The sequence below is a fragment of the Haloarcula sp. JP-Z28 genome, from assembly GCF_011440255.1.
Classification (GTDB): domain Archaea; phylum Halobacteriota; class Halobacteria; order Halobacteriales; family Haloarculaceae; genus Haloarcula; species Haloarcula marismortui.
Genome location: NZ_JAAOHT010000008.1, coordinates 1 through 84,712, shown reverse-complemented (window position 1 = coordinate 84,712; position 84,712 = coordinate 1). Strand labels below are relative to the sequence as shown.

90 protein-coding genes, 2 tRNA genes and 2 pseudogenes are annotated in these 84,712 nt (G+C 62.4%); 44 read left to right on the top strand and 50 right to left on the bottom strand.

What is annotated here, in order from left to right; genetic code table 11:
- The 4 genes from G9463_RS05810 to G9463_RS05795 form a co-directional block, all read left to right on the top strand.
- Positions 1-964: response regulator (locus tag G9463_RS05810; RefSeq protein ID WP_240149946.1), on the top strand; the 964-nt coding region annotated here is incomplete at its 5' end.
- A gap of 218 nt (positions 965-1,182) precedes the next feature.
- Positions 1,183-2,127, top strand: a complete 945-nt coding sequence (locus G9463_RS05805; protein ID WP_004961884.1) for a rhomboid family intramembrane serine protease — start codon at positions 1,183-1,185, stop codon at positions 2,125-2,127.
- Positions 2,124-2,939 carry an endonuclease V gene (locus tag G9463_RS05800; RefSeq protein ID WP_165896217.1) on the top strand — a complete coding sequence of 272 codons (816 nt, stop codon included), beginning with the start codon at positions 2,124-2,126 and terminating at the stop codon, positions 2,937-2,939. Before G9463_RS05805 ends, G9463_RS05800 begins: the two co-directional genes overlap by 4 nt.
- Positions 2,940-2,994: 55 nt before the next feature.
- Entirely contained in the window at positions 2,995-3,819 is an 825-nt protein-coding gene (locus G9463_RS05795; RefSeq protein ID WP_007190475.1) for an SDR family oxidoreductase, read from the top strand.
- A gap of 17 nt (positions 3,820-3,836) precedes the next feature.
- Here the strand turns inward: G9463_RS05795 and G9463_RS05790 are convergent, their stop codons facing one another.
- The 5 genes from G9463_RS05790 to mct form a co-directional block, all read right to left on the bottom strand.
- Positions 3,837-4,925, bottom strand: a complete 1,089-nt coding sequence (locus G9463_RS05790) for a TRC40/GET3/ArsA family transport-energizing ATPase (RefSeq protein WP_007190474.1) — start codon at positions 4,923-4,925, stop codon at positions 3,837-3,839.
- A 271-nt stretch (positions 4,926-5,196) separates the two neighbouring features.
- The gene (locus tag G9463_RS05785; RefSeq protein ID WP_127013277.1) at positions 5,197-7,650 is read right to left on the bottom strand and encodes an ATP-dependent DNA helicase; all 2,454 of its coding nucleotides are present in this window, start codon (positions 7,648-7,650) and stop codon (positions 5,197-5,199) included.
- Positions 7,651-7,790: 140 nt separating this feature from the next.
- Positions 7,791-8,351 (bottom strand): TATA-box-binding protein, encoded by a 561-nt coding sequence (locus G9463_RS05780; RefSeq protein WP_004516850.1) that lies wholly within the window; start codon positions 8,349-8,351, stop codon positions 7,791-7,793.
- 203 nt (positions 8,352-8,554) lie between these two features.
- The gene (locus tag G9463_RS05775) at positions 8,555-8,995 is read right to left on the bottom strand and encodes a TRAM domain-containing protein (RefSeq protein ID WP_165896216.1); all 441 of its coding nucleotides are present in this window, start codon (positions 8,993-8,995) and stop codon (positions 8,555-8,557) included.
- Positions 8,996-9,065: 70 nt separating this feature from the next.
- A complete protein-coding gene (gene mct / locus G9463_RS05770) occupies positions 9,066-10,256 on the bottom strand; it encodes a succinyl-CoA:mesaconate CoA-transferase (RefSeq protein WP_165896215.1) in 1,191 nt (396 codons plus the stop codon).
- A 121-nt stretch (positions 10,257-10,377) separates the two neighbouring features.
- On the opposite strand from mct, the gene glmS reads away from it, so the two are divergent.
- From glmS to citE, 5 genes are read left to right on the top strand one after another with little or no spacing between them, the layout of a single operon-like run.
- Positions 10,378-10,818: a methylaspartate mutase subunit S gene (gene glmS / locus G9463_RS05765; RefSeq protein WP_004592954.1), complete on the top strand. Its 441-nt coding sequence runs from the start codon at positions 10,378-10,380 to the stop codon at positions 10,816-10,818.
- 2 nt (positions 10,819-10,820) lie between these two features.
- Complete coding sequence (locus tag G9463_RS05760) at positions 10,821-12,284, top strand: methylaspartate mutase subunit E (protein WP_007190471.1); 1,464 nt, start codon at positions 10,821-10,823, stop codon at positions 12,282-12,284.
- Positions 12,274-13,542, top strand: coding sequence for a methylaspartate ammonia-lyase (locus tag G9463_RS05755; RefSeq protein WP_049938817.1), 1,269 nt, complete (start codon positions 12,274-12,276; stop codon positions 13,540-13,542). The genes G9463_RS05760 and G9463_RS05755 overlap by 11 nt, the downstream gene beginning before the upstream one ends.
- Positions 13,535-14,611, top strand: a complete 1,077-nt coding sequence (gene mch / locus G9463_RS05750; protein ID WP_165896214.1) for a 2-methylfumaryl-CoA hydratase — start codon at positions 13,535-13,537, stop codon at positions 14,609-14,611. Before G9463_RS05755 ends, mch begins: the two co-directional genes overlap by 8 nt.
- Complete coding sequence (citE, locus tag G9463_RS05745; RefSeq protein WP_165896213.1) at positions 14,608-15,648, top strand: L-malyl-CoA/beta-methylmalyl-CoA lyase; 1,041 nt, start codon at positions 14,608-14,610, stop codon at positions 15,646-15,648. Before mch ends, citE begins: the two co-directional genes overlap by 4 nt.
- A gap of 15 nt (positions 15,649-15,663) precedes the next feature.
- Here the strand turns inward: citE and G9463_RS05740 are convergent, their stop codons facing one another.
- On the bottom strand, positions 15,664-16,782 hold the full coding sequence (locus tag G9463_RS05740) for a pyridoxal phosphate-dependent aminotransferase (RefSeq protein WP_165896212.1): 1,119 nt from the start codon (positions 16,780-16,782) through the stop codon (positions 15,664-15,666).
- A 38-nt stretch (positions 16,783-16,820) separates the two neighbouring features.
- Complete coding sequence (locus G9463_RS05735; RefSeq protein WP_004961837.1) at positions 16,821-16,964, bottom strand: hypothetical protein; 144 nt, start codon at positions 16,962-16,964, stop codon at positions 16,821-16,823.
- Positions 16,965-17,042: 78 nt separating this feature from the next.
- On the opposite strand from G9463_RS05735, the gene G9463_RS05730 reads away from it, so the two are divergent.
- Together G9463_RS05730 and G9463_RS05725 are read left to right on the top strand one after the other, a co-directional pair.
- Entirely contained in the window at positions 17,043-17,552 is a 510-nt protein-coding gene (locus G9463_RS05730; protein WP_165896211.1) for a CinA family protein, read from the top strand.
- 36 nt (positions 17,553-17,588) lie between these two features.
- Positions 17,589-18,095 (top strand): metal-dependent hydrolase, encoded by a 507-nt coding sequence (locus G9463_RS05725; RefSeq protein ID WP_165896210.1) that lies wholly within the window; start codon positions 17,589-17,591, stop codon positions 18,093-18,095.
- On the opposite strand, the gene G9463_RS05720 is transcribed toward G9463_RS05725, so the two are convergent.
- A complete protein-coding gene (locus tag G9463_RS05720; RefSeq protein WP_165896220.1) occupies positions 18,092-18,853 on the bottom strand; it encodes a PHP domain-containing protein in 762 nt (253 codons plus the stop codon). The two genes, G9463_RS05725 and G9463_RS05720, sit on opposite strands and share 4 nt — an antisense overlap.
- Positions 18,854-18,968: 115 nt before the next feature.
- Between G9463_RS05720 and G9463_RS05715 the strand changes: the two genes are divergently transcribed.
- On the top strand, positions 18,969-19,268 hold the full coding sequence (locus tag G9463_RS05715; RefSeq protein ID WP_004961826.1) for a hypothetical protein: 300 nt from the start codon (positions 18,969-18,971) through the stop codon (positions 19,266-19,268).
- A gap of 126 nt (positions 19,269-19,394) precedes the next feature.
- Here G9463_RS05715 and G9463_RS05710 read toward each other — a convergent pair.
- The 8 genes and pseudogenes from G9463_RS05710 to G9463_RS05675 form a co-directional block, all read right to left on the bottom strand.
- Positions 19,395-19,466, bottom strand: a pseudogene (locus G9463_RS05710) (transcription elongation factor Spt5); the annotation flags it as partial.
- A gap of 133 nt (positions 19,467-19,599) precedes the next feature.
- Entirely contained in the window at positions 19,600-20,037 is a 438-nt protein-coding gene (locus G9463_RS05705) for a transcription elongation factor Spt5 (protein WP_004516836.1), read from the bottom strand.
- A gap of 4 nt (positions 20,038-20,041) precedes the next feature.
- Positions 20,042-20,221, bottom strand: coding sequence for a protein translocase SEC61 complex subunit gamma (locus G9463_RS05700; protein WP_004516835.1), 180 nt, complete (start codon positions 20,219-20,221; stop codon positions 20,042-20,044).
- 148 nt (positions 20,222-20,369) lie between these two features.
- Entirely contained in the window at positions 20,370-22,823 is a 2,454-nt protein-coding gene (locus G9463_RS05695; protein WP_174789825.1) for a methyl-accepting chemotaxis protein, read from the bottom strand.
- A complete protein-coding gene (locus tag G9463_RS05690) occupies positions 22,820-24,058 on the bottom strand; it encodes an ABC transporter substrate-binding protein (protein ID WP_240149945.1) in 1,239 nt (412 codons plus the stop codon). The genes G9463_RS05695 and G9463_RS05690 overlap by 4 nt, the downstream gene beginning before the upstream one ends.
- A 128-nt stretch (positions 24,059-24,186) precedes the next feature.
- Positions 24,187-25,347, bottom strand: a complete 1,161-nt coding sequence (gene ftsZ / locus G9463_RS05685; RefSeq protein WP_004592941.1) for a cell division protein FtsZ — start codon at positions 25,345-25,347, stop codon at positions 24,187-24,189.
- A 103-nt stretch (positions 25,348-25,450) separates the two neighbouring features.
- Positions 25,451-26,806, bottom strand: a complete 1,356-nt coding sequence (locus G9463_RS05680) for a D-aminoacyl-tRNA deacylase (RefSeq protein ID WP_165896209.1) — start codon at positions 26,804-26,806, stop codon at positions 25,451-25,453.
- Positions 26,806-28,167, bottom strand: coding sequence for a sodium:calcium antiporter (locus tag G9463_RS05675; RefSeq protein WP_007190461.1), 1,362 nt, complete (start codon positions 28,165-28,167; stop codon positions 26,806-26,808). Before G9463_RS05675 ends, G9463_RS05680 begins: the two co-directional genes overlap by 1 nt.
- A 133-nt stretch (positions 28,168-28,300) precedes the next feature.
- Here G9463_RS05675 and G9463_RS05670 point away from each other — a divergent pair, with 133 nt between their 5' ends.
- The 6 genes from G9463_RS05670 to G9463_RS05645 all read left to right on the top strand — a co-directional run bounded on the left by G9463_RS05670 (position 28,301) and on the right by G9463_RS05645 (position 33,373).
- Positions 28,301-29,098 carry a shikimate dehydrogenase gene (locus G9463_RS05670; RefSeq protein WP_007190460.1) on the top strand — a complete coding sequence of 266 codons (798 nt, stop codon included), beginning with the start codon at positions 28,301-28,303 and terminating at the stop codon, positions 29,096-29,098.
- A gap of 50 nt (positions 29,099-29,148) precedes the next feature.
- Positions 29,149-29,736: a helix-hairpin-helix domain-containing protein gene (locus G9463_RS05665; protein ID WP_011223184.1), complete on the top strand. Its 588-nt coding sequence runs from the start codon at positions 29,149-29,151 to the stop codon at positions 29,734-29,736.
- A gap of 70 nt (positions 29,737-29,806) precedes the next feature.
- Positions 29,807-31,276 (top strand): aminodeoxychorismate synthase, component I, encoded by a 1,470-nt coding sequence (gene pabB / locus G9463_RS05660; RefSeq protein WP_165896208.1) that lies wholly within the window; start codon positions 29,807-29,809, stop codon positions 31,274-31,276.
- Positions 31,273-32,007 carry an aminodeoxychorismate/anthranilate synthase component II gene (locus tag G9463_RS05655; protein ID WP_011223186.1) on the top strand — a complete coding sequence of 245 codons (735 nt, stop codon included), beginning with the start codon at positions 31,273-31,275 and terminating at the stop codon, positions 32,005-32,007. The genes pabB and G9463_RS05655 overlap by 4 nt, the downstream gene beginning before the upstream one ends.
- Positions 31,992-32,864: an aminotransferase class IV gene (locus G9463_RS05650; protein WP_165896207.1), complete on the top strand. Its 873-nt coding sequence runs from the start codon at positions 31,992-31,994 to the stop codon at positions 32,862-32,864. Before G9463_RS05655 ends, G9463_RS05650 begins: the two co-directional genes overlap by 16 nt.
- Before the next feature lie 92 nt (positions 32,865-32,956).
- Positions 32,957-33,373 (top strand): Rieske 2Fe-2S domain-containing protein, encoded by a 417-nt coding sequence (locus tag G9463_RS05645; RefSeq protein WP_007190455.1) that lies wholly within the window; start codon positions 32,957-32,959, stop codon positions 33,371-33,373.
- Positions 33,374-33,410: 37 nt separating this feature from the next.
- On the opposite strand, the gene G9463_RS05640 is transcribed toward G9463_RS05645, so the two are convergent.
- Positions 33,411-33,701, bottom strand: a complete 291-nt coding sequence (locus G9463_RS05640) for a transcriptional regulator (RefSeq protein ID WP_007190454.1) — start codon at positions 33,699-33,701, stop codon at positions 33,411-33,413.
- A gap of 131 nt (positions 33,702-33,832) precedes the next feature.
- Between G9463_RS05640 and G9463_RS05635 the strand changes: the two genes are divergently transcribed.
- A complete protein-coding gene (locus tag G9463_RS05635) occupies positions 33,833-34,699 on the top strand; it encodes a universal stress protein (RefSeq protein WP_049944759.1) in 867 nt (288 codons plus the stop codon).
- A gap of 71 nt (positions 34,700-34,770) precedes the next feature.
- On the opposite strand, the gene G9463_RS05630 is transcribed toward G9463_RS05635, so the two are convergent.
- Positions 34,771-35,406 carry an FAD-dependent oxidoreductase gene (locus G9463_RS05630; protein ID WP_165896206.1) on the bottom strand — a complete coding sequence of 212 codons (636 nt, stop codon included), beginning with the start codon at positions 35,404-35,406 and terminating at the stop codon, positions 34,771-34,773.
- Between the two features lie 205 nt (positions 35,407-35,611).
- On the opposite strand from G9463_RS05630, the gene G9463_RS05625 reads away from it, so the two are divergent.
- The 4 genes from G9463_RS05625 (at position 35,612) to G9463_RS05610 (ending at position 40,750) form a co-directional block, all read left to right on the top strand.
- Positions 35,612-37,372: a 2-oxoacid:acceptor oxidoreductase subunit alpha gene (locus G9463_RS05625; protein ID WP_004961782.1), complete on the top strand. Its 1,761-nt coding sequence runs from the start codon at positions 35,612-35,614 to the stop codon at positions 37,370-37,372.
- Entirely contained in the window at positions 37,369-38,232 is an 864-nt protein-coding gene (locus G9463_RS05620; protein ID WP_004961781.1) for a 2-oxoacid:ferredoxin oxidoreductase subunit beta, read from the top strand. The genes G9463_RS05625 and G9463_RS05620 overlap by 4 nt, the downstream gene beginning before the upstream one ends.
- A gap of 249 nt (positions 38,233-38,481) precedes the next feature.
- Positions 38,482-39,276 carry a class I SAM-dependent methyltransferase gene (locus tag G9463_RS05615; RefSeq protein WP_121303003.1) on the top strand — a complete coding sequence of 265 codons (795 nt, stop codon included), beginning with the start codon at positions 38,482-38,484 and terminating at the stop codon, positions 39,274-39,276.
- 103 nt (positions 39,277-39,379) lie between these two features.
- A complete protein-coding gene (locus G9463_RS05610) occupies positions 39,380-40,750 on the top strand; it encodes a deoxyribodipyrimidine photo-lyase (protein WP_165896205.1) in 1,371 nt (456 codons plus the stop codon).
- 29 nt (positions 40,751-40,779) lie between these two features.
- Here the strand turns inward: G9463_RS05610 and G9463_RS05605 are convergent, their stop codons facing one another.
- The 4 genes from G9463_RS05605 to G9463_RS05590 all read right to left on the bottom strand — a co-directional run bounded on the left by G9463_RS05605 (position 40,780) and on the right by G9463_RS05590 (position 43,343).
- Positions 40,780-40,989, bottom strand: coding sequence for a molybdopterin-binding protein (locus G9463_RS05605; protein ID WP_007190449.1), 210 nt, complete (start codon positions 40,987-40,989; stop codon positions 40,780-40,782).
- A gap of 85 nt (positions 40,990-41,074) precedes the next feature.
- Positions 41,075-41,557, bottom strand: coding sequence for a metal-dependent hydrolase (locus tag G9463_RS05600; protein ID WP_011223194.1), 483 nt, complete (start codon positions 41,555-41,557; stop codon positions 41,075-41,077).
- Positions 41,557-42,105, bottom strand: a complete 549-nt coding sequence (locus tag G9463_RS05595; protein ID WP_165896204.1) for a hypothetical protein — start codon at positions 42,103-42,105, stop codon at positions 41,557-41,559. Before G9463_RS05595 ends, G9463_RS05600 begins: the two co-directional genes overlap by 1 nt.
- Before the next feature lie 68 nt (positions 42,106-42,173).
- Positions 42,174-43,343 carry a hypothetical protein gene (locus G9463_RS05590; protein WP_165896203.1) on the bottom strand — a complete coding sequence of 390 codons (1,170 nt, stop codon included), beginning with the start codon at positions 43,341-43,343 and terminating at the stop codon, positions 42,174-42,176.
- A 111-nt stretch (positions 43,344-43,454) separates the two neighbouring features.
- Between G9463_RS05590 and G9463_RS05585 the strand changes: the two genes are divergently transcribed.
- Genes G9463_RS05585 through G9463_RS05575 form a run of 3 tightly spaced genes read left to right on the top strand, consistent with a single transcriptional unit; the run spans position 43,455 to position 45,961 of the window.
- Positions 43,455-44,690 carry a digeranylgeranylglycerophospholipid reductase gene (locus tag G9463_RS05585; protein WP_004961756.1) on the top strand — a complete coding sequence of 412 codons (1,236 nt, stop codon included), beginning with the start codon at positions 43,455-43,457 and terminating at the stop codon, positions 44,688-44,690.
- A 54-nt stretch (positions 44,691-44,744) separates the two neighbouring features.
- Entirely contained in the window at positions 44,745-45,458 is a 714-nt protein-coding gene (locus G9463_RS05580) for an NAD(+)/NADH kinase (RefSeq protein ID WP_127013259.1), read from the top strand.
- A 41-nt stretch (positions 45,459-45,499) separates the two neighbouring features.
- Positions 45,500-45,961 (top strand): hypothetical protein, encoded by a 462-nt coding sequence (locus G9463_RS05575; protein WP_004961752.1) that lies wholly within the window; start codon positions 45,500-45,502, stop codon positions 45,959-45,961.
- A 455-nt stretch (positions 45,962-46,416) separates the two neighbouring features.
- On the opposite strand, the gene G9463_RS05565 is transcribed toward G9463_RS05575, so the two are convergent.
- From G9463_RS05565 to G9463_RS05530, 8 genes are all read right to left on the bottom strand, one after another.
- On the bottom strand, positions 46,417-46,686 hold the full coding sequence (locus tag G9463_RS05565) for a hypothetical protein (RefSeq protein ID WP_004517812.1): 270 nt from the start codon (positions 46,684-46,686) through the stop codon (positions 46,417-46,419).
- A 10-nt stretch (positions 46,687-46,696) separates the two neighbouring features.
- Positions 46,697-46,996, bottom strand: coding sequence for a hypothetical protein (locus G9463_RS05560; protein WP_005534631.1), 300 nt, complete (start codon positions 46,994-46,996; stop codon positions 46,697-46,699).
- Positions 46,997-47,107: 111 nt separating this feature from the next.
- The gene (locus G9463_RS05555) at positions 47,108-47,872 is read right to left on the bottom strand and encodes a cytochrome bc complex cytochrome b subunit (RefSeq protein ID WP_004961745.1); all 765 of its coding nucleotides are present in this window, start codon (positions 47,870-47,872) and stop codon (positions 47,108-47,110) included.
- Between the two features lie 4 nt (positions 47,873-47,876).
- Positions 47,877-48,680: a cytochrome bc complex cytochrome b subunit gene (locus G9463_RS05550; RefSeq protein ID WP_004961742.1), complete on the bottom strand. Its 804-nt coding sequence runs from the start codon at positions 48,678-48,680 to the stop codon at positions 47,877-47,879.
- A 3-nt stretch (positions 48,681-48,683) separates the two neighbouring features.
- A complete protein-coding gene (locus G9463_RS05545) occupies positions 48,684-49,550 on the bottom strand; it encodes a hypothetical protein (RefSeq protein WP_004961736.1) in 867 nt (288 codons plus the stop codon).
- A 1-nt stretch (position 49,551) separates the two neighbouring features.
- Positions 49,552-49,971: a hypothetical protein gene (locus tag G9463_RS05540; RefSeq protein WP_004961734.1), complete on the bottom strand. Its 420-nt coding sequence runs from the start codon at positions 49,969-49,971 to the stop codon at positions 49,552-49,554.
- On the bottom strand, positions 49,971-50,627 hold the full coding sequence (locus tag G9463_RS05535; RefSeq protein ID WP_004961731.1) for a halocyanin domain-containing protein: 657 nt from the start codon (positions 50,625-50,627) through the stop codon (positions 49,971-49,973). Before G9463_RS05535 ends, G9463_RS05540 begins: the two co-directional genes overlap by 1 nt.
- Before the next feature lie 64 nt (positions 50,628-50,691).
- Entirely contained in the window at positions 50,692-51,615 is a 924-nt protein-coding gene (locus tag G9463_RS05530; protein WP_011223200.1) for a hypothetical protein, read from the bottom strand.
- Between the two features lie 87 nt (positions 51,616-51,702).
- Between G9463_RS05530 and G9463_RS05525 the strand changes: the two genes are divergently transcribed.
- Positions 51,703-52,185, top strand: a complete 483-nt coding sequence (locus G9463_RS05525) for a hypothetical protein (protein ID WP_004961726.1) — start codon at positions 51,703-51,705, stop codon at positions 52,183-52,185.
- 87 nt (positions 52,186-52,272) lie between these two features.
- Positions 52,273-52,779, top strand: a complete 507-nt coding sequence (locus tag G9463_RS05520) for a universal stress protein (protein ID WP_165896202.1) — start codon at positions 52,273-52,275, stop codon at positions 52,777-52,779.
- A 16-nt stretch (positions 52,780-52,795) separates the two neighbouring features.
- Here G9463_RS05520 and nth read toward each other — a convergent pair whose 3' ends face one another.
- A complete protein-coding gene (nth, locus tag G9463_RS05515) occupies positions 52,796-53,479 on the bottom strand; it encodes an endonuclease III (protein ID WP_004961721.1) in 684 nt (227 codons plus the stop codon).
- A gap of 117 nt (positions 53,480-53,596) precedes the next feature.
- On the opposite strand from nth, the gene G9463_RS05510 reads away from it, so the two are divergent.
- Both G9463_RS05510 and G9463_RS05505 read left to right on the top strand, forming a co-directional pair.
- On the top strand, positions 53,597-54,115 hold the full coding sequence (locus tag G9463_RS05510) for a GNAT family N-acetyltransferase (protein WP_165896201.1): 519 nt from the start codon (positions 53,597-53,599) through the stop codon (positions 54,113-54,115).
- A 55-nt stretch (positions 54,116-54,170) separates the two neighbouring features.
- Positions 54,171-54,710 carry a GNAT family N-acetyltransferase gene (locus G9463_RS05505; RefSeq protein ID WP_165896200.1) on the top strand — a complete coding sequence of 180 codons (540 nt, stop codon included), beginning with the start codon at positions 54,171-54,173 and terminating at the stop codon, positions 54,708-54,710.
- Here the strand turns inward: G9463_RS05505 and G9463_RS05500 are convergent, their stop codons facing one another.
- Positions 54,711-55,166: a redoxin domain-containing protein gene (locus tag G9463_RS05500; RefSeq protein WP_165896199.1), complete on the bottom strand. Its 456-nt coding sequence runs from the start codon at positions 55,164-55,166 to the stop codon at positions 54,711-54,713.
- Positions 55,167-55,369: 203 nt separating this feature from the next.
- Between G9463_RS05500 and G9463_RS05495 the strand changes: the two genes are divergently transcribed.
- Entirely contained in the window at positions 55,370-55,669 is a 300-nt protein-coding gene (locus G9463_RS05495; RefSeq protein ID WP_004961709.1) for a PRC-barrel domain-containing protein, read from the top strand.
- Here G9463_RS05495 and G9463_RS05490 read toward each other — a convergent pair.
- Positions 55,666-57,132 (bottom strand): DHH family phosphoesterase, encoded by a 1,467-nt coding sequence (locus tag G9463_RS05490; protein ID WP_165896198.1) that lies wholly within the window; start codon positions 57,130-57,132, stop codon positions 55,666-55,668. The two genes, G9463_RS05495 and G9463_RS05490, sit on opposite strands and share 4 nt — an antisense overlap.
- 255 nt (positions 57,133-57,387) lie before the next feature.
- On the opposite strand from G9463_RS05490, the gene G9463_RS05485 reads away from it, so the two are divergent.
- Positions 57,388-57,461 (top strand) — tRNA-Lys (locus tag G9463_RS05485).
- 326 nt (positions 57,462-57,787) lie between these two features.
- On the opposite strand, the gene G9463_RS05480 is transcribed toward G9463_RS05485, so the two are convergent.
- Positions 57,788-58,579, bottom strand: a complete 792-nt coding sequence (locus G9463_RS05480) for a YihY/virulence factor BrkB family protein (protein ID WP_165896197.1) — start codon at positions 58,577-58,579, stop codon at positions 57,788-57,790.
- Positions 58,580-58,716: 137 nt separating this feature from the next.
- On the bottom strand, positions 58,717-59,157 hold the full coding sequence (locus tag G9463_RS05475) for a GNAT family N-acetyltransferase (protein WP_165896219.1): 441 nt from the start codon (positions 59,155-59,157) through the stop codon (positions 58,717-58,719).
- A gap of 87 nt (positions 59,158-59,244) precedes the next feature.
- On the opposite strand from G9463_RS05475, the gene G9463_RS05470 reads away from it, so the two are divergent.
- Positions 59,245-59,469 carry a hypothetical protein gene (locus tag G9463_RS05470; RefSeq protein WP_004961702.1) on the top strand — a complete coding sequence of 75 codons (225 nt, stop codon included), beginning with the start codon at positions 59,245-59,247 and terminating at the stop codon, positions 59,467-59,469.
- 204 nt (positions 59,470-59,673) lie between these two features.
- Here the strand turns inward: G9463_RS05470 and guaB are convergent, their stop codons facing one another.
- The gene (guaB, locus tag G9463_RS05465) at positions 59,674-61,158 is read right to left on the bottom strand and encodes an IMP dehydrogenase (RefSeq protein WP_165896196.1); all 1,485 of its coding nucleotides are present in this window, start codon (positions 61,156-61,158) and stop codon (positions 59,674-59,676) included.
- 413 nt (positions 61,159-61,571) lie between these two features.
- Between guaB and G9463_RS05460 the strand changes: the two genes are divergently transcribed.
- The 4 genes from G9463_RS05460 (at position 61,572) to G9463_RS05445 (ending at position 63,908) form a co-directional block, all read left to right on the top strand.
- Positions 61,572-62,459 (top strand): DUF5794 domain-containing protein, encoded by an 888-nt coding sequence (locus G9463_RS05460; RefSeq protein WP_004961697.1) that lies wholly within the window; start codon positions 61,572-61,574, stop codon positions 62,457-62,459.
- Between the two features lie 41 nt (positions 62,460-62,500).
- Positions 62,501-62,728 (top strand): DUF5795 family protein, encoded by a 228-nt coding sequence (locus G9463_RS05455; RefSeq protein ID WP_004961693.1) that lies wholly within the window; start codon positions 62,501-62,503, stop codon positions 62,726-62,728.
- Positions 62,729-62,782: 54 nt separating this feature from the next.
- Positions 62,783-62,963: transfer RNA gene (locus tag G9463_RS05450), tRNA-Trp, on the top strand.
- 264 nt (positions 62,964-63,227) lie between these two features.
- Positions 63,228-63,908, top strand: coding sequence for a carbonic anhydrase (locus G9463_RS05445; RefSeq protein ID WP_165896195.1), 681 nt, complete (start codon positions 63,228-63,230; stop codon positions 63,906-63,908).
- A 75-nt stretch (positions 63,909-63,983) separates the two neighbouring features.
- On the opposite strand, the gene G9463_RS05440 is transcribed toward G9463_RS05445, so the two are convergent.
- The 3 genes from G9463_RS05440 to G9463_RS24280 form a co-directional block, all read right to left on the bottom strand.
- Complete coding sequence (locus G9463_RS05440) at positions 63,984-64,277, bottom strand: chorismate mutase (RefSeq protein ID WP_004961688.1); 294 nt, start codon at positions 64,275-64,277, stop codon at positions 63,984-63,986.
- A complete protein-coding gene (locus G9463_RS05435; RefSeq protein ID WP_121303015.1) occupies positions 64,274-65,152 on the bottom strand; it encodes a shikimate kinase in 879 nt (292 codons plus the stop codon). Before G9463_RS05435 ends, G9463_RS05440 begins: the two co-directional genes overlap by 4 nt.
- 128 nt (positions 65,153-65,280) lie before the next feature.
- On the bottom strand, positions 65,281-65,415 hold the full coding sequence (locus G9463_RS24280; RefSeq protein ID WP_004961683.1) for a hypothetical protein: 135 nt from the start codon (positions 65,413-65,415) through the stop codon (positions 65,281-65,283).
- A 124-nt stretch (positions 65,416-65,539) separates the two neighbouring features.
- Here G9463_RS24280 and G9463_RS05430 point away from each other — a divergent pair, with 124 nt between their 5' ends.
- Positions 65,540-66,223, top strand: a complete 684-nt coding sequence (locus G9463_RS05430; RefSeq protein WP_011223210.1) for a TrkA family potassium uptake protein — start codon at positions 65,540-65,542, stop codon at positions 66,221-66,223.
- A gap of 1 nt (position 66,224) precedes the next feature.
- Positions 66,225-67,919 (top strand): potassium transporter TrkG, encoded by a 1,695-nt coding sequence (locus G9463_RS05425; protein ID WP_011223211.1) that lies wholly within the window; start codon positions 66,225-66,227, stop codon positions 67,917-67,919.
- A 23-nt stretch (positions 67,920-67,942) separates the two neighbouring features.
- On the opposite strand, the gene G9463_RS05420 is transcribed toward G9463_RS05425, so the two are convergent.
- Positions 67,943-68,299: a hypothetical protein gene (locus tag G9463_RS05420; protein ID WP_007187798.1), complete on the bottom strand. Its 357-nt coding sequence runs from the start codon at positions 68,297-68,299 to the stop codon at positions 67,943-67,945.
- A gap of 73 nt (positions 68,300-68,372) precedes the next feature.
- Positions 68,373-69,908, bottom strand: a complete 1,536-nt coding sequence (locus tag G9463_RS05415) for a TrkH family potassium uptake protein (RefSeq protein WP_165896194.1) — start codon at positions 69,906-69,908, stop codon at positions 68,373-68,375.
- Between the two features lie 283 nt (positions 69,909-70,191).
- Between G9463_RS05415 and G9463_RS05410 the strand changes: the two genes are divergently transcribed.
- Positions 70,192-70,632, top strand: a complete 441-nt coding sequence (locus tag G9463_RS05410) for a universal stress protein (RefSeq protein WP_165896193.1) — start codon at positions 70,192-70,194, stop codon at positions 70,630-70,632.
- Entirely contained in the window at positions 70,629-72,893 is a 2,265-nt protein-coding gene (locus G9463_RS05405) for an amino acid permease (RefSeq protein ID WP_011223214.1), read from the top strand. The genes G9463_RS05410 and G9463_RS05405 overlap by 4 nt, the downstream gene beginning before the upstream one ends.
- 12 nt (positions 72,894-72,905) lie before the next feature.
- On the opposite strand, the gene G9463_RS05400 is transcribed toward G9463_RS05405, so the two are convergent.
- The 6 genes from G9463_RS05400 to G9463_RS05375 all read right to left on the bottom strand — a co-directional run bounded on the left by G9463_RS05400 (position 72,906) and on the right by G9463_RS05375 (position 80,294).
- Entirely contained in the window at positions 72,906-73,328 is a 423-nt protein-coding gene (locus G9463_RS05400; protein ID WP_165896192.1) for a hypothetical protein, read from the bottom strand.
- 63 nt (positions 73,329-73,391) lie between these two features.
- The gene (locus G9463_RS05395; RefSeq protein WP_165896191.1) at positions 73,392-75,551 is read right to left on the bottom strand and encodes an alkaline phosphatase PhoX; all 2,160 of its coding nucleotides are present in this window, start codon (positions 75,549-75,551) and stop codon (positions 73,392-73,394) included.
- 259 nt (positions 75,552-75,810) lie between these two features.
- A complete protein-coding gene (locus G9463_RS05390; RefSeq protein WP_011223217.1) occupies positions 75,811-76,233 on the bottom strand; it encodes a hypothetical protein in 423 nt (140 codons plus the stop codon).
- A gap of 18 nt (positions 76,234-76,251) precedes the next feature.
- Positions 76,252-76,992 carry a cell surface protein gene (locus tag G9463_RS05385; protein WP_165896190.1) on the bottom strand — a complete coding sequence of 247 codons (741 nt, stop codon included), beginning with the start codon at positions 76,990-76,992 and terminating at the stop codon, positions 76,252-76,254.
- 43 nt (positions 76,993-77,035) lie between these two features.
- Positions 77,036-79,714, bottom strand: a complete 2,679-nt coding sequence (locus G9463_RS05380; protein ID WP_165896189.1) for an alkaline phosphatase PhoX — start codon at positions 79,712-79,714, stop codon at positions 77,036-77,038.
- A 292-nt stretch (positions 79,715-80,006) separates the two neighbouring features.
- Complete coding sequence (locus tag G9463_RS05375; protein ID WP_011223220.1) at positions 80,007-80,294, bottom strand: hypothetical protein; 288 nt, start codon at positions 80,292-80,294, stop codon at positions 80,007-80,009.
- 86 nt (positions 80,295-80,380) lie between these two features.
- On the opposite strand from G9463_RS05375, the gene G9463_RS05370 reads away from it, so the two are divergent.
- Together G9463_RS05370 and G9463_RS05365 are read left to right on the top strand one after the other, a co-directional pair.
- Complete coding sequence (locus G9463_RS05370) at positions 80,381-80,671, top strand: PadR family transcriptional regulator (protein WP_165896188.1); 291 nt, start codon at positions 80,381-80,383, stop codon at positions 80,669-80,671.
- 87 nt (positions 80,672-80,758) lie between these two features.
- Complete coding sequence (locus G9463_RS05365) at positions 80,759-81,013, top strand: hypothetical protein (RefSeq protein ID WP_165896187.1); 255 nt, start codon at positions 80,759-80,761, stop codon at positions 81,011-81,013.
- Here the strand turns inward: G9463_RS05365 and G9463_RS05360 are convergent.
- Positions 81,010-82,158 (bottom strand): acyl-CoA dehydrogenase, encoded by a 1,149-nt coding sequence (locus G9463_RS05360; RefSeq protein ID WP_007187807.1) that lies wholly within the window; start codon positions 82,156-82,158, stop codon positions 81,010-81,012. The genes G9463_RS05365 and G9463_RS05360 overlap by 4 nt on opposite strands.
- A gap of 105 nt (positions 82,159-82,263) precedes the next feature.
- The gene (locus G9463_RS05355; RefSeq protein WP_165896186.1) at positions 82,264-83,121 is read right to left on the bottom strand and encodes a 3-hydroxyacyl-CoA dehydrogenase family protein; all 858 of its coding nucleotides are present in this window, start codon (positions 83,119-83,121) and stop codon (positions 82,264-82,266) included.
- A gap of 268 nt (positions 83,122-83,389) precedes the next feature.
- Here G9463_RS05355 and G9463_RS05350 point away from each other — a divergent pair, with 268 nt between their 5' ends.
- The gene (locus tag G9463_RS05350) at positions 83,390-84,265 is read left to right on the top strand and encodes a class 1 fructose-bisphosphatase (protein ID WP_165896185.1); all 876 of its coding nucleotides are present in this window, start codon (positions 83,390-83,392) and stop codon (positions 84,263-84,265) included.
- 18 nt (positions 84,266-84,283) lie between these two features.
- Here G9463_RS05350 and G9463_RS05345 read toward each other — a convergent pair.
- Positions 84,284-84,712 (bottom strand): annotated as a pseudogene (locus G9463_RS05345) (PKD domain-containing protein); the annotation flags it as partial.

The following is an 84,712-nucleotide window of genomic DNA, read 5'->3' as shown; positions in this document are numbered from 1 at the left end:
GGCAGCACCGGGGGGAAAGATGGCTTCTGAGGAACAGTGGCGGCTCGGAGACAAGACAGTGGAGCTCTCCAGTGCAGCCATCAGCGGGAGCCGACGCGTGGCAACGCGGCATACACCGCTTCTCCGGACTGAATCAGTAGACCGACGCGAGGAGATGCGGGCAGAGGTCCCGATTCCGCTGGCGAAAGTCGAGCAGTCCCAGCAGTGTACCGTGTTGCACGTCGACGACGACCCACAGGTGGGTGAACTGGTCGAGGTGTATCTCGAACGGATCAACGACGACTTCGATGTCGTGACGAAGACCAGCGCCGTTGCCGCGCTCGATTTCCTCCGGACAGAGCAGGTCGACTGTATCGTCAGCGATTACGATATGCCAAACACCGATGGGCTGGAGTTTCTGGAACTCGTCCGCGAGCAGTATCAGGATATCCCATTTATTCTGTTCACTGGCAAAGGTAGCGAAGAGATCGCGAGCGAGGCAATCGCGTCGGGCGTTACGGACTACATGCAGAAGGGAGGGCGGTCAGACACATACGATGTTCTCGCCAACCGAATCGAAAATGCCGTCGAGCAACATCGAACCGAGCAGCGGTTCTGGAACGCCCTCTCGTGGTATCAACGGCTCGTCGAACAGGAGCTGGCGGGCGTCTGTATCATTCAGGACGGGACGTTTGTCTACGTGAACCAGAAGCTGGCCGACATTTTCAGCTATGACCAGAGTGAACTCATCGACGAATCCCCGGCTCTCCTCACGGCAGAGGGCGACAGCGACCGACTTCCCGAGTCACTCCGAGCAGCGGACTCAGACGAGCTCGATACGTTCCATTCGAAGTTTGAGGGCCGACAGGCCAACGGCGAAACGCGGACCATCGAGGTCTCCGGCGGGTCCATCGAGTACGATGGCGAACCGGCGTGGATCGGTGTGCTTCGAGACGCTGAAACCAACCCCGATATTGGCGAGTGAATCGCCGTTTGACTGCTGTGTGCTGCTCGCTGGCTCGTACGGTTTTGCAGGGTACTTCTCAGCTACGCGATAATCGATCGGTGGCCGGTCCACTGTCCTGCTGTTGACTGTCCCTGTTACGAGATATCAGCTCTCTCACGAAGGCGAGAGTTGTCACAGACGAACAGCCGACAGTATAAGCACAATCCCTTTCCACCGTCCACTCCTACCGTAGTATAATGTCGGAGTGCGATGCCTGTGGAAAGCAGGAGAACATGCCGTACCAGTGTGGGCACTGTGGGGGGACCTACTGTGCGGAACACCGGCTTCCCGAGGCCCACGATTGCCCCGGACTGGACAACTGGAGCGATCCGGGCGGCGTGTTCGACAGCGGGTTCGACGAGAGTGTAAATACTGGCCAGACATCAGGGAGCGGCGGTGTCGCCGACCGGTTCGGTATCGACACCGGGCCCGGGGGGCCGCTGGCGTACTTCCGGGGGAACGTCACGTATCTGTTCCTGGCGATTATGGGAATTGTGTTCATTCTCGAACATATTGTTATCCTCTCGCTTGGCCGCGAAGCGTTCCAGACGCTGTTCGTTCTCCATCCGAACAACCCTGAGTACATCTGGACCTGGGTTACGTCCGTGTTCTCACACGCCCCCTTCGGATTCTATCACATCTTCGGAAACGGGATTATCATCTACTTCTTCGGCCGACTCGTCGAGCAGCAGATCGGGTCGAAGAAGTTCGCGATCTTCTTCCTCGTGTCCGGCGCGCTGGCAGGCCTCGGACAGATCGCAATCCAGACGGTGCAGGGAACGTCTGCTGGTGTCCTCGGAGCCAGTGGCGCGGCGCTGGCGATCATGGCGTTCCTGACGGTCCTGAAACCGGACCTCCGCGTCTACCTGTACTTCCTGATTCCCGTCCCGATCTGGGCGATCACCGGCTTCTACTTCCTGTTGAGCATCTTCGGGTCGCTCAATCCGATGGGGGCCGGCCTGCTTGGTGGCAACATCGCGCATCTCGCCCATCTTATCGGCCTCATCATCGGGCTCTGGTACGGCCAGAAAATCAAGGGCCAGACCCGGATGCCCGGCCAGATACAGTTCGGCGGTGGCGGCGGCCCCGGCGGCCCTGGTGGACCGGGCGGTCCCGGCGGTCCGGGCCGGCGTCGTCCATGACGGTGCACCCGGTTCGCCCCGAATTCGTTCCCGACCCGTCGCTCTCGCAGACTGAGATGGAGGAGTTGCAACGTGATATCGCGGCGGCGGCGCGGTTCGAGGACGAGATGGACGTTTTGCCCGAGGCGATCACGCGCACCGGAGATGCACCGGACGTCGACCAGACGACACTGAGCACCAGCGCCGACGACCGAACGGAGCCGCCATTCATCGCTGGCGTCGACCAAGCGTTCGTCGACGACAAGGCCGTCTCGGCGATTGTCGTGCTACAGAACGGTGAGGTCATCGAGCGAGTCAGCGCCGTCGAACGCACCGAGATTCCGTACATTCCTGGCCTGCTGTCGTTCCGTGAGGGCGGCGCAATTCTGGCCGCGTTTGCGGAGCTAGAGGCCGACCCCGACGTGGTACTTGTGGACGGGAGTGGCCGCATCCACTTCCGGGAAGCCGGGCTGGCGACACACATCGGCGTCACGCTGGACGTGCCGGCCGTCGGCGTCGCAAAGAACCTCCTCTGTGGCACACCGGAGCAGTCCCTCGACGAGAGATACCCGGAAGGGACGCGGATTCCGATTACAGCCGACGACAGCGTCGAGACCTGCCCCGACGGGACAGTAATTGGCCACGCACTCCAGACGCGCCAGTACGACTCACCGAATCGGCACATCAACCCGCTCATCGTCAGCCCCGGCCATCGCGTCAGCGCAAGCACGGCGGCGGATATCGTCGAAGCTACTGCCGACGGCTACAAGCTCCCCGAGCCGACCCGGCTGGCCGACAGCTACGCCGACGAGGCAAAGGCAACCGTCGAGTAGCTCGTTCGGATAACCGACAGTATAACTTCCCGGGGTGTGTTCTCCCGGCCAACACATGGCGAAGACGGTGCTGATTACGGGGGCGTCCTCGGGTATCGGGCGGGCGAGTGCCGAGGCGTTCCTGGCCGACGACTGGACTGTCTGGGCGACCGCCCGCGAGGAATCGGACATCGAAGACCTCGAAGATGCAGGCTGTAAAACCGCTGAGCTTGACGTGACGAACCCGCGGGAGTGCGAGCGGGTCGTTGAGGCGCTTATCGAGTCCGAAGGGCGACTCGACTGCCTGATAAACAACGCCGGCTATGCGCAGTTCGGCGCGGTTGAGGATGTGTCGACGGCGGACCTGCACGACCAGTTTGACGTGAACCTCTACGGCCCGCACCGACTCATCCGTGAAGCGCTCCCGCACATGCGGGCTCGCGAGAACGGAACCATCGTGAACGTCTCCAGCGTCGCGGGCCGTATCGCCTTCCCCAATCAGGGTAGCTACGCCGCCTCGAAGTTCGCGCTGGAGGGACTCAGTGACGCGCTCCGGATGGAGGTCGAGGAGTTCGGCATCGACGTGGTGCTCGTCGAACCCGGGCCGGTTGAGACCAACTTCGACAACCGCGCCGACGAGGAACTCGATGACCTTGATACGTCCGGCGCGTACGACTGGCTGTATCAAGCCCACGAGGATTCGAACCTCGTCGGCATTCAGGACGCGCTCTCTGTCACGCCTGGGACAGTTGCGCTGACTATCCGTGACGCTGCCAACGCCAGCGACCCTGAACCGCGGTATCCGGTCGGACAGGGCGCACAGCTACTGCTTATGCTCGATTACTTGCCGGCGCGGTGGCGCGACGCAGCGTTCGGTGTCATCCGGAAGCTGACACGCTAATCACCGCCCCGCTCAGTTTAGTCCAGACAGGCCGCCACAACCGACAGCAGTCGCTCGCCGCGCACTTCTTCGGCGAACAGCGGCACACGGCGTACGTCGTGGCCGCGGAACATGTCCTGTGACCGGGCCAGCGCGTCTTGCTGTACCTGCCAGCGCCGCGCGCAGAACTCGCAGTCGGCGTGGTTCGGGCCGGCGATGTCCACGTCCTCGCCAAGCACCTCGCTCGGGTCTTGCATCACTCGATTGACGACGACGGTGCTGACGGGGATGTTGAACTCGCCGAGTTGGGCGAGCAGACGCTCGGATTCGACAACGGACAGTTCCTCGGGCACCATCACGATTCGGAAGTCCGTCTTTTGTGGGTCCTGCAGAATCGACCGCAGATGCTCGATCCGGTCCGACAACTCCTGTAGGTCCTCGATACCGGCCTCGGCGTCGACGTCCTGATTATCGCCGAACATGCCGGTGAGGTTGTCCATCATCCCCGAAAACCGCTCGCGGAGTTGCAGAATCTTCCCGACCATTGAGTCCATCGTCTCAGGGAGTTCCAGTAGCCGGAGGGTGTGGCCGGTCGGGGCGGTGTCGATGACGACGCGGTCGAAGCGGTCGTCGTCGACGTAATCCAGCAGGAGGCGGAGCGCCGCAGCCTCGTCGGCTCCGGGCATCGACCCGCCGAGAAGCCCCTCCTCACCGCCGATCGGGTCCTCGGCCTGACCTGCGCCCGCTGCACCGCCTGCACCTCCGCCAAACATCCCGTCGCCGCCGAGCAGTTCGCCCACGCCACCCAGTGCGTCCTCCTCGACACCGAGCGGTCCCTCGCCGACGGCGGCCTCCGGGTCGATTTCAGCCGCGTACAGCGGGATGTCTTCGCGGATGCGCGTCGGTGTCGCCGGGATATCCGCATCCAGCGTGTCCGACAGGGAGTGGGCAGGGTCCGTAGAGACGACGAGCGTCGCCGTGTCGTCGCGCGCGGAGGCCAGCGCGGTGGCCGCAGCACACGTTGTCTTGCCGACACCGCCTTTTCCGCCGTAGAGGACGTACTCCGCCGCATCGATTCCTGCGGGTGCATTAATATCGTCGACCGCTTCGACGTCGAGTTCGCTCATGCCAGAAGCTACGCTTGTCTGGCCTTGAGTACTTCCCGAAAAGGAGTTGTCCTACTGTCTCGAGGACCGCGCTTCACGGACATCCGCGCCGTCCCGGAGTTTGTCCTCACAGTTTGGACAGACCCGGGGGCCATGGCCTTCGACGGCTTCTGGTGTAAAAACCCGTACGTACTGCTCGGTTACAAATTCACCGCAGTTCTGACACTCGGGCATCTATAGGTACACTCGTTCCACGATGTATATGCCTTCCGCTGCCAACGAAATATTCCGGTTAATCGGCACGGTGGTCGGCCCAGAACGAATCCAGTTGGCTCGCGAGGAAATCCGGCGTCATCCGGGTGAACTCCTCGCGCTCGCCGGCGGGCAGGTACGGAGACACCGAATGCCGCGCGTCCGGCGTGTACCGTCGGCCGACCAGCGCCCGCACCCCGACCTCGTCAACGCCACGGATGACGCGGCCGATGGCCTGGCGCGCGCGCCGCACAGCCGGAACTGTCAGGGCATACTCGAAGGCGTTGTCCTCGCCGAAGGCGTCACCGTATGCGCGCTGGACACCCCGGACACGTGGCGACCCGATGTTCACCAGCGGGATGCCGACGACCGCGCAGGTCGAGAGCTTCTCGCCGTCGTAGTCGACGCCCTCGGTCAGCGTCCCGCGAGTCGATGTGACCATGACTTTTCCATCGCCGCTGAAGAACTCGCGTTTCAGCCGTTCGGTCTCCTCGTTGCTCGATGACTCGTCCACGAGGACCGGCTTCTCGACGGCGTCTTGCAGGTATGCGCCGGCCCAGCGCGCCTCCCGGTAGTTTGGCATCGCCACCATGACGTTGCCCGGTGAGCGGGCCAGCGCGCGTAGCGCCTGTGCGTACTCGTCTCGCGTTGGATTCCAGTTGTCGCCGAGCGGCCGCATCGTTCCGGGGTCGCCGCGGTTGCGTGCGGTAAACGGTGTCGCGTCGACGAGGTACGACGCCCGGTTCTCAGGCGGGAACGGCAGGTCGTAGGTCGTCGACCGGACCGGCCGTCCGTCGCCGGATTGCTCGTCGGGGGCCGTCGAGCCCGTCTCGGCCATCGAGTCCAGCCCCGACACGCGGGTGAACACGTCCAGCGGCTCCAGCGTCGCGCTCATCAGGATACCGCCGCCGAGGTCGTCGAAGACGTTACGCAGGGCTGTCGCTGGCATGCAGTTGTAACACAGCAGTCCCGGCGTGTAGACGGCCTGGTAATCGGCATCGAGGGTCTGGCCGTGGTTCGGCGAATGCTCCAGTTCGATCTCCCGGAGGAACGTTGCGTGGTCGCGCTCCCACCACTGCCCGGCCAGCACGCCGACAGCGGCACACACCGGCTGGCGGGTCAGACCGAGCTGGTCGATAGCGTCCTCGACGGCCGCACCAACCTTCGACAGCGAGCGCCACAGCGAGCCCTCGTAGCCCTTGCGCTCGGCCCACTCGGTCAGTTCGTCCTGTTCGACCGTGTCGGGGTCCCGAAGCGGAATCTCCCTGTCGTGCTCGGGGAGGCTTGACGGGTCCGCGCGCCAGCCCTCGTGTTCGGCGTCGAGGAAGGATTCGATGCGGTTGTCGAGCCACCGAACGAGGTCGTCGTAGAACTTTCGGGCCTGGTCAACTGCGTCCAGCGGGACTTCGCGGGCTGACAGCACCTCACGGACCTGCGCCTTGTGGTCGGCGCTCTGCTGGGCGCGCTGGATGAGTGTCGTGCAGTCGTTGCGCGCTTGCACGATGCTCTGACGGCCGAGGCGGTCCGACAGGAGGTCTCGCACGCGCTCTTCGAGTCGGTGCGCCTCGTCTACGATGACGAGCGTCTGATTGTCGAGTACGTCAGACAGCAGCGGGCGAGAGCCCGGGTCGAACAGATGGTTGTAGTTCCCAACGATAACGTCAGCCTCGTTCAGCATCACGCTCATGACCCGGTGCGGGCAGGTCCCGCGCTCCGTTGCCGCCGGGAGGTAGTCGTCCATCGTCACCACGTGCTCGTCCCCGGCCGAGAAGTCGACGGGCGAGCCCTTGTTGCGGGCGTACCAGTCCGCCTCGAACGGACAGTACAGCGGCGGGTCGGACCCCTCTGCCATCGACTCTGGAGCCGTTGGCTGGGCCTGCCGGTACGGCGAGGCTGCGCCGGCCGTCTGAAGTGTGTCGTCGCCAAGGGTCGATTGCTCGACCGCATCTGGGCGTGCAGCCGCGGCGAGGTCCTGTCCTTTCCGCGGGTCCCACCACTGGTCATCGTCAGCCTCACCGGCGATTGCGGCGTCCGCGACGGCCGCGCCGTCCGAGCGCCCGTCGTCCTCAACTAACCGCGCCGTCGCCTCCCTGAGGTCCTCACAGCGGTCGTGTGTCCCTACGTCGTCCGGGAACTGGCCCTCACGACCGTACGGACAGAGGTCGCGCTTGCCGACCAGTGAGATGCCGTCGAACGGCTCGTCGATTCCAGCGTTAAGCGCTCGGAGGTCGTCGACGAACTGCTGGAGTTGCTGTTTGACTGGCGTGACGACGACCATTCGCTCGTACAGGTCTGTATCGCGGACTAGCGTTGCGCCAGCGGTGAGCGCGGCCATCGTCTTGCCCGTTCCGCACGGACCTTCCATCGCGAGAAAGCCGCGTGCCTTGCCCGCCTCGATGGCTCGTTCGACGGCGTCGGCCTGATTCTCGTAGGGCTCGTCGAAGCCGAAATACGTGCGCCAGGACTCTGTGCCCGTCGAGGCGGGGTCTCCCATCGGAACGGGGTTAGTCGTCCCGGTATTTGAACCGCGGGGTTCCTGTCCGTCGCAATCGCTCTGTGCGCGTCGCGTCGGGACCGCAGTGAACCGAAAAACGGGCTGTGACTGGCCGCCGCCCAGTCACTGGCACTGAGCCGTTAGTCCAGCAGGCCGAGGTCGCTCAGCCGCTCGACGATGGTGTCAACGGCTTCTTCGGCGTCCTCTTTGCGCTTGCCACCGGTGACAACGAGCTTCCCCGAACCGAACAGCAGCGCGACCACGTCGGGTTCGTCGAGTCGGTAGACGAGGCCCGGGAACTGCTCCGGCTCGTACTCGATGTTCTCAAGCCCGAGGCCGATAGCGATGGCGTTGAGGTTGAGCGAACTCCCGAGGTCAGCGGAGCTGACGATGTTCTGGACGACGATTTCGGGGTCGTCGTCGACCTGGATGTTCAGGTCACGGAGCTTGTCGAAGACGATGCGCAGACTCTGGTGGACATCGTCTGTCGATTTCGCACCCGTGCAGACGATCTTGCCCGACCGGAAGATGAGCGCGGCGGATTTGGGGTCCTGTGTCCGATAGACGAGGCCCGGGAACTGCTCGGGGTCGTAGTCGGCTCCCTCGAGGTCCATCGCGACGCTCTCAAGGTCGAGTTCTTGTCCGATACCGGTCGAAGCAACGACATTTTCGATGTCAATGCTCTCTTTTGGGTCGACCATATAGTGTTTTAAATACCGGATTTAAATCATATAAACGTTTGTGATGCTGTGATTACTAGTCGTTCTTCGACCTCTACCACGTCCGACAGATTCCATTCAAGTAGGGGTCTGTCGGTTGAACGACCCTGCCGTGACAGTTTGCTCCGGCCCCGTAGTCTGGCCAGCCCGGCGGTCACTGAGCCACTGAAAACGCGACGATACCGCTATACAGTGTGGCCGTCGTTGTCGACGACGCTCGCAAACGCGACGTTTTCCTGGACGGTCTCGATTTCGACGGTCGGCGAATCGCCCGGCTCGCCGTCGGGGACGATGACGACGTATCCGCGTTCAACCTTGGCGATGCCGTCGCCCTGGTCGCCCAGCGATTCGATGGTCACGTTTCGGATTTCGCCCTCGTCGACTGGCGGTTGCGGGACGCCGGTGTTGGCTCGTTCCGGGTCGGTGTCCTGTTTGGGCGTCTGCGGTTGGGCTGTTGCCGACGCACTGGCGTTGACCTGCGAGAGCAGGCCGACGCGGTAGGTCTCGCCCGGCGAGACTGCACCGTGAGATACTTCACTTTTCGGAATTTCAACAATATATCGGTCCCCGTCCGTCTCTATTTGGGCACTGAACAATGTACTGAGCGCATCTGGAACTTCGACCATAGCCTATTCTACGGCTCATGATAAATAATGGTCCTGCCCTGATGTGGTGAAAATTGCCGGCAGTTGCCGATTAGTCGTCGCTTTCCACTTGATTGGTTCCCGTATCGACCCCAGCCCCATCAAGCAGTTCCGTCCTGTGCTCGTCTAGCAGCGGCGCACGACCGCCGGGCGAGGGCATCGTCTCGGTCATCTTTATTGGGCTGCCGGCGATGGTCATCCGGTCGTCCGCGCCCGGTTGGTCCACCTCGGCGAGCATCTCGCGGTCGTGGATGTGCGGGTCGTCGAAGATATCGGCGGTGTTCTGGACCGGTGCAGCCGGCACGCGCCCTTCAAGCAGGTCAAGGAGCGTTTCCGAATCGATAGCGGCGGTCCACTCCGCAATTTCGGCCCGCAGCGACTCGCGGTTCGCAATCCGGCTGCCGGCGTCGGGGTACTCCGCGGCGAGGTCCGGGCGTTCCATCGCTTCACACAGCGCCTCCCAGTGACCGTCGGCGAACGCCGCGATGACGACGTGGCCGTCGGCGGCTTCGAAGGAGTCGTACGGGAACAGCGTCGGATGAGAGTTCCCCTGCCGGGTCGGCGACTCGCCGTCACAGGAGTACTGGTACACCGTTCGCTCACACAGCGAGACCATTGAGTCGTACATGGCCGTATCGACGTACTGGCCCTCGCCTGTGCGTTCGCGGTGATGGACGGCCGCGAGGATGCCGACAGCGTTCAGTACGGCAGTGAAGAGGTCGCCGACGCCAGGGCCGACCTTCGTCGGCGGGCCGTCCGACTGCCCCGTGATTTCCATGACCCCGCCCAGCGCCTGCGCGATGAGGTCGAACGACGGCTGGCCCTGTCGGTGGGTTTCACCCGTTCGCGGGTCGCCAAAGCCCCGGATGGACGAGTAGATGAGGTCCGGGTTGTGTTCTCGCAACGTTTCGTAGCCGCAGTCGAACTTCTCCATCGTGCCGGCCTTGAAGTTCTCGACCACCACGTCTGCGCGCTCAACGAGCGAAAGGAACGCCTCGCGGTCTTCATCGGTCCCCAGATTGAGTTCGAGCGAGCGTTTCCCACGGTTGACGCTCTGGAAGTAGCCGCCGTAGGCTTCCTCGTCGCCGTCACTCACGAACGGGGGGTTCGACCTGATGAGGTCGCCGCCGGGGCGTTCGACCTTTACCACGTCCGCGCCCATGTCTGCGAGCAACATCGTACAGTACGGTCCGGCGAGGACCTGTGTCAGGTCGAGCACACGCAAGTCGTCAAGCGCACCCATGCAAAAACCACGACGGGGCGGCCGCATAAACCTTCTTGAATGTCCGTTATAAATTCCTTAAGGGCATATTATCATGAAAGACCATTAGGTTTATCACTACCCGCCGATGACGGGGAAGTACATGCCCCGGACCGTTATCCTCGGCGTGATTGGCTCCGACGCGCACGTCGTCGGCATCACGATTCTAGAGCAGGCGCTCTCGGCCGCAGGCTTCGAGGTCATCAACCTCGGTGTCCAGACCGCACAGGACGAGTTCGTCTCCGCCGCGAAATCTCATGACGCCGAGGCAGTACTGGTATCCTCGCTGTACGGGCACGCCCGCCAGGACTGCGAGGGGCTGCACGACGAGCTCGACGACGCTGGGCTCGACGTGCTCACGTACGTCGGTGGGAACCTCGCCGTCGGACAGTCCGACTTTGAGGAGACGCAGGCGACCTTCCGACAGATGGGTTTCGACCGCGTCTTCGACGCGGAGACGGACCCGGAGGAGGCAATCGAGATGCTCCGCGAAGACCTGCAACTGACGACAACAGAGGCGGAGCAGATCAGGGTTGACGGGTGACTATGCCAACTGACGAGCGACTCAGCGACGACCAGCTACAGCGCATCGCAAACGACCTCAGAGACAACTGGCACACAGGCCGCGAAGTCGACTTCGAGGAGGCCATCGCCTTCCACGAGTCGCTGCCGGCCTCAAAGCAGTTCGCCCAAGTGCTGGAGTCCGCCGACCAGCCGCTCCTCCAGCCGCGAGCGGGCGTCCCTTGCCTCGAAGAACAGATCGACCTGCTGCGGTATCTACAGGACGAGGGCGGTGCGGACCTCCTGCCGACGACCATCGACTCGTACACGCGCGACAACGAGTACGAGAAGGCAGAAGAGGGACTGGCCGCCTCCCGCGGCAGCGACGAGAACGAGCTGAACGGGTTCCCGGCGGTCAACCACGGCGTGGAGGACTGCCGGCGGCTCATCCGGGCACTCGACGCCCCAGTGGAGGTCCGCCACGGCACGCCGGACGCCAGGCTACTGGCGATGGTCACGCTCGCCGGCGGCTTCCAGAGCTTCGAGGGCGGGCCGATCTCCTACAACATCCCGTACACGAAGCGCCACGACCTCGCGACGACCATCGAGCACTGGCAGTTCGTCGACCGGCTCTGCGGTGCCTACACCGAGCGCGGTGTGACCATCAACCGCGAGCCCTTCGGTCCGCTGACCGGCACCCTCGTCCCACCGAGCATCGCAATCGCGGTGATGCTCGTCGAGGGCGAGCTCGCCGCAACACAGGGTGTCCGGTCGCTCACACTGGGTTACGGACAGGTCGGAAACCTCGTGCAGGACGTGGCAGCGTTGCGGGCCTTGCGGAAGCTCGGCAACGAGTATCTCCGCGATGAAGTGACCGTCACGACCGTTTTCCACGAGTGGATGGGGGGCTTCCCGCCCGACGAGGCGCGGGCAAACGGCGTCATCAGCCTCGGCGGCGCGACAGCGGCCGTCGCCCAGCCGGACAAAGTCATCACGAAGTCCGCCCAGGAGTTCCAGGGCGTGCCGACGAAGGAGGCCAACGCGGCCGGACTGCGAACGACGAGACAGCTTATCGATATGATGATTGAACAGGATATCGACCTCGGGGGTATCGACGAGGAACAGGCGCTCATCGAACGGGAGACACGGGCGCTGATGGACGCTATCTACGAGGCCGGCGACGGCGACGTTGCACAGGGAGTTATCAACGCCTTCGACAGCGGCGCACTGGACGTGCCCTTTGCGCCCAGCGACGCCGCCAAGGGCGCGGTGCTCCCGGCCAGAGACGACGATGGCCGGGTCCGCATCTTCGAGTTCGCGGACCTCGCGCTCCCGGACGACATCAAGGAGATTCACGCCGCGCGACTCGGCGAGCGAGCCGAGACCGAAGGCCGCGACCAGTCGTTCCGGATGGTCGCCGATGACGTGGACGCCATCAGCGATGGGAAGCTCATCGGGCGGCCGGGCGGCGACAACAGCCCCGCAGGGGGTGCAAGCGATGCGGATTGAAGACGTTCGAACGGTTCCAGGCCTCTCCGGGTTCTTTTTCGACGACCAGCAGGCCATCAAGGATGGGGCGACCCAGACCGGGTTCGCCTACGACGGCCAGCCGGTCACGGACGGGTTCGACCGCATCCGCGAGGCCGGCGAGGCGCTCATCGTTGAAATCGAACTCGCCGACGGTTCCATCGCAACGGGCGACTGCGCCGCGGTCCAGTACTCGGGGGCCGGCGGCCGTGACCCGCTGTTCCGGGCTGAAAAGTACCGGCCTGTCGTCGAGGGGGCTGTCGCTGACGCACTCCGTGGGCAGGACGCGACCCAGTTCGGGGCCAACGCGACGATGCTGGAGGAAATGAGCCCACAGCGCTCGGGCGGCGACCAGCTCCACACTGCGGTCCGCTACGGCGTCTCGCAGGCGCTGCTGAACGCCGCCGCGCAAGCACGCGGGGTGACGCCGACGGATGTACTCGCGGACACCTACGACACCGAGCCGGCGACCTCGCCGGTTCCGGTGTTCGGCCAGTCGGGAGACGAACGTCGTATCAACGCCGAGAAGATGCTCATCAAGGGCGTGCCGGTGTTGCCCCACGGCCTGTTCAACAGCGTCGAGAAGGTCGGCGAGAACGGCGAAGGACTGCGTGACTACCTCGCCTGGCTCTCGGACCGGGCGACAGCGCTCGGGCCGGAGCCGTACTCGCCGCGCTTCCACGTGGACGTGTACGGCATCCTCGGGAAGGTGTTCGGCCCGCCGTACGACCGGACCGAAGTGACCGACTACTTCGAGACGCTGCGGGAGGCCGCCGCACCGTACCCCCTTCAGGTTGAGGGACCGATGGACGCTGGCGGTCGGCAGGCACAGATAACCGAGATGGCCGAACTCCGCGAGGGACTGGCCGATGCAGGCGTCGACGTGGACATCGTCGCCGACGAGTGGTGCAACACCTTCGAAGACGTGCAGGCGTTCGTCGACGCGGAAGCGGCCGACCTCGTCCAAATAAAGACGCCGGACCTCGGCGGCATCCAGCGCTCGGCCGAAGCGGTGCTGTACTGCGACGGCACGGACACCCGGGCCTACGTCGGCGGGACGTGTAACGAGACCGTGACCTCCGCGCGGGCCTGTGCCCACGTCGCGCTGGCGACTGACGCCGCGCAAGTGCTCGCCAAACCGGGCATGGGCTTCGATGAGGGGTTCATGGTTGTCACAAACGAGATGCGGCGGGCGCTTGCCAGACGGGACGCCACACAGGAGGTGCCGGCTGATGACTGACTGGACTGACCCCGACGCGCTGGACCTCTCGGACGACGAGACGTTCAATCCGCTACTGAACAGGGCTGACACCCGAGAGAAAGGCCACTTCTTCGAGTTCTTCGCGGAGGGCGACGAACTCGCTCACGACCCCGGCCTCCGACTCACCCATCACGGCAGCGAGCAGTGGATGGGCCAGACGCTCAACCACGACCCGGCGTACTGGCGGGCCGATACCGCCCGCGAACGCGATTTCGAGGAGCGCCCGGTCCACCCGGATTACCTGCTGGCGTGTGTGATGGGCATCACCGTCGAAGACCTCTCGGAGAAAGGCGGGTACTTCCTCGGCCGCGACGACGTGACGTTCCATCAGCCGGTGACGGCCGGGACGCCGCTGTCGGTCACTTCGACTGTCGTCGACACCAAGACATCGTCCTCCAGACCCCAGTACGGTATCGTAACCTGGGAAACGGAGGGCCGGGACCGCGAGACCGGCGAGACGCTGGTCTCCTACCGGCGGACGAACATGATTCCGCGACGCGAGCCAGCGGCCACTGACGGCGGAGCAGTCGGCGAACAGGACGAGGGCGGACCGGCGATACCTGACACCCTCATCTCGCCTGCCGGGGAGCGCTTCGATGACTTCCAGACGGCACTGGAACGGGCCAACGCGGAGAACGCTGCTGTCGCCTACCGCCACGAGCGCGGGCGGACGATGGACGACCAACTGGTCGCCGGCCTGCCGCTGGCGACGCTCAACACCGCGCGCCAGCACCACAACCGCGACGAGATGGCCGACTCGCCGTCTGGCGACATCGTCGCCTACGGCGATGTGACACGCTCGGTTGCGCTGGCCCACGCCCGCTCCGACGAGGCGACCTACCGCGAGCGTCGCTTCGCTGACGAGCGGTTCCACGATTTCGTCACGCTGGGCGACACCGTCTACGGCTTCACCCGCGTCCTCGACTGCGACCCCGACGCCGGCCCGGAGCGGGCCGGCGCGGTCACGTTCGAGCACGTCGCGTTCAATCAGGACCAGACCCCGGTCTACTCGGGCCGGCGAACCGCACTCATTCAGCGAGATACATGACACGACTCTGTCGCACATTCCAGACCGCACCGGCCGCGATACCGAACGACAACAGCGCGAAGTTCCTCGTCTCGGGACTCACCAGCGAGGGGTTTCAGGCCCCCGACTGGCTCGTCCCCGACATTGAGGACGGCACTGCGCCGTCGATGAAAGACGAAGCCGTCGACAACATAATCGAACACATCCCGGACCACGCCGACGACTTCGCCGGGGACATTCTCCCGCGGGTCGAGTGGGCCTACGACGACGCCAACGCCCGTGAGCGTGGCATCGAGCAGGTGACTCGCCTGGCCGAGGCGGTCGGCGAGGAACTCGACGGCTTCGTCTTCCCGAAGGTTGGTCGCCTTGACGACGTGCGCGACGCCGCAGGTGTCATTGCCGACGCTGAGCGCGACGCCGGGCTTCCCGAGGGGACGCTGGAGATGGCGATCATTCTGGAGACGGCCCCCGGCCGCTCGGACCTCCGCGAGATCTGCCAGTACGCAACAGACTCCCGGCTCTCCGGGCTCGTGTTCGGGCCGGTCGACTACACGGCAGAACTCGGCGGGCGCACGCTCGACGGCGAGCGGCCCCGCTGGGACGGCCTGCTCGAAGCGCTGTCGAACGAGACGAGCGCCGCCGACATCGTCGCCATCGGCGGCCCCTTCGACCAGTTGTTCCACGAACGCGCTGGCGTCACCTACTACAACGCCGAGGGATACGCCGATCAGGTGGCGTACGAAGCGACAATCGGCATCGACGGCTCGTGGTCGCTCCACCCCAAGCAGACCGAACAGGCGAATCGAATCCACATGCCGACAGTGGAAGAAATGGAGCGAGACCTCCACAAAATCGAGTCGTTCAACGAGGCCAAACGCGAGGGCACTGGCGCGGTCGTCGTCGACGGCCAGATGGTCGACGAAGCGACATACAAGAACTTCGCCAACACCGTCAAAACGGTCCGAGCCATCGACGAGACACACCCTGCCCAGACCGAGGCGTACTACGATGACGACTTGCTGGCGCGGGCGAGAGACGTGGAACTGATTTTTGACTAAGCTGGCAACAGCTTTTTATCCGAAGTAGTTCGCCAGCCGCTGGGCTGCCTCGTCCACCCGGGAAGTCACGAGCGCGAACCGTATCCAGTCGCTACGGGACTCGCCGAAGGCTTCGCCAGGCATCCCGGCGACGCCGGCTTCGTCGATGAGTTCGTACACGTTCTCGAACGACCCGGGGAAGTCAGGGAACCGCGCCATCACGTAGAAGCCGCCGTCGGGGCGGTTGTACTCGGCCCCAGCCGCAGCCAGTGCGGCACAGAAGTCGTCGACGCGCCTTTCGAGTCGCCGTCGGCAGGCGGCGTAGTAGTCCGGACTCGTCGTCTTCAGCGCCCGCAGGACGGCGTACTGCGCTGGTCGGCTCCCGGTGACGTTCGTGAGCATGTGCTGAGTGCGAGCGCGTTCGAGCAGTGTCCCAGTGGGGCCGTCCTCCGGCGGGAAAATCACATAGCCGACCCTAAACCCCGTTATCGCCATCGTCTTCGAGAAGGAGTTGGTGGCGACGACGTGGTCGGAGTCGGCGCGCAGCGCTGAACTGAACCGACCTGCGTAGTCGAAGTGGTCGTACACCTCGTCGCTGAGTAGCAGGGCATCGTACTCCTCGGCGATGGCTGCAAACTCGGCCATCGCTTCAGCGTCGTACACTGCGCCGGTGGGGTTGTTGGGCGAATTCACCACGATGACGGCCGTCTCCTCGCTCGCGGCCGCCCGAACGTCCGCGGGGGCCAGTCGGTTGTGCTCGTCGACCGGAACGAAGGAGATGTCCGCGCCGATGAAGTTCGCCCGGCCGGCGTAGTACGGGTAGACCGGGTCAGTCAGGAGGATTTCGTTGCCGTCGAAATGATAGAGCCCGCCGGTCATCGCGAGGTGGTTCGCCTCGCCAGCGCCGTTCGTAATGAGTACGCGGTTCCGGTCCACACCGCGCCGAGCGGCGATTTCGTCGCGGAGCGGCGTCAGCCCCACGCTGGGTGGGTACTGGTAGTTATCGGCTGAGGCCTCGGCGTAGTCTCTGAGCCCGTCCCGAAGCCCCTCAGGCGGGTCCCAGTCGGGATTGCCCGACACCATGTCCACCACGTCCCGGTCGGCCCGGGCCGCGTACTGCATGACCCGGAAGAACTGGGGTTCCGTGTAGTCCATATGTCCACTCCGACTGCCGGCCCCGTCTGCTTTTCTGTCTACTGGCGAATATACAGCGTCAGTCCGCCGAGGACGAGCAACAGCATCCCCCACAGGAGGTCGGACCCCGGCAAGACCCAGAGGAACAGCGTCACGAGGCCCGATGTAACGAGTGACCAGCCAAGCGTCGTCTGATAGCTCATATACACAGTTGTGTCTCCAAGCTGAAATATATCGGCCTGCCCTGAACGTTTATTCGCCTATCACGACAACTACGGACAATGGCAAACGACACTGCGGCCCCGGTCGAGAAGCGCGTCGGCAAGCGTCTCCGAGAAGCTGCTGCCACGGTCGCCACCGCGGAATCCTGTACCGGTGGCCTTGTCGGTTCGAAAATAACGGACATACCCGGCTCCAGCGACTACTTCGACCGCTCGCTGGTCACCTACTCCTACGAGGCCAAGCGAGAACTGCTGGCCGTTTCGCGGGAATCGCTGGATGCCCACGGCGCGGTCTCCGAGCCGGTCGCTATCGAAATGGCTCGGGGCGTCCGCGACACCGCCCGGACCGACTGGGGCGTCGCTACGACTGGCGTCGCTGGACCGAGCGGCGGCTCGCCGGAGACGCCCGTCGGGACGGTGTACATCGCCGTCGCCGAGGCCGCCCCCTGGGGAACTAACGAGTCTGGCGTGACAGTGTCTCGCTACGAGTTCGATGGCACCCGTCGCGAGATCAAATCGGCCATCGCGACACAGGCGCTCCGGGACCTGGAAACCGCCTTACAGGAGTAGTAAGCTCTTTCAGTTGGGACACGGACGGTCAGGTAGATGAACAAACGTGGGCACGTCCTGAACGCCGTCCTCTTGAGCATCGGACTGGGATACGTTCTTGACCCCTCGGGCGACGTGACGACCTTCGCAACAATCGCGGAAGTGTTCCTTCCCATCGTCTTGGGCGCACTGTTTCCCGATGTCGACACCGCCTTCGGCAAGCACCGCAAGACCCTGCACAATCTCCCCGTCCTCATCATATTCTTGACCCATCCGCTGTATCACGGCGGCAATCTCCAGTGGGTGTGGCTCGGTGTCCTCACGCACTACGTGCTTGACTACTTCGGTTCCCGACGGGGGATTGCCCTGTTCTACCCGTTCTCGGACACAGAGTATGGCTCACCGACGGGCGTGACAACCTCAAGCGACCGCGCCGAAGCCGTTACCGTCGTGATTACCGCCTTCGAACTGCTCGCGGTTGCCCTGCTCGTCCACGTGCTCCCACAGTATCTGCCGCCAACGGTCAGGGCCTTCGTCGTCGAGAACAGCGCGTTTCTGGTTTAGTACACCTTCACGTCGTTGAATCGACCGTCGTACGCGACGTGGTCAGGGTGTGTCGGCTCGGTCCCCTGTAACATCAGTCGGTCGAACTTGCCCCACGTGTTTTCCAGCCCCAGATGCGCCCACTCGACCGCCCGGCGGAGGTCGTGTGAGAGACCATCGCGATGGAACAGCGACCGCTCCACATCGTTTTGCAGCGCCACACTGAGCCCCGCCACGCTCTCGAACGCCTCGGCAAAGGTCACGTACGCTTCGCCGACGGTACCCCGAACGTGGGCATACGAGGAGACGAACGGCTCGTGACCGGTTTCCGACGTGAACGACTGCGCACGGTCTCGGTGATGGGACAGCTGCTTGGGGTTGTACACTTCTAGCGCGTCGATGATGTCGTCGTACGCTTCGATGTCGTCCAGTCCGAGACTGACATTGAGAAAACCGGGATGCGGAACCAGTACAGCCGCGTCTTGGCGGTCCAGTTCCCGCATCGCGCCGTCGAAGGTAATGAAATCCGGAATCGGGTCTTCGAGGCCTATCGCCAGTACGTGCCGGCGCTGTTGCCAGGTGCCAGTAAATATCTCTCTGGCCGGAAACACAGTCAGCTCTTCGTCGGAAAACGCCTCTGCTTGCCGCCGTATCTCCGACAGCCGCGTGAAATGCGGCGCATACACCAGCGCGTCGAGGCCACGTGCCTTCGCGCGCTCGACGACCCCGTCGTCGAGCACTTTCACGTGGAGATCAACGGCGTACCCCTCGGGTTGCACGGTCAACGCTAACTCCGTACTGCCATTAGGGGTTTCCGTTTTGGCAATCTGAGAGACAGACTTCTGACAGGTGGCAGCCAACGTTTTTAACCCCGGGTCGCCTGCCACTGAGCAAATGCCACGCTGGGAGTGCGACATCGAAGGGGACGAGAGACAGTTCGACCGCGTCGAGGAGCTTATCATCCACCAGTCGGTCGAACACGACCGTATCGAGTGTAAGGTCTGTGGTGCCGTCGTCCCCGACGGCTACTTCGCTATCAAGCACGCGTTCGACGAACACTCCCGCGCGGAGTACGTTCGCGCCTACGACGCCTCCGCCGCCGAGGTCCGCCGTCGTGAACAGATAAAGGAATCCGTTGAGGCCGCCGCCAACATGAGCGAGGTCATCGACCGACTGGAAGGCGGCGAAGCGTAGCAACTACCGCTGTTTTACGACGGTGCCTGACTTTGCTCGACAATGATTGCCAACTAGTCTGAAAACGCTTGATTGCTCCCTTGCGGGTCGCTACGCATCCGTTCGAATTGCACGAGACCCGTTCGCCTACCGCTCTTCGGAGTCCAGCACTCGAATCTGGTCACCACGCACGGTAACCGGAATCGGGACCGTCGCCTCCTACTGTTCCACCTTTTTCTTCGTCGGGTGCGCTCACTGTGCTCGCGCACCACTCCTCGAAAAACGTGGGCGAAAACGCGGGCCATCAGTCGTTCAGGCCCGTGAACCACCGGCTCCGCCGGTGGATATGGGTCTACCGCTCTTCGGAGTCCAGCACTCGAATCTGGTCACCACGCACGGTAACCGGAATCGGGACCGTCGCCTCGTACAGTTCGACGGTGACCTGGTCCTTGCCCTCGTCGATGCGCTGGACCTGCGCCTTCTCGCCCTTGAACGGGCCGGCGATGAGTTCGACGATGTCGCCCTCCGCGATGCCTTCCACGTCCGGTTTCGGCGAGAGGAAGTGCTCGACTTCCGCCATCGAAGATTCGCCCTGCACGACGCCGTTGGCGTGGGGAATCTCGTCGAGGATGCGGTCGAAGACGTTGTGGTCGTCCGCTTCGACCATGACGTAGCTCGTGAGCGAGTCCGGCGCGAGCGCGGCGTGGATCTCGTCTTCCTCGCGGGAGATAATCATGTCCGCGACGGTGCGTTCCTGGCTGGCCGTGGTTTTGACTGCGTAGATCCCCATCGGTTTACACCGGCTTGCTGCCAGGCACGAAGGTCATCACAGCGAAGATGATGAACCCGAGCAGTCCGACCAGCGCGATGCCCGCGCCGGCGATTTTCGCGATCTGGGAGAACTCCTCCCACGACGGCGTACTCGCCAGTTTGAGTACGCGGATGTAGGAGGTGAGATCGTATGGAACGTCCATAGCGGGTCGTACCCACTGGTGGCTTTTCTATATTGTGGTGCGCGGCGACGAGTCCTCACCCTCACAGAATGCGCTGGGTATCGTCTCGAATGAAAAGTAGCCGACAGACCGGGGCGATACCCGGAACAGGCGACCCGAACCCGCTCGGTCAGTCGTCAGTCAGCGCAGTTCCGCCCGATTTGTGTGTCCCCAGCTCGCTACCGTTATCGGCATCGCTGGTTTCGAACTGGTCGATAAGCTGCTTGAGGTCAGTCGCCTGACTGGAGAGCGACTGTATCTTCTCGGTGACCTCCGTGATCGACGCCGTCTGTTCCTCGGCGGACGCGGCGACGTTCTCGGCCTCGGCGGATGTCTCCTCGCTGATCGAGCCGACTTCCTCGGCCATCGAGACGACCTCTTCCATCGAGGCCGCCTGCTCGTCGGTCGCGTCGCTGATAGCCTGCACCCCGTCGTTAGCTTCGTTGACCTGCTGGACAATACTGGTCAGCGAGTCGGTTGCGTTTTCGACCGTCTCTTTCCCGGTATCGACGCTCTCGCCCATGTCCCGCATATCCTCGACGGTGGAGTTCGTCCGGGACCTGATTTCGCCGATCATCGACTCGATGTCAGTCGTCGCTTCCTGCGTCTCCTCGGCGAGCGTCTTGATCTCGCGGGCCACGACGGCAAACCCTTCGCCTGCCTCACCGGCCCGAGCGGCTTCGATGTTCGCGTTAAGCGCGAGCATGTTCGTCTGTTCCGCGATTTCGTCGATGAGCGTCGTGACCTCGCCGATGCGCTCCATCTCTTCCGCGAGTGACTCCACCTGTTCGATAGCCTCGGTGGACTTCCGTTCGAGCGCTTCGATTTCGGTGGCGGCCTGCTCGGCGTACTCGCGGCCGGACTCGCCGTCGTTGACGGCCTGCTGGGACTTCGACGCGACTTCGTCGGTGGACGAGGTGATTTCCTCGACAGTCGCCGACAGGTCGGTCATCTCGTCGCTCACCTGCTGGATGTTCCGATTTTGCTCGTCAGCGCCTTCGGCGATCTGTTGCACCGACTCGCTCACCGACTCGCTGGCCGACCGCACTTCCTGTGCGCTCGCCGAAATGGTCTCCGTTGAACTGTCAACGGTTCCAGCGAACCCTTCGATGCGGTTGACCGTCCGTTCGAGTTCCGCGATCATCTCGTTGAAGCTCTCCGCGATATCGACCATCGCGTCGTAGTCGCTGTCGGTGGCCATCCGCTGGGTGAGGTCCCCGTCCGCCGACTTGTCCATTACGTTGCTGAACTCGGCTGCCTTCGCTTCGAGGGCAGACGCCATCGACTCGGCGTCTTCTTTTGCCGCCTCCGCCTCGTCTCTGGCGGCCTCGACGTCGGTAATCAACGTCTGGATATCCTCGCCCATCTCCTCCAGCGCCGCACCGAACTCTCCGGGGATGCTTTCGTCGAGCGATGGGTCGTCGAACCGCTTTTCGGCGAGCGCGTCAGCCTGGTCCGCGGCGGTCGTCAGGTACGCCTGCATCGACGCGAATGAGTCGTACAACTGTCCCATTTCGTCGACGCGCGTGGTCTCCGGGAGGGTACTGTTGATCTCACCGGCGGCGATGTCTTCGGCGCTTTCGGCCACGCGGGAGAGTGCGTTTGCGGTTCCGCGCCCAATTGTCACGCCGACGACGAACAGTGCCCCAACAGCAAGCGCCACCAGGAGTGCGATATTTTGCGAGACAGCCGACTGCAGGGCGAATGCGCGGTCCTGGGGCACGTGATACAGCAACGCCCAGTCAGTGCCGGTCACCGGCGTGTACGCCATCACGTACTGCCCGTCTTCCATCCCCGTTCTGGCGGAGACGGACTTGTAGCCGGTTTCGCCGTTCAGTGCCGAGTCAACACTGGTATCGGTCGCGTCCCCGGTTGCCGCATACTCTTCGAGAATCGAACTCTTCCGATTGTCGAGGATGATCTGCCCGCTCGACCCGACGACCTTCACGTCGCCGGTCGCAAATGGTGATGTGAACTCGTGGGAGCGCGCCTCGAGCGACGCCGTCAGCACGATGTATTCGTCGCTGCCGGAGACGGGCTGGACGAATGCGATGACCGATTCGTTCCCGCTCTGGTACGCTTCGGACGTGCCCGTCGGTCCCGACGAGACGACTGCACCACTCGCGTCGGTCCACGGGTCGTCAACGTTGCTCAGTGCGACGCCGTTGAGTTCGTCGTCAGTGCTGGCGGTGACTGTGCCGTCAGCGGCATCGACGTAATGCAGCGCCCGGACATCTCCGGGGAGCCCGATAAGCTTCTGTTCGAGCCACTGCTGCTGTTCTCTGTCCGATGTCGATTCGGACCGGTCACCGATAGACGCTGCAAGGAACGTCGCCGTCGACTGCTTGTTCGAGACCCAACTCGACACGGAACTCGACTGGGACTCCGCAACACCGATGATCTGTTCTTCGGTCTGTGACTCGACCAGCGACCCCGTATCGAGGTGGATCGCCGCGCCGCCCAGCGCGAGAACGACGACCACGCCGAGCAGCAGGACGCCGAACTTCGCCGCGTACCGCCGCCGAATAACGTCAGGGAGCGCACGTTCCGTCGCCTGAACCATCCGGCTCGGGAGTGAACTCATTGATTCCCTCCCGATGCGAAGAACTGTCGCTGCAATAGCTCTAGCGACTCGACTGACCCATTATTGACTTGTTCGATCAGGTACGAACTCAGCGGTTCGAGGTCCGCAGTCAGGTCGACGCCTCCGGACGCGCCCTGGTAGTTCACTGATCGGCCTGCGTCAGTGAGTGACCGAACACGACCGAAGTCACCGACTGAAACAGTGTGCCCAGACCCGCCGGAAACCGACTGAATGGTTTCGGCGATTGCCGGACCGCTGGCTTCACCGGCCTGTTCGGCGGCACATGCCATCAAAAACAGCGCGTCGTAGGCGTTAACCGAGTACGCTCTGGGCTGATCGATATCCGGGAGTCGGCGGACGAGTTCGAAGTACGCTTGCGTTCGCGCGGAAGACAGACTGGCGCTGTAGAACCCTTCAAAGTATGATGGGAGGTCGCCGCCGAACATTCCCGCTGACAACACCCATGGAACGTCGTACTCCGACTGGCTGTACGCATCAAGGATACCGCGTTCCTGACCGGAGACGCTGGTGAAAGTGACGGCATCAGGGTCGTTCTGGAACACTTCTGCGAGCGTGTCGTCGAACGATTCCGACGATGGGTCGTACCGAACATCGGCGACGACCTCGGCGTCCAGCGCCTCACGCTGTGCCTCGGCCAGTCCAGCACCGAACGAGTTGTCGAGGCTCAGTAATGCGACGGAGTCCGCATCGATGTACAGCGAGTCATCGACGACTTTCGCCATCACCAGTGCTTGCGTTCCGTCGCTTGGCACCGTTCGACCGAAGAATTTCCGCCCGTTGGCCTGGCCGGCCGTCGATAGTTGCGGGGCGGTGCTGGCTGGGCTGACTTCCATGATCTCGTCGCTGGCCGCCTCCGGTGCAAGGGCGAGCGACGCGTCACTGACGAGGCCACCGACGAAGCCGATGACACCACGGTCGACAAGCGTCCCGTACTGCTCGACAGCGGTTTCGGCGTTCGCTTCGGTATCGAGGATGGTCACTTCGACATCGTTACCGCCGATACCACCGGCCGCGTTGACGTCGCTCGCTGCCTGCTCGACCATGCGCTTGCCGTGTTGCCCGAGCGGAGCGAGCGCACCACTGAGTGGGAGAACCGCACCAAACTGGACGGTGTCACCGCTCCCGCCCAGGGTACCAAGGCAGCCAGACGAGAGGCCCAAGCTCCCAGCTGCGATACATTTTTTGAGAACACCACGCCTCGAGTCAGAGTACATAAAGAAAGAGTCTGAATTTCCGGATAAACGCTTTTCGGCGAGAATATCATTTATGATAGAGAAAATGTAGATAGGGCGGCACGTAACGGCGATTACGGAGAAATAGAAAACTGAGACAGCGAGACAGTTTAGTCGACGTAGTCGATGTCTTCGCCGAGCTGCTGGGCGGCCTTCTCCTGCTCGGCCTCGCTCTGGCCGTAGATTTGCGGGCTTTCGACGCCAGTGACGACGATCATCGTCTCCATCTTGCCCTCGAACTCGTTGTTGACCGACGCACCCCAGATGATACGAGCGTCGGGGTCGATACGGTCGTAGATCTCCTCGACGACACCCTCGGCCTCCTCGATGCTCATGTCGGGGCCGCCAACGACGTTGACGAGCGCGGAGTTCGCGCCGTCGAATTCCACGTCGAGCAGCGGGGAGCGAAGCGCCGAGCGGATGGAGTCCTGTGCCTTGTTCTCGGAGTCAGATTCGCCGAGGCCAATCATCGCGACGCCGCCGTTCTCCATAATGGTCCGAACGTCGGCGAAGTCCACGTTGACGAGGCCGGGTTTGGTAATCAGTTCGGTCATGCCCTTGACCGAGCGCATCAGCACGCGGTCACAGATCTTGAACGCGTCCTGCAGCGGCATCGACGGCGCATAGTCCAGCAGGCGGTCGTTCGGCACGACGATGACCGTATCGGAGACCGAACGGAGTCGTTCGAGGCCAGCGTCGGCGTTGGCACGGCGGCGTTCACCCTCCGCGGTAAACGGAATCGTGACGATAGAAATGGTGAGTGCGCCGGCTTCCTGCGCGGCCTGTGCGACGACCGGGGCCGCGCCGGTGCCGGTTCCGCCGCCCAGACCCGCGGTGACAAACACCATATCCGAGCCGTCGATGGACTGCTGGATGTCCTCGATGTCCTCCTGAGCGGCCTCCTCGCCGATTTTCGGGACCGAACCCGCACCGCGGCCACCGGTACGCTTGCGGCCGATGAGAATCTTGGTGTCGGCGGCCACCTCGTCGGCGAGGTGCTGTGCGTCAGTGTTTGCGGCGACAAGTTTGGCCCCGTGGATGCCCTCCTCCATCATCCGGGTGACCGTGTTTCCGCCAGCGCCACCACAGCCGACGACCGTAATCTTCGTCTCCAGGTCTTTGACGACGCTTGCCAGTTCCTCGTCGGACATCGTCCCCGATGTGGACATGTCCTGCGACGGCGTCGATGTCGTTTCGTCGACAGTCCCGCCAGCCGCGTCCTCCCCGTCTTGTTCTGCCTCGTCGATAGCGTCGTCAATTATCGAATCCATAATTTAAAGCGTCCTTGCAGACGAATAGTTATTAGTTTTCCCCCTGTGTCTGACGCCCGTCTGACGTGTTGAGTGCCAGCTTTGGCGGCTAACGCGCCAGTGTTCACAGCGTATATCGACGTATACGCTCGCGCTGGAACCGCTCCGGGTCGATTTCTTCGCCGTCGATTTCGACTGATTCGCCAGAGGCGAGTTTCCCGAACTTCGGTCCTTCAGGGATATCAGCAGTTCGCGCGAGGTCCGGATCGAACGCTGTCTCGCGGGCAACGAGTTCGTCCGCGTTTCGCTCGACACTGTCGAAGCGTTGTTTGAGGATTTCGACGAGTGGGTCGACGACCGCTTCCAGTTCCGTCGTCGCCGGACAGACAATCGGTCCGGTGACCACGGTCCCGTTTTGCTCGGTTGCGTACGCAATGGACTGACGCTCAATAGTGTCACGTAGTGCCTCGCTATCAACGCCGCGCACGTCCGAGATAAGTTCCTTCGGGAGGTCGAGTACGGTCCACTCGCCGTCGTATCCAGGTGCAAGTGCTCCGAATCGAAGGCCCCCGTCAACTGGCCTGACAGCGTCTTCTAGCGCCTCGACGAGGCCAAGGTCGACACCGGTTGTTTCCTGAACGAACGTCTCACTGACGACGCGGTAGCCCAGCGACTCGATGGCGGCCGTGAGGTCCGGCCGGTCGCCCTCCATGAGAGCGTAGTCGGCTGCGCTGGCACGGAAGGCGCGGTCGAGCACTGTGTCGCGCTCCTCGTCGCTGTCGGCCCACTCCGCCAGCGCGTCCAACGACCAGTTGGCGGCGATGTGGCCGACCGCCCAGTCCGTCTCACGAACAACTCGCTCGAACCGCGGGGCGTAGTGGCCGCCGCCGACCCCGAGGAGGTGGCGGCGCGTCCCGTTCTCACGCGGCCTGTCAGCCGGTTCGTCGGCGAGGTCCAGTATCGCTCTGGCAGCGGCCTCGGCGGCGTCGGGGTCCTCCCACTGTGGCTCCGCACTGCCGACCTCGACAAACATCGACGGGACACCGACTGCTGTCGGGCCGTGGTGCGTACACTCCATCCCGACTTCGTAGTCCGGCGGAGCGTGGCGCTGGAGTGCCGACACCACGGCCTTGTGAGCCCCGGGACAGGCGCGGGCGAACTGCCCGTCTTCGCCGCCGTACTCCGCGACACCGAAGTTTCCGGTATGGTGGGCCGTCAGGAGCTCGTCCGTCTCGCCGGCGTGTTTTGAGGCGAACACCAGCAGGTCCGGGTCGTCGAACGCTGCCGCGACGTTTTCGATGTCCAGATGTAACGCCTCGAACTCGCGGAGTTCCACGCTGTCAATCTGGTACACCGTACCGCCGCCTTCGTCGTCGGGCCGCGTTTCGTCGATGCTCGTTTCCCAGTCCCGCAATGAGCGCAGGTGCTCTCCGATGTGCATCGATGCCGCGTCGGCGTGTGAGACAACGATTCCGAGCATCAATCGGCGTTCTCCAGATGGACCGGTTCACGACCCACCGCGGACCGGACGGCGTCACCGGCCAGCCCAAGCAGGTGTTTCAGCGCCTCGCGGCGCTGGACGAACAGTCCGACCCCGAGGAGGACGTACAGCCCTGTATACGCCAGCAGAAGGTCGTGACTCGATATCGGCAGAGCGAGAAGGTCTCTGATGATGGCGAACTCCAGAACCACCTGCGAGATGAACAGCGCGAACAGCCCGATTGCTTCCCGGATACTGATCTCGAAGTTGACCAGAATGGCGAGCGCAAAGAAGGACTGGGCCGCCGTAATCCAGATCTCCGCGCCCTGTCTGGCGTCGAACGGCAGGACGCCGTACCCGCCGAGTGCGATGGAGTACACCACTGCGATGGTCCCGATGAGCAGCGTCCACTGATTGAGTTTCGAGGAAATGAGGGCGTTGAACCCCGCCGTCGAGCGGGCCTTGTTGACCAGCACGGCGACGACAATGAGCTCAGGTGACTCACTGGCCAGCGGGGCGACCCACTGGATCATGAAGAACTCGGGGATGCCGTTCGCGACGCCGATCTCTTCGAGGCCGTGGGCGAACGGCTCAACCGCGGTGAAAATCATTGCGCCGGAGTAGCCAAACAACGCCAAGACGACGAGTGGCCGCCACGGCAGCGACCACTCCTGGAAGTACTTTGGGACGCCGACGGTGTGCTCGCTGTGTTCGATATCGGACTTGAGCACGAGGCCGATGTACGCGACGTAGAGGCCCACCAGAAACAGCGTATCGAAGATACCGATACCGCCGCCGAGAGGGACAAGAAACGCCCACAGCGTCGCCAGAAAGAGGAAGGAGATCTCGGTTGCGATGTCGGTGTCCAGCTGGACGGCGTCTTTCAGGAAGCCGTCGCGTTTCGTGACTGCGGGGTCCCGTGTCTTTGCGGCGCGCCAGACGGTGAACACGGCGATACCCGCCCAGCCGATACCGATGAGAATGCGGTTCGCGCCGGTCATGTTCGCAATCGCGAGGTTCGCGTCGTGACAGGCGCGAGCGAGCCCCCCGCTTGCGGACTCGATTTCTGCCGCCGTGAACTGGCGACAGGCCTCCGTCGTCGCCCCACCAGCCCCGGCGTTCCAGGCGTACAGCGCGTCAACGGCGTACTCGGGAGCCACGGCGAGAATGGCGAGGACGGCGATAGCGAACGCCCTCGGTACGTCTTTCTCGGCGGTTTCAGCGCCCCAGGCCAAGAGGAACGACGCCCCGAGGACGGCGAGCCCACTGACCGCGACGGTGGTCACGTTCCCGACCTCAATGCCGGAGATAAATAGGTAAATCCAGCCGACAGTCAGGGCCAGCGCGACTGCGACTTGCATCAGTGGATGGCGAAAACGACTCACTGTCGGAAGTGTGGCTGGGTCTGGCTGAAAAGCTTGCGAAAGTGTCGGCTGCAGACCGTGCTTCCCACAGAGCGTGGCGTTCATACGACCGGGGCGCGCTGGCGTTGGTATGGACGTTTACGGACTCATCGGCAACCCGGTCGGGCACTCGCTGTCGCCCCCGATGCACGAGGCGGGCTACGAGGCACTGGGACTGGATGCACGCTACGTCACGTTTGAACCACCAGCGGATGCTGGTGCCGAAGCCATCGAAGCGGCAGAGACGCTCGGAGTCGACGGCCTCAACGTCACAATCCCGTTCAAGCAGGACGTGCTAGACGCCGTTGACCCCGCACCGCTCGCCGAGCGCATCGGCGCGGTCAACACCGTCGATTTCACCGGTGGGACGCCGACGGGCTACAACACCGACGCGGTCGGTGCGGTCCGAGCGCTGGACCACCACGACGTGTCGCTGTCGGGTACGGCGGTCGTCGTTGGGGCCGGCGGTGCGGGGCGAGCGGTCGCGTTCGGTCTCGCCGACGAGGGGCTGTCGGTGCGGATCGCGAACCGGACCGAGTCTAAAGCCGACGCGCTCGCCGATGAAGTCCCGGACGCCTCCGGCCACGGGCTCGATTCGCTCTCCGACCTGCTCGCAAACGCCGACATCCTCGTCAACTGCACCAGCGTCGGCATGGAGGAGGACAAGACGCCGGTCCCCGCCGACGCGTTACACAGCGACCTCGCGGTGCTCGATGCGGTGTACACGCCAATCGAGACCCGTCTGCTACAGGACGCGGCGGCCGCGGGCGCAACGACCGTTGACGGCGCGTGGATGCTCCTGTATCAGGGGGTTGAAGCGTTTGAACGCTGGACTGGCGAGGACGCACCTGTAGACAGGATGAACGGCCGATTGCGCGAACACTTGTAACGGAGCGGTCACCAGCAAGAGATTTGTGTTGGGGATAAATACGTTCATGTATGGGTCTGCTTCAGAAATTGAAATCTGCCCTCGGGCTTGACGGGACTGGGTCATCCACGTCGGGAACCAATCGCGACGTGGACGTGACCGTCGAGCGAGAGCCCTCTACTGAAGACGAAGACGCTGTGAAGGGGACGAACACCGCGACGACTACCGAGACCCACACATCCGATACCACGGACGGGGCCGGGACTGAATCAGGGGATGGGAGTGCAACATCTGCTCAGACGGCCGAGTCGGAGACTGCGGCGTCACCGACTGCGACCGACGACGAATCGACATCTGCGACCGATGCTTCTCCAGCAGGGTCCGAGCAAGAACCAGTGGTCGACGACGAAGCCAGCGACTCGGAGGCCACCGCTGACGAAGAACCGGCCGAGGCTGATGCCGAGACTGAGGACGAGGAAAGTACTGCCCCAGTCACGGAAATAAAGGGTATCGGTCCCGCCTACGCCGACCGACTCGCTGATATCGGTATCGAGACGGTGGGCGAACTGGCCGCTGCGGATGCAGCGGACATCGCCGCAGACACCGACCTCTCAGAGAGCCGCGTTTCGGGCTGGATCGAGCGGGCCGAAGACTTCTGAAACCGTTGACGTTCCGTCTTTTTGCGCCGAACCGCAAGGGAATTAGTCGCCGCACTGTTTTCGTTCGGTAATGCAATCGGTCGAAACCGACCGGACCACGTTCACCGACCTTGCGGCCGACGCGCATCCAGCGGCGCGCGTCCCTGTCGAGGTTCGAGTGGACGTCGATGACCCGTTTCTCGCCTATCGCCGGGCGCGCGACGAAACTGGCGGCGTGTATCTGGCGACGACCGGCGGCCAGTCGGGGTGGGGTTACTTCGGGACCGCTCCGGCGGACTTCCGCGAGGTCGACCCCCGAGCTGGCGGGACCCTCGCCGCACTGACTGAGTTTCTCGACGGCGAGCGGCTGGTCCGTGGTGACTGCGACGTGCCGTATCCCTGCGGAGCCGTTGGATGGCTCTCCTACGACGTGGCGCGGGAACTGGAGTCACTGCCCGACAGCGCCGATGCCGACCGCGCACTCCCAAACCTGCAGGTGGCCCGCTACGACCGCTTCGCCGCTTGGGAGGAACCCCGCGGTGAGTCGGTGACGCTGCGCGTGACAGCCTGCCCGCGGGTCGACGACTTTGAGACGCCCGAACTGGCCTACGAGTTCGGCAAGCAGCACGCGCTGGACTTGGCGCGGGCAGCGGCACAGGGCGACCCCAGTGTCGAGGATCCGCCGGTCGAGACCGATGAAGCAACCTTCGAGAGTGACTGCACGCGCGAGTCATTTGCTGACCGAGTCCAAACGGTCAAGCAGTACATCCGCGACGGCGACACGTTTCAGGCGAACGTCTCACAGCGTCTCCGCGCACCCGCCGCAGTCCATCCGATTGAGGCTTTCGACGCGCTTCGAACTGTGAACCCCGCACCGTACTCTGCCCTGCTTGAGTTCCCTGGCGTTGACCTCGTCAGCGCCAGCCCGGAACTCCTCTTGCACCGCGATGGCGACCGTATCGAGACCGAACCCATCGCTGGCACCCGCCCGCGGGGCGAGACGCCCGACGCTGACGACCGACTGGAAACGGACCTGCTCGACGACGCGAAGGAGCGCGCCGAACACGCGATGCTCGTCGACCTGGAGCGCAATGACCTGGGGAAAGTGAGCAAATTCGGGAGCGTGGAAGTGTCTGACTACCGCCGCGTCGACCGCTACTCCGAGGTAATGCACCTCGTCTCGGTTGTCGAGGGCCGACTCCGCGACGGCGCGTCTCTGCAGGACGCCATCGCTGCGGTGTTCCCGGGCGGCACCATTACCGGCGCGCCGAAACCCCGGACGATGGAGATTATCGACGAGGTCGAGGCCACGCGACGAGGACCGTACACCGGCTCCATCGGCCTGTTCGGCTTCGATGGCCGGGCGACGCTGAACATCGTCATCAGAACGCTGGTCCGGTACGCCGAGGAGTACCACCTCCGCGTCGGTGCCGGGGTGGTTCACGATTCGGACCCGGACCGCGAGTATCAGGAGACGCTGGACAAGGGCCGCGCGCTCGTTAACGCCGTCGACGAGGCGCTGGGCCGGCGTGTCGACCTTGCCATGGAGGACCAGCAATGAGCGGCCACCGTGGCGGCGACGATAGCGGCAACAACACTGCGGGCGGCCCGGCGACGGACTCGCTGGCTCCGACCGTACTGGTCATCGACAACTACGATTCCTTCGCGTACAACCTCGTCCAGTACGTCGGCGAGGTGGTTCTCCGACTGGGCGGGACCGAGGACGATGTGGTCGTTCGGCGCAACGACGCCATTGCTGTCGAAGGTATCCGGGAGATGGACCCCGATGGCATCGTCGTCTCGCCGGGGCCAGGGACGCCCGAGGATGCCGGCGTCTCGATGCCGATATTCGAGGAATTGGAATACCCGACGCTAGGGGTTTGTCTCGGCCACCAGGCACTGTGTGCGGCCAACGGCGCGCCAGTCGGCCACGCCGAGGCGGTTGTCCACGGCAAGTCTTCGTCGGTTACCCACGACGGCACAGGTGTGTTCGAAGACATCTCGGACCCGTTCGAGGTCGGGCGCTACCACTCGCTGGCGGTCGACCGCGAGAACCTCCCCGACGTACTGACCGAGACGGCATACACTGTCAGCGACGACGCTGAGGCCGCTGCGGTACCGGAGTCAGCCGACGCTGCCACCGCCGACGGCACGGACGAGTCGCAGGTCGTCATGGGCGTCCGCCACAGCGACCGCCCGCATATCGGCGTGCAGTTCCACCCCGAGAGCATCCTGACAGACCACGGCAAGACCATGATCGAGAACTTCTGCCTACTATGCAATACCACGTAAACGGGACGCTCGTCCCCGAGGACGAGGCAACGGTGTCGGTGCGCGACCGCGGGTTCATGTACGGCGACGCGGCGTTCGAAACGCTCCGGGCCTACGGCGGCGAGCCGTTCCGGTGGGACGCCCACCGCGAGCGCCTGCAGCGGACGGCCGAGACGCTGGGCTTCGCTGACGCCGTGCCCGAGGACCTCGGGGAGCGCGTCGACGAGACGCTCGCGGCTAACGACCTCGAGGAGGCGTACGTCCGGCTGTCTGTCACGCGGGGCGTCCAGCCCGGGAAGCTCACGCCGGGGAGCGATGTCGACCCGACGGTCGTCGTCATCTGCAAGGAACTCCCGAGGGGCGGCCTTGACGGCGAACGCATCTGGGATGAGCCGGCGTCAGTCCAGACGGTTCGGACTCGGCGGATTCCCAGCGAGGCCGTTCCGGCGGACGCGAAGACCCACAACTACCTCAACGGGATTCTCGGCCGGCTCGAACTCCGGAAGGCCGCTGCTGGCGGCGAACCCGCCGACGAGTGTCTCATTCGGGACACGGACGGGAATCTGGCCGAAGGGGCGACGAGCAACCTCTTTTTCGTCACGGACAACGGCCTCCGGACGCCGAGTACGGACCTCGACCTGCTGCCGGGGGTCACCCGCGACGTGGTAATGGACATCGCTCGCGGCGAGGATTTCCCTGTCGAGACCGGTCACTATTCGCTCGATGCCCTGCGTGACGCCGACGAGGCGTTTCTCACCAACTCGACGTGGGAGATCCGCCCCATCGAGACTGTCGACGGCATCTCCGTGGGGAGCGGACCGATGACGAAGCTCCTGCAGCGACTGTTCGACGAGCGTATCGAGGAGCGCCATTACTGAGGCCGATTCAGTTCTGGTGGTCGTCCCCTCAAGACGAGAATAGGGCCGGGACCGGCGGTTTGAAACGGCTCACATCCTTACGGATGCGTAGTATGGACGAGGACAGCCGTATCGTTGCGCTGGATGAAGTGCCCGACGATGGAACCTTTCTGTTCACTGTTCGTGACGGGTTCGACACAAAAGAAGCGATTATCGTTGAGTTGTCCGACGCCGTCGTCGCGTTCGAGAACTACTGTCCACACTGGACAGATGTCCGGCTTGACAAAGGCAGTGGGGCGACGGTTCGTAACGGGGAACTGGTGTGTGAGAAACACGGGGCGACGTTCGAATCCGAGTCGGGGCTGTGTAACTACGGTCCCTGCGAGGGGGCAGTGCTGGAGGAAGTCGCGATCACTACTGAGGACGGTGATGTCTACCTGACCGACGAGCGCTACGAGTTCGAAAATCAGGGGCCCTCCGGCAATCATGACCTTTCCTCACGCGGTCGCATCGGCTTCTCCGGGAACTGAGCGCACAGAATCGATGCCGCTGGGAATCGCCCTCCTATCAGCTGATTCGGTACGCCGGCTCCGAGACGGCCTCGCATTTACACTCCGGGCACCGGCTCGGTCGGTTCGTCAGGTCGTCGAAGTCCGTGAAGCCGCACTCCTCGCACTCGGGTGGCGCAACAAGGAGCTGTTCGTCGGTCGATTCCAGAGATTTCGAGATATGCTCTACGTGTGTGAGCGCGTCGCTGGTCTGTATTTCGAACTCGTTTGCGATTGTCCCGGCGGCCATCGCTTTGTCGCGTAGTTGGTCAGCGATGCGCTGGCGCGTCGTCCGACTTGCCTCGCGCATGGGAAAAATTGGCATCCGACTGTTATAGGCTTTGTTCTGTTCTCGTGGCGCCACCGTTGCCGTCTCCCGGACAGTTCCTCGCTCCGTCACGGTACTTTATCACCGACGGCGGTGAACAGCGAGACCAATCGATGTTCGATAGTATCCTTGTGCCGACAGACGGAAGTCCCGGTTCCGAGCGTGCGTTCGAGGCTGCCGCGACGCTTGCACGCACTCACGACGCCACCGTCCACGTCCTCTCGGTCGTTGACGAGCACGGACCCACGGACGACTGGGACTACGACGGCGACTCTCCGGCGGAAGCCTTCATCGAGTCCCAGGCCGACCACGTCGACACCGAGGGCCTGTCCATCACCGCCGCGGTCCGCGAGGGAGTCGTCCACGACGCGGTCCTCGACTACGCCGACGAGACCGGTATCGACCTCATCATTATGGGAACGCACGGGCGAACCGGCGTCCGGCGGTTCCTCCTCGGGAGCGTCACCGAGAAAGTCGTCCGCCTCGCCGACGTGCCCGTCCTTTCTGTCAAAGCCGACGCGGAGCCGGGAACCATCTCATTCGACGACATTCTGCTCCCGACTGATGGCAGTAGCGGCGCGGAGGCAGCTATCGAGCCGACGGGCACACTCGCAAGCGAAACCGACGCGACAGTCCATCTCGTTTCGGTGGTGGACACGCGGTCGCTCGGTATCGATGTGGGGTCCACCGTCATCGTTGACGAACTGGAGTCGGTCGCGACGGATGCCGTCGAGGATGGCTCGGATCAACTCACTAAGATGGGAGTCAAAGCCGTTGAGACAGCAATCACTCACGGTATCCCGTATCAGGCCATCCTCGACGCCATTGAGGACACTGATGCCGACCTCGTCGTCATCGGGACCCACGGTCGCACGGGTGTCGACCGCTACCTGCTGGGCAGCGTTGCCGAAAAACTGGTCCGAACCTCGCCGGTTCCGGTGATGACCGTTCGAGCGTCGGACGTCGGCGAGGAAAGCTAACACCGCTCCCAGCGGTGTATCGTGGAATTATAGCCAGCCGGCGAGACGACGCTCGGACGGCACTCGACCGCCTATCCGAAGTTCTCGACTTTCGCGTCGTCAGTGCTGACGCCGGCAGCTTCGAGCGCTTCCGTGGCGGCGTCGAGGAAGTCCGCGAAGCCGTAAATGAACACCTGGCCGCCGTCTTCGATGGCGTCGGCGACTGGCTCAGTCAGGGATTCCTCGCTGTCGATGACCGAGACGAGCGCCCCGGCCTCGGCGAGCGCGTCCAGTCGGTCCTCGTGGACCGGCGCATCGTCCTGATACACGACTGCGGCCTTGTTGCCGTCGTCCAGTGCGCGCTCGGCGATACCCACGGCTGGACCGACGCCGGGCCCACCGGCGAGGACGACAGCGCGACTCTCGCCTTCGTAGTAATCCGACCCGAACGGCCCGGCGATGCGGACACCGTCGCCCGCTTCAAGCGCGCCGAGCTGGGGGGCTAGCTCGCCGTCGGGGTCGATGCCGACGGTAATCTCGAACGCCTCGTCGACTGTCGGCGAGGAGATTGTGTAGAACCGCGAGATGTCCTCCCCGTCGACGCCCAGCGTCAGCTTGACGAACTGCCCCGGCTGTGCGTCGAAGGCCTCCGGTGTCTCGAAGTCGATCGCCACGGTGTCCGGTCCGACATCTCGGACGGCAACCACGTCGAGGACTTGTTCATCCATACCTGAGAGTTGCCGTGACTGGGCAAGGGGGTTACGGTCGCGGAGTTTCACGCCTACCGGCATCAGTTGCCGGCATTTTCTAACATACGGGTGATTATGCCGCTTTTCACTCGAAACTACCCCGGAATTCACTCGAAAGCGAGTAGTGCGCGCGCGGGCGGTTACGGAAGGCTTTTCCTACCACGCTGGCTACCCGAGGGATATAATGCCAGAGGACCTGAACTGGGCCATCGGCGGCGAAGCCGGCGATGGAATCGACTCCACCGGGAAGATTTTCGCGCAGGCACTCTCCCGGGCTGGTCGACACGTCTTCACCTCAAAGGACTTCGCCTCCCGCATCCGTGGCGGGTACACTGCCTACAAGGTACGGACGTCAGTCGACCGCGTCGAGAGTGTCGTTGACCGCCTAGACATCCTGATTGCACTCACAGAGCGCACCATCCACGAGAACGAGGACGAACTCCACGAGGATTCCGTCATCATCTACGACGGTGAGCGCTCGACGATGCAGGACGTGGAAGTCCCCGGCGACGCGACGGCACTCGAAGTACCGCTGAAACGACTCGCCGAGGACGCGGGTGGGGCCATCATGCTCAACGTCGTCGCCCTCGGCGCGGCGTGTGAAGTCACTGGCTTCCCCATCGAGAACCTCGACGAAAGCCTCGAAAAGCGCTTCGGCGACAAGGGTGAGGCCATCGTCGAGAACAACAAGGAAGCCGCCCGGAAGGGACAGCACTACGTCCAGGAGGAGTACGGCGAGTTCGACTACGACATGGAGACGACCGACGAGGACTACGTGCTTCTCAACGGCGACGAGGCCATCGGCATGGGTGCCATCGCCGCCGGCTGTCGCTTCTACTCCGGCTACCCAATCACGCCAGCGACGGACGTGATGGAATACATGACCGGCCGTGTCGACCAGTTCGGTGGCAAGGTCGTTCAGGCCGAAGACGAACTCTCCGCGATCAACATGGCGCTTGGCGCGGCACGTGCCGGTGCCCGAGCCATGACCGCCACGTCCGGTCCGGGTATCGACCTGATGACCGAGACGTTCGGGCTGGTCGCCACCAGCGAGACGCCGCTGGTCATCTGTGACGTGATGCGTTCCGGTCCGTCGACCGGGATGCCGACCAAGCAGGAGCAGGGCGACCTCAACATGACACTGTACGGCGGCCACGGCGAAATTCCGCGGTTCGTCGTCGCTCCGACGACTGTCTCGGAGTGCTTCTGGAAGACCGTCGAGGCGTTCAACCTCGCCGAAAAATACCAGACGCCGGTCTTCCTCGTCTCGGACCTCGCAATGGCCGTGACGGAACAGACCTTCTCCCCCGAGACCTTCGACATGGACGAAGTCGAAATCGACCGCGGGAAGGTCGTCGACGAGAACGAGATCGACGCCTGGCTGGACGAGAAGGGGCGCTTCCAGGCCCACTTCGCGGCCGCAGACGGGGTCTCGCCGCGTGCGTTCCCCGGCACGACCGACGGCGCGCACATGACGACCGGCCTCGAACACGACGAACTCGGCCGGCGGACCGAAGACACGGACGTGCGTATCGAGCAGGTCGACAAGCGCCAGCGGAAAGTCGAGACCGCCCGCGAGCAGGAGGACTTCGACTACCGCGAGTTCGGCGACTCCGACGCCGATACGCTCGTCATCTCCTGGGGCTCCAACGAAGGAGCCCTGCGCGAGGGGCTGACGCTGCTGGAGGAAGACGGCTACGACGTGCGGTTCCTCTCGGTGCCGTACATCTTCCCGCGGCCGGACCTCTCCGAAGAGATCGAAGCCGCAGAGGACGTCATTGTCGTCGAGTGTAACGCCACTGGCCAGTTTGCGGATGTCATTGAGCACGACGTCCTCGAACGGGTACAGCGCATCAACAAGTACAACGGCGTGCGGTTCAAAGCAGACGAACTGGCAACCGAGATCAAGCAAACGCTTGACACACCCCCGGAGGCAACACAATGAGTTCCGACGTTCGCTTCACAGACTTCAAATCCGACAAGCAACCGACCTGGTGTCCCGGCTGCGGTGACTTCGGGACGATGAACGGCATGATGAAGGCACTGGCAGAGACGGGCAACGACCCCGACAACACCTTCATCGTCGCCGGTATCGGCTGTTCCGGTAAGATCGGGACGTACATGCACAGCTACGCGCTCCACGGCGTCCACGGCCGCGCGCTGCCGGTGGGCATCGGCGTGAAGATGGCCAACCCGGACCTCGAAGTGATGGTCTCGGGCGGTGACGGTGACGGGTACTCCATCGGTGCCGGCCACTTCATCCACGCGGTGCGGCGCAACGTCGACATGAGCTACGTCGTGATGGACAACCGGATTTACGGGCTGACCAAGGGGCAGGCCTCGCCGACCTCGCGTGAGGACTTCGAGACCTCGACCTCACCTGACGGGCCGAACCAGCCGCCGGTCAATCCGAAGGCGCTGGCGCTGGCTTCCGGTGCGACGTTCATCGCGCAGTCGTTCTCCTCGAACGCACAGCGACACGCCGAGATCGTCCAGAAGGCCGTCGAACACGACGGCTTCGGCTTCGTGAACGTCTACTCACCGTGTGTGACGTTCAACGACGTGGACACCTACGACTACTTCCGCGACGCCATCGTGGACCTCGACGAGACCGACCACGACCCGGCGGACCGCGACCAGGCCAAGGACAAGATCCTCGAAAGCGAGAAGGAGTACATGGGCGTCCTGTATCAGGACGAAGACTCCGTTCCCTTCGAGGAACGCGAGGGCGTCGAGGGCTCGATGGCTGAGATTCCGGACGGCGCGCCTGAGGGCGCGATGGATCTCGTCCGCGAGTTCTACTAAGTACCTTTTTGCGCCTCGGGTGCGCTTCGCGCACCACTCGGCGCAAAAATCTACGCTAAAAAGGCCGGAATCGAGGCCACAGCCTCGATTCCGGTGAAACGGCGGCCTGCGGCCGCCGTATGCTACCTGCTGTTTCTATTAGCTTACCGAGGGGGCCGTCTTTACTAACGGACATTGGCAGCGAGTTGTGGCGAGTGTAACGCTGCCGAATGGTTTCATTTATGACAACCGGCTGAGGACTGTACAGAGATGGGTGGCACGCTCGACTATGACGAAGCGGAAGCCCGGCAGGAGGAAGCGATATACAGAACACCGGCCGCAGCGGCGCGTCGGGAGCGAGTCCGGGGCCTGCTCGCACCCGAACCAGGCGACACCGTTCTTTCTATTGGCTGTGGGCCGGGCTTCGAGCCGGCGGAGATCGGCTGGGCGGTCGGCAACGAGGGACACGTTCACGGTATCGACCGGAGCCAGGCGATGCTTGAACTCGCCCGAGAACGCTGTGCCTCGCTCCCGCAGGTGACCGTGTCACAGGGAGACGCCGGTGACCTTCCAGTGGCCGACGAATCGGTCGATGCGGCCGTTGCGGTGCAGGTGTTCGAGTACCTCGAAACAGTTTCTTCGGCGGTTGCAGAACTGGCCCGAGTCCTGCGGCCCGGCGGGTCCGCTGTCGTCTGTGACGCTGATTTCGCGTCGCTTGTCTGGCGCAGTCCCAATCCAGAGCGAATGGCCCGCGTCCTCAGGGCGTTCGACGACCACTGCCCGCAGCCACGGCTCGGCTCCCGTCTGGCCCCTGTTCTCCGTGAGGCTGGGCTGACGGTCGACCGGGTCGAACCGAACACTATTGTCAACACCCGACTCGAAGAAGAGACGTTCGCGTATCATCTCATGCAGTTCATTGAGGACTATGCGGCCGACCATGGAGCTATCGGGCGGATGGCGGCACAGGCCTGGGCGAACGACCTCCGGGAGCAGGAGGTCGCCGGGGAGACGTTTTTCAGTTTCACACAGTACTGCTATCTCGTTCGCAAACCTGCGTCGCGGTAGGTCGGCGATATGGTGGAGGCGAAGCGCCAGACACCATGTCCTCCGGGCCCACACACAATAGAATCGGGTTCGGACCCATATGCTGGTATCCCTAACAAAATGCATGCACGTTTTCTGGCATCAGCGGGACCTCCGAATACCGGACAATCGAGGGTTGACTGCCGCCGCCGCGGACGACGAAGTACTGCCGGTGTACGTTCTCGACACGGACCTGCTGGCAAACATCGGGAAGCGGCAAAAAGCGTTTCTGCTGGCTGGTGTCCGGGCGCTGAAACAGGCGTATCGGGACCACGGCGGGGAGTTACTCGTCAAGAAGGGGACCGCCGTTGATGTGCTTTCGAATGTTGTCGATGAGTACGATGCCGACCGAGTGTACTACAACGAGCATTACCGGCCCGCGCGGCGGAACCGCCAGCGGCGAGTCGACGAAGCGCTTCCGACGAAATCGCTGACTGACCTCGTGCTCGTCGACCCGGCAGGGCTCGATAGCCAGTACGAGAACCACAGTCGCTTCTACGACGACTGGCAGGCCCACCACAAGCTACCGCCGGTCAGCAGTCCGGACTCGGGGTCACTCGTCGACGTGTCGGACCCGACGACAGCGCCGACCATTGAGACGGAGATGGACCTGCCGACGCCCGGCTACGAGGGCGCACGGCAGCGGTACGACGACTTCCTCACCGGCGGCATCGAGACGTACAACGATACCCGAGATGATATGCAGGCCGCCGTCGAGCGGCCGACCAGCGCAGTCTCGCGGATGTCGCCGTACCTCGCAGCGGGGATGATCGGCATCCGCGAGATGTGGCGCGATGCCTCTGACCGACATACAGAAGCCACTGGCGACGCCCAGCGGAACATCCAGAAGTACCGCTACGAACTCTCGTGGCGCGAACAGAGCTACCACCTGCTGTACTACAACCCAACGCTGCTGTCGGAGAACTACAAGACGTTCCCGAACCGTATCGAGTGGGAAAACGACGAGGACAACTTCGAGGCCTGGAAGCACGGCGAGACGGGGTATCCATTCATCGACGCCGGGATGCGCCAGCTCGAACAGGAGGGGTACATCCACAACCGGCCGCGCCAGAACGTCGCGTCCTTCCTCACAAAGCATCTCCTCGTCGACTGGCGCGAGGGGGCGCGACACTTCCGGAAGCGACTGGTCGACCACGACCCGGCTAACAACGCCGCCAGCTGGCAGTGGACGGCCTCGACCGGGACCGACTCCGTGGACGTGCGAATCTTCGACCCGGTCGCACAGATGAGCAAGTACGACAGTGGGGCGGACTACGTCACCGAGTACGTTCCGGAACTTCGTGGCGTTCCGTCGACCAAGATCGTCGACTGGCCGACGCTCTCGGACGGCGAACGCGAGGAACTGGCCCCGGACTACTACCACCCAATCGTTGACCGGAACGCCGCCTACGAGCGCGCACAGCGCGTGTTCGAGACAGCGCTGGGGAAGCGGTAGTCGGTTCGAGCGCGTTGCTGACGCCGTTTTCAGTCCTTGTCGACCATCACTTCACTGGCCTTGATTACCGCCGACACCTCGTCGCCTTCGGCAAGGTCGAGTCGGTCGGCGGACCCGCGTGTGATCGTCGACGTGACCGTCTCGCCGCCGTCCAGTTCGATGACGATCTCCGCCATCACTTCGTCCGTCGTCACCGAGCGAATCGTCCCGCTGAGATTGTTCCGGGCACTGAGTGCCATACGAATTAGTTAGGTAGGTAACAGTAATACAGTTGTCATCCCGGGAAGTATGGCCGCGGGGCTGGCAGGCAGACAGCCGGTATGGTCATGATTCGGCCGTGAACAGCCATGCCGACACCGCGATAGCTCCGGTGACGCCCGTGAGCCAGATGTCCGTACTCAGATACAGCCCCGGCGTTGGCGGGTGGTACTGTGTCAGGGGCCACAGCACTTCGTACGACCGTCCGGAGGCCTTCAGCAGGAGCGCATCGGCAAACAGGTGACTGGCCGCCCCGAGCGACAGCAACCCGACCACGCGCCGTCGGTCGGAGCGGTTCACGACGACCGCCCCTACGAGAACGGCGACGAACGCGCCGCCGAGCGTGTGGACGCCCAGCCAGTCAAAGGGGATGTCCAGCGCCGCCTCGACGGTCGCGGAGTCCACTAGGAGCTTGATTTTCGCCATATCCGGAATAAACGCGCCCGCCATACCCACAGTCACATACTCGCCAGTGAGCCAGTCGTACCGCAGTGACAGGAGGGTACAGATGGTGAACGCGATGAAAGCGTGCGAGAGCAGGTCCGGCATCAGGCACGCACCTCCTGCACCTGTGTGCGGAGAGCCCGTATCGGCCGGAGTGGCTCCTCACGCCGGCATAGTGCCCCTGTCTGCCAGTTCAGCCGCCAACCACAGACTAGCCGTCCGAGGGTCCACAGGCCGGCGAGGGCAGAAACGAAGTACATCGCAACGTAGTTTGTCGCGGGCACACTCACGCTGTTCTCCGCGGTGATGGTCCAATCCGGGCCGAGCGTCCCGTACACCTGCAGCGATTCGCCTTCGGCGACGGCTCTGTCGACGTTCCGGACCACGATCGCGAGTGTGCCGCTGTAGCGTTTGCCGTTGGCAGCGTACTCGTACTCGACGGCGATTTCGACCGGCTCAGTTCCGGTGACCGTGCCAGTCACCTGAACAGACTCGCCGACGTACCTGTCGTAGTCCGCAGCTAGTGCGTCCTCTGCGGGATAATCGCCCAGTTCGGAGGCCGGCGTGGCGGTGCCGAATCCGACCATGAGTGCGAACAGCACGGCCAGCAATCCGCAGATAGCTGCGGCCCTGCCCACCCACGAGTGAAGCATTCAAATCTCGGTGCGGGCGGCGGGATATAAACTCTGGCGCTTGGGTCGAATCGATATCGCTCGTGCGCCTACTCAGGCTTGCCGGGCAGGACGTCCGGGTCGCCGGAGCGGTAGATGTACTCGACAGCGACGCCGGTCAACGGCGAGTCGGCGGCCGTTGCGTAGGACTTCGCGAGGTCGAGGTACTGTTCGGTCACGTCGACAACGCGCCGATAGGCGGCTTCGTCGTCGGGCGCGAGCAGGTACTCGGCGGTAACGGGTGTCAGTTGCCCCTCCGCGCGGTCGTCGTCGTAGTCGTCGACGTCGTCGAGCCACACCTGTGCGCCGATGATGGCGAGGACGATGGCCTTGGCGAACTCGTCGTCGATATCGAGGCCAGCGAGTCGGTAGAGGTCAAGCATCCCGTCGTAAAGGACGCCGACACGGGCGTACTGGGTCTTGCTGTAGGGGAGTTCCTTCTCCGTCTCCGTGAGTGTCGCTGGCTCCTCGCCGTACTCGGCGAACTTGTACGCCTCGCGGATATCGGTCAGGGCATCGGCGTCACCGTCCTCGGCCGCGGTCATCAGCTCCCGGAAGTAGTCGTCACGGTCCTGATGGGCTTCGCTGTAGTCGACGGCCCACTGGTACGCGTTCTCGACAACAGGTGGCATGTCTTCCAACAGACCGTCAAGATGGGACTGTAGCGCGGATTGGGCGACCTCGGCGACTCGGCGGCGGTCGGCCTCGCTCGCGTCAAAGTCAACCTCGAAATCTTCGAACTCGTCGTCATTGATGGCGTCGCGCATGTCGCCGTCGATGAGCGCCTCGATAGAGAGACGGGTCATCTGCTCGGCGCGGACGACCATCTCACGGGGGGCGAGGTCCTGTGCCGGCCCCTGTTCCAGCGCCGTCTCGTCGACTGTTGGAACCCCGTCGGCGATAGCGTCAATGACAGGGTCACCGGGTGCTTGCTGACGAGCGTTGCGGTAGACGTAGCCCAGCGTTAGCTGTGCGGGCAGAATAAGTTTCGTGTCATAGGAGAACTCGACTGGCCGGCCGAACTCGTCTTCGAGGGCGTCCTCGATGCGGTCGGTTACGTCGTTGACCATCGCCTCTGTGCGCTCGTCGATCTCGGATTTCAGCGAGAGACTGCCGGCGTCGAACACGCCGGTGTCCGCGTAGTATCCCAGCACTGCCCGTAGTGCCGTGGGAAGCCGCCGCCTGTCCGCGAGCACGCCCGCGCCTGTCTTGAGAACCATTGTATGTCGCCCCGGGTGTTCCCGTCATGGTAGTGGGGCCGTCTTTACCCTTTCGAGAGCGCCCTCGGTGGATTCGGAAAGACTGATTACCGACAGGAAATACTCACAACCATGCGCGAGCGCTTTGACGTGGTAATAGCCGGAGCCGGGCCTGCCGGGGCGCAGTGTGCCCGTGATCTAGCGGAGCGAAACTACGAGGTGCTCGTTCTCGAAAGCGAGCCCGAAGACGGGTTCCCGCGTCAGAGCAACAAGTCCACCGCCGGGACATTCATGTCGGCGATGACGGGCTTTGCCATTCCCGATGACGTGGTGATGAACTACACGGACAACGTCGTCCTTGAGTCCCCTAACGACCACTACGTCCGCAATCAGACCGGAGCCGTTCTGGAGTTTGCGGAGTTCAAACAGTGGCTTGTCTCGGAGGGACGAGACAAGGGCGCGACCTACCGCTTTGACTCCCGCGTCTCGGCCCCCATCATGGAAAACGGTGAGATCGTCGGTGTCCGCTATGACGGCGACGAAGAGGTGTATGCGGACATCGTCATCGACGCCACCGGCCCTGCCGCGCCGCTGGCGAAGGAACTTGACGTGTGTAACCTCCAGCGGAATCATCAGGCTATCGGCGTCGAGTACGAGTTTGAGGGCGTCGAAGTCGACCACGACGACTACGCTGACCTCCGAGATGCGATGATGCTCCGCCTGGATCACGACCTCGCCCCGGGTGGCTACTCCTGGATTTTCCACACCGGCGAAGACACGGCGAAAGTCGGCCTCTGTTACATCCAGAACGGCTCCCACCAGAAGTACGCGAAAGACGGGATGGGCATCGACGACTATCTCGAGTACTGGCTCGATTCGGACCCCCGGTTCGATGACGCCGAGCGAATCGAGGGCACACAGGCCCACCGCGGGTCGGCCCACATCCAGCCCCCTGACTCGATGAGCACGGACAACTTCATGGCTATCGGCGATACTGTTCCGACCGTCGACCCGCTGTGGGGCGAGGGGATTCATAAAGGGATGAAGTCGGCCCGCGCCGCCGCCGCAACGGCTGATTCGGCGCTCAAACCAGACGAACCCGACACCTCGGCGGAGAACCTCTCTGTCTACGACCAACTCTGGCACAGCGAGGTGGCCCCGAAACACAACGCCCGCCTGATGATGACGGAACTGCTGTATCTCGCCCCGAACGAGCGGTACGACCAGCTGATGGACGACCTCCGGAGCACCGGACAGGACACCCTTCGGCAGATCAACGGCGGCGACCGTCGGGCGATTGCGAAGCTAACCCACCTCTCGGATATGCCGATTCTCGTCGAATACGCGCGCCGCCGCCTCGATATTTGAGGCGACCGCGCGAAGTGCGGCAGGTTTTTTTCCGCCGGCCCGGAGTTTCAGACGATGGGAACCCCCGTTGGTGTAGTCGGTGACGACGCCCTGGCAGATGTGCTTCGAGACGCCGGCGTGGCAGTTGAACGGGGTAGTGACGGCGCTGTTCCGAAGGCCGACCGAGTCGTCGCTGTTGGCGAGGACGCCGTCGCTACCGTGGCACGGGCCAAGGGTGACCCGCTTGTGTTGCCGGTCGCGGCTGGTCGCGGCGTCCGGTCAGTACCACGGGACACCGCTGTCGCCGCCGTGTCGGGGCTTGCTGACGCCCGGATTGAAACGCATCCCGTTCTCCATGTGACGATGCCTGATGGGACGGTCGAGCAGGCATTCTGGGACGTGACCCTCGTCACTGCTGACGCCGCCCGCATCTCCGAGTTCACTATCGCGTCGACAGCCGACCGCATCGGACAGTTTCGGGCCGACGGTGTCGTCATCGCGACGGCCGCTGGCTCACCGGGCTACGCCCACCGTGTCGACGGCCCGATTCTGGCGCCGTCGAATCAGGCAGTCGTGGCACCGATCGCACCGTTTGCGACCGACCCGGACCACTGGGTGTTGCCTGTCGACGGACTCAGTGCCTCGATTGAGCGCGACGAGGCGACTGTCGAGTTACTTGTCGATAACCGGGTTTCGCGCCACGTCAGCTATCAGGAAAGTATCACGATCTCGCTCGGGTCATCCGTTCGGACTGCTGTCGTCGACGAGAGCCAGTCCAGGTTCGAGTGAGATTGGAAAGACACTAATGGACGGTGGACAGAGCTTTTGATATGCAGCCATCCGTAACGTTCTTTGGGCCACTGGATACCATTCTGGGGAGCCCCACAGTCGGCGGCGCGCTCCTCATCGAATACATCATCTTCGGAGTGGTAATTGTAAACTTCCTCACACGGCAGCTCGCCCATAGAAGCCACGTCAAACAGTACAAAAACGATGGCGCGGAGGCGGTTAGCCGACACCCGGCACACACGTTCTCCAACATCGCACTGGTCGTGCTATCGTTTTTCTACATGACGCTCCACCATCACGGTGGGATGGTCCTGTCCGTGCTCGTGCTCGGCGCAGTCATCACTGACTTCTTCGAGTTCGAGTCCCGGAAAGTCGAAGCACGCCGTGACATTCCACTGGAACGACCGAAAGGAGCTATCGTCGCCGCTCTCGTGGTGTTCATGTACGCGGGCTACCAGAGCCTGTTCTGGGTCATCAAGGGTCCCTGGAGCGCCATCGTCTAAACACGTCCTCTCATTCTACCGGCGTCGAGTCCCTGTAATTTGCTAGCCGTGCCTATCGGAAGATGCACGCATACGGTCAGCAGCTACTTCCTAGACAGTATCAGGCATTCGTTTGCTTCTATGCCGCTATGGCCTGCAAATGGCCAATTCAAAACAAACTCAGCGACTAATTAGACTGGAATTAGCCGAAATGGTTTAATACCCGCACTGTATCTGTTTCAGTGTAGACGAAAATGTCACACAGGTCCCTCACTACGGCGCTGACACTGTATCGCGGGGAAACACTCACACTCAAAGAAGCGGCGACCTACAGCGGGGTGTCGCCAACAAAATTTGCTACGGCACTTCGTTCTCGCGGAATTCAGGTACGTGACGAGGACAGCGCACCGATCGACCAGACTGCGAACTGAGACTAGCGTCGGTCCCAGCTAGAAAGACACGGTTACTGCGTACTATTATGCCGACCGTTCGTTGAGGTACGCCTGGAATTCACTGATCAGCGGGAGCACGACCCAGAAGGTCAGTGCGCCTAGGACCGCGAACCAGAAGAACGCATCGCCCATGAACAGAGCGATCTGGTCGAACGTGGTCGGTTCCTCGATAGTAAGTTCGCCGGTGAGCTGTGCCCCCTCGAAACTCGGCGTGTTGTACCAGCCCTTGATGGTCATCCAGCCCAGTCCGCCGACCATGAGGCACGCGAACCCCTTCATGAACTCGTCAGCCATTATCCGAACGTTAGGTAGCGTCGTCTTTAGACTTTCCCATTTCCTCGGTACGGAACCGTGTCGAAAACGCATAGACGACTGTGCCAGCGAGGATGCACGCGATTCCGGCGATGCCGACCGGAACATCGATCTCCGAGGCGGGCGCTGACGCCCGCTGTGTTGCCACGTCGACGAGAATGAAGCCGGCGACGACGCTGGCGACCGCAAACAGCGTTGAAAACACTGTCACGGCCTTGTACACGCGAAGCGGCACCACAACGTCCCGCCGCTCCGACCCGTCTTCAGTCCCCGCTGACTGGTCCTCTGTCATCGCTACTACTACGGACGGGAGCCACTTTACTGCGGCGAGACGAAGTCACTACGCTTGCGGTGGAACGGAGCGGCGGATGCAAAGAAACGACGGAGAAACTGGCCGAGTCGGTTACTTCGGCGGTCGCAGCCGGTAGTACCGACGGTTGAGGTCGAACATGTAGCCCTCGCGCATCGTCTTGAGCACCGCGTAGGTGATCGTCGCGCTGATGATGGGGACGAGGAACGTCAGGTCGAACAGCAGGTGGGAGTCCATCGGAACGAGGTTCTTGATGGACAGTGCAGCGATGGTCAGGCTGAAGATGACGCCGGACATCCCGACCGCAGCCCAGAACGGCTGCTCGACGGGACGGCGTGCAGACCCCTTGTTCAGGAAGGGGACGATGGCGACGAAGCCGACGACCACGACGTTTGCCAGCACACCGTAGGTTCGGTCAGCCATGAGCTTCGAGCCGCCGAGGATGCTCAGGTCCGGGTTCAACGGACCGAGCTTGAGCAGGCCAAAGGACCAGTAGAGATACCAGTCCGGCAGAATGATCGCTGGCGTCACGCTGGAGTTGGCGGGGTTCGGCATTTCCGGTGGCAGTGTCGCCGAGACGAACAGAATCATGCCCACAAAGAAGGAAGTCAGCGCAATGTTGCGCATCATCTCGTGGGGCCAAGCCGGGAACGCGAGCACGTCACGCTCGACGTAGTCCGACTGCTGGCGAAGGTCCTGGTCCTCGCGGCGCGCCCGCTCGAAGTACTCGTAGGTCAGCCGGGAGAGCCCCTGGGTCCGCTCTTTGCGTTCGGACCATGCGGGGGTCTCGTCGTCCGGCGAGACGATACCGGTGCCGGAACCGTCCGTGCGAACGTCGTCTGTGTCGTTGTCGCTCATAGTATTAGTGTGGTTCAGCGATCCCCTGCATCCAGACGATGCCGATGTGGACCGCGATGATGGCAGTCGTGATGAACGGCAGGAAGAACACGTGCAGGATGTACATCCGCTGTAGCGTGGCCTGCGAAAGCGTGAACCCGCCGAACATCAGCTGTGCAACCCACTCACCGATAAGCGGGATGGAGAGGGACATCTCGACACCGATCTGGCCGGCCCAGAACGATAGCTGGCTCCACGGCAACAGGTAGCCGGTGTATCCGAACACCAGCGTCAGCGAGATCAGGACGATGCCGATGAGCCAGTTCAGCTCGCGCGGTTCCTTGTATGCCCCGGTGAAGTACACACGGAGCATGTGGAGGAACACCGCGGCAACCATAATCTGCGCGGCCCAGCGGTGGACCGAGCGCAGGAAGTAGCCGAGGTTGAGCTGGCCCATGATAAGCATCACTGAGTCGTACGCGACCGTCGGCGACCCGTCAGCAGCCGCGGCGGCCGGAGCGTAGTAGAAGCCCAGCAGCGCGCCTGATATCGCGGCAACGATGTACGCAACTGTCGAGAACGACCCGAGTGCATACAGTGGGTACCAGTACCAGAATTTGTTGTCGAGGTTGTACTGTTCCGTGTGGCTCTTCGGCATCTGCATGTTGACCTTGTAGTAGAGATCCTCGAGGATCTCCAGATAGTCAACAACGCGCAGCCGTTTGTCGAGCCAGATGAGCACGGTCAGGTACACCGATTCGATCGGTGTCAGCTCGCGCGATTCCATCCAGCCTTTGTGATCGTGTTCGTCTTTGCGTTCGAGACTCATTGGTTAATCCGTCTGTGGTGGGCGTGGCAGCGCCACGAACGTCGATTGCACGGGACTGAACGGGTCGTACACTGATTGGTGGCACTGACAGTAAATAGAGTTTGCGCCGCCGAAGTTTGCACTCCCTTCCTGCGTCTTGAATCCCGGCACACAGCAGAAGTGTGTACATTTGTTTAGCCAGGCGATGAAGCCTTGATCAGTCGCCTCTGAAATGAATGACTGGACGTTTCCGGGAAGGTCTCCGTACTCGCCCTCGCCGTTGGCCATCTTCTCGACTTCGACTGATCGGATTATCTGCACCGGAGCGCCGTTCTTTCCGTCGCTGTTGGTCCGCCAGACTACGCTTGCAGGCTTCCCGACGCCGGGGTCGCCGATGCCGTTGCCCCACTCCTTGTAGTCCTCAAACATATCGACCGTGAGTGGTTTGCCGGATTCATACTCTCCCTGCCAAGAGAAGGTCCCGGTGTCGTTGAGAAACGTGCTGTTCCGGTCTGACTGAGGGTAGATAGCGGCAGTGCTCTGGATACCACAGTACTGGAACCACTGCGAGGAGTAGTCGATACCGCTCCCGCCGAAGTCAGGTGCAACGGCCGCCCCGGCGTTCTCGTCGTACTCTGGCCAAAGCCCACTGATCTCGCCACCGTTTATCTCGATCGGGATGATCGGCATTCCCCGTGGTGCCGGTCCGGAGGTATTTTCGACAGCGACGAACGGGGTTGTCCCGCCACCTTCGCCGGCGGCGTCTGTTGTCGCGTCAACGGCTGCTGCGCCACCGACGCCAACGCCTGAGAGTGCTGCACTCCCGACGACGCCCTTTACAAAGCGACGACGGCCTGTTTCAGCCGGATATTTGTCTTCATCAAGTGGCATATTATTTCTTGTAGTATGGGTACACTGCGCGTTTGAATGTCTCTGCGAGCTTGTCGCCGTCCGCCACCGTCGTGCCGTCGACGTCTTCCTGACGGATGTAGAGGTCTTCCCACTTGCGACGGCGCTTCTTGACGATCATCACGTCGGGAAGGAACTCCTTGCGGTACAGCAGCATGATGAACGACAGGTCGATGAATATCGCCGTCAACACGCCGCCCATGAACATATTGGCCTCGATGAGGCGGACCGTCAACGTCGTCCCGATACCGGACGCCCACCCGGCAATCATGCCGTAGGTGAAGAGCCCGACAAGGCCGACCTGAATGATCGTCAGGAGCACGATGCCGACAGCCGCTGCCGTGCTCTCGCGTGGCGGTTCGTACCGGTGAATATCGCCGTAGGTGGAGCCTTCGGATGCCATCAGTTGTTCCCTCCGCTAGTGTGGGGCGACTCGCCGTACTTCAGCTGGAAGAAGGTGAAGATCAGCGGGATGATGACTGCAAGTCCAGCGCCGAACCCAACGAAGTGGGGCTGAATCGGGACGCCGGCGTAGTGTGGGTCGACCTCAACCGGGCCGCCGCCGCCGATTGTCTGTGTCGGGTACTCCTCGCCGACAACAATCGCCCCTTTCATGTTGAGTCCCTCGTGGGGGACACAGAGGTACGGGTAAATGCCGTCCTCCTCGAAGGTGTGCTCGTAGTTGACGCCGGCACTGGAGGCCGTGCTGCCGGAGTCCAGCGGACCGTCGCCGTCAGAGACGACGTTGTGGCCGCCACCGTTACCCGTCCATTCGAACTGGACGGTCGCGCCGTTGTCCACGTGGACGGCTGGCGGACCGAATCCGTACGCGCCGCCGTTGGCCTGCACGCCGACCTCGACAGTTACTGTGTCCTGCCCGGTCGCGTCGACGGTCGACCCGTCGAAGTTCCCGACCGAATCCAGGAAACCGCCGTAGTCCGGGACGGTTTTGGCACCGTCACCGCCTTCCTCCTGTGCGGCGGCCGCGCCGGTGGCGCTGAGGGTCGCCGCAGCACCGGCGGCCCCCCCTGCTGTCCGGACGAACTCCCGTCTATTCATATACACTCTGGAATCAGGACTGAGTTTGTATAAACCCACCGAATACCACCCGCAGGAACCGTCATTACCCGGCTTCGTCAGTTTCGCCAGCCCCCTCTTCAGACCCCGAATTCTGCGGGCTCAGCTCCGGAACGAACTCCGGTCGTTCGCCATCCTCGAGTCCGATTGCCCGCAGTCTGTCCCGGTACTCCTCAGAGCGGAACGTGTCCGAGAGCCGCGCGTTTGCGACGGTGAAAAAGAGGACAAGCGACACACCGATGAAGGCAACACCAGCCACGACTAGCAGCGCGATGCTAGTCCCCCTGTTGCCGATGACGCCACCGGTCGCCAGTGCTGCACCCCCGAGCAGGGCAACCCCAGCAAGGAACTGTGCCCCGGCAATCGCCTGTAACATCCAGTTTCCGAGTTCGCCACCGCCCTCGGGGACCTCTTCCGGCTGGGGGAGGGGCCTGTCAGGGACGTTCTCAGGTACGTCGTAGGAATCCATGGAACACAGCGCGACCGTGGGCTTTACGTCACGCATGACGGTCCCCTCACCTTCGAGGCTCCCATCGGGATAGACGATTGCGTAGCCCTCGTCGGAGTACGCGAGCACCCGCGGCGGGTCCTGATGCCGCTCGATGCGAGCGAACACATCACGGTTCGCCACGCGGTTTCGCAGGTCCCGCGCAACTCGGTCGAGGAGTTCGTCGCCAATGATCCAGGATTCCTCGTCGAAGGCAACGTCCCACTCCTCGGCGGTCATCTCGGCCATGTCCGCCGGGCCGAAGTTGTCGAAGTCGTACTTTTCTTCGACCTGCTTCCGGAGCGCCTCCGTATCAAGTGCCTCGCCCGACTCGCCATCATCGCCCGACTCGCCAGCACCGGCCGTCTCAGCGCTGTCGCCCGTAGCTCCGGGTTCGCCAGGCTCGGTTTCGGCAGCTACCGCATCCGCAGGGGTGTTCCCGCGCTCGTCCTCCGTGGGAGACGTCGAGTCCGGGTCGGCCATTGCTCGGGTGTAGGGACCGCGACGGCTTACAAGTTCTGACCTTCGGCATCCGGCAGTCTTTAGCGAGCACTGTCCCTAGGTCGGCCCATGGTGTCGGACGGCCTCGTGGCCACAGTCGTGTTACTGTCGGTGAGCCTCAGCCTCCCCTGTTTCCTGTATGGTGCGTACTACATCATCGAGACGGAGCCAGTCACCTGGGACGTGCTGATACATCACCTGAAGTTCGTCACAACAGGGCTGGTGTTGACCACCGTCCCAATGGTGTTCTGGATGATCCCGCGCCTGCCGGACCAGCTTGGTGGCCTGTCTGCTGTCCACGCGATGCTCGGCCTGCAAGCCTACGCGCTGCTTGCCTTCGGTGGCACAGGAATCGTCCGCATCTTCCGCGCGAAGCGAGAGCACGACCTCTACAACGAGTACGACGAGGACCTGTTGCTGGACGAAATCGGCGACGAGACGTTCAGCCACTGGCGTTCTCGGCTCCGCATCGGGGTGTTCGGCTACGTCATCTTCTGGCTGCTGGCGTATCTGGTCGGTATCGCCCGGTACGCCCTCCGGTACGTGGCGTGAGTGCCGGCAGCGGGTCTGATTCTCGGTTTCTGCGAACAGGCTAGATGTTTCATTAGCCTTGCATGTCCATCTCTAGTTGTGGTTCCAATGTACGAACACATCCTCTTTCCAACCGACGGTAGTGACGGAGCAGCAGCCGCACTCGCGCATGCACGCAATCTCGCCGAGACGCACGACGCGACGTTACACATCATGACGGTGCTCGATACGTCGTCGCCGCACATTGGGATGACCTCCGCAGGCCCGGAGGGAGCGACGACTGGCATGATTGCGGAGGAACACGACGAGTCGGAGCCGGGCATGGTCGGTGAAGACCACAACATCGAATCGTCGCTACAGGAGCGGTCACAGGCCATCGTCGAGGCAGCGGCGGACGAGGTCGACACAGTCGACACCGTCACCGCCATTGAGCGCGGTCCCCCGCACAGAGCAATCCTCGACTACGCCGACGAGAACGCCATCGACCTCATCGTCATTGGGACCCACGGCCGGACGGGCATTGAACGGTATTTGCTCGGTAGCGTCGCCGAAAAAGTCGTTCGCACGTCCGATGTGCCAGTGCTCACTGCGCGTTTCAGTGACGACGAAAGCTGAGTCGCTCCGCGCGGGGCTACCATGCCTCGCCGCTGGCGAGGTCGACCTCGCTGTCGCCCTTCTCCGAGGGACAGATGTCCGCGAGCACGCACGCCTCGCAGTCGGCCGAGCGCGCACCACACACGGCTCGCCCGTGGTCGATGAGCAGGTGCGTAAACTGTTGCCACTCGCTCTCCGGCACCACGTCGAGCAGGTCCTGCTCGATGGCTTCCGGGCGCTCTTCTTCGGTGAGCTCCAGCCGCCGCGAGAGCCGCTGGACGTGCGTGTCGACCACGATGCCCTCGACGATGTCGTGGCCATGCTGGAGGACGACGTTCGCCGTTTTACGGCCGACACCCGGGAGGTCAGTGAGGGCGGACATCGTGTCCGGGACCTCGCCGTCGTGTTCTTCGGTCAGAATCTCACCGATTCCCTGGAGATAGCCGCCCTTGTTGTTGTGGAACGTGATGCCGTAGATGTCCTCAGCGAGTTGCTCCTCGGAGGCCGCAGCGTAGTCCTCGGCACCCTGGTACTTCTCGAATAGGTCTGCTGTGACCTCATTGACTCGCTCATCGGTACACTGCGCCGAAAGGACGACGGCAATTAGCAGTTCCAGGCGGCTACTGTAGTTCAGTGAAATCGTCGAGTCGGGGTATTCCTCATGTAGTCGGTCGACGACCTCTGTTGCCTGTTCCTCGCGTGACTCCAGCGGCGTTCCCATACCGCAGGGCAGTGCTGGGTTCCCTTTGGCGTGTCGTTCTCAACTGCCTAGTATGTGAATGGTGTCACTTCACATACCACGACAACACCCTTGTATCATCTGCGAGTGGTTTCACGCGTGTCAGGACCAGCGTTCATCCACGGTGAGCGCGTGACGCTCCATCCGCAGCAAGCAACCGATAGCGACCTGCTACAGCAGCTATTAAACGAGCCGCAGGTCCGGCACAACATCGGGTTCAACGAGCCACTCTTCGAGCCGGCCGCCGAAGACCTCAACGCCCGTGATGCTGACACGCACTTCGTCGTCTGTGTGGACGATGATCCGGTGGGAACGTGTATGTTACACGAAGACCACCACCCGTGGGGATTCGGTGTGCTCGGGTACTCTATCTGTCCGGACCACTGGGGCAACGGCTACGCGACCGATGCTGTGGACTGTCTCGCACAGTATGCGTTTCAGGAACTGCGACTGAACAAACTCGGTGCGGACTGCTACGCCACCAACCCGGCCTCCGCACGTGTGCTGGAAAAAGTGGGATTCCAGCAGGAGGGACGACGGCGCGACCACGCCTTCGTCAACGGCGACTACGTAGATCTGCTGGAGTACGGCCTGCTCGCCGATAACTGGGCTCCATGAAGCTCACTCACACACCTTCCGAAGCTTCTTTCAGCACCCCTTCGTCGGGTTACATATGCCTGGACCAGCATTCCTCCGGGGCGAAACAGTAACGCTCCGAACGGTCGAAGGCGAAGATGTCGAGTTCCTGCAAGAGACAGTCAACAATCCGGATGTCAGGCACGGTCTCTCGGCCACAGAGCCGATCTCCGAACAGGCTGAGCGTGAGTGGGTCGAATCCGTCACCAGCGGCGAGACTGATGACGTGCATCTGCTCATCTGCGTCGACGGCGAGGCGGTCGGTATAATCGGTCTGAACGATGTCACAGACCGGATCGGAATGGCCGAACTTGGCTACTGGCTCACGCCGGATGCGTGGGGCAACGGCTACGCGACCGACGCCGCCCGGAGGCTCACCGAGTACGCCTTTCAGGAGCGTCGATTCCATCGAGTGTACGCGAAGGTCTTCGTCGGCAACGAGGGCTCCCAGCGCGTGCTTGAAAAGACGGGGTTCCAGCGAGAGGGGACGCTGCGGGACCACTGGTTCCGCGATGGCTGCTACGAAGACGTGTACATCTACGGTCTGTTAGAGGGCGAACTGGACCACGGTGAGTAGCTACAACTCAGCAAGGCCACGCAGAACCGTGTCGAGGGCCGGCGTGGTCCCGTCGGTGTCGTCGAACACAGTTGCCACCTGAACACGACATCGCTGGTCGACGACGAACGCCGCTCGCTGGATACTCTCGCCCTGTTTTCGGACGCCGAACTGCGTAGCGACGCCGTGAGTGTCGGCCAGCAGCGGGTAGGGAAGCGACAACGCCGCCGCGAGCGACCGGCAGTCGTCGATACCTGCTGGGAGAACGCCAAAGACAGCCACGGCATCCGATACGCTCGCCCAGTCTGCATCGGCCAGCGCACTGAGGACGGTCCGTGACTCGGGGTCGTCGCCGGGAACGAACGCCACGACCGCCGGCGCGCGGTTCGTCGCAGCCGACAACCGATAGGCACCAGCACCTCCGTCCGCGGTCCCTTGCAGGTCGAAATCCGGGGCAGGGTCACCAGGGGAGAGCATACCGAGCGAACGGGAAAGCAGGGTAAAAGTCCCGCGGCCCGAACAGACGACTGGTACCCGTGTGCCGGTAGTGCTACTGGGAAGACAGAATTAGCCCGACAATCGGTTTCGGAAGTGCTGCATGGTACTGACTCCCCGCGCCGCGGACGTTTCAGTCGCAAAGAAGCTTTATAAGCCATCCGACCAACCACCGTCGTATGGGAATGGAGAATCTACCACAAGAGATTACAGCCCTCGTGGGTCGCGAGGTGTATTCGAAAAACGGCGTGTTCGTCGGCGAAGTCGAGGACCTTCGGCTGGAACTCGACCGCAAGGAAGTGACAGGGCTGGCACTCCACCAGCTTAACACGGAGCTGTTTGACGAAGAGGTGAACGCGTCGCGAGGCGTCATCATTCCGTACCGGTGGGTCCAGGCTGTCGGCGATGTCGTTATCGTCAGCGACATTGTCGAACGGCTCCGCCAGCCCGAGGCCGGCGACGAAGAAGAAGAAGTCCCCGCCTAGTTACCGTTCGAACTCTCGCTACTGGAACTGTCGACACCCATTGCTTCGAACAGTTTCCGCTTAACTGCTTCTTCAGTGAGTTCCAGCAGTGTATCTCTGTTGTCATCGCTGGTATCGAGGCCGGTAAAGATGCCAAGCGGTATCTCGACGCTGGCATCGGTGGAGTGGCCCGCTGTCTCGCCCATCCCGCCGAACGCGTCCGACAGCACCTTGCCGATGTTCATCCGGATATCCTTCGAGCGCGCGGCGAGGTAGATGGTGTCGTCGGCGATGGCAAACACGGCTGTGGTCGTGATGCCCTCCAGATTGAGGAGGTGCTGGGCCGCCTGCGCCAGCGCATCGCGATCCCGGATGAATCCGGCGTTGGAGACGAGATGGCTTCCCTGAACCTCGCGGTTCCGGATCGCTTCCGCGAGCACGTCGAGCGTCTCCGGACTCATCGACGGCGATTCGACCTGTTCGAGCGTGTCGTGGTCGGCGAAGGGATACAGGTACGCCGCGGCGGTCAGGTCCGCCGGCGTCGTGTCCCGTTTGAAATCCAGCGTCTCGGCGCGGATGCCGTACAGCAGCGCTGTGGCGACGCTCTGGTCGAGATTGAGGTCCAGTTCCTGAATGTATTTCGTGAGAATCGTCGACGTGGCCGAGATGTTCGGCCGGATATCGGAGAAGGCGGCGTCGTGTTCTAGTTCGTGTTCGTGCTCGTAGTGGTCGACGACGATGTCGACCGAGTCGATGGCCGGTTCGCCGCCCTTGGCAACGTCCACCAGCGCGAACGTGTCGTATTCGTCGAGGTCGACGTCCTCGTTCGATGTCAGTTCGATACCGAGGAGATTGACGAACGCGCGGTTCTCCTGGTGGCCAATCTCGCCCTCGTAGATGATGTCGGCCTCGACGTCGCGGCTCGCAGCGATGGCCCGCAACGCGGCCGCTGAAGCGATGGAGTCCGGGTCCGGCGACCGGTGGATAAGTATCGCCATGCGTTCCTCGGTCCCGTCGATGACGTCCCCGAGCTGTGAGGCCTTGTACTCCAGTTCCCCGGTTTCCAGCGCTCGAAGCGCCGAATCGGCGATGACCGCCGAGGGGTTGATGACCACGTCCGCACCGAGCTCAGTGAGGTCGTCGGCCGACACCGGGTCGTCGGCGCGGGCGACGATGAACTGCTCGCCGCCGGACTCCCGGATGTTCCGGACTGCTTCGGCGTTGGCGTTCACGTCCGGGGACATGATGAGCACCACGTCGCGGTCGGCGACCGTCTGGGCGACGTCAGTCTCGCAGATGTCTGCCTGCTGTGCGTTGAGGTCCTGATCGCGGAGGGCCTCGACTCGCCCCTCGTCCGCGTCGAGGATGAGGACGTCTTTCCCCTCCTCGACGAGTTCTTCCGCCACGGCGTGGCCAACACTCCCACACCCGAGGATGGCGTAGGTCGACATAGAGGCCATCGTGATGCCGCTGGCTGTACTCATTAGTGTCTGTATCGCTTGGCGTCAAGCCCCTTTAATGCCAGCTATTTCTCCAACAACTGGGAACGGTTTCCTGAAAAACGGGCTTGAGAGGCCGTCAGACATCGCCAGGCGCGATCATAGTCGCGCACCGTGCGATTCGTCTGTCAGTCCGTCACCGCTAGCCGACTACTGTGTACAAGAAACGTGATACCGACCGACACGAGGCGTCCGAATGAAAACCTATTTTACCGGGCCGTCCAGAGAATTGAGTGCACTGGGCCGGTAGCTCAGTCTGGCAGAGCGACGGCCTCTTAAGCCGTCGGTCGAGGGTTCAAATCCCTTCCGGCCCGCTTTTGCGACGAACACTTCGTGAGGAGCAAAGCGGCTACGAAGCGGTTTTGAACTATGGAACGAGCGACCTGTGGGAGCGAAGTTCCGGTGGTTCAAATCCCTTCCGGCCCGCTACTTACTGCGGCTCGTGAATTCGCGAGTCGCTGGTATAGTCAGCCGAAGAGGTTTGCATCAGGGAGGTCACGCGAAGCAAGCACGTCCGACCGTGGTTCAAATCCCTTCCGGCCTGTATTCTTGCGCCGCGAACGAACCGTGAGCGGCGCGAATTCGATAGGAAGGGGTTTGAATGATGGAACGAGCGACCCAGAAGAGGACGGTCACAGCCTCAGCCACTTGCGTCGTACAGGTCGTCAGCGTCGGTGGCGAGTACTGCGTTGACAACGACACCAATCATCAGGACAATCGCGGCCACATACGCGCCTGTGAGGATGAGGATGAGGCCGCTGAGGACGCCGTAGATAGCGTACTGTCCGGCGTTAGCGGCAAAGAACTGGATCACCGCGTGAACGACGGTCCAGCCCAGTGCTGTCGTTATCGCGCCCGGGAGAGATGCAGTAAGCGAGCCAGCGACACGTGACGGGACGAAATACAGGGGCAGCAGCGTCACAGCCAGAGCGACGAACAGGACGGCGAATCCGACGAGCACGCTCAGCAGACCGGTGGCAAAGAGGGACAGGAACACGCTCTGGGCGAGTATCACGAGAATTGCGGCAGTAAGCGTCCCGAGAACAACTGCAGCGTCGCACACCTGCTTCGGGAGTGGCTTCTCCGCCACCGCCTCGACACGCTCGACAACGGTCAGGAAGCCGACCGCAACATTGGCACCGCTCCATGCCAGCACGACCACGGAGAGAATTGTCGCTGCTGTCCGGCCCGTCGCAGCTGTTAATCCCTCGTACAGCAGTTGCTGTGTATCGGGAGTGAGGAACCGCGCTCCCGTGACTGAAACCACGTCAGCCAGTTGCCGGCCGAAGACGATGAACACGAGCAACAGCACCGGCATGAGCGAGATGAACGCGTAGTACGCCAGCGACGTGGCGATGTACCTGATATCGCTCCCGTACGCGATACCGGCGACTGTCCTCGCGGTTGCTACCCACCCGGCGCGTTGCGCCATGTCCCCAGAAGGGTGGAAGCAGGGAAACATGTTTGTGCTGGAACATCTGAGATCACGAGACAGCTACGACTGGTCGCCCGCGATACCATACTCGTCTCTTATCATGCAGTCGGCCTGTAAGTCACCGTGCGCCCATTTCAGTCGTTCAGTCGCTTTTGCATCTTGACGTGTGGAATGCCCGCTTCCTCGAACTCGTCGCTAACCGTCTCATAGCCGAGCTGCTGGTAAAATGGTTCAACGTGGGTCTGTGCGTGGAGTTTGAGTTCGGTTGCGCCGTCGTCCCGAGCGGCGTCTTCGACAGCCCGCATCAGCGCTGCGCCGACGCCGTCACCCCGGTAGGGTTCGCGGACCGCAACTCGCTCAATCTTGCCGACCGTGGACTCGGGGAACCGGAGCCGAGCAGTCCCGACGGGATACTCGTCGTCACGGGCCAGAAACTGGACCGCATCCGAGTCGTTTCCATCGAGTTCCTCGTCCTCGGAGACGCCCTGTTCCTCGACGAACACTGCTGTCCTGACGGCTGTTGCCGCATCTTCGAACGCATCCCAGGTGCCGACACTGATTTCCAAGTCGCCCATGTCTGCGACTTCGAGCGGATCCCCTGTATGTGCTGTCACTTGGAATCGCCGAAACCATCAACACAGATGCGGGTGAAGCGGGCACGTATGACGTACGACTACGCTCGCGACCACGAGCACGAACTGTCGGCGGAGTATCTGTACGCCTCTGATGCGGAGGTTCTGGGAATCTACGACGCCGATGACTCTCTTCAGGTCGACGTGGCGGTCATCTGTCCCGAGTGCAGTGAGACACTCCGTCTGGAGACGACTGTCGACAAAGTCACGTCGTCCGGGACGGAACTGCCGCTGGACGAAGACTACTACGACTGACGGACACTCCCGAAATAATTTTTTCTGCGGCGCGAGTATACTGGGCCGCTATGTCCGACTTCGACACGTTCGAGTGTGCGAGCTGTGGTGCGTCGTTCAAAGCGTATCCCGACGCAAATGCGGCACAGAAAGAAGCGTGTAGTCCGGCCTGCGAAACCGCATTATAGTCGGCTTCGACTTTCTTGCGTTCCTCGGTCGACAGCGTTAGTTGTCGGGGCTGTAGTTGGGTGCTTCGTCCGTAATCATCACGTCGTGTGGGTGGCTCTCCTGCTGTCCCGCGGCAGAGACCCGAACAAACTCGGCGCGTTGCTTGAACTCGGGTATCGTCTCGGCTCCGACGTAGCCCATCCCGGACTGCATCCCGCCGACGAGCTGGTGGAGTTCGGAGGCCAGCGAGCCCTTGTACGGTGTCGCGGCTTCGACGCCTTCAGGGACGAACTCCTCGCCCTCTTCGTCGTCCTTGAGGTAGCGTTCGCCGCCGCCCTCGTTCATCGCGCCGACGCTGCCCATGCCGCGGTACTGCTTGTACTTCTTGCCATTCATCGTGATGACGCGGCCCGGAGCCTCGTCGGTCCCGGCGAAGTACGAACCGAGCATCACCGCGTCAGCGCCCGCGGCGATGGCCTTGATGGCGTCGCCGGAGTACCGGATGCCGCCGTCGGCGATGACCGGCACGTCGTGCTGGCTCGCCACGTCGGCGACCTGCGCAACGGCGGTGATCTGTGGCATCCCCGACCCGGTGACCACACGAGTCGTACAGATGGAGCCGGGGCCGATACCCACCTTGACGCCGTCGGCGAAGTCGACGACGGCCTCAGCGGCTTCCCGGGTCCCGATGTTGCCGACGACCACGTCAGCGTCTACTTCGGCCTTGATCTCGCGGGCGCTCTCGATGACGTTCGCGTTGTGGGCGTGCGCACAGTCGATGAACAGGATGTCAGCACCGGCCTCGTCGGCGACCTGCGCGCGGTCCATCTCGAAGGGGCCGACGGCGGCACCACAGCGGAGCGAGCCGTCGTCTGCGCGGGCGGCTTGGTCGTACTCGCGACGCTGGAGGATGCCCTGCATCGTGACCAGCCCGACGAGTCGGTTCTCGCCATCGACAATAGGGACGCGCTCGATCTTGTGGTCGTACATCAGTTCCAGCGCCTCGCGGGGCGTCACATCTTCGGGGGCGGTGACGACTTCGTCAGTCATCGCGTCCGTGACGGCGTCGTCCTCGCCGACCTCCAGATACGGCCGAATGTCCGTCCCGGATATGATACCCAGCACTTCGCCGTTGTCGTCGTCGACGACCGGCGCGCCGGAAACGCCCTCGTGTTCCATCATCTTGTCGACCTCGCGGACGGTCTGGTTCGGGCTGGCCGTCACGACATCGCGGATAATGAGCTCGTCGGCGCGTTTGACCCGCTCGATCTCGGTCGCCATCTGGTCGGCGTTCATGTTGCGGTGGAGGACGCCAATGCCGCCCTGGCGTGCCATCGCGATCGCCATGTCACTCTCGGTGACGGTGTCCATTGCCGCGGAGACAACGGGGACGGTCAGTTCGACCGACTTCGAGACCCGCGTTGTGGTATCTGCCTCGTCGGGTTCGACACGGGACTCCTTGGGTCTGAGGAGTACGTCGTCGAACGTCAGCGCCTCCGGCACTCGGAGCTTCTCTGAGAAAGGCTCGGAATCGTTCGCCATGTAAACCGTCAACGACGGCCCGGCAAAAACGTTGCGAGACTCGGCGCTACGTGAGGTTCGATGCCACACGTCTCTCTGGCACCCCGTTCCAGAAATCCGCTATCGATCTCTCATTTGTCACTCCCTGGTCCCGAAGGTGAGACATTCGTCCACAAACAACGGGCTATTCCGGAGAAACGGTGGCGTATGTGCGCAGTTCTCACGCAACGGTTATGTGCGAATGAAGGATAATTAAAAACATGCGACTCACCGAACCCGCACGGAACGGTACTGCCCGTCAGATGACGTCCACAGCGTCGGGCAATACAGCGTTCACGTGGTTCGGTAAGAAGTTCTGGCAATTCTGTCGTGTTCGTCAGGACCGAGTGAGAACCTCCCAACGGGAGTTGGGTTACGCTCAACCGTAGCACGACATGAGTAGCTCCAGACACCCGATTGCACTCGACATCGAGCAGCAGGTCGGCCGCGGTGGCCGGCTGCTGGCGACCGTCATGGGTCTGCCGCTCGTCGACGGCATCTTCCCGGTGCTCGTCCTCGCGGGGGCACTCTCGACCTGGATGGGCGTCCTCGAAGTGGGCTTGCTCGTCTTCGGCGGGTCGGCCACCGTCGCTGTCGTGTTAGCCGAACTCGAAGGCGGCCCCCGGCAGCAGGCGCGCTCTGTACTCATCATCGGAGCCGTGTTGATGCCGATCGCGCTCGTCGAAGCGGCCCTTGCGCCGACGATTGCGGGACTCGTCGAACTAGGGACCCTCGAACGGTTCGCCGGCCTCGTCATCCTCGCCATCGCAGCACAGACCGCGAGCGCCCGAATCGGCGAGTACCTGCCGCGGCCAGCCGTCATCGTCGTCCTCGGCCTGCTGGCGAGCCTTGACCCCGCCGGCGCAACGCTGGTCACCGCTATCGAACCCGGTGTCTTGCTCCGCGCGGCCGCCACCACGGGCGTCGGTATCGGCTTCGCCCTCGCCGTCGCACTGGCGAGCCCGTGGCTGCGTAACGCCGTCGACATCGACCGCTTTCGCTTCGGTAGTGCTGTCGCGCTCGGCGTCCTCGCCCTTTCGGTCCTCGGCGTGATGCCGACCGACGCGCCCGTGGCGCTGGCCGTGCTCGCTGTCACGGCGCTGCTGTCGTTCGACCCGGAGAACGCCCGCACGCGTCACACGGAATACCGACCGGACGCCGTGGACCTCACCGCCGCCTTCGCCGACGGCGGCGCGTCCCAGGGCGTTGCCGCCGACGAGCAGACCGACGAAGGGGCCGCGGTCGAGTACGAACCGGATCAAGAACGCGCCCCGTGGCTGTGACGAGGGAGAACTTTTAGGCCTCTCAGGCCCGGTCGTCCGGTATGAGCGACAATCGCGTGGTCCAGGGTCGGATGCAGACCCCCGAGAGCCTGGCCGAACTCATCGAAGGAGACGGTGTTATGGACGCAGAGCCTATCGAAGACGCCGATGACGACTGCCCGGAATGCGGCGAGAACGTCATCTCCGTGGGGTACATGCCCTCTGCGCTGGAATTCGTTACGGGATACAAGTGCCAGGAATGCGACTGGTCTGACACCGACCGCGACTGAGCGCCGTCTGCCAATCGAAATCCCTTTAATGCGAGTCGGCTTACGCCGGAGTGCGGGGTCGTGGCCTAGTCCGGGAAGGCGGCTGACTCCAGAGGCCACGCGCCTGGGACGACACTCCAAGGGCTGATATACTGAGCGGCCGGCTGATCACCGGTTCGCGACGATGACCCTCTGGAGTTCCGAGGCGCAGGACGGAGATATCAGCCGATCGGGGGTTCAAATCCCTCCGACCCCATTTCTCGCGTTTCACGCTCCAAAATTGCCAGCAGAGGCTCTTTTGCTCAAGTCTCTCCGACCACATACCGTTACCCTTTCAGACCGGTCTGTTCGCTGGCTTGCATCACAGTAGGACGTCGCAACCCAATAGATATGGCTCTAAACCCATCCTCAGCACTGCCAGAGCATTCTGAAAGCACGGACCTGTAGTCAGTGCCGAGTTGCAGACGCCAACACTGCCCAAGTCCAATGAGTTTACTGCATGGCGGCTATCTGCCCACGCATGAGTCAGTTATTACGTGATTTACTTGCCGGAAACGCCGACCACGCGGCGGCGTTCCGGGACCGGTTCGACAGCGTCCAGAACTCACAAACACCCGATGCTGTCACGGTCTGTTGCTCCGACTCGCGGGTGCTGCAGGACCATATGTGGGGCAACAGCGAGCCGGGGCATCTCTTTACCTGTAGCAACATCGGGAACCGAGTTATCCAGCAGACCGCGTCCGGCGAGGCGGTGTCCGGTGACGTGTTGTACCCGATCGAGCACACCATGACCGAAACGGCCGTCGTCGTCGGCCACACCGGTTGTGGAGCGGTGACCGCGACGTACGATGACCTGACCGATGGTCTTGACGAGCCGGCCGGCATTGACCACTGTCTCGGTGTTCTCAAGCCCCATCTCGAGCCTGCGCTGGAACATCTCCCGGAGGATATCGAGCGGGCGGCAGCCATCAACCGGCTTGTCGAGTACAACGTCGATAGACAAGTCGAGTTCCTCCGAGACAGCGATGACGTGCCCGACGCCGTCGACGTGTTCGGTGTCGTCTACGACTTTCAGGACGTGTACGGGGGGCAACGGGGTGAGGTCCACGTAATCAACGTCGACGGCGAAACCGATGTCGACGCGCTCCGGGCAGCCCATCCCGATATCGACTCACGGATCAACCGTCTCTGGGAGTACTAACAGGACGGTGAAGGTGGTGAGTGAGCGTTAAAACCGAGTCTCGGACTATACCGACCACATCAAAACAGGTTCTTACTATCTGTTCTCTCGCTGTTCGACCTTGTTAAGTTCGATCAGGAGCCGGAAGATCGCTTTGACGAGATTCTGGTCGACGTCGAACTGCTCCGCGTTGTCGCCGGCGCGGTCCATGACGGCTTGCTCCTGTTGCTCGTCGGTCGTCGGCAACCCCTTCTCGTCTTTGACCTGTGCGATGGTGTCGGCCACGTAGGTTCGCTGTGCGATCTTCTCAACGATCTCGCGGTCGATTGTCCGGATTTCGTCGCGCAGTTCGTCCAGCGACATATCCTCTGGGTTTGAATTCGTGCTCATACTGTGTGTGTTCCCTCTGTTTGTGTCGTCGTCAGCCAGGTCGCCCCGGGTCGCTTGTCCCAAGTGTCCTGTACAGCTTCGAGTGCCGCCCGTTCGCCGACGGCGGTAAACGACGGCCCCGTTCCGGACAGTGAGACGCCCTCGACGTGCTGGAGCGCGTCGAGAACCGGGTCCGTCTCGAAATCCAGCGCGGCCGAGAACGCGAGGCCGTTGACGGTCATGGCCCGCTGGTAGTCGCCATCGAGTGCGAGGTCCTCGACGAGGCGGGCCATCGGTGCGATCTGCCGGCATCGCTCGACATCCGCGTCAGCACTGAAAGACTGTTCCGGCGGCGTCCAGACGAGCACATCCCAGTCGATTTCCTCGCGGGCAAGGAGCGCGTCATCCTCGTTGTCGGTGACGGTGACGCCGCCGAGCATCGACGCCGACGCGTCGTCGAAGGCCCCGGTGACGGTGACACCCACGTCGCGGGCGGCCATGACGCCGAGACGGGCCATGTCCTCGCGGCTCATCCGCTCGGTCGCGTCAAGCGCGTCGAGCGTCGCCATGACAGTCGCGTTTGCGGCCGCACTGGAGCTTTTGAGCCCCGACGCCATCGGGACCTCGCTCTCGGTGCGGACGGTCCCGCCGGAGACTGCCGGGACACCCACGTTCTGTGGGCCGCCGTGGGCGTCGATGACGTACTCGACACAGCGTTCGATGAGCCGCGTGTCGGCGTCCGGCGCACCGTCCACCTCACCGGTGACGCCGTCGGTCTCGGTCGAGAGCGTGACGGTCGCTGTCGTGTACTCGTCGATAGCAAACGCCGCGCCGCGGCCGGTCGCGAGCGCGTTGAGGACCGTCCCTGCTGCGGGCGCTGCTGCCTTCCCTTCCATCGACGTGTACTCCCACACGGACCTATTTACTAACTGCGATACCCCTGTAGCGGTCATATTGACCGCAGCAGCCGATGTGGTTCTGTCTAGTAATGCGATACACCGGCGTCCGGCTGCAGTACCCCGTCTTAGGCTGGGAACAGGAGATACGGCAGAATAAACAGCAACAGGAACATGAATAGGAGGATGATGCCATAGCCGGCCAGCGTCCCGGCGGCCGTCAGCCACGCTGGATGGTCGAACTGCTCGGTGAGAGTTGCCATACCGTGGGATTCAGTCGGGGACAGTATAGTGGTTTGGGAGCGGGACTGCCCCGAATTACCGCAATGGCCTCCCTGTGACTGGGAACGGTAGGCTTTCAACCATCGGTTCAGTACACTGGCAAAAATGTATATTGTCATCGTTGGTGCCGGTGATATCGGGTCGCCGTTGCTTGAGATTGCGACAGCAGGGGGCAACGAGGTCGTCGTTATCGAACGCGACGCGGAACGAGCGGAACGCGCGTCGAGACAGTACGACTGTCTCGTTATCAACGACGACGCGACGGTGAAGGATACGCTAGAGGACGCCGGTGCAGACCGTGCCGACGCGCTCATCTCGACAACCGATCAGGACGCGACCAACATCATGGTCTGTCTGCTGGCACAGGAACTCGAAGTGCCGGACATCGTCTCAGTTGTCCACAATCCTGAGCACATGAACGTGTTCCGCCAGATCGGCGTCAACACGATGCAGAACCCACAGCGGCTCATCGCCGAGTATCTCTATCGGGCCGTCAAACGGCCGTCTATCGTTGACTTCATGCGCATTGGCGATCACGCGGAAGTGTTCGAAATAACGGTCACCCCAGGTGCTCCGATTGCTGGCAAGACGCTACAGGAAGCCAACTCGGAGGGCCTCATCGGTGGCCAGACGCTCATCGTAGCTATCGAGCGTAATGGCGATGGTGACCCAATAACGCCCCGCGGCGATACGCGTATCGAGGCGGACGACCTCCTCACGGTCTACTCGGGAGAGGGTGCGACGCCGGAGGTGACCGACATCTTTGGTCACTCTGAGGACCACAACTGATATGTCACGACGGAACGGCGGGCTGTTCCCGACAGACCTGCAGACAATCGCCCGCGATATCGGGTCCCTCCTGCTGATGGAGGCCGGGTTGATGACGATTACAGCCGCGGTTGCGCTGGGCTTTCAAGAGTTCTACGCCGCGTTTGGGTTCTTTACCGCGGCCGGGATGACCGCTGGCGTCGGCGGTCTCGCGAACCGCGGGTTCTCCGATGCTCCAGCCCCACAGATGAAACACGGCATGGTCATCGCCGCCGGCGGGTGGCTGCTGGTCGCCGCGTTCGGCTCGTTGCCGTTCCTGTTGACCGCGTGGTTCACGCCTCCTGCTGTCATGGATACGTTCGTTCCGGTCGGAACGGACACGAGTACGTGGGCGCCGATCAGGGTCGGCGGAACGACGACGCTTTCCAGTCTGGCGTACTTCCGGAATCCGCTCCATGCCTTTTTCGAGAGCATGAGCGGATGGACCGGGAGCGGCCTGACGATGGCGATTCACGAGCCCTCGCTCCCCCGCGCAGTCCAGTGGTGGCGGTCGTTCATCCAGTACGTCGGCGGCGTCGGCGTCATCGTCCTGACCGTGTCTATCCTTTCACGACCCGGCAGCGGTAGTTACGCCCTTTACCAGAGCGAGGCCCGAGAGGAAAAGATCCATCCAAGCGTCGTCTCTACCGTCCGAACGGTCTGGAAACTCGTTGTCGGCTACACAGTCCTTTCGTTCGCGCTGCTGTTCGGTGCTATCCTCGCCAGCGACAGCGAGTACGCGGAGTCGCTGCCGCTGTGGGAGGTCGCCTGGCAGGCACTCAACCATGCCATGACTGGGCTCACGACCGGCGGGTTCTCGGTCACTGACAACTCGATTGCAACGTACAACTCGCCGCTTGTCGAGACCGTCCTGTTGCCGATCATGATTCTCGGTGCGATTGCGTTCCCGGTCCACTACGTCGTCTTACACGACAGGCAGGTTCGTGAACTGGTGACGGACCTGCAGACCCGCTGGCTGTTCATCCTGCTCACGGTCGGCGTCGTTGGTCTCTCAGTACAAAACGCGTGGTCCGTTCCTGCGACGACTGAGGCGTTTGCCACCCAGTCGTTCCTGCCGGTTTCCGTGCCGATGCTCAACGCCGCACAGCTCGACGCGGTCCGGGACTCGACGTTCCAGTGGGTCAGCGCCCTCAGCTGTACCGGCTTCCAGTCGGCACCAATCGGTCGCTGGCTCGCCGGCGGCAAGGTACTCGTGGCCGGTGCGATGGTGCTTGGCGGCGCTGCGGGGTCCACTGTCGGAGGCATCAAAATCATCCGGGGCTACACCATCGTTCGCGGCATCATCTGGCAGTTCTCGCGGGTGTTCCTCCCGACAAACGCGGTGATTACGGCCCGTATTGGCAACCGGACGCTCGACCGTGAGTCGATGGAGCGGGAGTTCAGCGAAGCGGCCATCGTCACGCTGCTGTGGCTCATCATTCTCATCATCAGCAGCGTCGTCCTCACCAACGTCGCAGGACCAGCGTTCGGCTACGCCGATGCCCTGTTCGAAGTCGCCAGCGCGCAGGGGAACGTCGGCCTTTCATCGGGCATCACCGGCCCGTCGATGCCCGCGATTGCGGAGGGGATGTTCGTGTTGAATATGTGGGTCGGCCGACTGGAGATTATCCCGATACTCGTGTTCATCCGCGCCGGGCTGTACGGGCTCGACCCGTAGCTGAGCGGTCGCCCCGCAGTCTTTCACTCTTCATCAGGGTAGACTTCGCCGAGGAACATCCAGTGGACTTTCGTACCGCCCTCGGGTCTGGTCTCCTCCTTGACGTGGTAGAGATACGGACCGTGTGGGCAGTCACCACAGTCTTCAGCACAGGTCGTCCGCTTCACCACCTCGGTGTAGCCGTCGCGTTTGGTCGCACGAAGGATTTCCTCGTTGGGGCCCGGCTCTACCGGTGAGGCCGTCTCGTCGTGGAATTGTAACAGCTCCTGCGCATAGATGATCGTATTGCGGAGTTCATCAGGCGTCAACTGTGGCAGTTCCGCTGCTACTTCATCCGGGAGCCCCTCAGGCGGTGTCGGCTCGTTTTCATGACTAGACATACTCACATCTCTATCTGGGAGGAATATAACTGAACTGGCAGCTACAAACAACAGCAGAAGGTGTTTCCCGGACTCACTCGTTCCAGAACGCACCCGTGAATAGCACGAACACCGGGATTATCTCCAGTCGACCGATCCACATCAGGAATATCATCAGCAGTTTGCTGGTTTCCGGGAAGAGTTCGTAGGTCCCGAACGGCCCCAGAAACCCGAACCCGGGGCCGATATTCCCGATAGTCGCAAGACTTGCGCTGATGGCCTCGAAGACAGTCAGTTCGAGTCCGACACGGCCCGCATCAAGGAGGAGAAACACCGTCGCGATGCCGAACGTGAGCAGGTACAAAAGCGTGAATCCGTATATCGCGTTGATAACGTCCTCATCGATAACCTGCCCGCCGAGCCGAACTGGTCTGACGGCACTGGGATGGGAAGTCGTGAACAGTTGCCGTCGGATGCTCTTGAGGACGACGAGCCAGCGAACGATCTTGACACCGCCACCGGTCGACCCTGCGGAGCCACCGATGAACATCGCGAACAACAGGACTCCCTTTGCGGTGTTACCCCATTCGTCGAAGTTACTGGTCGCGTACCCGGTCGAGTTCAGCAGCGAGGCGACCTGGAACGTGGCTTGCCGGAGCGAGTTCTCCAGTGCTCCCTGTGTCACACCGCCGAATTCGAGCGGCGGCGCGGACCCGGTAAAGAGCAGTCCCCAGAGGATGACGGCCACGCCGGCGTTTGCACCGAGGTACGCCTGGAGTTCACGGTCCTGGAGGAAGGCGGCATACTCGTCCTGCAACAGGAGGTAAAACAACGCGAAGTTCATCCCGGCAATGAGCATGAACGGGATGACGGCCCACTGGACGGCCGGTGAGAAGTAGGCGATGCTCTCAGCCTGTGGCGAGAAGCCGCCGGTCGGCAGCGTTGTGAACCCGTGGGCAACGGCGTTGTAAGCGTCCATATTCGGTGCGTAGCCTGTGTAATGGAGGCCAAGCAGAATGAGGATATACAGAACGGTAAAGCCCAGATAGAACAGCCAGAGGAGTCGGGCAGTCTCGGCTATCTTCGGCGTCAGTTTCTGCAGTTCGGGGCCGGGTGCCTCCGATTCGATCAACTGTGCCCCGTTGACGGCTGCCTCTGGGAGAATGGCGACCATCAGGACGATGATACCCATCCCGCCGAGCCACTGGGTGAGCTGTCGCCACATCAGCAGCGCGTGGGAGTGGCGAGCAAACGATATTTCATCGGTAGCAGTCGCGCCAGTGGTTGTAAACCCGGACATCGACTCGAACAGTGCGTTCACAGGCTCACCGAGCGCTGATTCGGTCCCGTACCCGGCGATAACGTAGGGAATCGCACCGATGACTGCGACAGCCCCCCACGAGAGCCCGACGAACAGCAGCGCTTCGCGTGGCCCGAGTTCGTGGCTGTCGCTGGCTTGCTCCAGTGCAAGGCCGACCACGATGGCAATTGCGATAGAAATCAGGAACACGACGGTATCTTCTCCGTACACGAAACTGATTCCCAGCGGGACCAGCATTGCCACAGCGAGATACTTGGTTACAGTGCCGGTCAGGGCGACGCTCTGTCGCCAGTCGACGCGAACCGACATCACTGAACACCGACCATTACCTGACGCTCACACTCCCGATATGAAAAAGCCCCACGTTCCAACAGCGCTGCTTCCGGCGGAAATGCCCGAAGCAGCGTTGCTGTGGGATTGTGCCCCCACGCCGGGATACCAACATGTACACACCACGGCCTTCCTGGTACTGGTGTAGCGGTTCCGGCGATACCCGATATATTTTCCGAATCAGGATGTATACGTTTAAACTAGATTCGGATATGCGAATTATGTGGATACATTCTTACCTATCCATATGCTTCTTCAGTGTATGAGTAGTAGCCACAACGACACACCCACGGACATTCTTGAACATGTCTTGCTGCCGGTTGCCACCGAAGACGACGCACTTGCCACTGCAACTGCGCTCAAACCATACGAGCCCGAGCAGGTGACTGTGTTACACGTCGTCGAGAAGGGCGAGGGTGTTCCTGACAAGACGCCGGTCGCACAGTCGGAGGAGGTGGCGGCCGAGTCGTACGCGGCCGTCAGGACGGTGTTCCCTGATGCTGACGACCACACCGCATACTCTCGGAACGTTGTCGAGGCTATCTTCGATGCCGCGGACGAGGTCGGAGCGAGCGCCATCGCATACCGGTCCCGCGGTGGCGGCCGTCTCATGCAGTTCCTCTCCGGCGACCTCTCGCTGAAACTCGTCACGAACGCAGCGATACCGGTAATTGCACTTCCGCGAGCGGACTCGGACGAATGAGCGACGACGAACTGGCGAAAGACCTCGGGCTGGTGTCGGCGATGACCATCGGCATTGGAACGATGATCGGTGCCGGAATCTTCGTCCTTCCTGGTGTGGCCGCGAACGCGGCCGGCCCGGTTGTCGTGGTCTCCTTCGTCGTCGGGGGACTGATTGCGATGGTAAACGCACTCTCAGTGTCGGAACTCGGCACAGCGATGCCGAAAGCCGGCGGCGGGTACTACTACATCAACAAGTCTCTCGGGCCGCTGTTTGGCTCGATAGCTGGGATGGGTGACTGGATGGGGTTGGCCTTCGCCTCGGCCTTCTACTGTATCGGGTTCGGCCAGTATCTCGCCGTCTTCGTCCCGCTGCCGGAAGTCGCATTCCTCAATCCCATCCAGATAGGAGCGCTCATCGCGGGGGCAATATTCGTCGCTGTCAACTACATCGGCGCGAAGGAAACCGGTGGTGTTCAGACGGTCATTGTCTTTATTCTGCTCTCGATTCTCACTGTCTTTGCCGTTGCGGGCTTTTTCGCCTTCGACTACGCGACGCTCGCCGGCGCAGACGGCTTAGCACCGTTCGGGACCGGCGCGATTCTTCCGGCGACGGCACTCGTGTTCGTCTCCTTCCTAGGGTACGCAAAGATCGCGACCGTGGCTGAGGAACTCAAGAATCCGGGGCGGAACCTCCCAATCGCTATCATCGGCAGTGTCGGTATCGTGACGGTCATCTACGCTATCCTCGTGTCGATGATGCTGGGCGTCGTTCCGTGGCCGGAGCTTAGTCAGGACGCGCCGGTTGCACAGGCCGCACAACTCGCGTTCCCGGAATCCATCGGTCCAATCGGTGGTGTCGCCGCCGGTGCGGCAGCGGTGATGACGGTTGGCGCGTTGTTGGCAACGGCGTCCTCTGCGAACGCGTCGATTCTCGCCTCGGCTCGTATCAATTTCGCGATGGGCCGGGATAAGATCGTCACGAACTGGCTCAACGAGATTCACCCGAACTACGCCACGCCATATCGCTCGATCCTCGTCACCGGCGGACTCATCATCGTGTTCATCGCGTTCCTCGGGCGGGACATCGAGGTGCTGGCGAAGGCGGCTAGCGTCCTGCACCTCATCGTTTATGCCCTGCTGAACGTGGGGCTCATCGTCTTCCGCGAGACCGATGCGCCGGAGTACGACCCGGATTTCACGGTGCCACTGTACCCCATCACCCCGATACTCGGTGCGGTCCTCTCGCTCGGCCTCGTCGCATTCATGGATAGCATCGAAATCGCACTGTCGGCCGGTTTCGTGCTCGTCGCGGTCGTGTGGTACTTCGTCTACGCGCGCGGGAAAACCACGCAAAAAGGCGTGCTCTCTGACTATATCAGCGACCGGGAGGAACAGCTTCCGGACCAGGTGGTGAACGCGGCCGACGCGGTCGCACCGAACGGAGCTGGCGGACCGACTATCATGGTCGCTCTGGCGAACCCACGTACCGAGAGCGCACTGATTACCCTCGCAAGCGCGCTGGCGCAACACGAGGACGGCCGGGTACTCGCAACCCACATCGCGACTGTCCCGGACCAGACCGCGCTCGAAACCGCCGCCGCGAACAGAGACCGGATCGACGCAACATCAGAGAGCCTGCTGGACACCGCGAAGGCCGATGCCGAGGCGTTCGATGTTCCGATAGAGACGAAGACGATTCTCTCACACCGGGGTATCGAGGAAGTGTTTGATGCGGCCCGGACGAACCACGCCGACACCGTTGTCATGGGCTACGGCGGGACTCAGTTTGCCGGCGGCCGCGCCGAAGGCACGCTGGATGAACTGGCCCACGACTTGCCCTGTGATTTCCTCGTGCTGGACGGGCAGGACCTCGACCTCAGTGATGTCTTGGTTCCGACCGCTGGTGGTCTCTCATCAGACCTCTCGGCTGCGGTCGCCAAAGCTCTCGAAGAAACGTTCGGTGTGGCCGTCTCACTGCTCCACGTTGTCGACCCCGGCGAGGAGGAGAGCGGCCGCCAGTTCATGTACGAGTGGGCGGCTGAGCACGGCCTGTCGGACGCCGAACTCCGTATCGAGACCGGTGACATCGAAGCCACTATTGAACGTCTCGGTCGTGACTACAGTCTGGTTATTGTTGGTGCCACAGAGCGGGGATTGCTGTCACGTATTGTCCGTGGCTCGCTGGTGTTCGATGTCATCGAGACGCTCGATACACCAGTATTGCTGGCCGAGCGCCCGTCGTCGCGGTCCCTCCGGGAGCGGCTGTTCGGTCGGGAGTAACCGCCTACTGTGTCAGACGTGGCCCTGTTCTTTCGCCCCCTCGCGGATCTTCTTCGACCGCTTGCGGACGCGTGAGACGTACCGTTCAATTTTCTCCGGTTTCTCGCCGTAGAACGACGCGGCCCAGTGAACGTCGACGCCGTCCTGCGTGAGGAAGTACGCGACGAGCGTATCACGGCCCGCCTGTATGACTGTCGGCGGCACGCCGCGGTCGCCGGTCCCGGCCTCCTGAAAGCCGTTTACGTCGAAGTACACATCAGCGTACAGCGTCGCCATGTCCGGGTCGTCGAATGCAATTCTCTGGTGATCTGGGGCCTCAAAGCGATACCGTGTCTCGCCGCCAGCAGTGGTCCGTTCGGTGATTCGGACGCCGAGGATATACTCACGATACGTCTCTAAGTCGGTTACAGTGTTTGAGTTGTCAGTCTGAGCCATTTCTTGGGTAAAACCGAAAGCTGGGTAGCTGTCGGAGTGGTGCTTGGTCAGCGGCGTGCCTCGTTAGCTGTTGCTCCCGTTGCCGCTGTGGCCATTCTCGTTACCGTTGTTGCTATTTTCGTTGCCGTTGTTACCGTTGCCGCTGTTGCCGTTACCGCTATTCCCGTTTCTCGTCTTTTCTTCGGGCTCCTGTGGCTCGTAGACGTAGAGCCCGTCGTTCGGGTACGAACGCGCGGGGCCGCCGAAGCCGTCCTCACAGCAGAGGACGCGTCCGTCGTCCATCACGTAGACGTTATCGACGTTCCGGAGCGCGTCGTCGGCGTCTTCTGGCTCGTCGGTGAAGTCGGGGCCGACAATGACCGGTTCGAGCGTCGAGATGTTGTAGTCCGATTCCAGCACACCGCGATAGACGACGCCACCGTCGACGCGGTCCATCTGGATGTCGCCCTCGTCGTTTGCGAGGTCGTCGTTGAACTCCGAAATACCGAAGTAGACTGGGTCGCCCGGTCCGGCACCGTCCTTGCTGTCGACACCCTCTGCTTTGTTGAACTCGATCGATACGCCGATTTCCTTTGCCGCCGCACGGGTTTCGAGGAACGGAACCCGGCGGAGTTCCTCGTCAACGCCGTCAGGACCTTCGGCGTAGTACTGGTCGGCCCACTCGACAATTTCCTCGTTGGTGATGTAGTTCTGGTTGCCGTTCTCGATGACTTCTCGGTCAGCCTCCTCGAGGGCGGCCTCGCGGTCCTCCATCCAGTCAGACCCGGCGTGGACTCGGAGATAGTCAGATTGCGTGATGTCGTCGTATTCGGCAATCCACTCTTCCATTTCCGCGTTGCTTGCACTACCCAGCGGAATCCACTCGATGTCGAGCGAGTACTCAGCCGGAGACTTCCGTGTGCCAACCGTCGACGCGTCCGCCTGTGGGTTCGTAATCTTCGGCGCGTACAGCGTGCCCGACACGTCCATCGGGTCGTCGTACTTCGGAATCCGCTCGTCGGCGACGAACTTGTAGATGCCCTTGCTGTCGCCGTCCGAGCACATATAGACAGTTTGCTCGTCGGCCTGAATGTTCGGTGCCTCCCACGAGGCCCGCCCCATCACGTAGTACTTGACTGGCTGTGGCGGGTCGGCGGTCGGCTCGCGGAAGTCGACGTGGTAGCCATATCGGTACGGGTTCGGATACGTATCAGAGATCGGTTCGGTGCTATTGCTGTTTGAGTTCTGATATGACTGCTCAGAACCGAGATAATACGCGAGGAATTCCACGCCGTCCAGCGCCCAGTATCCCTGGATGCTCCAAGCTTCGTCGCCGTAGTAGTCGTCGACGGCGCTCTGAATCTCAGTCGGGTTCGGTCGGTTCCAGAACTGCGCACCACCGATGCGTCCCTTTCCGGTGCCGGCGTCGACGATGTCACCGACTTGGTTGGTCAGCGACACACGGGGGTGGGCGTAGTTCTCCTCTGAAGAGATCATTGTTCCCCACGGGCTAAGATCGCCGTAACAGTTGATCCGCGTGCCACCGATCTCACGGAACGGCTCCGTGTTCGCCAGGTTGATCGCGTCATCGAGGTCGGCTTCCCACTCGCCGTCGAAAGTCTGGCGCAACGGGATTCGACTGACGTTGCCCGGACTGTTCTCCCAGTTGGTAAACAGGTACCCTTCAGTTCCGTCCTCGTCTGTCGGGACAAACTGATTACAGTCAGGGTTCGTCCCAGCCGCACCGTACTGCGTCCCTTCGAAATTGTCTAGCGTGATGTCCGTTCCGTCCGGCGTCTGCGTCACGCCGAGGCGCTCCTCGCCGTCTTTGATTTTGTCCCGACCGTGTGCGAGGATTTCGTATTCCCCGTCGCCTGACCGGACCTGACGCTGCTCCGCCTCGGTCTGTGGCGTCGACAGCTCGTCGAAGTCGTCGTTAGTCCCATCAAGTTCGAACTGGAAACCACTGAAATAGCCGATTCCAGCAGTGTCGAACGGCTCCGGATTTTCCTCCTCAGGATGCTGGAGACTGTACAGGAGTGCCCCGTTCTGGAAGACAAACGGCCCTGTCACCTCCGCCCCGAACGCTGTCGTCGAAAATCGTTTGAGGTCACCCTTGACAGTCCCCGAGCCGACTGTCTCAGATTCTGCGACCTCATCACCACTTGCCACACCGATGATACTGGCCCCAAGCGCAGCTGCCACCGATTTCGAGAGTACCTGTCGTCGACTAAAATCGACCATGCACCTGTTCAAGCGGAGGGTGGTTTAAAACCGGTTTATAATATGTGCGTATAAGGATATTTTCTGCACAGAGATATCCCGGTTGCAGGGTAACAGACAGTTTGTGAATAAATCACGATGCAGCGCTATTTTTGCCGAATATATTATCTATTAAATATACGAGCCAGATGGCACAGTGCTACAGGAGCAGGACGCTTGTGAGGGGTCTGTCTGCTCCATCAGTGGACTCGGCCCGCAGTCTGTCACAGTGTAGCGGTACTCAGGCGTGGCCCTGTTCTTTTGCCCCCTCGCGGATCTTCTTCGACCGCTTGCGGACGCGTGAGACGTACCGTTCGATTTTCTCTGGTTTCTCGCCGTAAAACGACGCCGCCCAGTGGACATCGACGCCCGCTTGGGTGAGAAAGTAGGCGACCAGCGTATCACGGCCAGCCTGTATGACTGTCGGTGGCACGCCGCGCTCGCCGGTCCCAGCCTCTTGGAAGCCGTTCACGTCGAAGTACACATCAGCGTATAGCGTTGCCATCTCGGGGTCATCGAACTCGACGCCCTCGTGGTCTGGGGCCTCGAACCGATAGCGTGTGTCACCCTCGCCTGTCGGTCGTTCTGCGATGCGTATGCCGAGGATGTACTCGCGATAGGTCGAACTGTCCATCGGTGCAACAGTGGTGTCTGATTGTGGCATGGATAGGTTGGTCTGGTGCTACGGTCGTCGGCTCGTTCTAGCTGCGAGCGCCGCCACCGCAGCGAGTGCGGCGATGGCCAGCGCTATTGGGAGTGGCCCGTTCGCGCTAGTCGTCGACCGGTCGCCGCTATCCGCTGTGGTACCTGCGGCGTTTGCGGTGCCCGCTGACTCGGCTGTGGACTCGCTGGCGGATGACGATGCGTCGGTCATAGCGATCGCTGTCTCCGTCGATGCGCTCGGAGAGACTGCGACCGCCGTCGGCTCGGTCGCAGGTTCGACCACGCCGCCGCCGTCCGCGTCGACCTGACTCGACGCGACGGTCACCTGTGTCTCGCCGCCGGCGACACCGGTGAGTTGGACCGTCGCGAGCGGCACGTCGCTCGCGCCGGGTTCTATCTGCCCGTCGAGGTCAGCCGCCTCAAGCGTGACTGTCCCACCGTCTGAACTAATGACAGGGTCAGTCGTGAGGCCGAGGCGGTCGGGGTAGCTTGCGTTCTCAAATCGGGCGACTGCGGGGTCATCAACGGAGAGTTCGAGCTGGTAGCCGGCCAGTCCGTCCGGTGCGCTGGTGAGAACGACCGGCACGGCCATCGTTTCACCGGCAGCGACGGAGCCGGTCTCGATGCTGATTGCTGGCGTACTCTGCCCTGCAGCGAGCGCGGGGACCGTCCCCGCGAGGAGGACGAGCGCGACGAGCGCGAGCGGGGTGCCAGCGGTTCTGACGCAACCGCGTATCGAAAGGGGGCTGTCGTCTGTCATTGTGTTCCTGTATGGAAAGATGAGAGGGGGTCGGTTGCGGCCGTCAGTTGACCTCTTCGTAGAGCGCCGTCACATCCGCGAAGTCGAGTTTGCCGTTCTCATTGAAGTCGTACGCGCCGGTGTTCAGCTGCACGCTGTCGGAGTCCATATTCGAGAACAGCACCTGCACGTCCTCGTAGTCGAGACGGCCGTTGCCGTTGAGGTCCTCGAAGTGACCGTCGCCGTCGGGGTCGGTCGGCGCGGCGTCGCCGACAACCGTCTGCGGGCCACCCACAACGATGCCGTTTCGAGCTTCTGCCTCGATGGCGTTCCCGTTTTCGTCATCCATCTGCTCGATGGAGACAGTCAGGTCGGTCGTGCCGCCGCCGTTGGCGCGGACATCGAGCGTTGCGAGCGACACATCCCTCGCGCCGGACTGGACGTTCGTGTTGACATCGGCCACGCGAATCGTCGCCGACGAGCCGTCATCGCTGACAGAACTCTCAGTGAGTCCAAGCGCGTCGGGGAATGAGACGCCGGTGATAGACGCGATTTCGGGGTTCGAGACGCTGACGGTGAGCCGAGCGCCGGAGAAGCCAGCAGGGAGCGACGAGGCAGTCAGCGAGACGGTACCCGTCGACCCACTCCCGACCGCGGCGGAGTTGGCGCTGACGGTGACGGTCGGCTGGTAGACATAGAGCCCGTCGTTCGGGTACGAGCGCGCGGGGCCGCCGAAGCCGTCCTCACAGCAGAGGACGCGACCATCACGCATCGTGTAGACGTTGTCGATGTTCCGGAGTGCGTCGTTTGCGTCTTCTGGCTCGTCGGTGAAGTCGGGGCCGGTGATGACCGGTTCGAGCGTCGAGACGTTGTAATCCGATTCCAGCACACCGCGATAGACGACGCCGCCGTCGACGCGGTCCATCTGGATGTCGCCGGTGTCGTTTGCGAGGTCGTCGTTGAACTCCGAAATGCCGAAGTAGATGAAATCGCCGGGCTGTGAGTTATCCACGGTGTCGACACCCTCGGCCTTGTTGAACTCGATGGTCGCACCGATCTCCTTGGCGGCTGCGCGGGTCTCAAGGAACGGGATGCGACGGAGTTCTTCGTCGACGCCGTCGGGACCGTTGTCCTCGTACTGTTCGGCCCACTCGACGATGTCCTCGTTCGTGATGTAACTCTGATTGCCGCTTGCGCTCTGGAGGACTGTAAGGTCGGCTTCTCTGACCGCGTCGGACACCGAGACGTCCGTCCCGATTTCGTCCACACTGTATTCGGTGTGCTCCGTGATGTAGTCGGCCTGCGTGACGTCGTCGTACTCCGCGATCCACTCGGCAGCCTCGCCGTTCGTGGCGTGACCGAGCTCCATCCATTCGATTTCCAGCGGAGTCTGTGCGGGAGAGTTACGTTGACCGGCTTCGGCGGCGTTGGCCGCGTCGTTGGTAATCTTTGGCGCGTACAGCGTGCCTGCGATGTCGTCGGTGTTGTCGTACTCCGGAATTGGCTCGTCGGCGACGAACTTGTAGATGCCCTTGCTATCGCCGTCCGAACAGCCGTAGACAGTCCGCTGGTCGCCTTGGATATCGGGTGCTTCCCAGGCGGCCCGACCCATGACGTAGTACTTCATCGGACTCGGCGTCTCGGCAGCCGGTTCCCGGATGTCGACGAAGTACCCGTAGCGGTACGGGTTCGGGTAGACGTCATCGATTAGCGTCATATCGTTCCCGTCCTCAGTCTGGTCGACCGTGTCCGCACCGAGGTAGTACGCCGCCTTCTCGACACCGGCCTGAGACCAGTAGCCCTGAATAGTGAACTCTTCCTCAATGTCACCGGCCTCAACGTAGTCACCGAGTGCCTCCCCGATCTCCGACGGATTCGGACGGTTCCAGAACTGACAGCCACCGATTTTTCCGACACCGGTGCCGGACTCCACGATGTCGCCCACTGTGTGCGTGTATGAGACGCGCGGGTGGCTGTAGTTCTCCTCGGCGGAAATCATCGTCTCCCACGGGCTGAGGTCACCGTAGCAGTTGACCCACGTCCCGCCGATATCGCGGAACGGCTCAGTGTTGACGACGTTGAGTGTCATGTCCGAACCGACATCGGCACTCCACTCACCACTCTCATCCTGACTTATTGGGACTCGCGAGATGCAACCGGGGTAGTTCTCCCAGTTTGTGAACAGATATCCTTCGGTGCCCTCGTCGTCTGTTGCGACGAACTGGTTGCAGTCCGGATTTTGCCCATAGCCACCACTGCTTCCATTGAGCGCAGTAAGGTCGACGCCATCGGGTGTCTGTGGGACACCGAGGCGCTCCTCGCCGCCCTGAATCTCTTCGCGGCCCTGAATAAGGACCTCGTAGTCACCGGCCGCTGACCGGACTTGACGCTGTTTCTCTTCGGTGTCCGGAATCCCCACCTCCGAGAAATCGTCGTTACTCCCGTCGAACTCGAACTGGAAGCCGCTGAAATAGCCCACCGCGGCCCGTCCAAACGGTTCGGGGTTCTCTCCTTCCGGGTGCTGGAGGCTGTACAGCAGTGACCCGTCCTCGAAGACGAACGGTCCCGTCACCTCCGCGCCGAATGCCGTCGTCGAGAAGCGTTTGAGACTTCCGGCGACGCTCGGTGCCCCGGGTGTGTCTGTTTCTTCGACCTCTTCCCCACTTGCCACGCCGATGACGCTGGCCCCAAGTGCAGCAGCCACCGACTGTGAAAGTACCTGCCGTCGAGTGAAATCGACCATGCGAGTGAGAGGTAGCAGTGATTATTAAAGCAAGTTTATAATATTTGTATGATGTATTAAGAGAGGTCTTGGTACATCGGATACACACGTACTGCTAATTTTCCAGATGTATAAGAAATAGTACTATTTTTGCGGAATACGTACTGAATAGCTCTGACAACATCCGCTCACGGACCTGTTGGAGCCCACCTACTTACCAGTAAGTGCTACGGGGAGCTGACACTACCCCCATACCACGATATGTCAGGTTGAAAATTAAACAGGTCGTCGCCGTGAAGCGCGGGACGAACGGCTACATCCCCATGTCGGCGGCCGGGTCGGGGACCGGAAGCACGTTCGGGGACACACCGAGCAGTTCCGCCGCGTGGTCAAGCGCCATGTCGAAGCCGTAGTACCGCTCCAGTTCGTCGCCGTCAGCGGTCGGGCGGACCTTCAGCATCGCGTACCCCTCGATATTCTGTGCGACCGCGGCGCTCCCGCCGTTGCTCTCGAATATCAGTAGCCGTTCCTCGTCGGTCTCTCGGTACGTGGCCGTGATGCCGTCGGCCGACGCCTCGACGGGGAGTTCGGAATCGGTCATCAGCGGTACTATGAACCGGGGGCATGCGAACCTGACGGTCCGTTCGAAATCATAAACGCGAAGCGGACGGCCCGCCACGAACGCCTATGTCGAAGTGGCTCCAGAGTGGTCGCCGACGCGATATGTGTGTCCTGCTGGCCGCCGCCGAAGACGGGGAACTCTCCGGCCAGCGGCTGAAGACACGGCTCGAACGCCGGTATGACACACGGATCGAACCGAAGAGCTTCTACGGTGCGCTTGACGCCCTAGAGTCGGCCGGGTTCGTCGAACACCGCGAGGACGGCATCGCCGACAAGTACTCGCTGACCGACGCCGGCAAGCGACGACTTCGAGCCCAGTTCGAGTGGATGCGCGAGGCGCTTGGTGAGGACGGTTGACGGCGCTGCTTGCCAGCCTCTGCTGGATTTCGTTGCGCCGCCGTTGATGGGGTACCCTTTTTGTGACCGCTCCCACAGAACACAGGTATGTCCCTGTCCCGCTCGCTCCTCCTGGCAGGCCTGGACGCCCTCCCGTTCGCGGCGCTCGCCAGCGTCGCAACGTACGTCTTCGCACGCACAGCTGTTCAGCCGTCGGAAGTTGTCGGGATGCTCGCCGGGACCGTCGGCGTGGCGGTACTCCTCGCGCTCGGAACAATCAGTGCGAACTGCTACCGTGCGGACGGAAAGCCGTTTTACTTCACGCGTGCGGTGGTCGTCGAAGCGCTCCTCTCGTTTCCCTAATCGAGAAGCTCGCTGGCAATCGTGTTGCGGAGGACCTCGCTGGTGCCCTCGTAAATCTCGTTGAGTTTCGCGTCGCGGTAGAACCGCTCGGCCGGGAAGTCCTTCGTGTAGCCGTAGCCGCCGTGGACCTGAATGCCCTCGTTCGCCACTTCACGGGACACCTCTGAGGCGTACAGTTTGGCCTGGGCGGCCTCTTTGACGAATGACTCGCCGGCCATCTTCTTGTCGGCCGCCTGATGCATCAGCAGGCGGGCGGCCTGCGTTTTCGTGTCCATGTCGGCGAGCTTGTGCTGGATGGCCTGGAAGTCGCTGATGGGCTGGTCGAACTGCTCGCGGTCCTGGGCGTATTGTAGCGCCTCGTCCAGCGCCGCCTGAGCGATGCCGACACCGCGGGCCGCAATGGTGATGCGGCCGCCGTTGAGTGTCTTGAGCGCGTGGACGAATCCGCGGCCTTCCTCTCCGAGCATCCGGTCGGCGGGGATACGCATCTCGTCGAACCGGAGTTCAGCGGTCGGACAGCCCTTATCGCCGAGTTTGTGCTCGGTCCCTTCGACGATGAAGCCGTCGTCCTCCTCGGGGCGGACGATGAACGACGAGATGCCCTTGTTGCCGGCCTCGGGGTCGGTCTTGGCGAACAGGACAACAGTGTCGGCGACGGAGCCGTTGGAAATCCAGAGCTTGCCGCCGTTGACCAGATAGGCGTCACCGCCGTCAACCGGTTCGGCGGTGGTGTCCATCGCCGGTACGTCACTGCCTGCGCCCGCTTCGGAGAGGGCGAACGCGCCGATTTCCTCACCCGCTGCCAGCGGCGTGAGGTAGGTCTCCTTCTGGGCCTCGTTGCCGAACTCGTAGATCATGTTGCAGGCCAGCGAGATGTGTGCGGCGACGATTGTGCCGAGCCCGCCGCTTCCCCGCGAAATCTCTTCGAGGGCCATGGCGTAGCTGTGATAGTCTAGTTCGGCCCCGCCGTACTCCTCCGGAATCGGCATCCCCATCAGGCCGAGGTCGGCCATCTCGTCAACGAGGTCCCACGGGAACTCGTCGGTTTCGTCGATCTCCGCTGCCCGCGGCTTGACCTCGTCGTCGACGAACTCCGCGACCATGTCCTGTATCTGGCGTTGTTCCTGTGTGGGGCTAAAGTCCATGACAGATTCTAACGCGGGTTGGGTCTTTACTGTTGGCCAACGCGCGGCCCGTTGCCGGGTATCGTATTCGGCCTGCTACTGTCGGCGTTTGTCACCGCAGAGTGGTCAGTCGTAATCGTAGAAGCCCTGCCCGGACTTCTTCCCGAGGTCGCCGGCCGCGACTTTCCGTTTGAGTAGGTATGCGGGCTTGTAGCGGTCTCCCAGCTCTTCATACAGCGTTTCAGAGGCGTCGAGAACCACATCAAGACCGATGTGGTCGGCCAGTTCGAGCGGGCCCATCGGGACGTTCGTCCCGAGAGTCAGCCCACGGTCGATGTCGGCCTTGTCGGCGACACCCTCGTCGTACGCGCGAACGCCTTCGTTGATCCAGGGCATCAGCACACGGTTCACCACGAAGCCGGGCTTGTCGTCGGCCTCCCAGGTTTCCTTGCCGATGTCGTGGGCGAACTCCCGCCCCAGCGTCACCGTCTCGTCACTGGTTTTCTCGCCAACGACAAGCTCGACGCCTTTCATGACCGGTACGGGATTCATGAAGTGCAATCCGAGGACCTGTTCGGGTCGCTCGGTAACACTAGCGATAGTCGTAATCGAGAGCGTGCTCGTGTTGCTGGCTAGCACTGTGTCCGGCCCACAGACGGCATCGAGATCCTCGAATACAGACTGCTTGATATCCATGTCTTCCGTCACGGCCTCAACGGCGAGGTCGGCATCCGCGAGGTCGTCCATCTCGGTAGTTCCAGTGATGCGGGCTGTTGCCGCTTCTGCCTCTTGTTCTGTCACTGTATCCCGCGCAACGAGTGTCTCAAAGCTCGACTGAATCTCCTCAAACCCGGCGGCAACCAGTTCATCTGTCATATCGCGCATGACGACGTTGTAGCCGGCCGTCGCCGCGACCTGCGCGATGCCGTTGCCCATCGTTCCAGCCCCGACGACGCCGACGGTGTCTACTTTTTCGAGATGCATACCGGCGTCTTCGTCGGGTGGTCGTGTAAGTCTGCCGACGGTATCGGACTGTCACAGGACTGGAATTCTACCGAGAGAATCTGTCACAGGCTTAGCGGCAAGCACTGCCCCGCGGCTGAATATTCACTCGAAATGTAGTAAATGTCAGCAAAAAGATACTTATGGTGTGCCGGAGAACCAACTGGTGATGAGAGACCCTGCGGGCAGCAGGCTCGGAGAAAATTCGACTGGTCACCGAATGGCCAGTCTCTGCCCTTACACCTGACAAATGAGTAAGTCACTCGACATTTCGACCACCGAAGCCGAGCAGACAGTCACGGAAGTCATCGACACCATCGTCGCGACGACACCGGACGTCCGCCGCGCTGTTGCCGACTACCGTGGCCAGAGCAACTCCGTCAACCCCACTGGCGACGACCAGCTCGCGGCTGACCTGCGCGCCGACGAACTGTTCGAACAGCGGGTGCTGGGCATCGACGGCGTTGCCTCCTACGCTAGCGAGGAACGCGCGGACGTGAAAACGACAGACGGTCGCCTGCATGTCGCGATGGACCCCCTCGATGGGTCGAGCAACCTCGAACCCAACAGCGGGATGGGGACGATTTTCGGCATCTACAGCGAACAGCCACCGACTGTCGGTACCAATCTCCTCGCCGCCGGGTTCGTCATCTACGGTCCGATCACCTCGATGGTCGTTGCTCGGGACGGCAGCGTCCGCGAGTATATCCTTGAAGACGGCGACAAGCGGGTCGTCGACGACGACGTGACAGTCCCTGAAGACCCCACCGTATTCGGGTTTGGCGGCGGCGTCGACTCTTGGACCGACGAGTTCGAATCCTACGCCGAGGCGGTCCGTCACGAACTGAAACTCCGCTACGGCGGGGCGATGGTCGCGGACATCAATCAGGTACTCACCTACGGCGGCATCTTCTCGTACCCCGCACTTGAATCACGCCCCGAGGGGAAACTCCGGGTCCAGTTCGAGGGCCACCCGATGGCCTACATCCTTGAGTCAGCCGGCGGTCGGTCCTCCGACGGCGACCAGTCGTTACTTGAGATCGAACCCGACGAGCTACACGAGCGGACGCCGCTGTATCTCGGGAACGACGGCCTGATCGACCGTCTCGAAGCGAATATCGACTGACGACCCGGCTTCTGTCATTTAGTATCCGAGATAGATCGCCAGCGCTTTGAGAACGCCGTACAGCCCGACAGCGACGCCCAGTAGCCCACCGAGGACGGTTCCGACGATGCCGTCAGGCCACAGCGAGAGCGGGTTCGGAACGCCGATCGACGGGAGCGCTGGAATCGGGAGACCACCGCTGTCACCCGTCACGTTCCCGACGCGCTGCCCGTCGACCGTTAGCTCGCCGGTCCTGTTTTCCGGAACGGAGCGGGCAAACTCCGTCGTTCGCGTCTCGCCAGCAGGGACGGTGACCGTCCGCGTTGTCAGTATCGAGGTGTTGAGCGCGACGATTACGTTGTGGTCGCCGCTCGCAGTGCCCCGGTTTTCCAGCTCGACAGTGATGACGGTCCGGTCGCCGGGACTGAGCGTCGATGGAGCAGCCGTGGCGTTCGTGACCACGATATC

Excerpts from the sequence above, each read along its gene's own strand:
- G9463_RS05805 (WP_004961884.1), top strand. The coding sequence starts at position 1,183 with ATGTCGGAGTGCGATGCCTGTGGAAAGCAGGAGAACATGCCGTACCAG.
- G9463_RS05800 (WP_165896217.1), top strand. The coding sequence starts at position 2,124 with ATGACGGTGCACCCGGTTCGCCCCGAATTCGTTCCCGACCCGTCGCTC.
- G9463_RS05795 (WP_007190475.1), top strand. The coding sequence starts at position 2,995 with ATGGCGAAGACGGTGCTGATTACGGGGGCGTCCTCGGGTATCGGGCGG.
- G9463_RS05790 (WP_007190474.1), bottom strand. The coding sequence starts at position 4,925 with ATGAGCGAACTCGACGTCGAAGCGGTCGACGATATTAATGCACCCGCA.
- G9463_RS05785 (WP_127013277.1), bottom strand. The coding sequence starts at position 7,650 with ATGGGAGACCCCGCCTCGACGGGCACAGAGTCCTGGCGCACGTATTTC.
- G9463_RS05780 (WP_004516850.1), bottom strand. The coding sequence starts at position 8,351 with ATGGTCGACCCAAAAGAGAGCATTGACATCGAAAATGTCGTTGCTTCG.
- G9463_RS05775 (WP_165896216.1), bottom strand. The coding sequence starts at position 8,995 with ATGGTCGAAGTTCCAGATGCGCTCAGTACATTGTTCAGTGCCCAAATA.
- mct (WP_165896215.1), bottom strand. The coding sequence starts at position 10,256 with ATGGGTGCGCTTGACGACTTGCGTGTGCTCGACCTGACACAGGTCCTC.
- glmS (WP_004592954.1), top strand. The coding sequence starts at position 10,378 with ATGCCCCGGACCGTTATCCTCGGCGTGATTGGCTCCGACGCGCACGTC.
- G9463_RS05760 (WP_007190471.1), top strand. The coding sequence starts at position 10,821 with ATGCCAACTGACGAGCGACTCAGCGACGACCAGCTACAGCGCATCGCA.
- G9463_RS05755 (WP_049938817.1), top strand. The coding sequence starts at position 12,274 with ATGCGGATTGAAGACGTTCGAACGGTTCCAGGCCTCTCCGGGTTCTTT.
- mch (WP_165896214.1), top strand. The coding sequence starts at position 13,535 with ATGACTGACTGGACTGACCCCGACGCGCTGGACCTCTCGGACGACGAG.
- citE (WP_165896213.1), top strand. The coding sequence starts at position 14,608 with ATGACACGACTCTGTCGCACATTCCAGACCGCACCGGCCGCGATACCG.
- G9463_RS05740 (WP_165896212.1), bottom strand. The coding sequence starts at position 16,782 with ATGGACTACACGGAACCCCAGTTCTTCCGGGTCATGCAGTACGCGGCC.
- G9463_RS05735 (WP_004961837.1), bottom strand. The coding sequence starts at position 16,964 with ATGAGCTATCAGACGACGCTTGGCTGGTCACTCGTTACATCGGGCCTC.
- G9463_RS05730 (WP_165896211.1), top strand. The coding sequence starts at position 17,043 with ATGGCAAACGACACTGCGGCCCCGGTCGAGAAGCGCGTCGGCAAGCGT.
- G9463_RS05725 (WP_165896210.1), top strand. The coding sequence starts at position 17,589 with ATGAACAAACGTGGGCACGTCCTGAACGCCGTCCTCTTGAGCATCGGA.
- G9463_RS05715 (WP_004961826.1), top strand. The coding sequence starts at position 18,969 with ATGCCACGCTGGGAGTGCGACATCGAAGGGGACGAGAGACAGTTCGAC.
- G9463_RS05705 (WP_004516836.1), bottom strand. The coding sequence starts at position 20,037 with ATGGGGATCTACGCAGTCAAAACCACGGCCAGCCAGGAACGCACCGTC.
- G9463_RS05700 (WP_004516835.1), bottom strand. The coding sequence starts at position 20,221 with ATGGACGTTCCATACGATCTCACCTCCTACATCCGCGTACTCAAACTG.
- G9463_RS05695 (WP_174789825.1), bottom strand. The coding sequence starts at position 22,823 with ATGAGTTCACTCCCGAGCCGGATGGTTCAGGCGACGGAACGTGCGCTC.
- G9463_RS05690 (WP_240149945.1), bottom strand. The coding sequence starts at position 24,058 with ATGTACTCTGACTCGAGGCGTGGTGTTCTCAAAAAATGTATCGCAGCT.
- ftsZ (WP_004592941.1), bottom strand. The coding sequence starts at position 25,347 with ATGGATTCGATAATTGACGACGCTATCGACGAGGCAGAACAAGACGGG.
- G9463_RS05680 (WP_165896209.1), bottom strand. The coding sequence starts at position 26,806 with ATGCTCGGAATCGTTGTCTCACACGCCGACGCGGCATCGATGCACATC.
- G9463_RS05675 (WP_007190461.1), bottom strand. The coding sequence starts at position 28,167 with ATGCAAGTCGCAGTCGCGCTGGCCCTGACTGTCGGCTGGATTTACCTA.
- G9463_RS05670 (WP_007190460.1), top strand. The coding sequence starts at position 28,301 with ATGGACGTTTACGGACTCATCGGCAACCCGGTCGGGCACTCGCTGTCG.
- G9463_RS05665 (WP_011223184.1), top strand. The coding sequence starts at position 29,149 with ATGGGTCTGCTTCAGAAATTGAAATCTGCCCTCGGGCTTGACGGGACT.
- pabB (WP_165896208.1), top strand. The coding sequence starts at position 29,807 with ATGCAATCGGTCGAAACCGACCGGACCACGTTCACCGACCTTGCGGCC.
- G9463_RS05655 (WP_011223186.1), top strand. The coding sequence starts at position 31,273 with ATGAGCGGCCACCGTGGCGGCGACGATAGCGGCAACAACACTGCGGGC.
- G9463_RS05650 (WP_165896207.1), top strand. The coding sequence starts at position 31,992 with ATGCAATACCACGTAAACGGGACGCTCGTCCCCGAGGACGAGGCAACG.
- G9463_RS05645 (WP_007190455.1), top strand. The coding sequence starts at position 32,957 with ATGGACGAGGACAGCCGTATCGTTGCGCTGGATGAAGTGCCCGACGAT.
- G9463_RS05640 (WP_007190454.1), bottom strand. The coding sequence starts at position 33,701 with ATGCGCGAGGCAAGTCGGACGACGCGCCAGCGCATCGCTGACCAACTA.
- G9463_RS05635 (WP_049944759.1), top strand. The coding sequence starts at position 33,833 with ATGTTCGATAGTATCCTTGTGCCGACAGACGGAAGTCCCGGTTCCGAG.
- G9463_RS05630 (WP_165896206.1), bottom strand. The coding sequence starts at position 35,406 with ATGGATGAACAAGTCCTCGACGTGGTTGCCGTCCGAGATGTCGGACCG.
- G9463_RS05625 (WP_004961782.1), top strand. The coding sequence starts at position 35,612 with ATGCCAGAGGACCTGAACTGGGCCATCGGCGGCGAAGCCGGCGATGGA.
- G9463_RS05620 (WP_004961781.1), top strand. The coding sequence starts at position 37,369 with ATGAGTTCCGACGTTCGCTTCACAGACTTCAAATCCGACAAGCAACCG.
- G9463_RS05615 (WP_121303003.1), top strand. The coding sequence starts at position 38,482 with ATGGGTGGCACGCTCGACTATGACGAAGCGGAAGCCCGGCAGGAGGAA.
- G9463_RS05610 (WP_165896205.1), top strand. The coding sequence starts at position 39,380 with ATGCACGTTTTCTGGCATCAGCGGGACCTCCGAATACCGGACAATCGA.
- G9463_RS05605 (WP_007190449.1), bottom strand. The coding sequence starts at position 40,989 with ATGGCACTCAGTGCCCGGAACAATCTCAGCGGGACGATTCGCTCGGTG.
- G9463_RS05600 (WP_011223194.1), bottom strand. The coding sequence starts at position 41,557 with ATGCCGGACCTGCTCTCGCACGCTTTCATCGCGTTCACCATCTGTACC.
- G9463_RS05595 (WP_165896204.1), bottom strand. The coding sequence starts at position 42,105 with ATGCTTCACTCGTGGGTGGGCAGGGCCGCAGCTATCTGCGGATTGCTG.
- G9463_RS05590 (WP_165896203.1), bottom strand. The coding sequence starts at position 43,343 with ATGGTTCTCAAGACAGGCGCGGGCGTGCTCGCGGACAGGCGGCGGCTT.
- G9463_RS05585 (WP_004961756.1), top strand. The coding sequence starts at position 43,455 with ATGCGCGAGCGCTTTGACGTGGTAATAGCCGGAGCCGGGCCTGCCGGG.
- G9463_RS05580 (WP_127013259.1), top strand. The coding sequence starts at position 44,745 with ATGGGAACCCCCGTTGGTGTAGTCGGTGACGACGCCCTGGCAGATGTG.
- G9463_RS05575 (WP_004961752.1), top strand. The coding sequence starts at position 45,500 with ATGCAGCCATCCGTAACGTTCTTTGGGCCACTGGATACCATTCTGGGG.
- G9463_RS05565 (WP_004517812.1), bottom strand. The coding sequence starts at position 46,686 with ATGGCTGACGAGTTCATGAAGGGGTTCGCGTGCCTCATGGTCGGCGGA.
- G9463_RS05560 (WP_005534631.1), bottom strand. The coding sequence starts at position 46,996 with ATGACAGAGGACCAGTCAGCGGGGACTGAAGACGGGTCGGAGCGGCGG.
- G9463_RS05555 (WP_004961745.1), bottom strand. The coding sequence starts at position 47,872 with ATGAGCGACAACGACACAGACGACGTTCGCACGGACGGTTCCGGCACC.
- G9463_RS05550 (WP_004961742.1), bottom strand. The coding sequence starts at position 48,680 with ATGAGTCTCGAACGCAAAGACGAACACGATCACAAAGGCTGGATGGAA.
- G9463_RS05545 (WP_004961736.1), bottom strand. The coding sequence starts at position 49,550 with ATGCCACTTGATGAAGACAAATATCCGGCTGAAACAGGCCGTCGTCGC.
- G9463_RS05540 (WP_004961734.1), bottom strand. The coding sequence starts at position 49,971 with ATGGCATCCGAAGGCTCCACCTACGGCGATATTCACCGGTACGAACCG.
- G9463_RS05535 (WP_004961731.1), bottom strand. The coding sequence starts at position 50,627 with ATGAATAGACGGGAGTTCGTCCGGACAGCAGGGGGGGCCGCCGGTGCT.
- G9463_RS05530 (WP_011223200.1), bottom strand. The coding sequence starts at position 51,615 with ATGGCCGACCCGGACTCGACGTCTCCCACGGAGGACGAGCGCGGGAAC.
- G9463_RS05525 (WP_004961726.1), top strand. The coding sequence starts at position 51,703 with ATGGTGTCGGACGGCCTCGTGGCCACAGTCGTGTTACTGTCGGTGAGC.
- G9463_RS05520 (WP_165896202.1), top strand. The coding sequence starts at position 52,273 with ATGTACGAACACATCCTCTTTCCAACCGACGGTAGTGACGGAGCAGCA.
- nth (WP_004961721.1), bottom strand. The coding sequence starts at position 53,479 with ATGGGAACGCCGCTGGAGTCACGCGAGGAACAGGCAACAGAGGTCGTC.
- G9463_RS05505 (WP_165896200.1), top strand. The coding sequence starts at position 54,171 with ATGCCTGGACCAGCATTCCTCCGGGGCGAAACAGTAACGCTCCGAACG.
- G9463_RS05500 (WP_165896199.1), bottom strand. The coding sequence starts at position 55,166 with ATGCTCTCCCCTGGTGACCCTGCCCCGGATTTCGACCTGCAAGGGACC.
- G9463_RS05495 (WP_004961709.1), top strand. The coding sequence starts at position 55,370 with ATGGAGAATCTACCACAAGAGATTACAGCCCTCGTGGGTCGCGAGGTG.
- G9463_RS05490 (WP_165896198.1), bottom strand. The coding sequence starts at position 57,132 with ATGAGTACAGCCAGCGGCATCACGATGGCCTCTATGTCGACCTACGCC.
- G9463_RS05480 (WP_165896197.1), bottom strand. The coding sequence starts at position 58,579 with ATGGCGCAACGCGCCGGGTGGGTAGCAACCGCGAGGACAGTCGCCGGT.
- G9463_RS05475 (WP_165896219.1), bottom strand. The coding sequence starts at position 59,157 with ATGGGCGACTTGGAAATCAGTGTCGGCACCTGGGATGCGTTCGAAGAT.
- G9463_RS05470 (WP_004961702.1), top strand. The coding sequence starts at position 59,245 with ATGACGTACGACTACGCTCGCGACCACGAGCACGAACTGTCGGCGGAG.
- guaB (WP_165896196.1), bottom strand. The coding sequence starts at position 61,158 with ATGGCGAACGATTCCGAGCCTTTCTCAGAGAAGCTCCGAGTGCCGGAG.
- G9463_RS05460 (WP_004961697.1), top strand. The coding sequence starts at position 61,572 with ATGAGTAGCTCCAGACACCCGATTGCACTCGACATCGAGCAGCAGGTC.
- G9463_RS05455 (WP_004961693.1), top strand. The coding sequence starts at position 62,501 with ATGAGCGACAATCGCGTGGTCCAGGGTCGGATGCAGACCCCCGAGAGC.
- G9463_RS05445 (WP_165896195.1), top strand. The coding sequence starts at position 63,228 with ATGAGTCAGTTATTACGTGATTTACTTGCCGGAAACGCCGACCACGCG.
- G9463_RS05440 (WP_004961688.1), bottom strand. The coding sequence starts at position 64,277 with ATGAGCACGAATTCAAACCCAGAGGATATGTCGCTGGACGAACTGCGC.
- G9463_RS05435 (WP_121303015.1), bottom strand. The coding sequence starts at position 65,152 with ATGGAAGGGAAGGCAGCAGCGCCCGCAGCAGGGACGGTCCTCAACGCG.
- G9463_RS24280 (WP_004961683.1), bottom strand. The coding sequence starts at position 65,415 with ATGGCAACTCTCACCGAGCAGTTCGACCATCCAGCGTGGCTGACGGCC.
- G9463_RS05430 (WP_011223210.1), top strand. The coding sequence starts at position 65,540 with ATGTATATTGTCATCGTTGGTGCCGGTGATATCGGGTCGCCGTTGCTT.
- G9463_RS05425 (WP_011223211.1), top strand. The coding sequence starts at position 66,225 with ATGTCACGACGGAACGGCGGGCTGTTCCCGACAGACCTGCAGACAATC.
- G9463_RS05420 (WP_007187798.1), bottom strand. The coding sequence starts at position 68,299 with ATGTCTAGTCATGAAAACGAGCCGACACCGCCTGAGGGGCTCCCGGAT.
- G9463_RS05415 (WP_165896194.1), bottom strand. The coding sequence starts at position 69,908 with ATGTCGGTTCGCGTCGACTGGCGACAGAGCGTCGCCCTGACCGGCACT.
- G9463_RS05410 (WP_165896193.1), top strand. The coding sequence starts at position 70,192 with ATGAGTAGTAGCCACAACGACACACCCACGGACATTCTTGAACATGTC.
- G9463_RS05405 (WP_011223214.1), top strand. The coding sequence starts at position 70,629 with ATGAGCGACGACGAACTGGCGAAAGACCTCGGGCTGGTGTCGGCGATG.
- G9463_RS05400 (WP_165896192.1), bottom strand. The coding sequence starts at position 73,328 with ATGGCTCAGACTGACAACTCAAACACTGTAACCGACTTAGAGACGTAT.
- G9463_RS05395 (WP_165896191.1), bottom strand. The coding sequence starts at position 75,551 with ATGGTCGATTTTAGTCGACGACAGGTACTCTCGAAATCGGTGGCAGCT.
- G9463_RS05390 (WP_011223217.1), bottom strand. The coding sequence starts at position 76,233 with ATGCCACAATCAGACACCACTGTTGCACCGATGGACAGTTCGACCTAT.
- G9463_RS05385 (WP_165896190.1), bottom strand. The coding sequence starts at position 76,992 with ATGACAGACGACAGCCCCCTTTCGATACGCGGTTGCGTCAGAACCGCT.
- G9463_RS05380 (WP_165896189.1), bottom strand. The coding sequence starts at position 79,714 with ATGGTCGATTTCACTCGACGGCAGGTACTTTCACAGTCGGTGGCTGCT.
- G9463_RS05375 (WP_011223220.1), bottom strand. The coding sequence starts at position 80,294 with ATGACCGATTCCGAACTCCCCGTCGAGGCGTCGGCCGACGGCATCACG.
- G9463_RS05370 (WP_165896188.1), top strand. The coding sequence starts at position 80,381 with ATGTCGAAGTGGCTCCAGAGTGGTCGCCGACGCGATATGTGTGTCCTG.
- G9463_RS05365 (WP_165896187.1), top strand. The coding sequence starts at position 80,759 with ATGTCCCTGTCCCGCTCGCTCCTCCTGGCAGGCCTGGACGCCCTCCCG.
- G9463_RS05360 (WP_007187807.1), bottom strand. The coding sequence starts at position 82,158 with ATGGACTTTAGCCCCACACAGGAACAACGCCAGATACAGGACATGGTC.
- G9463_RS05355 (WP_165896186.1), bottom strand. The coding sequence starts at position 83,121 with ATGCATCTCGAAAAAGTAGACACCGTCGGCGTCGTCGGGGCTGGAACG.
- G9463_RS05350 (WP_165896185.1), top strand. The coding sequence starts at position 83,390 with ATGAGTAAGTCACTCGACATTTCGACCACCGAAGCCGAGCAGACAGTC.